Here is a 111,592-nt window from a genome sequence, read left to right as displayed (position 1 = left end):
CCGAAGTAACGATCCGAAAAGACCTGACCGAACTGGAACGCAATGGCTTGCTCTTGCGTCGTTATGGCGGCGCGATCTCCATGCCGCAGGAACTGATCGCCGATGGCCAGCCGATTTCCCGCCACAAGCAGGCCATTGCTCAGGCTGGGGTGGCATGTATTCGCGAGCATGCACGGATCATCATCGACAGCGGCACCACCACGGCGGCAATGATTCCACTGCTTGGGCACAAGCCCGGCTTGGTGGTGATGACCAACTCGCTGAACGTGGCCAATGCCTTGCGCGATATCGAGCACGAGCCAGTGCTGCTGATGACCGGCGGCACCTGGGACCCGCACTCCGAATCCTTCCAGGGTCAGGTCGCCGAGCAGGTGTTGCGTTCCTATGATTTCGACCAGTTGTTCATTGGTGCCGATGGCATCGACCTAAGCCGTGGCACCACGACATTCAATGAACTGCTCGGCCTGTCCCGGGTGATGGCCGAGGTGGCCCGTGAAGTGGTGGTGATGGTCGAAAGCGACAAGATCGGCCGCAAGATTCCCAACCTGGAACTGCCCTGGAGCAGCATCCATACCCTGATCACCGATGACCGCCTGGACGAGCAGGCGGCCGAACAGTTGAAGGCGCGCGGGATCAACCTGATCTGCGCGTCTGTCCCAGCCTGAGGAGAAACACCCATGTGTGGCATTGTTGGCGCCGTTGCCGAACGTAATATCACCGCGATCCTGGTCGAAGGCCTCAAGCGCCTAGAATACCGGGGCTATGACAGCGCCGGCCTGGCGGTCTTCGACAACAGCGGCACGCTGCAGCGCGTGCGCCGTGTGGGCAAGGTCGCCGAGCTGGATCAGGCCCTGGCGGGTGAGCCGCTGGTTGGCCGCCTGGGCATCGCCCATACGCGCTGGGCCACGCATGGTGCGCCCTCCGAGCGCAATGCTCACCCTCACTTCTCCAGTAATGAGTTGGCCGTGGTGCACAACGGCATCATCGAAAACCACGAAGCCCTGCGCGCGCAGCTCAAGGGCCTGGGTTATGTGTTCAGCTCCGATACCGATACCGAAACCATCGTTCATCTGCTGCACCACAAGCTGGCCGAGTTTGGCGACCTGGCCACCGCGCTGAAGGCCGCAATTGGCGACCTGCATGGTGCCTATGGCCTGGCGGTGATCAGCGCCAGGCAGCCGGATCGCCTGCTCGCTGCACGCAGTGGCAGCCCGCTGGTGATCGGCCTGGGCCTGGGCGAGAACTTCCTCGCCTCCGACCAACTGGCCCTGCGCCAGGTCACCGACCGCTTCATGTACCTGGAAGAAGGCGATATCGCCGAGATCCGTCGCGACAGCGTGCAGATCTGGGATGCCAGCGGCGCCCCGGTGCAGCGCGAGCAGGTGCAATACCACGAAGGCGCGGAAGCCGCCGACAAGGGCGAATACCGTCACTTCATGCTCAAGGAAATCCACGAGCAGCCCAAGGTCGTGCAGCGCACCCTGGAAGGCCGCCTGGCCAGCGATTACGTGCTGGTACAGGCTTTTGGCCTGCAAGCCGCCGAGCTGTTCGCCAAGGTGCGCAATGTGCAGATCGTCGCCTGCGGCACCAGCTTCCATGCCGGCATGGTCGCCCGTTACTGGCTCGAAGGGTTGGCCGGGATTCCCTGCCAGGTCGAAGTCGCCAGCGAGTTCCGTTACCGCAAAGTGGTGGTACAGCCCGATACCCTGTTCGTCAGCATCTCCCAGTCCGGTGAAACCGCCGACACCCTGGCCGCGCTGCGCAATGGCAAGAGCGGCGGCTACCTGGCCAGCCTGGCGATCTGCAACGTCGGCATCAGCTCGCTGGTGCGCGAATCCGACCTGACCCTGCTGACCCAGGCAGGCCCGGAAATCGGCGTGGCCTCGACCAAGGCCTTCACCACGCAACTGGTCGCCTTGATGCTGCTGACCCTGTCCCTTGGCCAGGTGCGTGGCACCCTGGAGGATGGTGTTGCCGCTGAACTGGTGGAAGAACTGCGCCGCCTGCCGACCCGCCTGGGCGAGGCGTTGGCCATGGACAAGACCGTGGAGAAAATCGCCGAGCTGTTCGCCGAGAAACACCACACCCTGTTCCTCGGTCGGGGTGCGCAATACCCGGTGGCCATGGAAGGGGCGCTCAAGCTCAAGGAGATTTCCTACATCCACGCGGAGGCCTATCCGGCGGGCGAACTGAAGCACGGCCCGCTGGCCCTGGTCGACGCCGACATGCCGGTGGTCACCGTGGCGCCGAATAACGAGCTGCTGGAAAAGCTCAAATCCAACCTGCAGGAAGTGCGCGCGCGCGGTGGCGAGCTGATCGTCTTCGCTGACGAACAAGCGGCCATGAGCAACGGTGAAGGCACTCACGTGGTGAACATGCCGCACATCCACGATGCACTGGCGCCGATCCTCTACACCCTGCCGCTGCAACTGCTGTCGTATTACGTCGCGGTGTTCAAAGGCACTGATGTCGACCAACCGAGGAACCTGGCCAAGTCGGTGACGGTGGAGTAAGCCGGGTTCGAAAAACCAATAAAAAAGCGGGCCAAGGCTCGCTTTTTTATTGGCTGGAGGAATGGGTAGCTTTAGAAAATAAGAACTGTCGCATCCAGGGCCAGGCTCATTGCCCGTGCGATGCGGGGCTGATGAAATAATGGCTGTAGTGGACTGGGTTAATCAGAGGTGAAGGCGTGGTGCAGTGCGCTTCGGCCAAGTCCCACAAAAGCCGAAATGGGCGATGCGTCGAGAGAAGCTCAGTCAGCGCTAAACCGTCTGCTGGGATGAGGTGATTGGGGGTCGTGGCTAGGTGACGCTGAGAAAATGCCTGGGCCAGAAATGACAAATGCGATCTCGAAAGATCACCTCAAACCAAGTTTCGTCACCGATATAGGATGCCGGGAGAGGAAGCTCTTGGGCAGCATGCAAAGGATAAGTCTGCCAGAAGTGGGCGGTCTTAGAGGGCTGAGCAGACCATCCTTGAGGTTTGGCATCAATAAAATCAGGGGCGATTCCGTCATCTGGTCGCCATCCATCAGGCGATGCTCTATAAACCTAAAACTGATACAGCCGCGTTACACATTGAGCCTAGAACAATGCCAGGTAAACCGGATGGATGACCTGTCATGACATAAGGAATTGCGCCATGAAGTACAGCGCTGCAACATTCCCGCCTCGCCACTCCCTGATTCTCTCCGCCGCGATTGCCGCTTGCATATGGGGGGCAGACAGTGCCCGGCTGGCGAGTGCGCAAGTGACCTTCACGGGTGATGTGAATCCCACGCCGCTCCCTGGCATTGACTGGGTCGTCGGTGGCGATCTTGTCGTGGGTGATGGTGCCGCCGGAACCTTGCTTATCGATGCGGGTGGAACCGTCAGCGGCACCGTAGACGCCTATGTCGGCAACTTCGACAGCGGCACGGTGACCGTCCAGGGGCAGGGCGGGGCAGGCAATGCATCCACCTGGACGATAGACGGTGATACCTATATCGGCGTCGAGATGGGCAGCACTGGCCGGCTGGATATCCTCGATGGTGGCGTGGTGAGTAGCGAGGGCAGCGTTTCTATCGGTCGAGAAGTTGGCAGTACCGGCAACGTCACCGTGTCGGGGGCCGACTCCTTGTGGGACGCCAGGTCGGCCGCGAATCCAAGTCCCAGCTTTCAGATCGGTGTCGGCGGTATTGGCACGCTGGATATCAACGATGGTGGCGTGGTACGCAGCCAGCAAGGGCTGATAGGCGTCATTGGTGGGGGCGATGGCCGTGTCACCGTCAACGGTCTTGGGTCGAGCTGGGCTCCGCTCGACAACATCTATGTCGGTTTCGAGGGCACGGGTCTGCTGCAGGTAGAGGACGGTGCCGCGGTCAGTACCGAGCAGGCCGGCGGTGGCGCTGCGACCATCTACATCGGCTATCGCGCAGGCAGTGACGGCACGGTGAGCGTATCGAGCACCACGGGCGATGTCTCGACGCTGAGTGCGACCGACGACCTGCGGGTGGGCGTCGAGGGCAGCGGCTCGATTTCGATCGACAGCGGCGGCCTGGTGCAGATCGCCGACAACGTGCATATCGCCGATACCGCCACCAGCAGCGGCACGCTACAGCTCAACGGCAGCGCCGCTGGGCGCGGCGTCCTCGAAACCGGGGCGGTGATCGCTGGGCTCGGTACTGCCGATCTCGATCTCGATGGCGGAATCCTGCGCGCCAACCGTGACGAGAGCGACTTCCTGAGAAACTTCACGGCGGGCTTGGCCGTCGGCGCGGAAGGCGCATGGTTCGATAGCAATGGCTATGACATCGGCATCGACACGGCCTTTTCCGGCACCTCGAGCTTCAACAAGCTGGGCACGGGAACGCTGACCCTGATGGGCAACAGCGCCACCTTTACCGGTGACGCCCTGGCACAGGCCGGAACCCTGCAGGTCGATGGCACCCTGGGCGGCACCATGGACGTGCTGGCTGGGGCGCGTCTTACCGGTATCGGCCAGGTCGGCGTCACCACCAACCGTGGGGTGATCGCACCGGGGCAACCAGGCAGCCTGGGAACGCTGACGATTGCCGGGGATTACACGCCAGCCGGCGGCAGTATCGAAATCAGAACCCAACTGGGCGACGATAGCTCACTGACCGACCGCCTGGTGATCACCGGCTCGACCTCGGGCAGCACACCCATCACCGTCATCAACGTCGGCGGTGTCGGTGCACAGACCACCGAAGGGATCAGGATCATCGAGGTGGGTGGTGCGTCCAATGGCGTATTCACCCTGGCGAGCAGCACGACCTACGAAGGTGACCCGGCGGTGGTGGCTGGGGCCTACGCCTATCGGCTGTATCAGGGCGGTGTATCGACGCCCCTGGATGGCGACTGGTACCTGCGCTCGGTCATTCAGAATACCTCCGCGCCGCCTGGCACGCCGCTTTACCAGCCGGGTGTTCCCAGCTACGAGGCTTATCCGCAGATACTACTCGGGCTCAATGGCGTGCCGACGCTGTATCAGCGCGTGGGCAATCGTCTATGGGAGAAGGGCAGTGCAGCGTCGTCGGCAGAGGATGCCAGTGGCCGTTTTATCACTCCAAGTGGCGTCTGGATACGGGTGGAAGGCGGGCACAATCGTGTCGATCCGCAGCGTTCGACCTCCGGCAGCGAGTATCGCTATGACATGAGCAAGACGCAGATCGGTCTCGATGCGCTGTTGCTGCAGAACGACGGCGGCCACCTCGTTGGTGGCCTCTCCCTGCATTACGTCAACGGCAGCGCTGACACCAAGTGGCGCTATGGCGCGGGTGACTATGGCTCTGGCGACATTTCCACCGATGGCTATGGCCTCGGTGCCACGTTGACCTGGTATGGCAACGACGGCTTCTATGTCGACGGTACCGTGCAGGCGACCTGGTACGACAGCGACCTGTCAGCGCGTCCGGTGCGTGGCCTGGTCAGCGACAACGATGCCTTCGGCTACGCCTTCTCGCTGGAAAGCGGCAAGCGCATCACCCTGGAGCGCGGCTGGGTCATTACCCCGCAGGCTCAGGTGACCTATTCGAAGGTGCGCTTCGACAGCTTCAGCGATGTATTCGGCGCCTCGGTTCGCCCCGGTCGCGATGACAGCTTGCAAGGGCGTGTGGGTGTCAGCCTGGAGCGTCAACTCGACGGTACGCGTCTCTACACCATCGCCAATCTGTACAACGAGTTTCTCGACGGCACCTCGGTGCGTGTCGACGATCAGGTGTTTCGCAGTCGCGACGACCGCGTGCGTGCCGGCATCGGCATCGGTGGTTCGCATGACTGGAACGGCGGCAAGTACTCGCTCTACGGTGAAGGCAACTTCAGCCGCAGCCTGGCCAACAGCGACTCCTACGGCTATGGCGCCACGGTTGGTTTTCGTGTCAGGTGGTGAGCACGAGCCACGACCTTCAAGAAAAGTGGGGCGGATTTACGGATCGGCGCACAACACCAGCCCACCAAAAACAAATCTGAACCAGCCCCGCTTCACGGGCACCGACCTAGGCAATACGGGGGCTGTGTCGACGGGAGCGTTGTGAACTGGCTGTTATCGGCTAGTAGCGGCCGTTAGGGCTGCGCTACCTGAAAGCTACCGTAAAACTAAAGCGCTGCTTTGCTCGGGTAGCTGGCCGATGGACCGTCTTGGATCATTGTGTGTGCGGAGTAGGCTGCTTGCTACTGCACTGGTATGCATCCGGCAGCACCCCAATGCCTTACCACAGCATGCTAATTAGTGGCCCTTAACAAGTTTCGTACTGGTTTTTTATCCAGTTATCTGCGGGTATAGTTGATAGCCTCTATACGCTTAGGTCGCCTCCCTCATGAATCGCTGCTTCTGGTGCTCCGACGATCCGCTCTATCAGGCTTACCACGACGAGGAGTGGGGGGTGCCGCAACGCGACCCGCAGTGGCTGTTCGAGATGTTGTTGCTCGAAGGGTTCCAGGCAGGGTTGTCCTGGATCACCGTGTTGCGCAAGCGCGAACGTTATCGGCAGGTGCTGTTCGGCTTCGATGTGGAGCGCCTGGCGGTGATGACCGATGAGGAAATCGAAACCTTGATGCAGGACCCCGGCATCATCCGCAATCGTCTCAAGCTGCAGGCGGCGCGACGCAATGCCCGGGCCTGGCTGGCATTGGAAGATCCGGTGACATTGTTGTGGTCCTTTGTCGGCGGTGCGCCGAAGATCAACCACTTTTCCGGACGCGGTGACGTGCCGGCGGTGACGCCCGAAGCCGAAGCGATGAGCAAGGCCCTGAAGAAGCGTGGCTTCACCTTCGTCGGGCCAACCATCTGCTACGCCTACATGCAGGCTGCCGGCATGGTCATGGACCACACCGTCGACTGCGACCGTCACCGAGAACTGGCGGGCTGAACCGACCGGGCAAGGCGGTTACAATGACGCCTTTCAAGTCTGCGGGAGTGGTTCGTGGAAAAGCTCAAGGGCGCTCTGGTTGTCGGTTTTCTGCGCATGTTTGCCTTGTTGCCCTGGGGCGCGGTGCAGGCTGTCGGCAGCGCCATTGGCTGGCTGATGTGGAAGCTGCCCAATCGTTCGCGCGAAGTAGCGCGCATCAATCTGCTCAAGTGTTTTCCCGAACTCGATGCGGCAGCGCAGGAACGCCTGTTGCGCCAGAGCCTGATTGGCATCGCCAAGACGCTGGTTGAAAGCGCCTGTGCCTGGATCTGGCCCGCGCAGAAATCCATCGAGCTGATTCGCGAAGTCGAAGGCCTGGATGTGCTGCAGGCGGCGCTCGCCAGTGACAAGGGGCTGGTGGGCATAACCAGCCACCTGGGTAACTGGGAAGTCCTCAATCATTACTATTGCAGCCTGTGCAAACCGGTGATTTTTTACCGCCCGCCGAAGTTGAAGGTGGTAGACGAGCTGCTGCGCAAGCAGCGTGTGCAGTTGGGCAATCGTGTGGCGCCATCGACCCGTGAGGGCATTCTCAGCGTGATCAAGGAAGTGCGCCGAGGTGGTGCGGTGGGTATTCCGGCTGATCCGGAGCCGGCCGAGTCTGCCGGGTTCTTCGTGCCGTTCCTGGGTACGCAAGCGCTGACCAGCAAATTTGTCGCGGGCATGCTGGCTGGCGAGAAGGCGCACGGTGTCTTTATCCATGCGCTGCGCCTGGAGGACGGCTCGGGCTTCAAGGTGATCTTCGAAGCGGCACCCGCCGAGATGTACAGCACGGATGCCGAGACCTCGGTACGGGCCATGAGTCAGGTGGTGGAGCGTTATGTACGCCGCTATCCCGATCAGTACATGTGGAGCATGAAGCGCTTCAAGAAACGCCCGGCCGGTGAGGCGAAATGGTATTGATGCCGACACATTAAGGCAGTACCGTCAGGCGACTTCCAGACGTAAAACAATAGGTCAAAGCATGGAAAACAAGCGTGTGCACCTGCGTACCCCGCTCAAGGTTCAGCTGCGTATCGATCACCCGGTGCATGGCCAACTGATGGTGACCACGCGCGATATTTCCGAGACCGGTGTCTACGTGGTGGTCGACGATGCACAGAGCCTGTTGCGCGTCGATGAAGAGGTCAATGGCCAGGTCCAGGGCCTGCCCATCGAGGCGCCCATCCTGGCGATGAAGGTAGTGCGCGTCGAGCCTATGGGAGTGGGCCTGACGTTCCTTGGTAATCACTGAGGGCGCTGCGGCGCGAGATTAGTTGGGCGCCTGTACCGGGTGTTGCTTGTCGAGCTTGCGCAGGAACACCAGCATTTCCTTTTCCGTCTGCTTGTCGCCACGCTGGCGCGCCACTTCCAGGCCGTTGTGCCAGGCCTGGCGTGTTTCTTCGATCTTCCCCTGAGCCTGGCAGGCCTTGCCGAGCAGTTTCCACGCCGCCGAATAGTTGGGGTCGAAGCCCAGGCACTTCTGCAGGTGCTCGGCCGCCAGCGCCGGTTGCCCATCATCCAGGTAACTCTTGCCCAGACCAAAGCGCAGTAGGGCGTTGTCGACACCTTTGGCCAGCAGCTTTTCCAGGGAATCGAGCATCGGGGTTTCCTTCAAGGGCAGGGCTAGAAGAATGTGAGACCGACCTGGAACAGGCGTTCCACATCGCGAATGTACTTCTTGTCGACCAGGAACAGGATGACGTGATCACCGGACTCGATCAGGGTGTCGTCATGGGCGATCAGCACTTCCTCATCGCGGATGATAGCGCCGATGGTGGTACCGGGCGGCAGGGTGATTTCGCCGATCATTCGTCCCACGACCTTGCTCGATTTCGCGTCGCCGTGGGCGATGGCTTCGATGGCTTCGGCAGCACCACGGCGCAACGAGTGCACGCTCTCGATATCGCCGCGGCGCACGTGGGCGAGCAGGGTGCCGATGGTGGCCAGCTGCGGGCTGATGGCGATGTCGATATCGCCGCCCTGGACCAGGTCGACGTAGGCCGGGTTGTTGATCAGTGTCATCACCTTGCGTGCGCCCAGGCGCTTGGCCAGCAGCGAAGACATGATGTTGGCCTCATCGTCGTTGGTCAGGGCCAGGAAGATGTCGGCATCGTTGATGTTTTCTTCCACCAGCAGGTCGCGGTCGGAGGCGCTGCCCTGCAGGACGATGGTGCTTTCCAGGTTATCCGAGAGGTGCCTGCAGCGCGCCGGGTTCATCTCGATGATCTTTACCTGGTAGCGGCTTTCGATGGCCTCGGCCAGGCGCTCGCCAATATGACCGCCGCCGGCGATGACCACTTTCTTGTAGTTGTCCTCGAGGCGGCGCATCTCGCTCATCACCGCGCGGATGTGTGCACGGGCAGCGATGAAGAACACTTCGTCATCGGCTTCGATGATGGTATCGCCCTGCGGCATGATCGGCCGATTACGGCGGAAGATGGCGGCCACGCGGGTGTCGACATTGGGCATGTGCTCACGGATCTGACGCAGTTGCTGACCCACCAGCGGGCCGCCGTAATAGGCCTTCACCGCGACCAGCTGCGCCTTGCCCTCGGCGAAGTCGATCACCTGCAGCGCACCGGGGTATTCGATCAGGCGCTTGATGTAGTTGGTCACGACCTGTTCCGGGCTGATCAGCACGTCGACCGGGATGGCTTCGTTGTTGAACAGGCCGCTGCGCGTCAGGTAGGCCGACTCGCGCACACGGGCGATCTTGGTCGGCGTATGGAACAGGGTATAGGCGACCTGGCAGGCGACCATGTTGGTCTCGTCGCTGTTGGTCACCGCGACCAGCATATCGGCATCATCCGCGCCGGCCTGGCGCAACACTGTGGGGAACGAACCGCGACCTTGCACGGTGCGGATATCCAGGCGATCACCCAGGTCCCGCAGGCGGTCGCCGTCGGTGTCGACCACGGTGATGTCGTTAGCCTCACTGGCCAGGTGTTCGGCCAGTGTGCCGCCGACCTGCCCGGCACCGAGAATAATGATCTTCATCGAATAACTCCGTTTAGACCCTTTTTACGATATTGCGAGCTAGAGCCAGGCAAGGCGAAGGCGGGCGAGGAGGCGCAGTTTACAGCTGGTAAATGAGCATTCCGAGCCCGCTTTCAACACAGCCTGGCCGACGCGTAGCAGATCGTAGACAGGGTCTAGCCGCGGGGCGTCGCGGCGATCTTCATCAGCTTGGCATAGTAGAAGCCGTCGTGGCCGTCCACCTGCGGGAACAATTGTCGTCCGTGTGCCTGTTTGAGGCCGGCTTGCGTGTCGAGATCCAGCTCGCGGGCACCTGGGGTGCGGGCGAGGAAGGCGGCGATGCCGTCGCTGTTTTCCGGCGGCAGGACCGAGCAGGTGGCGTAGAGCAGCACGCCGCCCACTTCCAGGGTCGGCCACAGAGCATCCAGCAGCTCGCCTTGCAGCACGGCCAGGGCGGCGATGTCGTCAGGCTGGCGGGTCAGCTTGATGTCCGGGTGGCGGCGTATCACCCCGGTGGCGGAGCAGGGCGCGTCGAGGAGGATGCGCTGGAACGGCTTGCCATCCCACCACACCGCGGTGTCGCGACCATCGGCGGCGATCAGGGTGGCGTGCAACTGCAAACGCTCGAGGTTTTCGCGCACCCGCGTCAGGCGGCTGGCCTCCAGATCCACGGCAACCACTTCGCTCAGGCCAGGCTCGGCTTCGAGCAGGTGGCAGGTCTTGCCGCCCGGCGCGGCGCAGGCATCGAGCACGCGCTGGCCAGGGGCGAGGTCGAGCAGGTCGGCGGCCAGTTGTGCGGCTTCGTCCTGCACGCTGACGCGGCCTTCGGCGAAGCCGGGCAGGGTCTTCACATCCCGGGCTGCGAGCAGGCGGATGCCATCGCGGCTGAAGGTGCAGGATTCGGCTTCGATGCCAGCGTTGCGCAGCTCGGCGAGGTAGGCCTCGCGGCTGCCATGGCGGCGGTTGGCTCGCAGGATCAACGGCGGGTGGGCGTTGTTCGCAGTGCAGATGGCTTGCCACTGCTCTGGCCAATAGGCCTTGAGTGCTTTCTGCAACCAGCGTGGATGGGCGGTGTGCAGCACCGGGTCACGGTCCAGGCTGGCGAAAATCGCCTCGCCGTCGCGCTGGGCATTGCGTAGCACTGCATTGAGCAGGCCCTTGAGCGAGGACTTCTTCAGTTTGTCGACGCAGGCGACGGTTTCGCTGATGGCTGCGTGGGCTGGAATTCGGGTGTGGAACAGCTGGTACAGGCCGACCAACAACAGCGCCTCTATGTCACGGTCTGCGGCCTTGAACGGCTTTTGCAGCAGCTTCTCGGCGAGCAGGGCCAGACGCGGTTGCCAGCGGGCGGTGCCGAAGGCGAGGTCCTGCGCCAGGCCGCGGTCGCGCTCGTCGACCCGTTCCAGCAGGGGCGGCAGGCTGCTGCCGAGCGAGGCCTTGCCATTCAATACGCTGGCCAGGGCGCGTGCAGCTGCCAGACGCGGGTTCATCGGCATGGCTCCGTGTTCATCACTGCAGCACCGTGCCGACGGCGAATTGCTCACGACGGCTGTTGAACAGATCAGCGAAGGCCAGCGGCTTACCACCAGGCAACTGCAGGCGCGTCAGGCGCAATGCCCCTTCGCCACAGGCCACGGTGAGGCCTTCCTTGCTGGCGGCGAGAACCGTTCCGGGCGTGCCGCGGCCTTCGCCCAGGCTGGCGGCGAGCACCTTGAGCGGCTCATTGTTGAGCGTGCTGTGGCAGATCGGCCAGGGATAGAAAGCGCGCACCAGGCGTTCCAGCTCAACAGCCGGGCGGTGCCAGTCGAGGCGCGCTTCGTCCTTGTTCAACTTATGCGCATAGGTGGCGAAGCTGTCGTCCTGCACTTCGCCTTGCAGCGTGCCGGTGGCCAGGCCGTCGATGGCTTGCAGCACGGCCGGCGGGCCGAGTTCGGCGAGACGGTCATGCAGGCTGCCGCCGGTGTCGTCGGCGCTGATCGGGGTGGTCACCTTGAGCAGCATCGGCCCGGTGTCCAGGCCGGCTTCCATGCGCATCACGGTTACACCACTCTCGGCATCACCGGCTTGCACGGCACGCTGGATCGGCGCCGCGCCGCGCCACCGCGGCAGCAGCGAGGCATGGCTGTTGATGCAGCCCAGGCGTGGGATATCCAGCACCACCTGGGGCAGGATCAGGCCGTAGGCGACCACCACCATCAGGTCCGGCATCAGCGCCGCCAGTTCGGCCTGGGCCTCGGCATCGCGCAGGGTCTGCGGTTGATACACCGCGATGCCATGTTGTACGGCGAGCTGCTTGACCGGGCTGGGTGTGAGTTTCTGTCCGCGACCGGAGGGGCGATCCGGTTGGGTGTAGACGGCCACCACCTGGCGTCCGGCGTCGAGCAGGGCCTGCAGGTGCTGGGCGGCGAATTCGGGAGTACCGGCAAAAACGATGCGCATCGGTGGCTCGCTGTGGTTCTGGGCTGCAAAGAAAAAGGCTTGCCGAGGCAAGCCTTTGGATTCGGCGATCAAGCCTGCTGGCGGTGCTGCTTTTCCAGCTTCTTCTTGATCCGGTCGCGCTTGAGGTTGGACAGGTAGTCGACGAACAGCTTGCCGTTGAGGTGATCGCATTCATGCTGGATGCAGACGGCGAGCAGGCCCTCGGCGTGCAGTTCATAGGGCTTGCCATGGCGGTCCAGCGCCTTGATCAGCACCTTCTGCGGGCGGTCGACGTTTTCATAGAAGCCCGGCACCGAGAGGCAACCTTCCTGATACTGGTCCATCTCTTCGGTGAGGGATTCGAACTCGGGGTTGATGAACACCCGTGGCTCGCTCTTGTCCTCGGACAGGTCCATCACCACCAGGCGCTTGTGTACGTTGACCTGGGTCGCGGCCAGGCCGATACCGGGCGCGGCGTACATGGTCTCGAACATGTCGTCGATCAGTTGCTGCAATGCGTCATCGAATACAGTGACCGGCTTGGCAATGGTGCGCAGGCGCGGATCGGGAAATTCGAGGATGTTGAGAATCGCCATAGATGTTTGTGATGCACTTGTGGAATAAAGTCAAAAACCGCTGCTAATATGCTGAACAGCTTTGAAAAAGGGCTATGAAGTCGCATCTGCCGCGGCTTCCAGGCGTCTGCCACATAATAAAGGGATTCACCGCATGAGGAAATCACTACTCGCCCTGCTGCTTGTGGCCGCCGGCGGGCTGGCCCATGTCGCTACGGCCCAGACCGCTATGGTCCAGGCGGAAGTTCGACTCAAGGATGGTCACCCAGACCGCTACACGGTCGTCAAAGGCGACACCCTCTGGGATATTTCTGGCAAGTTCCTCAGCCAACCGTGGAAGTGGCCGGAGATCTGGCATGCCAATCCCCAGGTCGAGAATCCCCATCTGATCTACCCGGGCGATACCCTGAGCCTCGTCTACATCGATGGCCAGCCACGCCTGCAGCTTAACCGTGGCGAGTCGCGCGGCGTCATCAAGCTGTCGCCGCAGGTGCGCAGCACCCCGATGGCCGAAGCCATTCCGGCGATTCCGCTGGAGGCGATCAACAGCTTCCTGCTGACCAACCGCATCATCGATACACCGGAAGATTTCGCCAGTCGCCCCTATATCGTGGCGGGTGATTCCGAGCGCGTTGTCAGTGGTGCCGGTGACCGCCTGTACGCCCGTGGCCAGTTCAACGAACAGGACCCGGTGTATGGCATCTTCCGCCAGGGCAAGAAATACATCGACCCTGAAACCAAGCAATTCCTTGGCATCAACGCTGACGATATCGGCACCGGTGAAGTCGTGGCCCAGGAGGGTGATATCGCCACCGTAGCCTTGAGCCGTACTACCCAGGAAGCGCGAATTGGCGACCGCTTGTTCCCCACTGAACATCGCGCGGTCAACTCCACCTTCATGCCCAGCGAACCACAAACCGAGATTCGTGGCGTTATCCTTGATGTCCCGCGTGGGGTAAGCCGTATTGGTCAGCTCGATGTGGTAACCATCAACAAGGGCAAGATCGATGGCCTGGTTGAAGGTAACGTACTAGCCATCTACAAGACCGGCGAAACCGTACGTGACCGCGTTACCGACAAGCCGATCAAGATTCCGGATGAGCGTTCCGGCATGCTGATGGTGTTCCGTACCTACGAGAAGTTGAGCTACGGCCTGGTGCTTTCCGCCAGCCGCGATCTCTCGGTCATGGATAAGGTTCGCAACCCCTGAGCAATCCCCAAGCCCCGCACTGCGGGGCTTTTGCTATTCCCGTGTTACCAGGCCATCGTGGGTGGCCGTCGATCAAGGATGATCGCCATGACTGCTTGTTCTCCTGCCGAACTCGAGGCGCGCCTGCGTCTCCATACCCTGCCTGATCTGGGGCCTCGCCGGTTTCGTCGCTTACTTGATGCCTTTGGCTCTGCGTCCGCTGCGCTGAGTGCGCCATCTGCTGCCTGGCGTTCGCTGGGGTTGCCAGTGGCGTGTGCGGAGCCTCGGCGCAGTGCACCGATTCGCGAGCGAGCAGCCCAGGCCCTGAGCTGGCTGGATCAGCCCAACCAGCATCTGCTGATGTGGGACGACCCCGCCTACCCGGCTCTACTGGCTGAGCTGAGCGATGCACCGCCTCTGCTGTTCGTGGCCGGCGATGCATCGATCCTGGAGCGGCCTCAGCTGGCTATGGTTGGCAGCCGGCGAGCGTCACATGTGGGGCTGGATACGGCGCGCGCGTTCGCTCGCAGTCTGGCCGGTGGTGGCTTTGTGGTCACCAGCGGATTGGCGCTGGGCATTGATGGCGCGGCGCATCAGGGAGCGCTGGCGGTGGCCGGCAAGACAGTGGCGGTGCTGGGGACTGGCTTGCTGCGGCTGTATCCGCAGCGTCATGCCGGGCTGGCTGACGCAATCATCGAGGGCGGTGGTGCGTTGGTCTCCGAACTGCCGCTGGATTGTCCGCCGCATGCGAGCAATTTTCCGCGGCGCAACCGCATCATCAGTGGACTTTCATTGGGCGTGCTGGTGGTCGAGGCGAGTCCCTCCAGCGGCTCATTGATCACTGCGCGGCTGGCCGCTGAGCAGGGGCGCGAGGTGTATGCCATTCCCGGCTCGATCCATCATCCCGGTGCGCGGGGTTGTCATCAGTTGATCCGCGATGGAGCGACGCTGGTGGAAAGCGTCGAGCATATCCTCGAAGCCCTGCGTGGCTGGCAGACGCCATCCGCGACTCCAGAAGCGCACGCCTGTGACGATCATCCCCTGCTGGGGCATTTGCGTGCCGCCCCCATGACCAGCGAAGGCCTGGCGAAGGCCAGTGGCCTTGGCATTGCTGAAACCCTGACGGCATTGACCGAGCTTGAACTCGAGGGGCGCGTGGCGTGCGAGGCAGGGCGCTGGCTACACCGCGTCAGGTGAGGGCTGTACACTCGCGCCAGATCGTTTGGTGGGGGCGTCGTGATGTACAGCAACTGGCAGGTAAAACGTGTGGCACAGGTCGTCCGTGAAGGCGGTGTGATCGCTTATCCAACCGAGGCCGTTTGGGGCCTGGGATGCGACCCCTGGAACGAGATCGCAGTGGACCGCCTGCTGGCGCTCAAGGAGCGGCCAGTGGACAAGGGCCTGATCCTGGTGGCGGACAATATTCGCCAGTTCGACTTTCTTCTCGAAGACCTCCCCGAGCCTTGGCTCGATCGTCTTGCCAGCACCTGGCCAGGGCCGAATACCTGGCTGGTGCCGCACCAGAACCTGCTGCCTGAATGGATTACCGGCCGCCACGACAGCGTGGCCCTGCGTGTCAGCGACCATCCACTGGTGCGCGATCTCTGTGCCCTGGTCGGCCCCCTGGTCTCGACCTCAGCCAACCGCACCGGCCGCCCTGCCGCGCGTACGCGTTTACGTGTTGAGCAGTACTTCCGTGGCCAGGTAGACGCGGTATTGGGCGGCGCACTCGGTGGGCGGCGCAACCCGAGCACCATCCGCGATCTGGTCAGCGGCGAGGTGGTGCGACCGGCCTGAATGCGCGGGTGGCAGGGAAGGCACGCCATTTCGTACAGGAGGATTGAGGCCTGGGCCGGTCAGATCATGGCCAGTGAAAGGAGCGGATTCCTCGATGCCTGGACTGTCTTGTACGGTGCAGGACGGAGCCAAATGGGTCCGACCATACTTTTACCCCTTATTTTCAGCACTGAAACAGAGCCTTTAAAATCAATGACTTGAAGAGGACATAAAAAAGAGGGTTTTTCATGGCTGTCGAGCAACAGGACCTTCTATAACGCACCTCTTGGCGTTAATGTCTCTACTTCACTGCCGTATAGGCAGCCTTCTTGATGCCATTGAGTTTGGCGCAAACTATCAATTTCTGGCAGTGACTGTCACTGAAACCCGGAGGGGATACCTCTAATCTGGCCCTGTCATTCACTTCTTCATGACGAGGCTTGTCCCATGTATTCAAAGTTTGGCTCACTGCTGGGCGCGGTATGGTTATCACTGGTGTTTTGCGGCAATGCGAATGCAGAGCGCAACGTCAATGAACAGTTCTTTGCGGCCGATATTACCGATGTCTACGACTATGTAACTCAACCAGATCGCTGGCATGAGTGGCACCCGGTTTCATTGGGCGCTGAGACCGGCACCGTCGGCACATTGCCTAACGGGCATAAGTTCAAGGAAAGAATAAAACTGTTCGGGCAGGAAGTTGAGATGAACTATGAGGTTGTTATCGCTTCGCCGCCCAATGAGTTCAAGACCGTATTCACGTCGCCAATGATCGACGGCAGCATCCACTATCAGTTGGTAAAACAAGGCAACGGTACAGTGTTCAAAAGAACCCTGGATTATTCGCTCGATAAATATATCCAGCAATTGAAGAGTGGCATGGTGAAGATGTCCGATATCGCCCTGAACAATCTCAAGAACAAAGTCGAGAGTCACCCGTAATCCATTTAATTGCGTGAGAGAGCGACATGTCCCTTTTACCCATCACGTTATTGCCCGTGACGCGTTCATTGGGTCTGCTGGTGCTGTCGCTCTTTATCGCCGGGTGCGGTTCGAAGCCAGTGGTGTCGGCTGCACACGTAACGACCCTGACCGTAGCGCTGGCCAACACGCATATCGTCGATACGCAGGGCGTGCGCATCATGATCGACTCCGGCAAACACGGTGATGAGCCGAAGTTGCTCGAGGAGATGGCAGCCGCTGGCATTGCTCCGGAAAGCATCGATTACCTCATTCTCACCCATGGGCACACGGATCATGCGGGTGGTGCTGCGTTGTTCCAGCGCCAGTTCGGGACGAAAGTCATCGCGAGCCGGGCCGAGCAGCAGATGCTGGCGGCCGGAAAGAACGGCGTTCTCTGCCCCACAACGCTGCTTGCGCGTTTTCTTCAACCCTCCATTGAGCGCGAGTCCTACCCACCTGTGGTGGCGGATATCTGGGTGGACGATAGCTTCGATCTGCAGGCGCTGGGGATTGTTGGCGAGGTGGTGGCGGTGCCGAGTCATACGGCCGGCTCGCTGGCGGTCATCATCGGTGAGAATGCGTTTGTCGGGGATTTGCTGCGGGGAGAGCTGCTGAGCAAGACCCAGCCAGCGCGGCATTTCTACATGTGCGACCTGCAAACGAATGACCGGGATATTCAGCAGATTCTTGCCTACCCCAACGTACGCAACTGGTACACCGGGCACATGGGGCCTGTATCCGCCGAGGCGGTCAGGCAATCATTCCAGCCCTAGGCGGGCGACCTCGCATACCTAACCTGGAACGCCAGGGATCTGCTCAGTCGAGCGCCTTGTGCGTTCTTTTCCAATGCCCGGGGTTCTGCCCGGTCCAGCGTGCGAATGCCCTGGAAAAACTCGCGGCTTCGGCATAGCCGAGGTGTTGGGCGATGCTGTGCATATCCAGGGTCGATGCGCTGAGCATCTGCTTGGCCAGACGCTGTTTAATCTGGTCGTTGAGCTGCCTGAAGCTCAGGCCTTCATCCGCCAGGCGCCGATGCAGCGTACGATCCGAGAGGCCGATGCAGGTGGCGACGTCCTTGCTGGTGAGGAGGCTGGAGGGGTTTTCAAGCAGCACTTGCTGAACCCGGTGCACGAGCGATGAGCCGTTGGGCGACAGCTGGATTTCCTGGATCAGGCGTCCGCACAGTTGCTCGCCCTGAAACCGGGAGGCCAGGTTGGCCTGGGGCAGAGGGTGATGCAGGTCGTCATTGGCAAACAGCACGCCATTTCGCGGCGCCGCAAACTGGAGGGGTGTCGGTAGCTCGGAATAGCCCGTGTGCGCATCGGGCGGGGCGTCAAAACGCACCTGGACTTCCAGTGGCACAACATCGCGCTGCATCAGCTCTGAAACCACCGACATGACAGCGCTCAGCCCGCGTTCGACGACAAAGCGGCGGGTATCTTCAGGCAGGACGCGCTCATCAAAGATTACCCACACGCCGCGTGGTTCGACTTCGGTTTTGACCGGGCAAATCGCCAGGGCCAGGGACTGAAAGCGATCCAGCGTGCTCAGCGCATTCATCAGGGTTTCGCTGGCCAGCATGGTAAAGCCGAGAATCCCCAGCGAGGTGAGGTGGTAACGCCGACCCACAGCAATGCCCAGGCCGGGATGATCGATTTGTTGAAGCAGATTCCGAATGACTGCCAGTTCCTGCCAGGCTTCGATCTTGCCATTGAATGCGCTGAACGTGTCCGCTGCTATTGCACTGCCGGCCAGGCAGGCCGTAATAGAAACCGCATGTTCCTCGGCTATTTCCAATACATAGCGAACGCCGGAAGCATCACGTTTTTGCCGCCAGTCCACGCACGCCTCCAGAGGCCATCATTGTTTTTATAAAGTGTGGGTAGGGTAAATCGGCTGGATGTTATCGAGACAGCCGACTGTTCAAGAAGAGGGTGGCATTAAGTTTCCCCATGTTACTTGTTTATCGGTTGCCGAGTTCAGCCGTTCGAGGCAGTGGCAGGATTAGCATTGAAGAATTAAATAAAGAAATGACTGCGCTGTTGCCCTGCGGCGAATAAACAGCATTTCTGCCGCGACATGGTTAAACCGCTTATCGAGCCCGGTGCCTGATTGCTTGCCTTCAGGGTTTGGCGGCAGGTGTTGAGGTCGAGTCAAAAGGACTGCTGGCGTATAGTTGCGTCCCGTCTGACCTGCAGAAAAGAGCTGCCATGCATTACGCCAACATTCTGTTCGACCTGGACGGCACGCTGACCGATCCGCGTGAAGGCATCACCCGTTCCATCCAGTTCGCCCTGGCTCGTCTCGGCATCGACGAGCCCGACCTGACCCGCCTAGAGCCCTTTATCGGCCCGCCGCTGAAGCAAGCGTTCATGCGCTTCTATGGCTTCGACGAAGCCCGCGCCTGGGAGGCGGTGGAGCACTACCGCGAGCGTTTCAAGGTCACCGGTTTGTACGAGAACCGGCTGTTCGACGGTATTCCGGCCTTGCTGAGTGGCCTGCGCGAGCAAGGTCGTACCCTGTACATCGCCACGTCCAAGCCGGTGGTATTCGCGCGGGAAATCGCTCGGCATTTCGCCTTCGACCAGCACTTCAAGGTGATCTACGGCAGCGAGCTGGACGGCACGCGCAGCGACAAGGTCGAGTTGATCGCGCACCTGCTGGCCGAGGAGCAACTCGACCCGACGCAGACGCTGATGATCGGTGACCGCGAGCACGACCTGATCGGCGCGCGGCGTAATGGACTGGATTGTGCGGCGGTCGGCTATGGTTTCGGCAGCCAGCAGGAGCTGGCGGCGCATGCGCCGACCTACCATTTCGACACGCTGGCGCAGCTGCATGAGGCATTGCTGCCGGCGTAGCGACGATCAGTCGTTGTTCTTCTGGTAGATGATCTTCTTGCTGCCGTTTTCACAGGAGCCGACCACCATGTTCGGGTCGGTGACATCGGCAGTGGGGACGATCTCCAGGGTGTAGCTGGCGACCCCGGCTGCCTGGATCTTCACTTCGATTTCCTGTTTCAGCTCGGCGCAGGGTTTGGGCGCCGCCAGTGCGGTGCTGCCGAGCAGGCCGAGCAGTACGGCCAGAGTCCATTTGTGCATCGCACACCTCCACGGTTGGTCTCTCGTTTGACTGGTGGTTTGCCTGGCTGGTTCGCTCAGTTCGTGTCCTGCAGTGCCTGCAAGGTGGCCTGGCGCTGGGTGGCCGGTTGTTCGCCGATGGCCTTGGCGCGGGCATAGAAGGTCGGCCAGTCGCCGTGGGCCTGGCGGAACAGGTTGGCGAAGGCCGGCACCCAGTGATCGTAGAGGCCGAAGGGCAGTAGCCGGGCGTTGTTCAGCGGAGCGGCCATCCAGGCGTCGTAGCGGCCGTCTCCGTGCCAGTCGCGGTCACGCGCTTCCCGATAATCGTGGCGCAGGCGCTCGAACTCGGCGGCCTTGCCAGCCCGCTTGTGGTTGTCGTCCAGCGGGCTGTCATAGAGCTGCTGCAGGCGCTCGCGGCTGGCCAGGATCAGTTCGACGAACTGGGTGCGCTGGCGTTCGTCGGCGTCGTCCTGCACGCGCAGGCCGCGGCTCAGGCGCCACTGCCGCAGCCCCTCGTGTTCGACGAAACTGGCGAAGGACTCGTTGAAGGCGGTGTCGTCGGGGACGTACAGCTGCTGGTGCGCGAGCTCATGGAAGAGCGTGGCGGCCAGGCGGTCGTCATTCCAGCGCAGCATGGTGTTGAGGATCGGGTCGTCGAACCAGCCGAGGGTGGAGTAGGCCTCGATGCCGGCGACATAGGTATCCAGGCCATCCGCCTGCAGCAGCGCGGCGGCACCTCGGGCACGGCCCTGCTGGTAGTAGCCGCGGTAAGCCACGCAACCGGCAATCGGGAAGCAATGGGTCAGCGGTTGCAGCGACAGCTCGGCCGTGGCGAAGACATTCCACACCACGTAGGGACGTTGCAGGTCGGCATACAGGCGATAGCTGCGGTTGTCCGGCAGGGCCAGATGTTGGCTGGCAAAATCCCGTGCCTGCTGGGCCAGTTGCAGGCGCTGGCGCAGGATGGCGTCTTGCGCGGGGTCGGCAAGCAGTTGCTCGACCGGCTGGCGCGCGCGCAGCAGGGCGAGCTGGCCCTGGCCGAGCTGGGCGTAGTACTCCAGCGATGCGCAACCGCTCAGCAGCAAGCCGAGCAGCGGCGGAACCGTGTGGCGCAGGACGCGGTCGGGTAAGAACCGGTTGATGGGCAGAGGCGGCAACATGCCCCAGAGCCTATTGCATCGCCCCTGTCATGCGCCACCTGTTCGGGAGTTCCCATGCGTCGTCTGCTGCTGTGTTGCCTGCCTTTTGTCCTGGGCGGTTGTGCGTTGCTGGGGCCCAGCCATGATCCGAGTCAGGCCTGGATCGACCTGTACAGCGACAGGGGCGAGACCGTGGAAGCCGTGCGCGTGGACGAGCGATCACTGGATGACGATGATTACTTCCAGGTCAGCCCTGGTGCGCATGCCTTGCAGATGCGGGTGCGCTTCGAGGTAGCGCCGGGCAATGTCGGCACCGATGACGAGCCCTTGCCGCGCACCTGTCTCATGACCCTGGACTATGCCGATTTTGCCGCCGGCAAGCGCTACCGGGTACGCACCGGCAGCCGTGGCTTCCGGCCTTGGGCGCAGTTGTATGGCGCCGATGGCGAGCGCCTGGCGCGGGCACGCGAGGGGCGCTGCGGGGATGTCTGATCGACTATGCTGGCAGTCTGTTTTACGAGGTATCTGCCATGCGCGTGCTGACGGTGTTGCTGTTTTCCCTGTTGGGCCTGACGGCCTGTGCCGGTACGCCGGTACCCGAGGCCGATCCGCAGCAGGCCTGGATCTCCTTGCACAGCGCACCCGGTGACAGCCTGCTGGCCAGCCGCCTGGATGGCCAGCGCCTGAGCGACGGGCGCTACTTCCAGGTGACGCCGGGTGAGCACAGCCTGGAGGCGCGCTTCCAGTTCGAGCGCAGTGCCAGGGGGGGTGGCGATTTCGGCACGCAGACCACGCAGGTGACCTGCTACGTGCGTGTGCGTTATGCCGACTTCGCCGCCGGCCAGCGCTATCGCATGGAGGCGCGACCTTTGCTGATGAAAGCTCAGGTCTGGCTCTACGATGACCAGCGCCAGGTGCTGACGCGAGGTGACGTGCTGCGCTGCGGGCCGTACTGAGACTTGCCGTAATCACGGGCGTAGGGTGCGCCGTGCGCACGGCGCACCCAACGACTGGGCACCCGTGCAGGCTGAGCCTGAGTGCAGCGGGTCAGTTTTCCAGCGTGGCGTCCAGGGTGATCTCGGCATTCAGCAGTTTGGATACCGGGCAGCCGGTCTTGGCGGCGTCTACCGCCTTCTCGAACTTGTCGCGGTCGGCGCCGGGGATCCTGGCCTTGAGGCTCAGGTGCACGGCGGTGATGGTGAAGCCACCGGCGTCCTTGTCCAGGGTCACTTCGGCGCGGGTATCGATGCTGTCCGCGGTCATCCCGGCTTCGCCCAATTGCAGGGACAGAGCCATGGAGAAACAGCCGGCGTGAGCGGCCCCGATCAACTCCTCGGGATTGGTACCGGCCTTGTCTTCGAAGCGGGTGTTGAAGCCGTAGGGCGTGTCCTTGAGTGCACCGCTCTGGGTGGAAATGCTGCCTTTGCCGTCCTTGATGCCGCCTTGCCAGTGCGCGGATGCGGTTTTCTTGATGCTCATGAGCTTCTCCTCGTCAGGGGGCGTGTTGCCCGTGTCTAGTTGAGAGAAGCCCTGAGCTGACAAGTTCGACCGGTTTGTCTCTGCGCTTGCTCAGCGCAGCCCGGCGAGGATGTCGAAGGCGCGCAGGCGGTGTTCGTGATCGTAGACGTCACAGGTGAAGATCAACTCATCGACCCCGGTCTGTTCCAGCAACACCTCCAGGCGCGCTCGCACCTTGTCCGGCCCGCCAATCACCGCCAGGCCGAGGAAATCACCAACGGCCTGCTGCTCGTGAGGTTGCCAGCGCCCGACCATCGACTCCACCGGTGGCCGCAGTACCAGGCTCTCGCCGCGCATCAGGTTGAGCACACGCTGGAACACGGTGGTGGCGAGGAACTCGGCCTCTTCGTCGGTCGGTGCAGCGACCAGTGGCACGCCGATCATCACGTAGGGTTTGTCGAGCACCGCCGAGGGCTGGAAGTTCTCGCGATAGATGCGGATCGCCTGATGTAGGTAGCGCGGCGCGAAGTGCGAGGCGAAGGCATAGGGCAAACCTTTCTGCGCGGCCAACTGGGCACTGAACAGGCTGGAGCCGAGCAGCCAGATCGGCACATTGGTATCGGCGCCGGGCATGGCGATCACCCGCTGGCCAGGCTGGCGCGGGCCGAGCAGGGCTTGCAGCTCCTCGACATCCTGGGGGAAGTCATCGGCGCTGCCGAGACGGTCGCGGCGCAGGGCGCGGGCGGTGTACTGGTCGGCACCCGGAGCGCGGCCCAGGCCCAGTTCGATCCGGCCTGGATAGAGGCTGGCCAGGGTGCCGAACTGCTCGGCCACCACCAGAGGCGCATGGTTGGGCAGCATGATGCCGCCGGAGCCCAGGCGCAGGGTCGACGTGCCGGCGGCCAGGTAGCCAAGCAATACAGCGGTGGCCGAGCTGGCGATGCCATCCATGTTGTGGTGTTCGGCTACCCAGTAGCGCGAGAAGCCCAGCTTCTCCGCGTGTTGGGCCAGGGCCAGGGAGTTGTGCATCGCCTGGGCCGGGCCGCCGTGATCGCGGATCGGCGCCAGGTCGAGAATGGAGAATGGGGTTGTGGCCAGTGCGCTCATACAGCCTCCTCGGGTTATCCATCCTATATGGGGCTGCTCTGGCGAAAGGCAACCGTACCGCGGGTCCGACGTGTTATCTGGCCCTGGCAGCCTTGCGCTCCGGGCCTTTAGGCGTAGGCAGTGGTCGACCAACGCCCGTCAGGCACAGCGATCTGGATACGTCCTTTAGTTCAATACCAGCTATTAAATTCATTTAATATAGCTTTTAGGAATAATCTTAACGCAACACGGTATTTTTCCTAATTAATACGGAAGTGATGTAATTCAATTCACCTTAGTGCCTTGCCTGTATGGGGAATTAATTATGTCATTGAACAACCTTAATAAGGTTGACGGGCTCTTTTTGCCCTCCTTATTAGCTGTATTTATAGCTTCTATTATTTCTCCTACGGTAAGCGCTGACGAGAAAAATGCTGATTCTACATTGGATGTCGTGGTTGTTACCGGAACTAAGCGTACCGATGTAACACCGCTTAAAAGTTCTGCGCCTGTTGATGTTATCAGCAGCTCGACTATTGAAAAAAGTGGCGCAACCCGGGTCAGTGACTTACTGCAGAAGATATCGCCTTCGTTCAACTCGCCGACCGGTGGCTTCGTTAATAACGGAGTCAAAGCGGCTACCTTGCGTGGCTTGTCGGCCGACCAGGTGCTGGTGCTGGTCAATGGCAAGCGTCGCCATACCATTGCCGGCCTGAGTGCCAACAACTCACAGCCGGTGGACCTCAACACCATTCCGGTCAGCGCCATCGATCACATCGAAGTGCTGCGGGACGGCGCATCTGCCCAGTACGGTTCGGACGCTATTGCCGGGGTTATCAACATCGTTCTGAAGAGCGAGAAGGAAGGCGGCAACATCTCCAGCCAGTATGGCGTCTACAACTCGCAGAACAGCCGCTATGGGGCATCCACCAGTGCCTGGAAGGGCTTTGAGCTACCAAACGACGGTTTCCTCACCCTGGCCGCCGATGCGTTCCGTGAGCGCCATCCGATTTCTGGCCCGGCCGACCCGCGCCAGTGGTACTTCGCAGGTGATTCCCGTGAGGCCACCGCGCGCAAGGACAAGGTGCAGTGGGCCCAGCCGCCAGATCGTGATACCTGGAACCTCCTCGCCAACACCGAGTTCGGCCTCAACGATGCGGTGCGCCTGTACGGCACCGCGTCCTACACCGACAGCCGTAACCAGGCCCTGCAGAACTTCATTCCACCCAATGACAAGGGCAATGTTCGGGAACTGTTCCCCGATGGTTATCAGCCGCGCGCTACTTACCACAATAATGACTTTTCCATTATCAGTGGTTTGAAGTACGACAATGAGCAATTGGGCAGTTTGGATTTCTCGGTTTCTTATGGCTGGAACAAGTTGACCCAAGGCGTTTCGCCATCGTTGAACGCCACCTTTGGTGCGGACAGCCCGACTGCATTCAATGATCTCTATGCGCGCAAGAACAGCCTGTTCAATACCAACCTTGATTATGTAAAAGAACTTCCAGTTTCCTGGCTGGAAAAGCCGCTGAATATCTCGGCTGGTATTTCCTACCGTAAGGACCGCTATGAAACCCATGCCGGTTCCTACGAAAGCTGGGCGAATGGCGGGCAGTTGATTCCTGATGGTCCGAACGCCGGGCAGGTGCCGCTGATCGGGTCACGCGGCAACACCGGCTTGCATCCGCAGGATGAGGTCGACCTGAAGCGTAACGTGAAAGGCGTTTATGCCAGTCTCGAATTCGAGCCTGTCGAGAAGCTCGAGATCGGCCTGACGGGGCGCTACGACGAATACAGCGATGCGGGTTCGACCAGCAACGGCAAGGTATCGGCACGATATGCACTGACTGACAGCCTGGCGTTCCGAGGTTCGGCTAGCACCGGTTTCCGTGCTCCTGCACTGGCGCAGACCGGCTATGCCGTCACGGGCCTGAGCACACGTACCGGCACATTGGATTTCACTTCGACTCGCGGCCTGCCGGTGGGCAGCCCTGAAGCCCAGGCACTCGGTGCCAAGGCGCTGAAACCGGAGAAGTCCACCGACTACTCGTTCGGCCTGGTCTTCACCCCGATCCGCAATGCGTCGCTGACGGTCGACGTGTATCAGATCGAGATCGATGACCGCATCGTGCTGACCGATCAACTCGGTGGTCCGTTGGTGACCAACATCCTGACCAATGCGGGCTTCCCCGATATCCAGTTTGCTCAGTTCTTCATCAACGGCGTGGACACTCGCACCCGCGGTGTCGACGTGGTGGGCAAGTACCGCTTCAACCTGCAGCAGGACAGCCGTCTGGACCTGAGCGCGGCCTACAGTCGGGCGAAGAATGAGATCGTTGGTATCGCGGCGAATCCCGGGCAACTGCAGGGCAGTGGTCTGCAACTGGTTGGCCGGCAGAGCCGGGCGATCATCGAAGACTACGCGCCGAAGGACAAACTGATCCTCAGCGGTGCCTACGTCCTGGGTGATTGGGACGCGACCCTCAGCGTCGTGCGCTATGGCGAATTCAGCGTCGCTCACCCGACCAATCCCGCTTACGACCAGACCTATTCGGCGCAGTGGGTGACCGACGCGGAAGTGGGCTACCGGGTGACCGAGGCCCTGCGTGTGGGCCTGGGTGCGAAGAACCTGTTCGACAGCTACCCCGACAAGCAGATCCCGCAGCAGCAGACCCTGGGTCAGACCTGGTACTCGGCGGCCTCGCCAGCCGGTTATGACGGTGCCTTCTACTACGCCAATCTCAGTTACGACTTCTGATCAGTGCGGCGGGCCAGGCCCGCCGCCTTCAGCATGCAGTGAGGACGAATCATGAGTGACAGTGCTACCCGGGTGTATTACACCCGCTGCCCGATCCCGACCGGACTGGGGATTGCCGTGCATCAGGGCTTGTTCGAGCAGGAGTTTGGCGAGGACCGTAGCGTCGATTTCCAACTGCTGCAGGCCAGTGACGATCCCGAGCGGCTGAAGAGCCATTTCTCCCATCAGTTGGACAATCTGATCCGCCATGGCGGCAACATTCCGGCGATCTGGACCCGCTCTCGTGGGGCGAACACCAAGGTCATCGGCCTGAGCTTCGTACGTGGCCCACAAGCGGTGCTGAGCCTGCCGGACTCCGGCATCACCACCCCCGCCGACCTCAAGGGCAAGCGCCTGCTGCTGCAACGCAACAACGGCGGTCAGCTGGACTTCCAATACGCCACCTCGCGGCGCACCTACGAAGGTGCGTTGCGCCAGGCCGGGCTGACCTTCGACGACGTGACCCTGGTCGAGCCGGACCTGACGCCGGCCAGCGCCGGACGCAACAACCGCAGCGGTAGCGGTGTGATCCAGCGCGCCTGGTACACCGATGGCCTGGCTCCGCTGCTGCGTGGCGAAGTGGACGTGATCACCTCGCGCACCATCGGCTCGCCGGCGCCGCAGCTGGAGTTCCTGTTCGGCCTGAACCGCGTGTTCGACCTGCTCGACCTGCCTGACGAAGTGCAGCGCGCCAACAACAGCACACCGCTGACCCTGACCGTCGACAGCGGCTTCATCGAGCACCACCGCGACCTGCTGGTGCGCATCCTGCGGCGCATTCTCCAGGCCGAGCGCTGGGCCCGCGACAACCATCAGGAAGCCGTGCGCTTCATCGCCCGCGAGCAGGCCGTATCGGAGCAGGTCGTGGAGGCCGCGTTCGGCACACGGCTGTACGACAGCATCGCCCTGGGCTTCGACGACAACTATGTCGCTGCGCTGAAGAACCAGAAGGACTACCTGCTGCAACGCGGCTTTATCGAAAACGACTTCGAGGTCGACGACTGGCTGGATTTCAGCCTGTTGGAAGAAGCCCGAGCCTCGCTCTGAACCCCTTACCGTGAGAGGAAACCGAACATGAGCAAACAAGCCGAGCACGAAGGCGTGGACCTGTTCCGCTTCGCCCAGATCGTGGAAAACCAGTTGGCCGGCACCCCGGCCATCATCCAGGGCGCGGCCAACGGCGCCTGGCGCGTACCGGGCAGCGACAACCTGTTCGTTATCGGCGGTGCCGCCCGCCACCCGGACCGTGGCGTGGTGGTGGTCGATTTCGATGGCAACATCGTGCATGGCCAGGCCTATCCGAGCGTGCGTGAGTACGCCCCGTTGTACACCGGCATCTTCACCTCGCGCCCGGACGTACAGGCCGCGTTCCATGCCCACACGCCTTACCTGATGGCCTTCTCCACGGCCCACCGGCCGCTGCGCAACACGCATATTTCCCTGCCGCGTTTCGGTGTGCGCAAGGAAATTCCGGTGACTCGTTATAGCGCCCGCGACGATGGTTCGCCGCTGCTGGAAACCCTGCGCGACTACCCGGATATCCCCGGCGTGCTGCACGGCAACCACGGCATCTTCGCCTTCGGCGACAGCATCACCGAAGCCGCTACGCGGGTGAAGTTCTTCGAGGCCGCTGCCCAGCTGGAAGCGATCGCCGAGCAACTGGGCGGCGCCAAGCTGCTGCCCGATGACGCCTACGACGACATCCAGCGTGCCATCCGCAAGAGCGGCGCCATCAGTCATTTCAAGTAAGGCCAGAACGATGAAAGTGCTTTGGTACATGAGCCCGGTGGACGGGCGCCGTCCCTGGGTTCCCGAGGGGCGTTACCCGGTGGATCACGCGCGCTTGCGTCGCGTGGCGCAGACCGTGGATCGCGGTGGTTTCTATGGTGCCCTGTTCGGCACCTATGCCCACGATGTGTTGATCACCGTGACCTCGCTGATTTCGGTGACGGAGAAGATGCGCTTCCTGATCCCGATCTACCCCGGCGTCACGCCGCCGGCATTGCTCGCCCAGCAGGCGCTGACCTTCGACGACTACTCGGGTGGGCGCCTGCTGATCAACGTGGTCAACGGCCAGGACAAGACCCTGGCGCGCTATGGCGTCAACCTCGGCCACGACGAGCGCTACGACATGAGCGCCGAGTATTGGGACCTGTTCAAGCGGTTGTACGCCGGCGAGAACGTCGGCCATCGCGGCACATATTTCAACATCTCCGGGCGTGACCCGAACGTGCTGATTTCCAGCAACCTGCCGCTGGGGCCGATCCAGGTGCCGCGCATTCCGTTGTGGGGCGCGGGCGCCTCGCCGGCCGGCATCGAGCATGCGGCAAAGACCCTGGACGTGTACCTGGCCTTCCTGCGCGAGCCGGAAGAAGTGCGCCAGCAGATCATCGATGCCAAGGCCGCCGCCGGCGAGCACGGCCGCGAACTGCAGATCGGTGCGCTGGCCAGCGTGATCGTGCGCGAGACCGAGGAGGAAGCGCGCGCGCACTTCCGCCAGTTGCTGGAGAACACCGGTGCCGAGGTGCTGGCCAGGTCGGCGCACGAAGGGCTGATCGCCCGTGGTGTGCACCCGGAAGGGCTGTATGGCATCTCCCACGCCAACCCGAAGATCCAGGCACGTATCGATGCGTTGAAAGCCGGGCGTTTACCGACGCTCGAGGACCTGGAGTTTTCGCCAGGGCTGTTCTCCGGCATGACCGGGTGGGGTGCCTTGCTCGACCTGACGGGCGAGGGCGGCGGCACCTACCTGGTCGGTAGCGCCGAGCAAGTGGCGGAGCGGTTGAAATGGCTGCAGAGCGACCTGGGTATCGACACCTTCATCCTCTCCGGCTGGCCGCAGGCGACAGAGGCCGAGTATGTCTCCGAGCTGCTGTTGCCGCTGCTGGATCTGGATCATGAACCACCGGTGCTTGCGCACTAAGAATCCGCTCACGAGGTCGTGAGCGGATTCTGAAGGAGCGGACGTTGTCCGTTCCAACTTGACGCCCCGCGTGTTCATCCATGAGCACGCGGGGCGACGTATTCGAGAGACGATGCTATGCAACTCAGTCAGGCTCGCCCCGTGACGCTACCGTTTGGTCTGCGCCTTTCGGCACGCTTCACGCCGCGCTTATTCCTCTACACCATTCTGCTGGTCATGATGGTGTGGCCGGCCATCATGCTCGCCGTGGGCTCCTTTCGCTCGGTGCCACCGGGCTTCGAGGGCGGCTGGACGCTGGACGCATGGCGCACGACTTTCAGTGGCCCCGGGGTGTCCAGCGCGATCTACAACTCGCTGCTGATCTCGGTGATCACCACCGCTTTGGCGACCTTCTTCGCTGCGGCGCTGGCGTTCCTGTCGGAGCGTACCGATGCACCCGCCAAGCGCCTGATCCTGCCTGGCCTGCTGATCACCTTCGCCACGCCGCCGCTGTTCTACGGCCTGGGTTATGCCTTCCTTGGCAACCAGTACACCGGCTGGCTGAACAACCTGGCGCAGTGGGCAATCGGTGGTTCCGGTCTAGTGGATATCGAGACTTGGCCGGGCCTGGTGATTGCGTCGGTGTTCAAGAAGGTGGCGATCATCTACCTGTTCCTGATCGGCCCGTTCCGCGCCCTCAGCTCGACCCATGACGACGCCTCGCTGGTGTCCGGCGCCAGCCAGCTGAAGACCTTCTTCAGCATCAGCCTGCCCTCGCTGACCCCGGCCCTCAGCGGCGCCGTGCTGCTCGGCCTGGTCGGCGGCCTACAGGCCTTCGACCTGGTGCTGATCCTCGGCTGGCCCCAGAGCATCGACGTCATCGCCACGCGCATCATGACCTTCATCACCGGCCTTGGCGGCCCGGATTACGCCAAGGCCAGCGTGCTGTCGATCTTTCTCGTGGGCATCGTCGCCGTGCTGTGCCTGCTGCAGGCCAAGCTGCTGGGGCGGCGCAATTTCGTCACCATCGTCGGCAAGAACAGCGCCCCGCGCCTGGTGCACCTGCGTGGCAGCCGGCCGTTTTTCGGCACGGCGATCCTGCTGTTCCTGTTGCTGGCGACCGTGCTGCCCATCGGCTCGGTGCTGTTCACTTCGTTTCAGCCGATTCCCGGGGTGTACGAGAACTTCTCCTGGCGCCATTACCAGAACATCTTCGCCCTGCCACGGGTCACCAGCGCGATCTCGTTGACCTTCGCCATTTCCATCGGCGTCGGCTTCGTCTCGATGTTCCTCGCCATCCTCATCGCGCAGATTTCCAAGAGCCTGAGTGCCCGCGAGTTTTCCCTGGTACGCTTCATCACCTATATCCCGCTGGCCATGCCTGGGGCGGTGACGGCGGTGGCCATTTCCTGGGCGGTGATCAGCTTCCCCGGCCTCAAGCAGCTGTACGGAACCTCGGCGCTGTTGGTGCTGGCGCTGGTGATCGGCGTGGTGCCGTTCGCCATCCAGGTGGCCAATGCCGCCGTGGTACAGGTGTCCAACGAGCTGCAGGAGGCGGCCTGGATGTCGGGCGCTTCGCGCAGCCGCAGCTTCCTCGACATCACCTTGTGGCTGTTGGCGCCGAGCTTCTTCGCCGGCTGGTTCATGGCGGCGGTGCTGGTCAGCGGCAACCTGGAAATCCCGCTGCTGCTCAAGGCGCCCGACCTGAACCTGATTGCCACGGTGGTCTACAACCTCAACTCGACTTCCGACTACTCGGCGGCGTCTGCCTTGCTGGTGGTGTTGCTGCTGGCCGAATTCGCCGTGCTGCTGAGTGCCTTCTTCATCTGGCGCCTGCTCGCCAAAGTTTATCTGCACCGCAAGAACTCGCTGCACGCGCTGGCACTTGGCGGCTGACCTTATTGAACAAAGAGGCGGTGCCTGTAGCCGCCTGGGAGACACAATCGTGAACGGTGTAAGCATCCAAGGCCTGCGCAAGCATTTCGACCGCAAGGAAATCAAACCGGACGGCACCATCCGTGGCGCCATCAATGGCCTGGACCTGGACATCCGCCAGGGCGAGTTCTTCGTCCTGCTCGGCCCCAGCGGTTGCGGCAAGACCACCACGCTGCGTTGCATCGCCGGGCTGGAAAGCCCCGACGAGGGCATCATCGGCATTTCCGGTGAGATCGTTGCGGCGCCGCAGGAGCGGGTCTTCGTGCAGCCGAACAAGCGCTCCATCGGCATGGTGTTCCAGAGCTACGCGCTGTGGCCGCACATGACCATTTATGACAACGTCGGCTACCCGCTCAAGCAGCGCAAGAAGGCCCTGGACAAGCTGGCCGCCGACCGCGAGATCAAGGCCGCGCTGGCCCTGGTCGGCCTGCAAGGGCTGGAAGGGCGCAGCCCGGCGGACCTCTCCGGTGGTCAGCAGCAGCGCGTGGCGCTGGCCCGCGCCATCGTCGCCAAGCCCGACCTGCTGCTGTTCGACGAGCCGCTGTCCAACCTCGATGCGCAGCTGCGCCTGCGCCTGCGTTCGGACCTGCGCAAGGTGCACGACCAGGGTGGCCATACGTCGATCTTCGTCACTCACGACCAGGCCGAGGCGTTGGCCCTGGCCGACCGCGTGGCGGTGATGCGCGAAGGGCAGATTGAGCAACTGGGCACGCCGGAAGACATCTTCCTGCGCCCGGCTTCGCGCTTCGTCGCCGAGTTCGTCGGCTTCGACAATATCCTCGCTGGCGAGGTGCTGGCGAGCGATGCCGAAGGCCTGCACTTCCAGCCCGATGGCTGGCCCGTGCCCGTACTCGCGCCGGCCAATCCGGCATTGCCTGTGGGCAGTCGCGGGCACCTGGCATTCCGCAGTTCCAACCTGAAGATCCTTGCCGAGCAGCCACTGCGAGGTAACGGCTTTGCCGCGACCCTGCAGGCGATCAACTACCTGGGCGAGTACTTTCAGGGCGAGCTGTCGGTGTTCGGCAGCGAGTTGCTGGGCCGTTTCCCCGATCATCCAGGCGCCTGGCTGGGCGTCAGTGGCGGCCGTGTGGCGGACCACCCGTTGTTCGTCGGCATCGAGCCGACGGACCTGGTCATCCTGCCCGAGACCCAGGCCGAGCGCGTTGCGCCTCAGGCCCGCGAGGTCGCCGCATGAAGCGAGTCGAACGATTGCGTGGCGTGCTGCGCCAGGGCGCCTTGCTCGGCGCATTGTTGCTGGCAGGGTGCGGCAGTGGCAACGAACCCGCGGTGGGTAATCCGGCGGCCGGCAGCCCGGCAACCGCCAGCCGCGCTCCGGCTGAACTGGATGCGCTGTACCAGCAGGTCAAGGCCAGCGGGGAGAACCGTGTGGTGGTCTACAGCTCGACCGTGGATACCGAGTTCGAACCCCTGTGGCTGGAGTTCCAGAAGGACTACCCCGAGCTGCGCGTCGTCTACATGATGGTCGCCTCGTCGCAGATCATGTCGCGCGTTGCCGCCGAACGGGCTACCGGCAACCACATGGGCGACGTGCTGATGCAGACGGCGGATGTGTTGCCCGAACTGAAGAAGGGCGATTACCTGAGCGCCTATGTACCCCCTACCGCGGCGGCACTGGACGAGCATCTGCGTGACCCGGACGGCTACGTGCACTACGGCCTGTACAAGCTCTATGGCCTGGCCTACAACACCCGCCTGGTACAGGAGCAGGACCTGCCCGAGCACTTCACCGATGTGTTCGCGCCGCGCTGGCACGAGCGTTTTTCTTACGTGCAGCCATTGGGGCCGGTGGCCAATACCGACGCTGCCTTCGCCACCCTGTGGCGCGATGGTGTGGTCGACCGTGACGCGCTCTATCAGTTGCGCCAGGCCGGCACTTACTCGTTCCCCGAGGCCGGCATCAGTTACGTGGCCCAGGGCCGTCAGTTGCTCAACCTGTGGGCCTACCTGCCGCCATTGGCGCGTCAGCTCGAGCTCGGTGCGCCGGTGGCGATACGCTTCACCCCGGAGTTCTCGACCCTGGTGCCCTATGGCCTGGCGATCACCGCGCAGGCGCCGCACCCGAACGCCGCCCGACTGCTGACCGCCTGGTTGTTCAGCGAGCGCGGCCAGCAGGCGCTGGCGGAGCGTTCGTACATGCTCGGCAGCATGCCGGGCGCGCCGGCACCGGCGTTCTTCCCGCGCGAGCTGCTGGACGATCCCGCGTTCCACCGCCCCTCGTCACCGGCTGAACTGCTGGAGCAGATGAAGGCCTTGCGACCGGTATTCGCCGACGTGTTCCTGACGCCGAAGCAACCCTGAAGCGCTCATGACGGCCCCGTGACGCGGGGCCTTTTTCCAACCAGAGACCCCGGTGCATGGACGCGTTGCGCGCCATTATCCGGTTGGGATGGATGCGTGTGATGAGTCACTACTGGCGCCATGTGCGCCCCCTGCGCTGGCACTTCGTGATCGCCGCGCTGTGCCTGGCCGTCGAGGTGGCGGTCGATCTGTCGTTACCGCGCCTGATGACCCAACTGGTCGATGGAGTCCTGCTTCGCCGCGAACCTGCCGACCTGTATACCCTGGCCACGTTGATGCTTGCCGTGATCGCGGTCGGTTGGGTAGGTGGCGCGGGTTGCACCCTGTTCGCTATCCGCGCGGGTGTCACCTGTGCCACGGCACTGCGCCAGAGCCTGTTCGTGCGGGTGTTGGCCATGCCCCTGGGCCAGCACCCCGAGTTGTCCCAGGGTGGCCTACTCACCCGACTGACGGCGGATGTGGCGCAGTGGCAGCAGATGCTGATCCTGCTGGTGCGTGGTTCGTTACGTTCCGGCCTGTTGCTCGTCGGCAGCCTGATCATGGCCTTTTCGATGAATGCCCGGCTGGCCGCTGTGGTCCTGGCCAGCGTGGTGTTGTGCCTGCTTGCGCTGCTGGTGCTGACCCGTTGTTCCAACCGCGCTTTCAGCCTGGCGCAGCACACCCTGGACCGCCTGAACGAGCATATGCAGGAGGTGTTCAGCGGCATGGCCACGGTCAAGGTGTTCGCTCGCGAAACGCCCGAGGCGCAGCGCTTCGATCAGCTCGACCGGCGCTATACGCGTGCTTCGATCCGCGTCTGGCGGCTGTTCGCCTTCAATACGCCGCTGCTGTTGTTGCTGCTCAACCTGGCCATCGTCTCGGTGCTGTGGCTGGGCGGCTCGACCTGGTCGGTGGGTTCGGCGTCTGCGCAGTTGGTGGCGTTCATCAATTACCAGGTGATCATCCTCAGCTCGCTGACCTCCATCGGCATGCTGCTGACCCAGTTCTCCCGCGCCCGTGTGGCGGTGCAGCGCCTGGATCAACTGTTTGCCCTGAGTGCAGAGCCGACCTCGGCCAGCGGCTCACGCGAGCGCTTGCGCGGTGCCATCCATGTCGAGGCGGTCGACTTCGCTTACCCCGGTGGTCCAACGGTATTGCATGGCCTGTCGTTCACCATTGCCGCTGGCGAACAGGTGGTGGTGACGGGCGCCAGCGGATCGGGCAAGTCGACGTTGCTGGCGCTGCTGGCGGGGCAATTCGTGCCCACCGCCGGCTGTATTCGCTTCGACGGTCGTGAGGCCTCGGGCTTCGACCCGCAACACCTGCGCAGACAGATCGGCCTGGTGCCGCAGGAGACCCTGCTGTTCTCCGCCAGCCTTGAAGACAACCTGCGCCTCGGCTGTCCCGATGCGTCTGCGCAGGCCCTGGCGCGCGCGGTGAACATCGCCCAGTTGCAACCGGTGATCTACAGCCTGCCCAATGGCTATGCCACGCAACTCGAGCGGGGTGGCGCGGTGTTGTCGGGCGGGCAGCGGCAGCGGGTGGCGATTGCCCGGGCATTGCTCGGCGAGCCCCCTGTCGTGCTGCTCGATGACTGCGCCAGTGCGCTGGACAACCACACGGCGACGGCCTTGCAGCGTGCCTTGCAGGTGGCAATGCGCGGCACCACGCGCCTGATCGTCAGCCAGGACCCGGCGGTGGTACAGGCGGCGGACCGCGTGCTGGTGCTGGAGCAGGGGCGCCTGGTCGCCCAGGGCAGGCCGAATGAACTGCTGCACAGCTCGGCCAGCTACCGCCAGTTGCTGCACCCGGCACTGCACGAGGAGCTGTCATGAGCCAGGCCCCGTTATCAATCAGTCGGCGCCTGCTCGGTTACCTGGCAGGGGGCGGCAGTTGGCGACTGTCGGCGGTGCTGGTCTGTATCCTCGGGGCGACCGTGTTGCTTGCCAGCGGACCTTTCCTGATCGGGCGGATCATCGATGAGCACATCGTTGCGCAACGCCCCGATGGCTTGGCCCAGCAGTGCCTGTTGTTGCTGGTCATCTATGGGCTGGCGGCGCTGTTCGGTTTCGTTCAGGCGCGGCTGATGGCGGGTATTGCCCAGGGCACGGCCGGCGCTTTGCGACGGGCGCTGTTCAGCCATGTATTGCAGCTCCCGCCGGCACTGTTTGCACAGCGTTCGTCCGGCGAGCTGATCAGCCGCATCAGCCTGGATATGGATGTGCTGGCGGTGAGCCTCAACCAGGGCCTGGCCCAATTGCTGTCCAGCCTGGTGCTGGTGCTGGCGGCCCTGCTGTTCATGTTCAGCCTCAGCCCGTGGCTGGCGTTGCTGACCCTGGCCTGCCTCAGTCTGATGTTCGTCACCACCCGCTACCTGGCCCGCCGGGCGCGCCATCATGTAGGTCGGCAGCAGCAAACGTTGAGTCTGCTCACCGGTACCTTGCAGGAGAGCATCGCTGGCCTCGGCATCATCCGTCTGTTCAATGCCCATGCGCGTTTTCGCGACGGTTTCGTCCAGGCCAACCAGCAACTGTGCCGTGACGCCAGCCACGCCCAGGTGCTGGCGGGCATCGTCGGCCCGACCATGAATACCTGCAACAACCTGGGCTACGCGCTGATCGCCCTGGCCGGCTGCTGGATGGTCTGGGGCGGCTTCGCCACCCTCGGCCTGGTCGCGGCCTTTCTCAGTTACTCGCGCCAATTGGAACGACCGGTCAGCGAGTTCGCCAACCAGTTCAGCCAGATCCAGAGTGCCTGGGTGGGCGTGGAGCGCGCGTTCGCCTTGCTCGACCAGCCTGCGGAAACCGACGCAGCCTTTGCATTCGCTGCGGAGACGCTGGCTGGCGAGTTGCAGTTCGATCAGGTGCAGTTCGCCTATCGGCCGGAGCAGCCGGTGCTGCGTGGCGTCAGTTTCACCGTCGGGCGTGGCGAGCATGTGGCGCTGGCGGGTGTTACCGGGGCGGGCAAGAGTACATTGTTCAACCTGGTGCTGCGCTTCATCGAGCCCACTGCGGGGCGCGTGCATCTGGATGGTCGGCCGCTCGGTGAGTTCGAGCGCCGGGCGCTGCGGCGGCGGATTGGCGTGGTGCTGCAGGAGCCGTACCTGTTCGCCGCGAGCGTACTGGACAACATCCGCTACGGGCGTCCCGGTGCCAGCCTGGGCCAGGTGCGCCATATCGCCGAGCTGCTCGACATCGATGATTTCATCAACCACTTGCCTCAGGGCTATGCGACGGTGCTGCAAGCGGGTGGGCAGGACCTGAGCCGGGGTCAGCGCCAGTTGCTCGCCATCGCCCGAGCCTTGCTGGCAGAGCCGTCGCTGTTGTTACTCGACGAGGCGACCAGCAATCTGGATCGGCACAGTGAACGCTGCGTGCGGCGTGCCCTGGCGATCCTGATGAAAGGCCGTACCTGCCTGATCATTGCCCACCGTCTGAGCACCGTGCGCAATGCCGACCGCATCCTGCTGCTCGATCAGGGCCGTGTTATCGAGCAGGGCAGCCATGCACAGTTGATGGCGCTCGATGGTGGCTACGCCCGTTTATGGCGAGCGGGGGAAGACCATCAGGACAGGAAGTTCTGATCCTGCAGGTCAGTGGAGACTGGCCCGTAGATATCCTGGGCGGCCTCCAGGATCAGGTCGCGCAGCCACATGCCGGCAGGGTCTTCGTTGAGGCTGGGGTACCACTGCAGGAGAAAGTTCTGCACCGGGATCGTCATCGGCAATTCGAGAATACGCAGCGGGAAGCGGCTGGCCATTTCCCGGGCGAAACGTGACAGCACGGTCGCCACATAGGGCGTGCCCTCGATCAGGAAAGGCAGATTGGCGGTAGCCTCGACCATGGGCCCTTCATTCGGGCGCAGGCCCTGACGGCTCAGCCAGCGGCTGATCCAGTCCGGTGAACCGTCGCGTGGATTGCGCCGCAGGATATGCGTGGCAGCACGGTATTCGTCCAGGGTCAGGGTCTCGCCGAAATGCGGGTTGTCCTTCCAGATCAGGCACACGTAGCGATCCTGATACAGGTGGGCGTGGTGCATTTCCTCCACCTGCATTTCCACCGGCACGATGGCCAGGTCGGTGTGCTTCAGGCTGGGTGCGCTGACCGAGATGACGGTCTGGATACCGGGCGCTTCTTCGAGCAGGCGCAGGTTCACTTTCGACAGCAGGGTAATGGTCTCGATCTCACCCGCCTGGATGCGAAAGCGCCGTTTGGTGCTGCGGTGATCGAAGCTGTTGCGTACCGCCAGCAACTGCTCCGCGCGCTGCATCAGGCTGTCTACCGGGGCAGCGAGTTCGCTGGCGAAAGCGGTCGGCTCCATCCCGCGGCCGGAGGAAACGAACAACTGGTTTTCGTAGTGCTTGCGCAGCTTGGCCAGCTGGGTGCTGACCGCTGCCTGGGTCACGCCCAGACGAACCGCAGCCCGGCTTACGCTGCGTTCCTCGAACAGGATCTTGAACGTGGCCAGCAGGTTGATATCCAGCGAGTGTTTGTCGAGCGCCATAGCGGGAATCCGGGGTTATCGATACAACGTATTGATCCGGATGCGCCGGATCGGGAACGGCGATCTATAAGGCGGGGCGTGCATGGCGTGCGTCGGCCGGGTCGTACAGAGCCTGTCTAGCCCGTGCAGTGTAAGGCTTGTGTCTGCGCATGCCGAGCGGCTTTTGCTGCGCGGGGATGTCGGTCGTCTGGTGTTATGACGCGTTACCAGCAAAGCGCGCTGAGGGGATTGCTATATGTCAGGGCAATAAAAAAACCGGGGCAGGGCCCCGGTTCTGGTCACGTCCTAGCCGCGCTCGTAGACGATGTCCTTGGTGCCGCCTTCGCAGCTGCCGACCACTTTCTTGTCGGTCACGCTGCCCTTGTCTACGACCTCAAGGGTATAGGCAGGGACACCATTGGCTTTGATCTTTGCATCGATCTCGTCTTTCAGTTCACTGCAGGGTTTGCCGGCGGCCAGCGCCGAGCCGGCGAGGGAAAAAACGGCAACTGCCAACATCAGTCGTTTCATGGTTAACGCTCCTTCGTACACACGGTAAAAGTCTAAAGGCAGAACAAAAGGATCATCCGATCCCGGGTTAAAAGGTGCGTGGCTACCTTCCACTCACATCCCACGCACCGTACAGGCGACGTCAGACTCAACTGTCGCCGATGCGGAAGCCGACCTTCAATGTGACCTGATAATGGCCCACTTTGCCGCCGACAATATGACCTCGTGTTTCCACGACCTCGAACCATTCGAGGTTACGCACGGACTTGGCCGCTTCGGCCAAGGCGTTGTTGATGGCGTCTTCAATGCTGGTTTTCGACGAGCCAACGAGATCGATGAGCTTGTAGGTGTGATGATCCGACATGGCGGTTCTCCTCATGGCCGTAAAGGTGCTTGTAGAACTGAGTCCTGCCTGGGCACGGATAAGTTCAGATTAGCTGCACTTCCTGCGCGTGTCGGAGTCGGAGGTTTTACGACCACTATCTACAGGAGATTCACGATGGCCGTCCTTTCCAAGCGCAACACCCAGAAAAAAGCCCTGCACAGCATCGAGACCGAGCTTGAGCACCTGCTGAGCAGCATCGACAGCCTGAAAGGCGAGGTCGGCGAGGAGTCGCAGAAAACCTTGAAAGCCCTGCGTGCAGGTGCGGAAAAGATCCTCGGCCATTCGCGCAATCTGCTTGGCGACGCCTATGAAGAGGTCAAGGAGAAGACCGTGCAGGCTGGCATCGCTACCCGCGACTACAGCCGCGAGCATCCCGTGGCCGCTGCCAGCGTGGCGGTGGGCGTGGTCGCATTGGTCGGTTACCTGCTGTTCCGCAACCGCGACTGATGCGTGAGCCGCTGTGCGGTGGGCCAGGCAGCTGTGCCCACCGCTGCAGCTGACAACTCCCACGAGCCAATTGCCTGCCTGCTTTTTCCTGTGTCTGCACGGTGCTCAAGTCACCTTTCCAGCAGAAGTGTGCAGCATCTGCCTAGCTCGATGTCGCCGGCTCCACCAGTGTGCCCCGCAGCCAGGCAATGAATGCATCGGCCTGGGCGGTGCGTATACGCCCCACAGCGGGCACTGCACGCAAACCACCGGCAAATGGCGTGAAGCCATAGGGCGCGACCAGGCAGCCTTCCTGCAGTTCGCGTGAAATCAAGCGCTGCTCGACCAATGCCATGCCCAGCCCTGACAGAGCGGCTTCGATGCACAGGTGCGTATGCGGAAACGCCAGCGCCTCACCTTGCGCGGCCTGCTCACCGGTAATTGCCTCCCACTGGTTCCAGGCACTGGTGGTGTATTCATGGCCGGTACACGGTCTGCAGGCTGCTTGCGGGCGTAGTCGGGCGTGCAGACTGCACCGAAACGCACGGGCGCCAGCACGATCGCCTGGCGCTGATCGGCCTCGGTATAGCCGGACAGATCCCAGGCCAGAATCAGGTCCGCACCTTCGTCGCGCATTTCACGCGCCGAGGTCATGGATAGACGAATGCGGATGTCAGGGTGCTGGCGATAGAACACCGCCAGCTGCGGTACCAGCCAGCGCATGGCGAACGTCACGCTGCATGCCACATGTAGCCCCGGTGCCTGGGCGTCGCTAACCAGGCGCCTGTAGGCACTTTCCAACTCGTCGAGCGCAGTACGCACCGATGCATGGAAGGCCGTGCCGGCAGGTGTCAGGCGCAAGCCGGTCCCGTCCTTTTCGAACAGCGCCGCGCCCGCGTGATCCTGCAGCAGGTGCAAATGCCGGCTGATTTGGATGGTTCCCATGCTCCGCGTGGGAACGCTGCCAGTGGCGCTGTGCGATAGCGTTACAACAACGCGCCGGTCGCCTCCTTTACCGCCAGGCATTCCCAATCCCGCGTTGTGCTCGTAGAATTGAGACAAATTCTTATTTGCAACTCACTACTCGGGAGGGTGGATGTCCACGGCATTCCCCGGCACCGCTTCGGCGCAGCATCTGCACGAACTCTACCGCGACCATCATGGCTGGTTGAACGGCTGGCTGCGCAAGCGTCTGGGTGATCGCGAGCGCGCGGCGGACATCGCCCAGGACACCTTCCTGCGCCTGCTGGTCAGTGGCCGCCTGCCGAGTGTGGACGAGGGGCGCAGCTACCTGGCGCAGATTGCCCGTAACCTGGTGATCGACCAGTGGCGCCGGCAGCGGATCGAGCAGGCCTACCTGGACAGCATCGCCTCGTTGCCCGAGCCACAGAGCCCGTCGCTGGAGACCCGCGCGATCATCATCGAAACCCTGCTGCAGATCGACGCGATGCTCGATGGCATGCCAGCCAAGGTGCGTGAAGCCTTCCTGCTGTCGCAGTTCGAAGGACTGACCTACGAGCAGATCGCCGAGCGCCTGCAGGTCAGCCTCAGCTCCGTGCAGAAGTACATGACCCGCGCCATCCAGGCCTGCTACCTGGTGCTCTACAGCGAATGAGCCGAGCCGCCGATGCGCCTATCGCGCCTGCCATTGTCGAGCAGGCCAGTCACTGGCTGATGCTGCACTGGGGCGGCCAGCTGGATGCCGCCCAGCAGGCTCGCTTCCAGGCCTGGCAGGCGGCCGACCCCGAGCATTACCGTGCCTGGCAGCGTCTACAACGCCTGCAGGGCACCCTGGCCGGGGTGCCGGCCGGTACCGCCAGCCAGGTATTGCGCGAGCAACCAGATCGCCGCCGGCGGCAGACCCTCAAGCTGCTCGCCACGCTGCTGCTGGTTGGCGGCACGGGCTATACCGCCCAGGCGCAATTGCCCTGGCGCGAGGCCATGGCCGACCTGCGCACCGCGCCTGGCCAACGTTCGCGGCACACCTTGGCCGATGGCAGTCGCCTGGCGCTCAACAGCGGCAGTGCCGTGGATATCCGCTTCAGTGAGCATGAACGGCGCATTCGCCTGCTGACGGGTGAGCTGCTGCTCGATAGCGGTCAGGACCGGGCGCGGCGGCCGCTGATCGTCGAAACCGCCGCCGGTGAGATCCAGGCGCTGGGTACGCGTTTTTCGGTGTACGAGGTCGAGGGCGGCAGCCGGGTCGAGTTGTACGAGGGTGAGCTGGAGCTGCGTCCGCGCCAGGCCACTGCGATGCGCTTGCAGGCTGGCCAGAAGAGCTGGTTCTCGGCGGTGCGCCTGGGCCCTACCGAATCGGCGGATGCCAATGCCATCGCCTGGAATGACGGGCGCCTGGTGGCCGAGCGCATGCCGCTGGGGCAGTTCCTTGGCGAGCTGTCGCGTCACCGTCGCGGGGTGCTGCGCTGCGACCCGGACGTTGCCCATCTACCGCTCACCGGCGTGTTCCCGCTGGCCGACACCGACCGCGTGCTGGTCGCGCTGCAGCAGTCGCTGCCTGTCGAAGTCCACAGTCTGACCCGCTATTGGGTCACGGTCGGGCCTAGATAGTCGGCGGCTGTTGGCGGGCTGGATCGAGGCAATTGCGGACGCTCGGCCTTTGCGTCTCATGACGCACTGGTTGGTGGGCTAAAGCCCACCCTACGCGGGGTGCCAGATCTGTAGGGTGGGCTTCAGCCCACCAACTCCGGTGTCCGCAATTGCCTCGATCCGGCCATCCATGCCTATACGTCAACGGACCCCAGAAACTTTTTTCAAAAAAGCCTTGTCGGTTTTTTCGGCTCGCTCGGGATACCTCTTGAATTGATCAAGAAGCATTCTCAAGAGGATGATCCAGAATGCCATACCTGCCCGCTTCGCAACGTTCCCGGTTGAGTCTTTCGGTTCGCCATGCCTTGTTCGCCGGCCTGCTGGCCGGTACGCCGTTGCTCTTCGCGCCCTCCCTAGCACAGGCGCAATCCGCTGCCAGCGAGCAACTGCGCGCCTACAACATTCCCGCCGGCAACCTCGATCAGGTGCTCAACCGCTTCGCCAGCGAGGCTGGCATCCTGCTGTCGGTGGATGCCCAGCTCACGGCCGGCAAACAAAGCCCCGGCCTGGGCGGCAGCTACTCGGTCGACGAAGGCTTGACCCGCCTCCTGGCCGGTAGCGGTCTGCAGGCGATCAATGCGGGCGGCAGCTATGTGCTGGAAGGGACGACCGATAGCGGTGCGCTGGAACTGGGGGCGACCAGCATCACCAGCAACCAGCTCGGCACCATCACCGAAGGCACGGGCTCCTACACTCCGGGCTCCATCGCTACCGCGACCCGCCTGGTGCTGACGCCACGGGAAACCCCGCAGTCGATCTCCGTGGTCACGCGCCAGCACATGAACGACTTCGGCCTGAACAACGTCGATGACGTGATGCGCCATACCCCGGGCATCACCGTATCGGCCTACGACACGGACCGCACCAACTACTACGCCCGTGGTTTCTCCATCAACAACTTCCAGTACGACGGTATTCCTTCCACCGCCCGTAACGTTGCCTATTCGGCGGGCAACACCCTGAGTGACATGGCGATCTACGATCGGGTCGAGGTGCTCAAGGGCGCCACCGGCCTGCTCACCGGCGCCGGCTCCCTGGGCGCGACCATCAACCTGGTGCGCAAGAAGCCGACCGCGGAATTCCAGGGCCATGTTTCGCTGGGCGCGGGCTCGTGGGACAACTACCGCAGCGAGGTGGATGTCAGCGGCCCGCTGACCGACAGCGGTAACGTGCGTGGTCGTGCCGTCGCGGCCTATCAGGACAAGAACTCGTACCTCGATCACTACTCGCGCAAGACCGCGACCTACTACGGCATCATGGAATTCGACCTGTCCCCGGATACCCTGCTGACCGTGGGTGCGGACTACCAGGACAACATTCCCCAAGGCTCCAGCTGGTCCGGCACCTTCCCGCTGGTCAACTCCAACGGCAGCATCAACAAGATGGGCCGCTCCTACAACAACGGCACCACCTGGAGCGCCTGGGAGCAGTACACCCGCACCGCCTTCGCCATGCTCGAGCACGAGCTGGGCGACGGCTGGGTCACCAAGCTGCAACTGGACCACAAGATCAACAGCTACCACGCCGAACTCGGTTCGATTCAGTTCGTCGAGCCGCAGGCCGATGGCACGGCTGAGATCAACGGTCAGAAGTACACCGGCGACACCAAAAGCACCTCCGCCGACCTGTATGCCAGCGGCCCGTTCAGCCTGTTCGGCCGTGAGCATGACCTGGTCCTGGGCGGCTCGATCAGCACCGCGCGCTGGCAGGGCAAGGGCTACTGGCTACCGGACTGGCCGCAGGGCAACGTGGTCGACTTCTATAACTGGAACGGCAAGCTTGCCAAGCCGATCTGGAAGGCACCGGCGCAATACTCCGACACCACCACCCGGCAGACGGGCGTCTACATGACCTCGCGCCTGAACGTGCTCGATGACCTGCATGTCATCCTCGGCGGCCGGGTGGTCAACTACCACACGACCGGCCTGGCACCGTCCTACCGGGAGAGCGGGCGTTTCGTGCCCTACGCCGGGGTGGTCTACGACCTCAATGAAAACTTCTCGGCCTACGCCAGCTACACCGATATCTTCGAGCCCCAGGAAAGCTACAAGAAGGACAAAGACCAAAAGCTGGTGGACCCGGACGAAGGACAGAACTACGAGCTGGGCCTGAAGGGCGAATTCTTTGACGGTCGTCTGAACAGCAGCCTGGCGTACTTCGAGATTCATGAATCCAACCGCGCGGTCTCGGACGATGCCTGGAACAACCAGACACCGACGCCACAGAATTACGCGTTCAAGGGCACCAAGGCTGTCACCAAGGGTTATGAACTGGAGATATCCGGTGAGCTGAGCCCGGGTTGGCAGGTGCAGGCCGGGTATACCCACAAGGTTGTCCGCGATCACGAGGGCGAGAAGATCTCCACCTTCGAACCCGAAGATCAGATCAACCTCTACACCACCTACAAACTCAAGGGCAGCCTGGACAAACTGACCGTTGGCGGCGGTGTGCGCTGGCAAGCCAAGGGTTGGTACTCGATCTACAACCGACCTCTGAGCACCTACCAGGACATCACCCAGGAGAGCTACACACTGGTGGACTTGATGGGTCGTTATCAGATCACCAAGAACGTGTCGGCGACGCTGAACGTCAACAACGTCTTCGACAAGTCCTACTACACCAACGTCGGCTTCTATGAATCCGCTGCCTATGGCGAGCCACGCAATGTGATGGTTTCTACTCGCTGGGATTTCTGACCCCACTTCCGGCAGCCTGATTGGACTGAACCGGGATCGTTCCCACGCCCTGCGTGGGAACGCATTTCAGGACCTGCCCCAGGTTTACCGCACCTTACAAAGGCTGATGACCGTGGGTTCCGTTGAGGCTTGCCCGGCCTCACGGCGACTCCTTTTCCGACAGGCATTCCCAATCCTGCTTGGTGACCGTAGAATTGAGACGAATTCTTATTCGCAACTCAGTATTCACGGAGGGCGAATGTCCACGGCATTCCCCGGCGCTGCATCCGCCCAGAGCCTGCATGAACTCTATCGCGACCATCACGGCTGGTTGCGTGGCTGGTTGCGCCAGCGCCTGAACAACTCCGCCGATGCTGCTGATCTGGCACAGGACACCTTCGTGCGTGTGTTGCTCGCCCGTACCGCCGGCACGTTGCAGGAGCCGCGTCACTACCTGGCGACCATCGCCCGTGGCCTGGTGATCGACCTCTACCGCCGTCGCAGCCTTGAGCAGGCCTATCTCGAGGCGCTGGCGCTGCGTCCCGAGGTGTACGCGCCGTCCGCCGAAACCCGCGCGCTGATCCTCGACAGCCTGTTGGCCATCGATCGTCTTCTCGATGGTCTCGGGGCGCGCACGCGGGCGATTTTCCTCGCGGTGCAGCTCGACGGCCTCAGCTACGAGAAGGCGGCCGAGCGGGTCGGGGTGTCGGTCAGCACGGTGCGCAAGCACCTCGCGCGTGGGTTGATGCACTGCCTGTTGCTGGACGAAGCATGAAGGTCATCCTGGCCCAGGCGGTGGACTGGTATGTTCGCCTGCACGACAGCGCGGTCAGCGACACGACCCGCAGCGAATGGCAGGCCTGGCTCGCCGCCGACCCGCAGCACGCTCAGGCCTGGGGCCGTATCGAGCAATTGCAGCAGCGCCTGGGGCAGGCCCCGGCTGGCGTCGCGACCGTGACCCTGGAGCAGGCCCGGCAGCAGCGCCGCCAAGCCTTGAAGATGTTTGCGGTGCTACTCGGTGTTGGTGTGGTCGGTTGGCAGGGGTATCGCACCTCTCCGTGGAGCGCGGACTACGCCACGCGGGTCGGTGAGCGGCGTCAACTGACCCTGGCCGATGGCAGCCGCCTGGACCTCAATACCGATACCCGCGTCGATATTCGTTTTGACGCAGGGCAGCGCCTGATCCACCTGCGCCACGGTGAAATCCTCGTGGAAACCGCCAAGGATTCACGCCCCCTGAGTGTGCAGACCGACCAGGGTCGCATCCTCGCCCTCGGTACCCGCTTTGTCGTACGCCAGGATGATGGCACGACCCGCGTCACGGTCGAGGCGCATGCCGTGGAGGTGCGTCCGCGCCTGGCCACCCAGCAGGTGGTGCGTATCGATGCCGGGCAGACCGTGAGCGTTGCCGCCGATGTCGTCGGCCCGTTGCAACCTGCCCCGGCTCAGGCGTCGAGCTGGACGCAGGGCATGCTGGTGGCGGTCGACTGGCGCCTGCAGGACGTGCTCGCCGAGCTGTCCCGCTACCGCCCCGGTTATCTCGGCTGTGCGCCGGAGGTGGCCGACCTGTGTCTGTCCGGCGCCTTCACCCTGGATGACAGCGATGCCGTGCTGGCCAACCTGGAGGATTCCCTGCCGGTGCAGGTCCGTCGCCTGACGCGCTACTGGGTCAGGCTTGAGGCGCGGGCCACCTAGCGTGTGCTCGGTTGGCGTGAGGCGTTCAGGCCATCCGCGACCTGCTGCATCGCCAAAGCACAAATAATTTCATCCCGGGGGTAACAGATTTTCATTCCTGTTTCGGCTCCACCTGCACGCGCGCATCAGATGACGCCCATGCCACCCCCAACAGGAGCCTTTTCATGCCCACATCCCCCTCCGTTCTTGCCCGGCGCGTTCGCCTCTCGGCGCTGGCCCTGAGCCTTGCCGGCCCTTGTCTGCTGGCCGCCACACCGACCGCCGCCTGGGCCCAGACGCAGCGTTATGACATTCCGGCCGGAGACCTGGGCGCGGCCCTCAGCCAGTTCGCTGCCGCCAGCGGCGTGATGATTACCTTCGGCGCAGAGGAAACCGCCGCGCTGCAATCGCCAGGCCTGCACGGTGAGTTCGAGGTGGAGCAGGGCTTCGCCCGTTTGCTGCAAGGCAGCGATCTGCACGTACGCCAGGCGGGCGACAAGCGTTACGTGCTGGAGAAGCACGCGGCGGGTGGCGCGCTGGAGCTGGGCGCCACCACGATCATCAGCAATCAGCTCGGCACCATTACCGAAGGCACGGGCTCCTACACGCCTGGCACCATCGCCACGGCGACACGTTTGGTGCTGACGCCGCGGGAAACACCGCAGTCGATCTCTGTGGTCACACGCCAGACCATGGACGACTTCGCCCTCAGCTCGATCGATGACGTGATGCGCCACACCCCTGGCATCACCGTCTCCACCTACGACACCGAACGAACCAACTACTACTCTCGCGGCTTCTCCATCATCAACTTCCAATACGATGGTATTCCGACGCTGCGTGACGCCCAGTATTCGGCCGGGCAGACCCTGACCGACATGGCGTTGTATGACCGTGTTGAAGTGCTCAAGGGCGCCACCGGCCTGCTGACCGGTGCCGGCGGCCCTGGCGGCACCATCAACCTGGTCCGCAAGAAACCGACCTCCGAGTTCAAGAGCAGCATCGAATTGGGTGCGGGGTCCTGGGACAACTACCGTTCACAAATAGATGTCAGCGGGCCCTTGAGCGAAACCGGCACTGTGCGTGGCCGTGCCGTGGCGGCCTATCAGGACAAGCACTCGTTCCTGGACCACTACTCACGCAAGACTGGCGTGCTCTATGGAATCCTTGAGTTCGACCTCGACGAAAACACCCTGCTGACCGTAGGGGCGGACTATCAGAACAGCGACCCCAAGGGCTCCAGCTGGACCGGAACGCGCACCATCTTCGATGCGACTGGCAACAAGCTGGACCTGCCGCGTTCGTTCAACAACGGCCCGAAATGGGGTTCATGGGAGCAGTACAGCCGCACGCTGTTCGCCACCCTGGAGCATACGTTCGACAACGGCTGGGTCACCAAGGGCCAGTACAACCATCAGGTCAACGGCTATGACGCGCCCCTGGGCTATATCTCCCAGGACAGCGCCACCGACAGCTCCATCTATGCACGCAAATACGTCGGCGATACCACCAGTGACAGCCTCGACGTCTATGCCTCGGGACCGTTCGAACTGTTTGGCCGTGAGCACGAACTGGTGATTGGCCAATCCCTGTCCATCTCCAAGTGGAAAGCCAAGGACTACACCGCGACCACCTACTTCGACAACGCCTATGACTTCTATAACTGGCATGGCCAAGCCATTGAGCCACTGTGGACCGCAACCAAGATCAACGACGAGACCACGCGCCAGACAGGCACCTATGTGACCGGCCGCTTCAGCCTGACAGATGAGCTGCACCTGCTGCTCGGTTCGCGTATTGCCAACTATCAGGTCACTGGCACCAGCGACACGCGGGAAAGCGGCAAGGTAGTCCCGTATGCCGGCTTGACCTATGACCTGAGCGAAAACTTCACCGCGTATGCCAGCTATACCGAAATCTTCCAGCCGCAAACGCAGTACCGCGACCGTACGCGCACGATGCTCGAGCCTAACGAAGGCAAGAATTATGAGTTCGGCCTAAAGGGCGAGTTTTTTGGCGGCCGCCTGAACTCCAGCATCGCCTACTTCGAGGTGCATGAAGGAAACCGTCCTATCTCGGACGTGGTCTGGAACTCCCAGCCCGGTGTTGATACTGCCTATATCGGGACCAAGACCAAGACCAAAGGCTATGAAGCGGAAATCTCCGGTGAGCTTGCCGAAGGCTGGCAACTGCAAGCGGGCTACACCCACAAGATCGCGCGCAATGACGACAACGAGAAGGTCGCCACCTGGGAGCCGGAAGATCAGGTCAGCTTCTACACCACCTATAAACTCCAGGGCTCCCTGGACAAGCTCACCATCGGTGGCGGCGCGCGCTGGCAGAGTGCGGGCTGGCAGACAGTCAGAAACTGGGGCCATCCCGGTGGCAGCCGGCAGGAAAAATTCACTCAAGCTCCGTACTGGCTGGTGGACGTGATGGCGCGCTACCAGATCACCGACAATCTGTCGGCAGCTCTCAACGTCAACAACCTGCTCGACAAGCACTACTACACCAACATCGGTTTCTATGACTCGTCCTATCCGGGCGACCCGCGCAATGTGATGGTCACCACTCGCTGGGACTTCTGACGTTTCGATAGGGATGGCCGGATCGAGGCAGTTGCAGGCGTTCGCCTTTTGCGTTTCATGACGCGCCGATTGGTGGGCTGAAGCGGAGCGCCGCCTGCAACTGCTCAATCATCTTCGCTTTGTGCTCTTCACTGAGCACGATCCCATCCTTGCTCTCCACCAGATCCCGCGCATTGAAGCGCGCCTTGAACCAGTCTTCGACGAAGCCCGGCGCATAGCCGCCGGTGCTGAACCCGTGACCGCCGAAGGCGATCATTGCGGGGTAGGCGTCGAGGTAGTCCTGGCGTTTGTCGACGCGCTGGTGCTGCTGGTGGAGCCAGAACTGCACGTCGTACAACAGGTAGGACAGCGGGTCGGCGTGCAGGGCGAAGTAGCGCTTCTCCTGCGTCAGTTGCAACGCCACGGCGCGGATCGCTTCGCCGAGGCGCGGGAAGGGCGGGAAGTTGGCCACCAGCGGCGCCAGCGCTGCGGAAAACTCACCACGGGTCACGCTGAGTAGATCCTGCTGAAAGTCGTCTTCCGAGGTGTCGAACGCCTCTTCGTCGACCAGCCCGCGCACGAAGCTCTCGAAGTCCTTGGCCAGGAAGGTGATGTGGTAATCGCCTTCCTGATCGATGTGCACCACCTGGGGTTCGCCCTCGGGACCGCACGCGCGATAGTCGAGGGCGATCATGTCGTGGCCTGCCGATGGGCAGTCGCAGATGTAGATGCCGAGGTCCGGGTAGCCCCATTCCTCGATCATGAAGCGACTACCCAAATTGCCGCCCAGGGAGTAGGTCTTGTCGCGGCCGATGCTGAGGAAGCTGGTGATCGCTGCGTGGTCTTCGGCCCAGGAGGTCGGTTCTTCGCTGGGGAAACAGGTCTTGCGTGGCGTGCCGCCGTTGTGGCGTTTCATGAAGGCGACATAGGACGCCGGGAAGCGATAGCCCAGCTCGGTTTCCAGCTCGGCGATCAGCGCATCGCTGGGCGGCTCGTCGGTAATGTTGTTGCGCGCGTAGACGCCGTCGTCCCAGAAGTCGTTGAGGTCGATATCGTCGGGAAAGTTCGCCATAGGGACTCTTTTCAGCTGCTCAGTTGGTCGCGCAACCACTGCGCCAGTTGTTCGGCGCGACGGTCATTGCGTCGTGTGGGTACCCACAGGGCCAGGCGGGCCGAGGTTTCGACAAACCCCCAAGGCGCGACCAGGCGACCGGCGGCAAGGTCATCGGCCACCAGGTGTTGCGGGGCAATGGCCACGCCCAGGCCGGCGGTGGCGGCTTCCAGCAGGTAATACAGGTGCTCGAAGCCCTGGCCGAGGCGCAGGGCCGCGTCGTCCAGGTGGTGGGCCGTCGCCCATTGGGGCCAGGCTTGCGGGCGCGACACGGTGTGCAATAGCGGTTCGCCGAGCAGGGCGCTGGCAGGTGCGTCGGCCAGTTCGGCGTGGCGGGCGTAGCGCGGGCTGAGCACGGCGCCGATGCATTCGGTGGCCAGCTCGAAGACCTGCATGTCAGCCGGCCAGGGCGGTGTGGCGAAACAGAGGGTGGCGTCCACACCGGGGCGGCGCGGGTCCAGTTCACCTTCGCTGGTCGAGAGCTGCAGGCGCAAGTCCGGCAGCTCGCGGTTGAGGCGATCCAGGCGCGGGATGAACCAGCGCGCCAGCAGGCTGCCGGGGCAACCCAGGACGAACGGCGCATCGGCGGTCTGGCGCTTCACCTCCGCGCAGGCCTCGCGCAAGCGACCGAAGGCGTCACCGGTGGCATCGCGCAGGCGCAGGCCGGCATCGGTGAGTTTCACGCCTCGGCCTTCCTTGGCGAACAGCGCCACCCCGAGCTGTTCCTCCAGCGCTTTGATCTGCCGGCTGACGGCGCCGTGGGTGACGTGCAGTTCATCCGCCGCGCGGCTCATGCTGAGCAGCCGTGCACTGGCCTCGAAGGCATGCAGGGCGTTGAGCGACGGCAGGTCCTGGCTCATGGTCAGTCCGCCAGCTCGGGCAGGAAGCTGATGTCCATGCTGTAGCGCTTGGGGTTCTGCGGGTCGATCAGCACGCGCACCTGTTGCTCTGGCAGGTAGCGCGTGGGATCGAACCAGATGTTCTCGCTGCTGAACATGTGCAGTTTGCCGGTCGCCGGGTTCTGCCACTGGGCATAGATGCGCCAGGGGCTGCGACCGTTGACGCTGAGCGAGTCGTTGAGGCGAACCTCGGCGAGGTCGGCGAACACGGCCTGACCGGTGACCGCCAACGCGGCGGCGCGACGACGAGAGAGCAGAGAGGGCAGGACGAACAGCGAACCGAGCAGGGTGAATACCGCGCCGATGCCGCCGACGATCAGGCTGCCCAGCCAGTTGTCGACGAAGCTGTTGAGGCGCGCATCACTCGGCTTGTCGGGGTTGTAGAACATCGGCACGGCATCGCCGATGTCGAAGCGTGGTGGCGTGCTGCAGGTGTTGGAGCGGTATGTCCGGGTCTGCCCACTTTGGGTTGAAAACTCAACGGTTGGGCAGCCACCCGCGATATCGATAACCTGACCGGTGGTACGGCTCATGGCGCTTTCATCACGTAATCTGACCACTTGAATCACCACCGCAATGGCGATAAGCAGGATGCCGATGGCCGGAAACAGCCAGAGCCAACGCATTTTCATCGGGACACTCCGTTGCTTGTGTTGTCGCTTAAAAGTTGATTAAAACTCACATGTTTGTGCGCAATTATCGGTTTTTTCACTGCGCTGTCCAGTCGTAGACTGGCCGCCATTGTCAGCCCAACCCCACGGATGCCCGCCATGCCTGGTTCACAGAATTCCTATCGCAACGGTCCCGACGCCACCGGTCTGTTCGGTTCGTTCGGCGGTCAGTACGTCGCCGAAACCCTGATGCCGCTGATCCACGACCTAGCCGCCGAGTACGAGAAGGCCAAGGCCGACCCGGCGTTCCTCGAAGAGCTGGCCTACTTCCAGCGTGACTACGTGGGCCGGCCCAGCCCGCTGTACTTCGCCGAACGCCTGACCGAGCACTGCGGCGGGGCGAAGATCTACCTCAAGCGCGAAGAGCTCAATCACACCGGCGCGCACAAGATCAACAACTGCATCGGCCAGATCCTCCTGGCCAAGCGCATGGGCAAGCAACGCATCATCGCCGAGACCGGCGCCGGCATGCACGGCGTGGCCACCGCCACCGTGGCCGCGCGGTTCGGCATGGAATGCGTGATCTTCATGGGCACCACCGACATCGACCGGCAGCAGGCCAATGTGTTCCGCATGAAGTTGCTGGGCGCCACGGTGATCCCGGTCACCGCCGGCACCGGCACCCTCAAGGACGCGATGAACGAAGCGCTGCGCGACTGGGTGACCAACGTGCACAACACCTTCTACCTGATCGGCACCGTGGCCGGCCCGCACCCGTACCCGGCGATGGTCCGCGACTTCCAGGCGGTGATCGGCAAGGAAACCCGCGAGCAGCTCGCCGAGAAGGAAGGCCGCCTGCCCGACAGTCTGGTTGCCTGCATCGGCGGTGGCTCCAATGCCATGGGCCTGTTCCACCCGTTCCTCGATGACCAGGACGTTCGGATCATCGGCGTCGAAGCCGCCGGCCATGGCATCGAGACCGGCAAGCATGCGGCCAGCCTGAACGGCGGCGTGCCGGGCGTGCTGCACGGCAACCGCACCTTCCTGCTGCAGGACGACGATGGCCAGATCATCGACGCCCACTCGATTTCCGCCGGCCTCGACTACCCCGGCATCGGTCCGGAGCACGCCTGGTTGCACGATATCGGTCGCGTCGAATACACCTCGGTGACCGACGATGAAGCCCTCGCTGCCTTCCACCAGTGCTGCCGCCTCGAGGGCATCATCCCGGCCCTGGAAAGCGCCCACGCCCTGGCCGAAGTGTTCAAGCGCGCACCGACCCTGCCCAAGGATCACCTGATGGTGGTCAACCTGTCCGGCCGCGGTGACAAGGATATGCAGACCGTGATGCACCACCTCGACCTGTCCAAGTCGGAGAACAACTGATGAGCCGTTTGCAGAGCCGCTTCGCCGCGCTGAAAGAGCAGAACCGCGCCGCCCTGGTGACCTTCGTCACCGCCGGCGACCCGCATTACGATGCCTCGCTGGCGATCCTCAAGGGCTTGCCGAAAGCCGGCGCCGACGTGATCGAACTGGGCATGCCGTTCACCGACCCGATGGCCGATGGCCCGGCGATCCAGCTGGCCAACATCCGTGCCCTGGCCGGCAAGCAGAACCTGATCAAGACGCTGCAGATGGTCCGCGAATTCCGCAAGGACGAGCAGGCCACGCCGCTGGTGCTGATGGGTTACTTCAACCCGATCCACAAGTACGGGGTCGAGCGCTTCGTCGCCGATGCCAAGGAAGCGGGTGTCGATGGCCTGATCGTGGTCGACGTGCCGCCGGAGCATAATGCCGACCTGTGCGACCCGGCCCAGGCCGCGGGCATCGACTTCATCCGCCTGACCACCCCGACCACCGACGACAAGCGCCTGCCCACTGTGCTCAACGGCAGCTCGGGCTTTGTCTACTACGTCTCCGTGGCGGGTGTGACCGGCTCCGGTTCGGCGACCCTGGAACACGTGCAGGAAGCGGTGGCGCGCCTGCGTCGCCACACCGATTTGCCGATCAGCATCGGCTTCGGCATCCGCACCCCGGAACACGCGGCAACCATCGCCCGCCTGGCCGATGGCGTGGTGGTCGGCTCGGCGCTGATCGACCAGATCGCCAAGGCCGACACCGACCAGCAGGCCATCGACGGCGTGCTCGGCCTGTGCGCCGAACTGGCCGAAGGTGTGCGCGGCGCTCGCCGTTAAAGCACGTTGACGGGGTGCCGGTGTGGTGGGCTGAAGCGGGGCGCCGCCCGGCCCACCCTACGGCTCATGGTGGGCGGGCGTAGGGGGGCGTAGGGTGGGCTTCAGCCCACCGATCCACCGCGCCCCCGCCCATCATCCCCACGACCTCACTCCCCCAGGTCTTCATCAACATCCCCATTCCCGCACCAATCCGGCTCAAGCACCCCGCGCTCGACATAGCGGTGGAAACTGGAATACGGCCAATCCCTAGCCCGCGCCACCAGCCCGTGTTTGACCGGGTTGTAGTGGATGTAATTGGCATGCCGCGCGAAGTCGTCATCGTCACGGAGGCGGTGTTCCCAGAAGCGGCGCTGCCAGATGCCCTTCTCGCGTTTCCTGGCCTTGCTTGCGTCACGCTGCGTGGCTGCCGGCAGTGCCCGGGAAAAGCCACTTTTGATCAGGCTCCAGCGTTGCGAGTAGGCGCTATCGCCCTCCGGTAGTGTCCAGATCGCGTGCAGGTGGTCGGGGAGCACGCAGATCGCGTCGGTGGTGAACGGCAACTGCCGCATTGCCGTGGCATAGGCCTGGCGCAAGTCGTGGATGGCATCCACCAGCAGGGTGGAAGAGCGGTCGGCGAGGGTGACGGTAAAGAAATAGCTGCCGCCTGGCAGCCGATCGCGTCGGTAGTTGGACATGGGCAATCCTTTGCCTAGTAGGTCAGTGAGTGGGAAGTGTAGGTCGTGTGAAGATGTTTGGAACGATGTATCGATACATCAATGACACGGTGGGCTGAAGCCCACCCTACGTGAAAGGCGGGTTGTAGGGTGGGCTTCAGCCCACCGTATCGCTCATGAACAGTTCGGCGATCAGGCTACGCAGCCAGACGCTGCGCGGGTCCTTGTGGAAGCGCGCGTGCCAGTAGTGCTTGAGGTCGTACGGCGGCATGTCGATGGGCGGCTCGACGATGCTCACGCCCAGCCGGTGCGTGTACAGGTTGGCCACCGTGCGCGGCAGTACCACGACCAGGTCGGAGCGTTCGATGATCGACGGCACGCTCATGTAGTGCGAGGTCTGCAGCACGATGTTGCGGCGGATGCCGGCCTTGGCCAGGTGTGCTTCGAACATTTCCTGGCGGCGGCTGCCGTCGCGCACCTGCAGGTGTTCCAGGGCACAGAACGCCTCCAGTGACAGGGGCTTGCCGGCCAGCGGATGGTCGCTGCGGATCAGGCACGCGAGGTTGTGGGAGAACAACCGCTGTTGGTAGATGTTGGGGGCCGTGAGGTCGGGGAAGTAACCCAGGACCGAGTCGACCCGGCCTTCGTGCAGGCTCTCGGTGAGGTCCTCGGGTGCCAGGCTGATGGTGCGTACTCGCGCATGGGGCGCGGCCTGGCGCAGGCGCTCGAAGAGCGCCGGCAGGAACACCACTTCGCCCACTTCGCTCAGGCAGAAAACGAATTCATGTTCGCTGGTGGCTGGGTCGAAGGTCGGGCTGGTGAGGATGTCGCGGTCGATGATCTCGATCACCTCGCGGGTGCGCTCGATGATGCCCTGGGCCCGTGGCGTGGCCTCCATCGCCGTGCCCGTGCGGATGAACAACGGGTCGTCCAGGGAGTGGCGCAAGCGTGCCAGGGCCGCGCTGGCGGCGGGCTGGCTGATGCCCAGTTGTTTCGCCGCCGCCGTGACGTTGCCGGTCTCGTACACGGCCAGGAGGATGCGGAGCAGGTTGAGGTCGGTGCGCATCGGTATAACCAAATCAGATAGTGTGAATAAAGAAAATTTGCTTCTGTTATTTATCGCCCGCCGCGAGGATGCCGTCCAGACAAAAATAAATCCCAAGGCAACTCCTCATGATCAACCTGCACGATATTCGCTATGTGCGCCTGGGCACCGCGAACCTCGATGAAGCCCGCCGCTACGCCACGCAGATCCTCGGTCTGCAGGTCGTCCGCGAAGCCCATGGCGCCGTCTACTTCCGTTCCGACAGCCGCGACCACACGCTGTGCTACTACGAAGGCGACCCGCGCGAGACCACCACAGCCTTCGAGGTCACCTCGTCGGAAGAACTGGAACACGCCGCCGTATTGCTCGAGAGCAATGAGTTCAAGGTTATCCAGGGCTCCCGCGAAGACGCGGAAGTGCGCTACGTCAACGACCTGATTCGCTTCCAGGACCCGAGTGGCAACAACATCGAGCTGGTGTTGCGCCCACGGGCCAGCGGTCCGCGTTATTTCCCGAGTCGCGATGCCGGCATCACCGGTTTCAGCCACATCGGCCTGCGCACGACCAATGCCGCGCGTGACGAGCTGTTCTGGACCCGCCTGGCCAACGCCAGGGTCAGCGACCGGATCGGCGAGGCGCCGCTGCTGCGCATCGACGAGATCCACCACAAGATCGCCCTGTTTCCGTCGGCCCATCCGGGTGTGCAGCACATCAACCACCAGGTGGAAAGCATCGACGACGTGATGCGCGCGTATTACTTCCTGCGCGATCGCGGCATCAAGATTCTCTTCGGCCCTGGCCGCCACCCGACCTCCGGGGCGATGTTCCTGTATTTCGAGGGACCGGACGGCATGACCTACGAGTACTCCACCGGGGTCAGCCATATCCGCGCCGAAGACGAGGCGACTCATCAGCCGCGGCAGTTCCCGGCGATTCCGGAAGGCTTCTGCATGTGGGGCTCGAAGCCCGATATCCCGGAGTTCAAATGATGAACGCCCTGCCAATCCCCAGCGCCGCGCAGCAGCGCGAGGTGCGCCTGGCGGCGCGAGCCCTGGGCCGTGCCGGCCTGGCTCATGCCTACGGCCACTGCAGCCTGCGCCTGGACGCACAGCACTTCCTGGTCTGCGCGCCGCAACCGATGGGCCTGATCACGCCGGGTGAGCCGGGCATCGTGGTGCCGGTCGACGGCGAGCTGCCCGAATGCGTGCTCGGCGAAGTGCGCATCCACCAGCAGCTCTACCGTCGTCGTGCCGATATCGGCGCGGTGATCCGCAGCATGCCGGCGCAGGTCATGGCGCTGTCCTGCGCCGGGCTCACGCCGCAGCCGCGGCACGGCATGGGCAGCTATTTCCAACCGTCGATCCCGCTGTGGGACGACGTGCAACTGCTGCGCAGCGACGCCCAGGCCAGCGCCCTGGCCGATCTGTTCGGCACGGGCAAGGCCCTGGCCATGCGCGGCAACGGCGCCATCGTCGTCGGTGATTCGCTGGTCGAGGCGCTGACCCTGACCTGGTACCTGGAAGACGCCGCACGCATCGAACTGCAACTGCGCAGCGCCGGCCTGGCCGAGCAGGGTCCGCTGCTCGACGCCGACGCCTGTGCCCAACGCGCGACCCGTAGCGGCCGGATCTTCGAACGCATGTGGGAGTACCTCACGGCGGGCGATCCGGAAGCCGGCGACCCAACAAACTAGAAAAGAGAAACAGAGGAACACAGCCATGCCTGCGCAAGAATTCCGCCACTTCATCAACGGCGAGTGGGTCAGCAGCACCCGTACCTTCGAGAACCGCAACCCGGCCGACAACAGTGTCATCGGCCTGGTCCACGAAGCCGGCGAAGCCGAAGTCGACGCCGCCGTGCGTGCCGCGCGCGCCGCGCTGAACGGCCCATGGGGCTCGATGACCGTGGCCCAGCGCATGGCGTTGCTGCACAAGGTGGCCGATGGCATCGAGCGTCGCCATGCCGAATTCGTCGCCGCCGAAGTGGCCGACACCGGCAAGCCCAGCCACCTGGCCGGGCACCTGGACATTCCGCGTGGCGCGGCCAACTTCAAGGTCTTCGCTGACCTGTTCAAGAACGTGCCCACCGAAAGCTTCGTCATGGACACCCCGGACGGCGGCAAGGCCGTCAACTACGCCGTGCGCGCCCCACGTGGCGTGATCGCCGTGGTCTGCCCGTGGAACCTGCCGCTGCTGCTGATGACCTGGAAGGTCGGCCCGGCCCTGGCCTGCGGCAACACCGTGGTGGTCAAGCCGTCGGAAGAAACCCCGGCCACCGCGACCCTGCTCGGCGAAGTGATGAACGAAGCCGGCGTACCGCCGGGCGTATACAACGTGGTGCATGGCTTCGGCGCGGACTCGGCCGGCGCCTTCCTCACCTCGCACCCGCAGGTCGATGGCGTGACCTTCACCGGCGAAACCGGTACCGGTGAAGTGATCATGAAGGCCGCCGCCAAGGGCATCCGCCCGGTGTCGCTGGAGCTGGGCGGCAAGAACGCCGGCATCGTGTTCGCCGACGCCGACCTGGAAAAGACCGTCAAAGGCCTGGCCCGCGCGGTCTTCGAGAACAGCGGCCAGGTGTGCCTGGGCACCGAGCGCATCTATGTGCAGCGTCCGTTGTTCGAGCGCTTCGTCGCCGCGTTCAAGGCTCACGCCGAAGGCATCAAGGTCGGTGACCCGAATGCCCACGACACCACCATGGGCCCGGTGATCTCCCTCGGCCACCGCGAGAAGATCCTCTCCTACTGCCGCCAGGCAGTCGCCGATGGCGCCACCGTGGTGCATGGCGGCGGTATCCCGCAGGTCCCCGAGCACCTGGCCGAAGGCGCCTGGTTCGAGCCGACCATCTGGACCGGTCTGGCGGAAAGCTCGGCCGTGGTGCGCGAAGAAATCTTCGGCCCGTGCTGCCACATCGCGCCGTTCGACACCGAGGAAGAAGTGGTGCGCCTGGCCAACGACACGCCGTACGGCCTGGCCGCCAGCGTGTGGACCAGCGACCTGCAGGTCGCCCACCGCCTGGGCAGCGCGCTGGATGTCGGCATCTGCTGGATCAACTCGTGGTTCCTGCGTGACCTGCGCACCGCCTTCGGTGGCGCCAAGCAGTCGGGCATCGGCCGTGAAGGCGGTGTGCACTCCCTGGAGTTCTACACCGAGCTGCGCAACGTCTGCGTACGCCTGTAAGGAGCGCCCTGATGAACCCACAAGATATCCAAGGCATCGGCCAGCAACTGCACCAGGCCCTGAGCAACCGCCAGGCGCTGGCGCCGCTGACCGACGCCAACCCGGACATGACCCTGGAGCAGGCCTATCAGGTGCAGCTGGCGATGATCCAGCCGCGTCTGGATGCTGGCGAGCGCGTGGTCGGCAAGAAGATCGGCGTCACCAGCAAGGTGGTGATGGACATGCTCGGCGTCGACCAGCCGGACTTCGGCCATCTGCTCACCGACATGCTCTATGCCGACGGCGCGAGCATCGCCATCGACAGCCTGATCGCACCCAAGGCCGAGGGCGAGATCGCCTTCGTGCTCAAGGACGACCTGCGCGGCCCGGGCATCACCGTGGCCGACGTGCTGCGCGCCACCGCCTACGTGATGCCGTGCTTCGAGATCGTCGACTCGCGCATCCGTGACTGGAAGATCCGCATTCAGGACACCGTGGCCGACAACGCTTCGGCCGGCGCCTTCGTCCTCGGCGACCAGGGTGTCGACCCGCGTGACGTCGACCTGGCCTGCGTCGGCATGACCCTGGAAAAGAACGGCGAGGTGGTCGCCACCGGCGCCGGCGCCGCGGCCCTCGGTCATCCGGCCAACGCCGTGGCCTGGCTGGCCAACACCCTCGGCCAGCTCGGCATCGGCCTGAACAAGGGCGAAGTCATTCTCTCCGGTTCCCTGGCGGCCATGGTGGCGGTGCAGGCCGGTGACCAATTGCGTATCAGCCTCGGCGGCATCGGCTCTGCCTCCGTCCGCTTCGTTTGAAGGAAAACCCCATGAATCTTTCTGCAGCAACCATCGCCGAACTGGCCGAACACCTGGAAAACGCCGAGCTGAACCGCGTTGCGGTGGCCAAGATCACCGACGCCTACCCGGACATGGACTGGGAAGACGCCTACGCCATTCAGGACGCTATCCGTGCACGCAAGGAAGCCCGTGGCGTGCGCATCGCCGGCCTGAAGATGGGCCTGACCTCCTTCGCCAAGATGAAGCAGATGGGCGTCACCGACCCGATCCACGGCTTCATCACCGACTACGGCTCCTGCCTGGACGGCGCGGCCATCGACGTCGACGGGCTGATCCATCCCAAGGTCGAGGCGGAGATTGCCTTCGTCCTCAAGCACCCGCTGAAAGGCCCGGGCTGCCACATCGGCGACGTGCTGGCGGCCACCGACTTCATCCTGCCGGCGGTCGAGGTGATCGACTCACGCTACGAGAACTTCCGCTTCGACCTCAAGAGCGTGATCGCCGACAACACCTCTTCGGCACGTTTCGTCACCGGCGGGCAGATGGCCAATGTGCAGGGCATCGACCTGAAATGCCTGGGCGTGGTGATGGAGAAGAACGGCGAAGTGGTCGCCACTGGCGCCGGCGCCGCCGTGCTCGGCCACCCGGCGCAGAGCGTGGCCATGCTGGCCAACATGCTTGGCGCCAAGGGCCGCGAACTGCCGGCGGGCACCTTCATCATGACCGGCGGCATCACCGAGGCCATCGCGGTCGAGGCTGGCGACAACGTCACCGTGCGCTACCAGCACCTGGGCAGCGTCTCCATGCGCTTTACCTCGTCCAGCCAAGGCTGATCAGGAGATCACGAGCATGCCTATCGCCATGATCCACATCACCGAAGGCCGCAGCGAAGAGAAGAAACACGCGCTGCTGGTCAACGTCACCCAGGCCATCGCCGACAGCCTCGAGGTTCCGGTCGAGAGCGTGCGCGTGCTGCTCCAGGAAATCCCCGACACCCAGTGGGCCGCTGGCGGCAAGACCCTCGCCGAACGCCGGCGCGGAAACGCCTGACCCCACGTCGCGTGCAACGACAGGACGATAACAATGAGTAATCCAATCAGCGTCGCCATCATCGGCTCGGGCAATATCGGCACCGACCTGATGATCAAGATCCTGCGCCACGGCAAGCACCTGAAAATGGGCGCCATGGTCGGCATCGATCCGGCTTCCGACGGCCTGGCCCGTGCCGAGCGTCTCGGCGTGGCCACCACGGCCGGCGGTATCGAGGGCCTGCTGGCCCTGCCCGGGTTCAAGGACATCCGCATCGTTTTCGATGCCACCAGTGCCGGCGCCCATGCGCGCCACAACACGCTGCTGCAGGAGCACGGCGTCAAGGTCATCGACCTGACTCCGGCGGCCATCGGCCCCTACACCATCCCGGCGATCAACCTCGATGCCGAGCTGGATGCGCCGAACATCAACATGGTCACCTGCGGGGGCCAGGCAACCATCCCGATGGTCGCGGCGGTGTCGCGTGTGGCCAAGGTGCATTACGGCGAGATCGTCGCCTCGATCAGCAGCAAGTCTGCCGGTCCGGGCACCCGCGCCAACATCGACGAATTCACCGAGACCACCTCCAGCGCCATCGAGAAACTTGGCGGCGCCGAGAAGGGCAAGGCGATCATCGTCCTCAACCCGGCCGAGCCGCCGCTGATCATGCGCGACACGGTGTTCGTGCTGTCGGAGAACGCCGACCAGGCCGCCGTCGAGCGCTCGATCCTGGACATGGTCAAGGCCGTGCAGGCCTACGTGCCGGGCTATCGCCTCAAGCAGCAGGTGCAGTTCGAGGTGATCCCCGAGGACCAGCCGGTCAACGTGCCCGGCCTCGGCCTGCGCAGCGGCTTGAAGACCTCGGTATTCCTCGAAGTCGAAGGCGCCGCCCACTACCTGCCAGCCTACGCCGGCAACCTCGACATCATGACCTCGGCAGCCATGGCCTGCGCCGAGCGCATCGCCGCTACCCGGCTCGTGGAGGCCTGACCATGACCCATAAGAAGCTCTACATCTCCGACGTGACCCTGCGTGACGGCAGTCATGCCATCCGTCACCAGTACACGCTGCAGAACGCCCAGGACATCGCCCGCGCGCTGGACAAGGCCAAGGTCGACTCCATCGAAGTCGCCCACGGCGATGGCCTGCAAGGCTCCAGTTTCAACTACGGCTTCGGCAAGCACTCGGACCTCGAATACATCGAAGCCGTGGCCGACGTGATCAGCCACGCCAGCATCGCCACCCTGCTACTGCCGGGCATCGGCACGGTGCACGACCTCAAGGATGCCTACAACGCCGGTGCCCGCACCGTGCGCGTGGCCACCCACTGCACCGAGGCAGACGTCTCGCGCCAGCACATCGAGTACGCCCGTGAGCTGGGCATGGACACCGTCGGTTTCCTGATGATGAGCCACATGCTGCCGGCGGAAAAACTCGCCGAGCAGGGCAAGCTGATGGAGAGCTACGGCGCCACCTGCATCTACATGGCCGACTCCGGTGGCGCGATGAGCATGCAGGACATCCGTGAGCGCATGCGTGCCTTCCGCGCCGTGCTCAAGCCGGAAACCCAGCTCGGCATGCACGCGCACCACAACCTCAGCCTCGGCGTGGCCAACTCGATCACCGCCGTGGAAGAGGGCTGCGACCGTATCGACGCCAGCCTCGCCGGCATGGGTGCCGGTGCCGGCAACGCGCCGCTGGAGGTATTCATCGCCGCCGCCGAGCGCCTGGGCTGGAACCATGGCACCGACCTCTACACCTTGATGGACGCCGCCGACGACATCGTCCGCCCGCTGCAGGACCGCCCGGTACGCGTAGACCGCGAAACCCTGGCCCTGGGCTACGCCGGTGTGTACTCCAGCTTCCTGCGCCATGCCGAAATCGCGGCCAAGCGCTACGGCCTCAACACCGTGGACATTCTCGTCGAATTGGGTCGCCGCAAGATGGTCGGCGGCCAGGAGGACATGATCGTCGATGTGGCCCTGGACCTGACTCGACGCTGATACCGAAGGGGATCTGCCCGCGTCGGCAGGACGCCGATGAAACGGCCTCGGCATGTGTGGTTACAGCTCGTAAACTGCGCACCGCTGCCGTTTCACCTCGCGCGCGAGATCCCCACTAGGCCCTGAAAAATGCACCGCCTTGCACTGCCCTTACAACCCCAGACAAGCCTAATAAAAGGGGATACACCATGACTCAGAACACCGCCAGAATTGGCGAGATCATCGACAACGCGAAGATATCGCCGTACCAGATCATCATCCTCACCCTGTGCTTCCTGATCGTCCTGGTGGACGGTTTCGACACAGCGGTCATCGGTTACATCGCACCGTCCCTGCGCGAGGAATGGGGCCTGCTGCCGGCCCAGTTGTCCCCGGCCTTCGGTGCCGGTCTGTTCGGCCTGCTGGTCGGCAGCCTGGTGTTCGGCCCGGTGGCCGATGCCATCGGCCGCAAACGCGTGCTGCTGGTTTCGGTACTGGTGTTCGGCGCCGGCACCCTGGCCTCGGCCTACACCCACTCGATCGAGTCGCTGACCATCCTGCGCTTCATCACCGGGATTGGCCTGGGCGGCGCGATGCCCACCTGCATCACCCTCAGCTCGGAATATTCGCCGGCGCGTCGACGGATGATCATGGTGACCCTGAGCTGGAGCGGCTTCACCGCTGGCCTGGCCCTGGGCGGCATGCTCGCCGGGCAGATCATCCCGGCGTTCGGCTGGCGTGGCGTGCTGATCCTCGGTGGCGTCGTGCCGCTGGCGATGCTGCCGCTGCTGGCCTGGCTGATGCCCGAGTCGGTACGCTTCATGGCGTCCAGCCCGAAACACGCCGATGCCCTGCGCAAGGTGGTCGAACGCATCACCGGCAAGAGCTGGGCCGGCGTGACCATCATCGATGACGAGCGCCCGGTCGAGGTCAAGTCGCCGATCTCGCACCTGTTCATCGAAGGCCGTGCGATCCGCACCCTGCTGCTGTGGGTGGCGTTCTTCTGCTCGCTGTTCGTGTTCTACCTCCTGACCAGCTGGCTGCCGACCATCCTCAAGGATGCCGGCTACGACATCGTCCATGCCTCGCGCATCGGTGCCATGGTGCCGCTGGGCGGGACCATCGGCGCGATCCTCATGGCCCTGCTGATGGACCGTGTCGGCCCGTACCGCGTGCTGGCCCTGTCCTACCTCGGCGCCGCCGTGGTGATCGGCGCGACCGGCTACCTGATGGGCGATATCTACCAACTGGCCGCCGCCGTGTTCCTCATTGGCTTCGGTGTGGCCGGGGCGCAGAACGGCCTGAACCTGGTCTCCGCCACCATCTACCCGACCGCCGCCCGCGTCACCGGGGTGAGCTGGGCGATGGCCAACGGCCGCTTCGGCTCCATCGTCGGCTCGATGCTCGGCGCCTGGTTGATCGCCGCGGCGGGCACTTCCCAGGTGTTCTTCACCTGGCTGGCGCTGCCGGTGCTGGTGGGCTCTGCCGCCATCTTCGTGCTCTACCGGCTCAGCGTGAGCCGCCGCAAACCGGTCGCCGGCGCACCCGCCACCAGCGCCTGATTCCGCCTTGCCAACCCGCCGCTCCCACGGGAGCGGTGTCGGGAGCGGCTTGTCCGCGCCCGGCTTTTTTTACCGCGACAACATCCGCGACAACTACAAGAAAGCCACGGAGAACATCATGTCCCGCAATCGTCAGCCGCTCATTCTCGGCGCCTTCGCCCTTGCTGCACTGCCCCTCGCCACCCAGGCCGCCGGGCTGATCGAGGATGCCCATGCGCGCCTGGAAGCGCGCAACATCTACTTCAACCAGGACAACCGCAGCGGCAGCGCCAAGCCGTCGAAGATGGAAGAGTGGGGCCAGGGGTTCCTGTTCGACTTCACCTCCGGCTACACCGAAGGCACCGTGGGTGTCGGTGTCGATGCCCTGGGCATGCTCGGCCTGCGCCTGGACTCGGGCAAGGGTCGCCACTACAACCCCGAGAGCACCAACCGGGCCGGCATGGTCTTCCCGACCGATAGCGACGGCCGTGCGGTGAGCGAATTCAGCACCCTGGGCGTGACCGCCAAGGTGCGCGTGGCCAAGACCGAAGCACGCCTGGGCACGCTGCGCCCGCGTATGCCGGTGCTGGTGCTCAACGACGGTCGCCTGTTGCCGGAAACCTTCGAGGGCCTGCAGGTGACCTCGCGTGACTTCGACAACCTGACCCTGACCGGTGGGCAGATCCAGCGGGTCAAGAGCCGTAACTCGTCGAGCAACGAGGGCATGGCGATTGCCGGTGCCGGCGGGCCGGTGGGCAAGCGCAGCAACGAGTTCAACTTTGCCGGCATCGACTACAGCCTCAGCAAAGCGCTGACCCTGCAGTACTACTACGGCGAGCTGAAGGACTTCTACCGCCAGCACTTCGTCGGCCTGGTGCATCAGTACCAACTGCCGGTGGGCAGCCTGAAGAGCGACCTGCGCTTCTTCGACAGCGGCGCTTCGGGCCGCAGCGGCAGCACCGAAGGACGCCTGGCGGGCTACCGCAGCGCCGGCTTCAACAACGATGGCAAGATCGACAACCGCGTACTGTCCGGCCTGTTCACCTACAGCCTGGCCGGTCATGGCTTCGGCATCGGCTATCAGCACATGAGCGGCAGCAGCGACTTCCCCTTCGTCAACCAGGGCGATGGTTCGGCCACCTACCTGATCACCGACCGCCAGACCGGCGCGCGCTTCCAGAAAGCCGGCGAGCGCACCTGGGTTGCCCAGCACACCTATGACTTCGCCCAGGTCGGCATTCCCGGGCTGACCACCCTGCTGGCCTACCAGCGTGGTGATCACATCAAGTCGGTGCGGGGCGATGCCCATGAGTGGGAGCGCAACTTCTGGGTCAACTACGCCTTCCAGGGTGAAACACTCAAGGGCCTCGGTGTGTCCTGGCGCAACGCCTCGCTGCGCAGCACCTACGCTGCCCAGCGTGACCTGGACGAGAACCGCCTGTACATCACTTACACCCTGCCGTTGTTCTGACGGACGTGCGTAATGAGAAAGCCGGCCGATGCCGGCTTTTTCATGCCTGGTCGTGGCGGGTCCATTGGCTGCCTCGTGGCATGGGCCACGCGCTGTGCGCTGCGGCCTGCTTGGTGCACACGACAACCTAGAGGCGGTTGACGTTTATCTTCAACTCATTGAATCGGAAGGGAATCTATTGCCAATCCAGCCCATAAAACGGGCTTCTCTGAGGCAATTGCGAACACCGCAGTTGGTGGGCTGAAGCCCACCCTACAGAACCTGAACCCCGCGTAGGGTGGGCTTCAGCCCACCAATCGGCGCGTCATGAAGCGCAAAAGTCGAACGTCCGCACCTGCCTCGATCCGGCCCTCCATATCGAACCGTCGATAGCCCCTGGGTCCTATGCCTGCTGGCTGGTTTGTTACAACCGCTTCATCAGGTACTTGGGCGATTCCTCGTAACCCTGGCGAAAGTAGAAACGGTGCGCATCGCTGCGGCGGCTGGCGCAGTGCAGTTCGATGCGGTCGCAGCCGCGCTCGCGGGCCAGGCGCTCGGCTGCCTGCTCCAGGGCCGCGCCGATGCCCAGGCTGCGGGCTTCGTCCGCCACGCAGAAGTAACTGATGCGGCAGAAGTCGCCGGGCAACGCCAGTTGCACGATGAAGTGCAGGGAGATGAAACCCAACACCCGGCCCTCGTCTTCCGCCACCAGCAGGCGTTCGTCCGGGTGGGCCAGCAACTGCGCGAGGCGGGCTTCGATGAAGCGCTCGGTACCGGGGTAATCGAGGGCGGCGAGCAGGGCGTTCAGGCTATGGGCATCCTGTGGGCGGGCATCGCGAATGGTCGGCATGCGGGCTGTCCTTGAGGGCTGTGGCCCATACCCTAGCGCACGGCTCAGGCTGCGCCCAGCACCCGCAGGCGCACGGCGATCACCCAGTCCGCCACCTGGCGGTGGTAGGCCTGCATGTGCGGCGTGGCGAGGTGTGCATGCAGGTGTTCCAGGCTCTGCCATTGCTCGAGGATGACCAGGCTGTCGGTGTCCTGGTGCTGGCTGTCGAGACCGCTGGCTAGGTCCAGGCTGGGCCGGTAGGCCAGGCAACCGGCTTCGGCGAGCACGGCGGGCAGGTTGGCGTGGATGGCATCCAGCACGTGCTGGCGGGTGCCAGGGGCGGTACGAATTTCAGCAATGACGTCGATCATCGGGCAGTCTCCGGGGTGGGCGTGGGGTCATGGAAATGGGGCTGGACGAAGGCGGCGAGCGCTTCCAGGGTTTCTGCGGCGGTATGCTGCACGCCCGCGTCGTGCATGGCCAGCAGCGCCTCGAACAGGCCGCCGCAGCACGCCACGGCGGCGGGGATGATCAGTCCCAGTGGGGGGCGAAATCCGGGTTGGCCAGGCGCTCTCCGCGTTCGAGGGTGGCGATGGCGGCCATGTCTTCCGGGCTCAGGCGCAGCGCCTGGGCAGCCAGGTTGCTGGCCAGGTTGGCGCGCTTGGTCGAGGACGGAATCACTGCAATGCCACGCTGCAGCAGCCAGGCCAGGGCGACCTGCGCCGGGGTGACGCCATGGGCGGCGGCAATGCGTTGCAGCAGCGGCTCGCTCATCACCTTGCCGTAGGCCAGCGGCATGTAGGCGGTCAGGTGAATGCCCTGCTGCTCGGCGAACGCCACCACCTTGCGGTTCTGCAGGAAGGGGTGGATTTCCACCTGATGGGTGGCGATTTCGGCTGCACCGACTGCGTCGATGGCTTGCTGCGCCTGGGCATTGGTGAAGTTGGAAATGCCGATGGCGCGGGTCAGGCCCTGTTGCTTGGCTTGCAGCAGCGCCGCCATGTATTCGGCCACGGGAATGGCGTCGTTCGGCGCCGGCCAGTGGATCAGCGTCAGGTCGAGTTGTTCCAGGCGCAGCTTATCCAGGCTCTCGCGCAGGCTGGGGATCAGGGCGTCGTGATTGAGGTGGTCGATCCAGATCTTCGTGGTGACGAACAACTCGCTGCGCGGCACCGCGCTTTCGGCAATGGCTTGGCCGACGTCGGCTTCGTTGCCGTAGATCTGCGCAGTGTCGATGTGGCGATAGCCCAGTTCCAGGCCAGTGCGAACCGAGTCGATGACCTGCTGGCCCTGCAGGCGGAAGGTACCAAGGCCGAAGGCGGGAATCTGCATGGGGGTGCTCCTGTGATGAGGGATCGGTGGCCGCCGATGTCGGCCGACGTGCTTTGGACAGTGTTGTCGTTGATGAGGCGCAGTTTCCTCGCCAGACTCATGCGGAAAAAGACAGTATCAAGCCAAAGATAATTGACGCAGGGTCACGAATCCGTCGGCGGCCCACACAGGTATCCCCATGAAAACCACCCTCGATGAGTTACAGGCGTTCGCTACTGTGATCGACAGCGGCTCCATCAGCGCTGCCGCCGAACACCTCGGGCAGACCGCTTCCGGTGTCAGCCGCGCGTTGAGTCGTCTGGAGGACAAGCTCGACGTCACCCTGCTGCAACGCACGACGCGCCGCTTGGAGTTGACGGAGGAGGGCCGCGTGTTCCTGACCCAGGCCCGGCGCATCCTGGCCAGCGTCGCGGAGGCCGAAGAGCAGATGGCCCTGCGTCGGCAGCGGCCGGCCGGGCGGTTGCGGGTCAATGCCGCCTCGCCGTTCATGCTGCATGTGATCGTGCCGCTGGTGGCGGGCTTTCGCGCGCTGTACCCGGAGATCGAACTGGAACTGCACAGCAGCGACCAGATCATCGACCTGATCGAACAGCGCACCGATGTCGCCATCCGTATCGGCACCCTGCGCGATTCGACCCTGCATGCCCGGCCACTGTGCAGCAGTCGCCTGCGCGTGCTGGCCAGCCCGGACTACCTGCAGCGCCATGGCGTGCCGACCACGGTCGAGGCCCTGGGCGGGCACAGCCTGCTCGGCTTCACCCAACCGGATTCGCTCAACCAGTGGCCGCTGCGCCATGCCCTGGGCGAGCGCTGGTCGATCAACCCCAGCCTGTCTGCGTCCAGTGGCGAGACCTTGCGTCAGTTGGCCCTGGCGGGCGAGGGCCTGAGCTGCCTGGCCGATTTCATGACCCTGGCCGACCAGCAGCAGGGCCGGTTGGTACAGGTGCTGGAGGCGCAGACGGTGGAGGTGGTGCAGCCGATTCACGCGGTGTATTACCGCAACACCGCGCTGGCGGCGCGCATCACCTGCTTCCTCGATTACGTCAGCGAACGTCTGCGACCTGAGCGGCACTGAGCGTTTGGATACGGTCTGGCGAATCGGGGAGAGGGCGACGGATACGTATCGATTCGCGGCGTCATAGCGTGAGCGCGATTGGCCTTATGAAATAAATGGTGTAGTTTTTCATGAAATCTATAAGAAGAATTTTCATGGAGCGCCCATGTTCAAGCAGTCAGCCCAGCATGTCGGCACCTATTACGCCGGCACCTACGGTCAGATTCCGCTACGGCCGCGCCTCGAGGGCCGCGAAGATCGCGACATTTTGATCATCGGTGGCGGCTTCAGCGGCCTGCACACCGCCCTGCGCCTGGCCCTGTCCGGCAAGAGCGTCACCGTGCTGGAGGCCAGCCGCGTGGCCTGGGCCGCGTCAGGGCGTAATGGCGGGCAGGCGCTGCCGGGCTGGTCGTGCGACATGCCGCCGCTGGAAAAGGCCCTGGGCCTGGAGGGCGCCCGCCAGTTGTGGGACAGCATGGTCTGGGCCGCCGAGGAAATGCGCGATCTGCCGCAACGCCATGGTTTCGATATCGATTACCGACGCGGTGCGATCTACACCGCCGTGTTGCCGCGCCGGGTGCGCCTGCTCCAGGAAAACCTCGACGACGCCGTGCACAAGTGGGGCTACGAGCACCTGCGCTTCATCCCCCGCGAAGAGTTGCCGCAGTGGATCGCCAGCCCGCGTTACCTCGCCGCCCTGTACGACGCTGGCGCCGCGCACCTCAACCCGCTGAAGCTGGCCCAGGGCCTGGCCAGCGCCATCGAACAGGCCGGGGGGCGCATCTACGAACAGAGCCAGGTGCTCGACTACCGTGAAACGGCCGAGGGCTTCGTTGCCCGCACCACCCAGGGCGAGGTCCATGCTGACGTGCTGGTGCTGGCCTGCAACGCCTACATCGATGGCCTCGACCGCAGCCTGTCGAAACGCCTGCTGCCGGTCGGCTCCTATCAGGTCGCCACCGCGCCGCTGGACCCGCAGCTGTCACGCTCGCTGTTCCCGCGCGGCACCTGTGCCATCGACAACCAGTTCGTGCCCGATTACTTCCGTGTCACCCCGGATAACCGCCTGCTGTTCGGCGGTGGCTGCACCTACCTGGGCGGCATTCCCAAGGATGTCGCCGCCGCTACCCGGCCTTATCTGGAGCGCGTGTTCCCGCAGCTGCGCGGGGTACCGATCGACTACGGCTGGGGCGGGCATATCGACTGCACGATGCACCGCACGCCAGATGTTGGGCGCCAGGGCCAGCGTTACTGGCTACAGGGTTTCTCCGGCCACGGCATCCTGCCGACCCTGGCCGCCGCCCGCGCGGTGAGCGATGCGATCCTCGGCGAGGATCGCCTGCTCAACCTGTACCAGGCCCTCGACAACCCTCGCTTTCCCGGCGGCGACGTATTGCGGGCGCCCATCGAGGCGGTGGGCAAGGCCTGGTACCGCTTGCGTGACAGCGTCTGACAACGAGGCCGACGGGTGGGATCACTGGTCGGCGAGAACAGCGGTGGCGGGCCAAGGTGTCTTCCACCCATGGTTATCGACAAGGATTCACGATGGACAAGCAGGACGAAATCGAAGGACTGGCGATCCTGGTGCGCGATCTGCGCAAGCACAAGAACGTCACCCTCGGTGAGCTGGCCGAACGCATCGACCGTTCGGTGGGCTTTCTCTCCCAGGTCGAGCGCGGTCTGTCGCGCCCGACCGTGGCCGATCTCACGGCGATCAGCGAAGCGCTCGGCGTGCCGACCACCTATTTCTATAGCCTGAGCAAGCCGCGCGAGGTGCGCTGGGTGACCCGGCCCCAGGAGCGGCGCACCTTGTACTACGCCGGTGGCATCACCGACATGCTGGCCTCGCCGACGTTATCCGGCGGCTTCTCCATGCTCGACAGCCTGCTCGAACCCGGTGCCACCAGTGGTGATGGGCACCTCGATGACAGCTCGGAGCAGGGCGGCTTCGTCCTCGAAGGCGAACTGACGGTGTGGTACGGCGAGGATGCCGAGCCGGTCGTGCTCGGCCGCAACGACAGCTTCCAGCTGCCGCCGCATGCGCAGTTCCGCTACGCCAACCTTTCCGATTCACCGACCCGGGTGCTCTGGGTCTTCACCTGACGTTCGGCCAGATTCCGCTGCGCACGGTCCTGGCCTGGCGCGGCTTGCGACCCGCCCGGCATTGATGACAAGGACAAGAACATGACCGCCGCTTTCCCCGACCTGCTCAGTGAAGTTCGCGCCTTCCGCGCCCAGTACCCCGACGTGCGTTACGTGGAGCTGATTTGCCTGGACATTCCCGGGCATTTCTACGGCAAGCGTTACCCGGTCGATATGCTGGAAAAGGTCGCCAGCGGCAGTCCATTGAAGTTGCCGCAGAACAGTGTGCTGCTCGGTGCCCAGGGCGGCCTGCACCCGATTGGCGACTACTGCTTCAACGACGGTGACCCGGACGCGTCACGGCGGCTGATTCCTGGCACGCTCAAGCCGGTGCGCTGGGAGAAGCCGTTGCTGGGGCAGATGCTGATCAGCACCGATGGCACCGACGCGCCCATCGAGTTCGAGCCGCGCGAAGTACTCGCCCGCGTCCTGCAACGCCTGGAACAGCGCGGCATCCACCCGGTGGTGGCCTTCGAGCTGGAGTTCTACCTGTTCGACCGCAAGCTGGAAAACGGCCTGCCGCAGTTCCCGCGAGACCCGCTGACCGGTGACGAAGACGACCAGCCGAACATGCACATCGAGCGCCTGACGCGTTTTTCCGGGGTGCTCCACGATATGGTCGAGACGGCCCGTGAGCAGGGCGTGGATGCTAACGTGATCACCGCCGAGATTGGCCCCGGCCAGTTCGAGATCAACTTCGCCCACTGCGCCGATGGCCTGCACGCCGCCGACCAGGCGGCCCTGTTCTGCCGCAGCACCCGGGGCGTGGCCATGCAGCACGGCTACCGTGCCAGCTTCATGAGCAAGCCTTACCTGCAGGCGCCGGGCAGCGGCATGCATGTGCATGTCAGCCTGTATGACGCCGCTGGCAACAACCTGCTCGATGGCGACCAGCAGCGCCCGCTGCGCCATGCGGTGGCCGGTTGCCTGGAATTGCTGCCGCACTGCATGCCGATCTTCGCCCCCAACCACAACGCCTATCGCCGCTACGGCTCGCGGGTCAACGCGGCGAGCCAGGCCAGCTGGGGTTTCGAGGACCGCGACGCGTGCATCCGCATCCCCGAGTCCGATGGCCGCAACCTGCGTATCGAACACCGCCTGGCCGGTGCCGACGCCAACCCGTATCTGGTCCTGGCGGCCATTCTCAGCGCCATGGAGTACGGCCTGGACAACGCCCGCGAACCCATCGCCTCACTCAACGATGATCGCCACAGCGGCGTGCCCTTTGCCAAGGACATGCTCACCGCCGTGGCGGCCATGGAGGCGCACCCGGTGGTACGGGAGAAGCTGGGTGGCGAGTTCGTGTTCGTCTACTGCGAGAACAAGCGCCACGATCACCTGGACTTCATGAACGAAGTCAGTGCGCGCGAGTACCGCTGGTTTCTGTAGTCGGTGCTTATGGTGCGGGCTCTGCCTGCCTATGCGTCGCCGTCGGTCGTCGGCACAGACACCAGCAGGATCAGTTCGCTCAGGTCCTTGTGCGAGTAGGTTTCGAACACGGGGAACCGACGCAGATGCTCGATGGCGGACTCCAGGCGCACGCCCTGGTGGGTGCCCTGCGTCGCCAGGTACATGGCGGCGTCGTCTTGGGCTGCAACGATCTTTTTCTCTGCGCCCGCGAAAATTTCCGTGGTCCACTCGCCGCTGAGGTGCAGGCAGATGTAACCCGACAACACGAGATCCAATACCGTGCCTACTGGCAGTAACGTGGTTTGCCAGCCCTCACCGTGGTTAAAGAGACTCTCTACAGTAGTCTGCGCAGTTATCGGAATGTTGGTGTCATAGCCGAGAAACTCTCTCGGTATGGTGGCCTGCGCATGCAGGCTGGCAGACAGGGCAAGCAGCCCGGCCAGGTGTCGCAGCGTGAGTAGTCGTGATGCTGTGGCCATAAATGTTCTTCCTGAAGGCATGGCAAAGGGCGCCTTCCTGGCGCCGGTGCGGAATCTAAAGGAACGTGGCCAACAGAACGCAGCGCCCGGTCACATCCCGGGCCGATGACCCACAGAAATGAAAAGCCCGGCATCGAGCCGGGCTTTTTGTGCGGCTAGCCGACGCTTACTGCGAGGCCTGCATGGTGCGCGCACGCTCGGCCAGTTTCTGCTGCTTGTAGGCCAGGGCGGCGGGGGCCACGGGTTGCACGCGACCGGTTTCGAGCCACTTTTTCAGGCGGCTGGCGTCGGCCATGTGGGTGTATTTGCCGAAGGCGTCGAGCACCACGAAGGCCACCGGGCGGCCGTTCATGGTGGTACGCATCACCAGGCAGTGACCGGCGGCGTTGGTGAAGCCGGTCTTGGTCAGCTGGATGTTCCAGTCGGCCTTGTGCACCAGGGCGTTGGTGTTGCGGAAGCCCAGGGTGTAGTTGGGTTTGCGGAAGGCCTGGGTGTGTTCACCGGTGCTGCTGAACTGGCCGATCAGCGGGTACTGCTGGCTGGCCTTGAGCAGCTTGACCAGGTCGCTGGCGTTGGACACGTTCCTTTCCGACAGGCCGGTGGGTTCGGCGTAACGGGTCGAGGTCATGCCCAGGGCGCGGGCCTTGGCATTCATCGCCGAGACGAACGCCGGCACGCCGCCTGGGTAGTGGTGGGCCAGGCTCGAAGCAGCGCGGTTTTCCGAGGACATCAGGGTCAGCAGCAACATGTCGCGGCGGCTGAGTTCGCTGTTCAGGCGCACGCGCGAGTAGATGCCGCGCATTTCCTTGACGTCGCGAATCACCACGGGCAGCTGTTCATCCATCGGCAGCTTGGCGTCGAGGGTGACCATGGCCGTCATCAATTTGGTGACCGAAGCAATCGGCACGACAAGATTCGGATTGCTGGAGTAGAGAACCTGATCGGTCTTCAGGTCGATCAGCAAGGCACTGCCGGAGGCGAGTTCCTGTTTGCTGGCGGGGATTTCCTTGGCCTGGGCCGAAGCGCTGAAAACCAGGCAGGCCAGCGCAAGGCTGACGAGGGGGCGACGAATATTCATGATGACGATTCACTGAATAAAAGGTGATTGACGAGGCACTCCCTGCCAGTGAAGAACCTGCCGTCCATGAATATGACTTGTAAAACAGGCTATTGCGAAAGCAATTGAAGGTTGAAGATGAGCTCTCGTCAAGGACAGTTCTCATCTCCCGATGAATGGGTCAGGCGTTGATCGGCCGTTGTCGCCCCAGCCGGCTCAGCCACAGCGAGGCGAGAATGATCGCGCCGCCCATGGCCAGGCGTGGCAGGTCGGCGTCGCGGTTCCAGATCAGCAGGTTGACCAGCAGCCCGGCCGGCACGTGCAATTCGTTGAGTACCGCGAGGGTGCCGGCGTTGACCTGCACACTGCCCTTGACCCACCAGAACATGCCCAGCGCCGTGGCGAACAAGCCCATCCACAGCAGCACGCCCCACTGCACGGCCGTCTGCGGCAGCTTGCCGGCATCGCCGAACAGCAGGAACGACGGCACCACCAGCACCATGGCGCCGAGGAAGAAGTGACCGAAGAAACGGTACAGCGGCTGCCCCGGTTGGTAGTGCAGCAACAGGCGGCGGCACAGCACCTGGCCGGCGGCGAAGGTGATGTTGGCCAGTTGCAGGAGCAGGAAGCCGACCAGGTATTCGCCTTCCAGCGGCTCGAAACGAATGATCACCCCACCGCCGACCGCGACCAGCGCGGCAATCAGCGCCCAGGGGTTGAGGTGACGGGCGAGGGCATCGTCGAGCAGGGTCACGTAGATCGGTGTGAGCACGGTGAACAGCAGCACCTCGGGCACGGTGAGCACCTGAAAACTGCGGTAAAGGCACAGGTAGGTCACGCCGAATTGCAGCGCCCCAGCCAGCCAGAACCCGGCGAGCATCCGCCATGGCAGGCCACGCCAGAGGGTGAATGGCAGGAACACCAGGGCGGCGACCGCCACGCGGGCGAGCACGGCGAAATCGCTGTCGACCCGCCCGGCCAGGTACTCGCCGATCAGGCTGAAGGAAAAGGCCCAGAGCAGGGTGACGATCAGCAGGTAGCGCATGGGGCGGGGCTCGTTGCAGGCAGGCGCGGATCATACCGCAGCTGCCTGCGCGAGGTGATGCCGGCACGCCTGTTCTCCGGGGCATCCTGCGATCCAGCTGACCCGCAGGATGTCCCGGACAGGTCACCAGCGGTAGCTGACATTCGCCGATAGCGTGCGCGCCTTGCCGTAGTAACAGCCCAGCTCCCAGTTGCAACTGGCGACATAGGTCTTGTCCAGCAGGTTATCGGCATGCAGGCTGACCTCGGTGCCACGCAGGCTGGCATCCAGCTTGCCCAGGTCATAACGCACGGCAGCGTCAACCACGGCATAGCCGGGCAAGCGCTCCGTATTGTTGGCATCGCCGTATTGTTTGCCGGTCCAGCGCACTCCGCCACCCAGGCTCAGGCCGTCGAGCAGGCCCAGCGGTTGGTAGTTGGCCCACAGGGAGGCGGAGAAGGGCGCTTGCTGGAGCAGTTGCTTGTCCTTCTGATTACGGTAATTGCTTTTGGTCGTACGCGTATCGACATAGCTAAGGCCTGCGATCAGGTCCCAGGTCTGCGTGATCTTGGCCTTGGCCTCCAGCTCGGCACCCCGCGAACGAACTTCGCCCTGTTGGACGGAGAAGGCCGGATCGGCAGGGTCCTGGGTGGTCAGGTTTTGCTGGGTGATCTCGAAAGCCGACAGGGTAATCAGTGCTTCGCTGCCCGGCGGCTGATATTTGATGCCGGCTTCGATCTGCTGCCCGGTGGTGGGGTCGAAGGCTTTGCCGGCCCTGTCGGTGCCAATCAGTGGTTTGAAGGACTCGGCGTAGCTCAGGTAAGGCGCAAAGCCATTACCCATCAGCCAGGTCAGCCCAACGCGCCCGGTAAAGGCTTTGTCATCCTGTCGGGTACGTGTATCGGCGATCAGATCCTTGTTGTTGACCTTGGCCCAGTCCTGGCGACCACCCAAGGTCAGGACAATGTCACCCAAACGGATCTGGTCCTGCAGGTAGAGACCGATTTGGCTGACGGTGTTGTCCCACTGGTAATCCATCGGCGGGTTGGGAGAGATAACGCTGTAGTCTGGGTTGTACAGGTCGATCGGTGCGGCGAAGTAGTTGTTGTAGCCATCGTACTGGCGCGAGAAATACCGATAGTCCACGCCACCTAGCAGGGTGTGCTGCAGCTCGCCGGTCTTGAAGGTGTACTGCAGGGTGTTGTCCGCACTGATGGTGCTGTTGTGTTGCTGCCAGTCCAGTTTGTTGCGTGTGGCAGTACGGTTGTCGGGATCGGCATACCAGCGCAGGTAGAAGCCTTTGTAATCGTCGTTGAGGTCGACGTAGCGCAGGCTTTGGCGCAACAGCAGGGCATCACTGAATTCGTGGCTGAAGTCCAGGCCGAGTACATATTGCTCGCGGTTGTAATCGTTGTAGCCCGGCTCGCCCTGAAAAAAATCACGGTCGATCTTCTGTCCGCCGGGACCGCGCTTGAGTGTGCCTTTCATCGGCAATGGCTGGTAGTCCGGTACGCCATCGTCGCGTTGGGCCTGCAGGTAGACCGTCAGTGCGCTGCTGTCGCTGAGGTTCCAGGTCAGGCTCGGTGCCACGAACAGACGCTGGCTTTCGGTGTAGTCGATCTGTTCGTTACCACTGTTGGCGACCAGTAGGAAGCGATAGAGCAGACTCTTGTCGTCCAGCACTGGCCCGCTGACATCGAGTGCGCCGTTGACCCTGTCGTAGCTGGCAACGCCGAACTTGAGCTCTCCGCGGGCATAGTCCGTGGGTTTCTTGGTGACCATGTTGATGATGCCCCCCGGCTCGTTCTGGCCGAACAGCACTGAGGCCGGCCCCTTGAGCACTTCGATCCGCTCCAGGCTGTAGGGCTCGACCTGGGGCGCGCCACCCAGGCTGCCGGCGTAGGGCAGGTAGGCACCGTCCAGATAAAGCGGTGCCGGGGCGAAACCACGTGAGGTGATTTCATCGGTTAGCATGTGCGAGGCGGTGAAACCCTGGCTGGAAACCCCAGGCGTATACAGCAACGCCTTGGCGATCGTGCTTGATCCTCGGGCTTCGATTTCATCGGCGGTGACCACGTTGACCGTCTGTGGGATTTCGATCAGTGGGGTATCGGTTTTGGTCCCGGTGGCGCTGCGCGTGGCGACATAGCCGTCTACATGGCCCCAAGCGCTTTCACGCGTGTCATTGATATTGGTGGCACCCAGCTCCAGCTCCGTTCCATCCGCTTCGGCCCGACGCAGAGTCAGGGTGCGCTCATCGACGAACTGAAAGCCGTAGCCACTGCCTTGCAGCAGGCGCGAGAGGGCTTCGGCCACCGGGTAACGACCCTCCAGCCCGGCACTGCGCAGTCCGGCTACGTCATCTGAGGTGAACAGGATGCGAAGCCCGGCCTGGTCGGCGAATTGGGTCAGCGCACTGTCCAGTGCCTGGGCGGGGATCGAGAATGCCACGCTGGCAGCCTGCTCGGCGGCCATGGCCGGAAGGGCAATTGGCGCGCTGACGCAGCCGAACGCGGTGGCGAGTAAGATGGCCCGACGCAGCGCGCCAGAGCGGGAAGGGCGGAAGCAGATGTGCATGGAAGAACGCCTTCGGAATAGGGTTGGCTGCGCGTTATTAATGCGAATAATTCGCGCTTCATGCCTACGACGAAACAGCCCCGCCGACCTTGCCACGGAAAATGAACATTATTTTTATCCCGTAGCCTGGGTTGAGCGCAGCGATACCCGGGAACTGATGGCGCTCATCGTCGAAGCCTGCAGGAGCCCGTTTGCGGGCGATCCTGTTGGGCGGGGGGCAGATCGCCGGCAAGCCGGCTCCCACAAGAGAATGGCGCGAACCTGTGTGGTCGTGGAGCCACGCCATACGCGCGAAGGCTGTGTGAATCCGTGCGATTGCCACAGGCAGAAACTCCGCTCGCGCGCATGGCGCGCTCCTACACGGCGAATGGCCCGGGACTAGGACTTCGGCCGCACCAGGGTCAGCAGCGGCAGACGGGTGATCTGCACCGGCTGGGTTTGCGCCAGGGTATCGAGCATGCCCTGCGGGTCATCCAGTTCGAACACACCGCTGACCAGTTGCGCGCGCAGGGTGTCGTCAGTGAGGTAGAGCTTGCCCGGCAGGTAGCGCTCCAGTTCGCCAAGCACCTCGCCCAGTGGCTGGCGATTGAAGATCAGCTTGCCGCGCTGCCAGGCATCCGCCGCACGCAGGTCCACCTCGTGTACCGCGCCAGGTGCCTGCCCCTGCTGATAGTGCAGGCCCTGGCCGATGGTCAGCCGCGCCGGCGGCGCACCGGCCGAGTCGACCTGCACCACACCTTCACTGACCCGTACCTCGACCTGGTGATCGCGCAGGTCGACGTCGAAGCGGGTGCCGACGGCGCGTACTTCACCCTCGGCTGCATGCACGACGAACGGTCGCGTGCTGTCCTTGGCTACGGCGAACAATGCTTCGCCGCGATACAGGCGGATATCCCGACGTGCGTCGCTGAAGTCCACCGACAGCGCCGTGCCGCTGTTCAGCCAGACCTGGCTGCCATCGGCCAGGTGTATTTCACGGCGCTCACCGGTCGTGGTGCTGTGATCGGCATAGAGTGCCGGGCCCTGGTGATAGAGGCCCAGCGTCAGGGCGATCATGGCCAGGCTGGCGGCAATTGCGGCCCCTCCGCGCCAGCGCCGCGGCGGGATGCCGGTCGGTTCTGCCATGTCGTGGCGTTGTGCGGTTGCGGTGTGCGGCAACGCGCCCCACAACGCCTCGGCGTCCCGCGCCGCCGCGTGATGCGCGGGGCTGAGCTGGCGCCAGTTGTGGAACGCCAGGCGATCGGCCGCGCTGGCACGCCCGGAATGCAGGTGCACCAGGCGTTCGATGGCCTCGTCTTCGAGGTCGCTGTCGAGGGGCAATGATTCGTTCATGCGCAGTGCGGGCCGTGGTTGCGCAGCAGTCTGGCGGAGTGGGTCATGGCATGTCCACCCGGCGCAGCCAGTCGCGGCAATGGCGCATGGCCTGGACGATGTACTTGCCGACCGTGCTTTCGGACACGCCGAGGCGCTCGGCGATCTGCGCGTGGGTCAGGCCTTCTAGACGGTTGAGCAGCAATGCCAGACGGGCCTTGTCGGGCAGTTGCCCGAGGGCTACGTCGAGCTGGGCCAGGGCTTCGCCGGCCAGCAGCGAGGTTTCCGGGCTCGCCGCCGGGTCGTGCAGCTCATGGGCGGCATCCTCTTCGGCGCGCAGGGCAGACAGGCGGTTTTCACTGCGCAGGCGATCGATGGCCAGGTTGCCGGCGACCCGGAACAGAAAGGCGCGCGGCTCCTTGATTGGCTCGCCGGCGGGCAGGGCGGCGAGGCGCAGGTAGGTATCCTGGGCGACATCGGCGGCATGCTCGACATCACCCAGCCGCCGCGCGAGGAAGCGCAACAGATCCGCGTAGTGTTCCTGGAAGCTGGCCAGCAAGTCGGATGAACCGCTGCGCGACATACCGTGCACCGATGGCGGCTGAATCGCCGAAAGCCCGGCATGCTACAGCAATTGAGAAGTATTATCACTAAGTGCCTGGGTACATTTCCCCGGCGATACAGCCCCAGGGCCTTCGGTAGGCTTCAGCCCAACTGGCGGCGCAGTTCGGCCAGTACCGGCGCGCTGTCCGGGCGTACACCGCGCCAGAGGAAGAAGGCTTCGGCGGCCTGCTCGACCAGCATGCCCAGGCCGTCGATGCAGCGCGCCGCGCCGTGCTCGCTGGCCCAGCGGTTGAAGGCGGTCGGCTCCTTGGCGTACATCATGTCGTAGCAGACAGTGTGCCCCGGCTGGATCAGGCTGGGGTCGAGCGGCGGCAGTTCGCCGGCCAGGCTGGCCGAGGTGCCGTTGATGATCAGGTCGACCGGTTCGCTCAGCCAATCGAAACCGCTGGCGGCGACCGGGCCGAGTTCGGCGAATTCCTGGGCCAGTTGTTCGGCCTTGGCCACGGTGCGGTTGGCGATCACCAGGGCGCGTGGCTGGCAGGCCAGCAGGGGTTCCAGTACCCCGCGCACGGCGCCGCCGGCACCGAGCAGGAGAATACGGGCGTTGGCCAGATTCAGGCCGGCGTTGACGGTCAAGTCGCGCACCAGGCCGGCGCCGTCGGTGTTGTCACCGAGCAGGCGGCCATCGTCGAGTTTCTTCAGGGTATTCACCGCGCCGGCACGGCGGGCACGTTCGCTGAGTTCGTCGGCCAGGCGATAGGCCTCTTCCTTGAATGGCACGGTGACGTTGCCACCACGGCCTTCGGCGAAGAAGGCGCGGGCGAAACCGATGAAGTCGTCCAGCGGCGCCAGCAGCGGTTCGTAGCTCAGGGCCTGGTCGGTCTGTTCGGCGAACAGGCGATGGATCAGCGGTGACTTGCTGTGGCCGATGGGGTTGCCGAATACGCCGTAGCGGTCCATGAATCACCTTGTGTGTGGCCGCCAGCAACGAGGCGGCAGGCGTGAATGGGGGACGTCGGCAGCGCTGGAGCCTGCCGGTCAACCGATTACCGTGTCCAGCCGGCGAGCAACCTGTGCTTACTGGAGGTTGGACAGCTCGATGAGGTTGCGGTCGGGATCGCGAATGTACACCGAGATGAGCGGCCCGGTCGCGCCAGTGCGTGCGATTGGGCCTTGTTCGATGGCTACGCCGCAGGCATCCAGGTGCTCGATGACCTGCTCCAGCGGTGTGCTGACGATGAAGCACAGGTCGGCCGAACCGGGCACAGGGTGCGCGGCCTTGGGTTCGAATTCGGCGCCGTGCGGGTGCAGGTTGATCTTCTGTTGGCCGAAACTCAGCGCGGTGCGTCCCTCACCGAAGCTGATGGCGCGCATGCCCAGCACGTGGCTGTAGAAGTCACAGGTGACCTCGATGTTCGCCACGGTGAGCACCAGGTGATCGAGCCGTTCGATGTGCATCTCAGGCCGACTCGCCGAGCCAGTCGCGGTCCTGCAGGAAGTGCTCGGTCAGGCGTGCTTCTTCGCTGCCCGGTGCTGGCTTCCAGTCATAACCCCAGCGCACGTGCGGCGGCAGCGACATGAGGATCGATTCGGTACGCCCGCCCGACTGCAGGCCGAACAGCGTGCCGCGGTCGAACACCAGGTTGAACTCGACGTAACGGCCACGGCGGAAGGCCTGGAACTCACGCTGCTGCTCGGTGAACGGCGTGGCCTTGCGGCGCTGCACGATGGGCAGGTAGGCGTCGATATAGGCATCGCCGATGGCGCGGATGAAGGCGAAGCAGGTGTCAAAATCCCACTGGTTGAGGTCGTCGAAGAACAGCCCACCGATACCGCGCGGCTCGCCACGGTGCTTGAGGTGGAAGTATTTGTCGCACCAGGCCTTGTACTGGTCATACACCTCGGCGCCGAAGGGCGCGCAGGCGTCGCGGGCCACGCGGTGCCAATGCACGCAATCGTCCTCGTTGCCGTAGTACGGGGTCAGGTCGAAACCGCCACCGAACCACCACACCGGCTCTTCACCTTCCTTCTCGGCGCTGAAGAAACGCACGTTGGCGTGGGAGGTCGGCACGTGCGGGTTTTCCGGGTGGATCACCAGCGACACGCCGAGGGCCTCGAAGCCACGGCCGGCCAGTTCCGGGCGATGGGCGCTGGCCGAGGGCGGCAGGCTGCTGCCGAATACGTGGGAGAAGTTGACCCCGCCCTTTTCGATCAGCGCGCCGTTCTCGATCACCCGTGTGCGGCCACCGCCGCCGGCCGGGCGCTGCCAGCTGTCTTCGAAGAAACGGGCGCGACCGTCCTCGGCTTCGAGGGCGGCACAGATGCGGTCCTGCAGATCGAGCAGGTAGGTCTTCACGGCCTGGGTGCGGTCACTCACGGCATTACCTTGGCTGAGCAAAAAGAGGGCGCAAGCATACCATCGTCGCCCGTGGCCGAGACTTGACGGCGATCAGTTCGGGGCGTTGGATAGGCCTCTTTGTACTGGGAGCACAGCATGGCCAAACGTATCCAGATAGCCCGCCACGGCGGTCCTGAAGTACTCGAGTATGTCGACCATGTAGCGGCCGAGCCCGGTCCGCTGGAGGTGCGGGTACGCAATCGCGCCATTGGCCTGAATTTCATCGACATCTACCAGCGCGATGGCCTGTATCCGCTGGCCAACATGCCCAGCGGGCTGGGCAGCGAGGGAGCTGGTGAGGTCGAGGCGGTGGGCAGTGAGGTGCGCGACTTCAAGGTTGGCGATCGTGTGGCCTATGCCACGGGGCCGGTCGGTGCCTACAGCGAACAGTACCTGCTCCCCGCCGAGAAGCTGGTCCATCTGCCGTCGAACATCACCTTCGAGCAGGCCGCTGCCGTCATGCTCAAGGGGCTCACTGTGCAGTTCCTGCTGCGTCAGGCCTATGCCGTGCAGCCCGGGCAGACCGTGTTGTTTCATGCGGCGGCGGGTGGTGTCGGGCTGATCGCCTGTCAGTGGGCGAAGCTGCTGGGAGCGAAGCTGATCGGCACCGTGTCGTCGCCCGCCAAGGCTGAGCTGGCCCTGGCCAAGGGCGCCTGGGCGACCATCGACTACAGCCACGAGAAGGTGGCGCAACGCGTGCTGGAGCTGACCGACGGACAAAAATGCCCGGTGGTCTACGACTCGGTAGGCAAGGATACCTGGGATATTTCGCTCGACTGCGTGGCGACGCGCGGCCTGCTGGTCAGCTTCGGCAATGCCTCCGGCCCGGTCAGCGTACCGAGCCTGGGCATTCTCACGCAGAAGGGCTCGCTGTACGTGACCCGACCGAGCCTGGCCACCTACGCCAGCACGCCGGCTGCATTGCAGAGCATGGCCGATGAGCTGTTCGGGCATATCGGCAGTGGTGCGATCCAGGTCGAGATCGGTCAGCGCTTCGCCCTGGCTGATGCTGCGCAGGCACAACGGGCACTGGCGAGCCGGCAGACCACCGGCTCGACCATTCTCCTGCCATAAGAAGAGCTGCGATCAGGGCTGTTGGCGCCTGGCCAGCAGCCCGCCGTATCCACTCTGATCGGCTTGGCCGTCGAGTTGCAGCTGCCCAGCAGCGGCTAGCTCGCGGGCGCGCCAGAAGAGAAAGAAGTCGGTGGCGAAGAAGCCGTCGCAGCTCGCCATCACGCTGGCCATGACCCGTGCCAGCGGCTGCCATTCAGGGCTGCTGCTCGCCAGCAATTGCGCGTCGATGGCCGTGTAATCCTCGCCATGGAACGCGCCCTCGCGCCAGCGGCGGATCGAGGCATCGTCGCGTAAAGCCGCCTGCCACTGACTGGCCAGGTGCTGCTGCCGTTGGGCATCGACCCGTTTCGGCTGGCACAGCGCCCGCAATGCATCAGGCGCATGCATGGACACGGCGCGGCGAGTGGCCACGCGGCTGTCACCGCTGCCACAGGCGACTTCCCAGAGGGGTACATCGCTGAGCTGGAGCGCGGCGGCGACGCGCGCCAGCAGCAGTTGTTCGGATGCACTGTCGCCATGCCACAGGGTGACCGGCTCGGCGTGCTGGGCCAGGCTGGCGAGCCAGCGGGCGTCGGCATCCAGCTCTTGAGCAAAGTCCGGTACCGGCTGCACCGCCTGGGGCCAGACGGCTTGCCAGAAGGCCGCGCGGCGCGGGCAATGGGGTTGCTCGACGTCGCTCAGCGGCCCGACAGCCAGGTCGTCGCGCAGCACCCGCAGGCACGACGTGGCAACCGCCTCGCCGAGCACGAAGCTGACGCCTTCTACCGCTGCATCACCGCAAACCAGGTGCCACACAGGATTATTCGCCGGGTTTCTTCAGTTTCGGATTGGGGAAGAACTGCACGCCCTGCACCTTGGGATCGGCCGGTTTCGGCGTGGCCTTGTTGACCCGCGTGCCCAACTCTCTGGGCACCGACTGGCCCTGGGCGTTGAGCGTGTCGGCGTAGCCGCAGGTCACGCACTCGCGGTGCGGCACGCCGTCGACGTTCCACATCTTGATGCTGTCCATGCCGCTGCATGCCGGGCACACGGCGCCGGCGATGAAGCGCTTGGGGCTGACATTCACAGGTGCATCGCTCATGCCGCCTCCGCACTCAGGCCGAGGTGGCGCAGCAGGGCGTCGATGCTCGGCTCGCGGCCACGGAAGTCGACGAACAGCACCATCGGCTCCTGGGAGCCGCCGCGGGCGAGGATCGCCTCACGGAAGGCACGGCCGGTGTCGGCATTGAGCACGCCGTCTTCCTCGAACCTGGAGAAGGCGTCGGCGGACAGCACTTCGGCCCATTTGTAGCTGTAGTAACCGGCCGCGTAACCGCCGGCGAAGATGTGCGCGAAGCTGTTGGCGAAGCGGTTGTAGGCCGGCGGGCGCATTACCGAGACTTCGCTGCGGATGCCTTCGAGCACATCCAGCACGCTGCGGCCGTCGCCATGGGTGGCGTGCAGTTCGAAGTCGAACAGGCTGAATTCCAGCTGGCGCACCATCATCAGGCCGGACTGGAAGTTCTTCGCCGCCAGCATCTTGTCCAGCAGGTCCTGCGGCAGCGCTTCACCGCTTTCGTAATGGGCGGAGATCAGGGCAAGGCCTTCCGGCTCCCAGCACCAGTTCTCCATGAACTGGCTGGGCAGCTCGACGGCGTCCCAGGCCACGCCGTTGATGCCCGAGGCGCCGGCGTGTTCGACGCGGGTCAGCAGGTGGTGCAGGCCGTGGCCGAATTCGTGGAACAGCGTGGTGACTTCGTCGTGGGTCAGCAGCGCCGGTTTGCCCGGGGCGGCGGGGTTGAAGTTGCACACCAGGTTGGCCACCGGGCTGACCAGCTCGCCCTGCGCCGTGCGGCGCTTGTCGCGCGCGCCGTCCATCCAGGCACCGCCACGCTTGTTGGCGCGGGCGTAGAGGTCGAAGAAGAAGCGGCCGACGTGCTGGCCGTTTTCGCGGATCTCGAACAGGCGCACATCCGGGTGCCAGCTGTCGAAGCCGGACAGCTCGGCGATCTGGATGCCGTAGAGCTTCTCGACGATGGCGAACAGGCCGGTCAGCACCTTGTCGATGGGAAAGTAGGCGCGCAGGGTTTCCTGGGAAATGCTGTAGCGCTGTTCGCGCAGCTTCTCGCTGTAGTAGCCGACGTCCCAGCTCTGCAGGTCGCTGACGCCCTGCTCGCTGGCGAAGGCGCGCAGCTCGTCGAGGTCCTGGGCGGCGAACGGCTTGCTGCGTACGGCCAGGTCGCGCAGGAAGTTCAGCACCTGCTCGGTGGACTCGGCCATCTTGCCGGCCAGCGACAGTTCGCTGTAGTTGGCGAAGCCGAGCAGGCGCGCCAGCTCCTGGCGCAGGTCGAGGATTTCGGCCATCACCGGGCCGTTGTCGTTCTGCCCGGCATTCGGGCCCTGGTCGGAGGCACGGGTGCAGTAGGCGGTGTAGAGCTCTTCGCGCAGGGCGCGGTCGTCGGCATAGGTCATCACCGCGTAGTAGCTGGGGAATTCCAGGGTAATCAGCCAGCCATCCAGGCCTTTGGCCTGCGCGGCCTGCTGCATTTGCGCCTTGGCGGAATCGGTCAGGCCGGCCAATTGCGCTTCATCGGCGATCTGCTTGGTCCACGCCTGGGTGGCATCGAGCAACTGGTTGGAGAATTTGCTGGTCAGCTCGGACAGGCGCATCTGGATTTCGCCGTAGCGCTTCTGTTCGGCTTCCGGCAGGTCGATGCCGGACAGGCGGAAGTCACGCAGGGCGTGCTCGAGGATGGTTTTCTGCGCCACGTCGAAGCCGCTGGCCTCGGGGCCGTTCGCCAGGGCCTCGTAGGCCTGGAACAGCGCCTTGTTCTGGCCCAGTTCGGTCCAGTATTCGGAGAGCGTAGGCAGGCAGGCCTCGTAGGCGCTGCGCAACTCGGCGCTGTTGCACACCGCGTTGAGGTGGCTGACCGGGCTCCAGGCGCGGCCGAGGCGGGCGTTGAGTTCGTCCAGTTGCAGTACCAGGCCGTTCCAGCTCGGTGCGCTCTGCTGGGTCTTGAGCAGCTCGGCGATGGTCGCGCGGCTGTCGGCGAGGATCTCGTTGACCGCCGGCTCGACGTGCTCGGGCTTGATGGCGGAGTAGGGGGGCAGGTCGAAATCCTGGAGCAGGGGGTTGCTGACGGTCACGGCAAGGCACCTTCGTTACGCGAATACATGGATAGGTTATGGGGCCACGGCAGGCTTTTCACAACCGCAATGCCTGGCATGTTAATTACAATCGGGGCAAACCGCAGCTTGAGAGGCTCTATCGTGACGATTCGTACCTACCAAGGTCATACCCCCCGGCTTGGCGAGCGAGTGTTCGTCGATGCCAGCGCTGTGGTCATCGGCGATGTCGAGCTGGGCGAAGACAGCTCGGTGTGGCCGCTGACGGTGATCCGTGGCGACATGCACCGCATCCGCATCGGTGCGCGCACCAGCGTGCAGGATGGCAGCGTGCTGCACATCACCCATGCCGGCCCGTTCAACCCCGATGGTTTTCCGTTGCTGATCGGCGACGACGTGACCATCGGCCACAAGGTGACCCTGCATGGCTGCACCCTGGGCAGCCGCATCCTGGTCGGCATGGGCAGCATCGTCATGGACGGCGCGGTGGTGGCGGACGAGGTGATCATCGGTGCCGGCAGCCTGGTGCCGCCGGGCAAGGTGCTGGAGAGCGGCTACCTGTACGTCGGCAGCCCGGTGAAGCAGGCGCGTCCGTTGACGGACAAGGAGCGCGGCTTCTTCACCTATACCGCCGGCAACTATGTGAAGCTCAAGGAGCTTCATCGTACTGAGGGTTACGACCGCGACTGAATGCGTCCGGCGGGCAGGGCGGGTATCATCAGGCAACTTTTTTCCGGCGCCCGGCAGGCCTTGATGTCCACCGGCAGCGCGCATTCGTCCGAAGGTCACCGATGCACTACCTCGACTTGCAACCCTCCACCAGCGCCCGGGGCCTGGTGCACCTGCCTGGCTCGAAGAGCATTTCCAACCGCACCCTGCTGCTTGCGGCCCTGGCCAGCGGCACCACCGAGATCCGTGGGCTGCTGCATTCCGACGACACCGAGCGCATGCTCGAGGCCCTGACAACTCTCGGTGTGAGCATCGAGAAAACCGGCGATACCGACTACCGCCTGGTCGGCACTGGCGGGCATTTTCCGGTGCTGGAGGCTGATCTGTTCCTCGGCAACGCCGGCACGGCTTTCCGCCCGCTGACCGCGGCCCTGGCGCTGAACGGCGGCACCTACCGCCTGCATGGCGTGCCGCGCATGCACGAGCGGCCCATCGGCGATCTGGTCGATGCCCTGCGCCAGGTCGGCGCGGACATTACCTATCTTGGCGAGGAAGGCTTCCCGCCGCTGCTGATCAAGTCGGCGCGGATTGCTGCCGATGCAGCCATCCGCATCCGTGGCGATGTTTCCAGCCAGTTCCTCACCGCGCTGCTGATGGCCCTGCCGATGACCGGGCGACAGACGTCGATCCAGTTGGTCAGCGAGCTGATCTCCAAGCCCTACATCGAGATCACCCGCAAGCTGATGGCACAGTTCGGCGTGCAGGTGAGTGCCGAGGGCGAGGACCGTTTCACCGTGCCGGCGGCGAGCTATGTCACTCCGGGCACGGTATTCGTCGAGGGTGATGCGTCGTCGGCTTCGTACTTCCTCGCTGCCGGCGCACTGGGCGGCGGGCCGCTGCGGGTGCAGGGCGTGGGTGCCAACAGCATCCAGGGCGACGTGGCCTTCGCCGAGGCGCTGGAAGCCATCGGCGTCAGCGTCACCTACGGCGAGAACTGGATCGAAACCTCCGCGCCCAACGGCTTGCCGTTGAAAGCCTTCGATCGCGACTTCAACCACATCCCCGACGCGGCGATGACCCTGGCGGTGCTGGCGTTGTTCTGCGATGGCCCTTCGCGGCTGACCAACATCGCCAGTTGGCGGGTCAAGGAAACCGACCGTATCGCGGCGATGGCCACCGAATTACGTAAATTGGGCGCAATTGTCGACGAAGGCGAGGATTGGCTGCGTATCACGCCAGTGCCGGAGCTGATCCCTCATGCGGCCATCGACACCTATGACGATCACCGCATGGCCATGTGCTTCTCCCTGGCCACCTTCGGCGGTGTGCCGGTGCGGATCAACGATCCGCAATGCACGGCCAAGACCTTTCCCACCTATTTCGAGGTGTTCGCCTCGGTGGTCACGCCAGGCGCCGCCTGATTCCAATACGCCGCGCAGGGGTGACCCCCCCGCGTGGCCGTTCCACGTGAAACCATCCGGCCTTTTCCTCTGTTTTGCGCCTTGGCAGGTCTCTGCCTGGGCGTTTTGTCGTTCGGCTGTCGGCTGTATTTTATTTCGATAATGTTATGTTATAACTAATTAGTCGAATACAACGATGTCCCGCCGATGACCGCCGATGACCTTCTGGCGATGCCCGCCTCCGCCTACATGAATGCTGCCCAGCAGGCGTTCTTTCGCGACCTGCTGCTGGCCGAGCGCAGTGCTCTGCAGCTGCGCATCGCCAGCGAGTTCGAGCAGTTACGCGAGCAGGAACCGAGCAGTGATCCCGCCGATATCGGCGCGGCCGAGGAGCAGCGGCAGTGGCAATTGCGTCTGCTGGAGCGGGAGAAACGCCTGCTGGACAAGATCGACCAGGCACTGGAGCGCCTGGCACGCGGCGAGTACGGCTGGTGCGCCGACACCGGTGAGCCTATTGGCCTGCGCCGCCTGTTGCTGCGGCCGACCGCGTCGCTGTGCATCGAGGCCAAGGAGCGCCAGGAACAGAAAGAGAAACACCAAGCCTGAGGAAAACCGTGATGGACAAGAGACTCCCCGTAACCGTGCTGTCCGGCTTCCTGGGGGCCGGCAAGAGCACCCTGCTCAACCATGTGCTGAAGAACCGCGAAGACCTGCGCGTCGCGGTGATCGTCAACGACATGAGCGAAATCAACATCGATGGCAGCGAGGTGCAGAAGGGCGTTAGCCTCAATCGCGCCGAAGAAAAACTAGTGGAGATGAGCAACGGCTGCATCTGCTGCACCTTGCGCGAGGACCTGCTGGAAGAGGTCGGCCGCCTGGCGCGCGACGGCCGTTTCGATTACCTGCTGATCGAGTCGACCGGCATCGCCGAGCCGCTGCCGGTGGCCGAGACCTTCACCTTCCGCGACGAGCAGGGCCAGAGCCTGGCCGACGTGGCGCGCCTGGATACCCTGGTGACGGTGGTCGACGGGGTCAATTTTCTTGAGGACTTCCATGCGGCGCAGAGCCTGGCCAGCCGTGGCGAGACCCTTGGCGAGGAGGATGAGCGCTCGATCACCGACTTGCTGATCGAACAGGTCGAGTTCGCCGATGTGATCCTGATCAGCAAGGCGGACCTGATCAGCCAGGACGCGCGCGAGGAGTTGAGCGCGATCCTGCGTGGGCTGAATACCCATGCCGAGATTCTGCCCATGGCCATGGGTGCGGTGCCGCTGGCGAAGATCCTCGACACCGGGCGTTTCGATTTCGAGCGTGCTGCGCAGGCGCCCGGCTGGCTCAAGGAGTTGCGTGGCGAGCATGTCCCGGAAACCGAGGAATACGGCATCGCGGCCAGTGCCTATCGCGCGCGCCGACCATTCCATCCGCAGCGTTTCTTCGACTTCCTCAGCCAGCCCTGGAGCAACGGCCGCCTGCTGCGCTCCAAGGGCTTCTTCTGGCTGGCGAGCAAGCCGCAGGATGCAGGCAGTTGGTCGCAGGCCGGCGGGCTGATGCGCCACGGTCACGCCGGGCGCTGGTGGCGTTTCGTGCCCAGGGCGCAGTGGCCGCAGGATGAGGATGGTCTGGCAAGCATCCACAAGCACTGGGACAAGCAGATCGGCGACTGCCGCCAGGAGCTGGTGTTCATCGGCCAGAACATCGACTTCGAACGCCTGACTCAGGCCCTCGATGCCTGCCTGCTGGACGATGCGGAATTGGCCGGCGGCCCGGAAGGATGGTTGGCGCTGCCCGATCCGTTCGGCCCGTGGTTCGAGGAGGTGGCCTGATGCTCAGCCTGCGCTTGCCGCCGGTGGCGCGCCAGGTCTCTGCCGAGGTGCCGGCGATTCTCAGCGACGTGCTGCGCGATGGCGTCAACCTGGCCGTCTGGCAGCGCCGGCTGCCGGTGCAGATCGAGGATTTCGCCAGCCTGCTGCTCGCACGTGGTGAGCCGCTGGCTGAATCGCTGAGCGTAGAGATGGCGCGGCTCGACGAAGACGCGATGGTGCCCGGCTTGCTGGGTGCCTATGCCGACTTGCACGGTCATGCGGCCTTTATCGCCGACGTGACCTGGCTACTGCGAGCGTTCGCTTGCCTGGTCGATGCGACATGCATCGGCCTGCGCCTGCGCATCCTAGACAAGGCCATGTGCCCGCGCTTTCACGTCGATCATGTGCCCCTGCGTCTGATCACCAGCTATGCCGGGATCGGCACGCAATGGCTGCGTGAGGGGGCGATGTCGCGAGGCAGGCTGGGTTCTGCCGATGCCGAACCGCAGGACATGACGGCCATCGAACAGGCCGGAACGGGCCATGTGCTGCTGGCCAAGGGCGAGAAGTGGCATGGCAACGAAGGAGCGGGGTTGATTCACCGCTCACCGGCTCCAGCTCAGGGTGAAGGGCGCCTGCTGCTCACGCTCGACTGGCTGGCGTAGCGGTGGTCGGGCAGGTGAGGGTAGATCGCTGGCTGTTCAGTAGGGCATCCACACGCCTTTGCTCTGCCGCTCGCAGGCGGGCTTGAGGTAGCGTGCGTCGCTGTCCACGCCGTAATAATGAATGTCCTGCTTGTAAGGCATGCCGCCGACCTGGGCACCCCGGCACTCGCCGAAGGAGCCCATCGGGCAGCGCTCGACGAAGGTGACTTCGACCTTCTGGCCTTTCAGTTGAGGCTGGCAGAAGCCACTGCGGAACATGTTGGAGGGGATGCTGCGGTTCTGCTGGCAGATCTTCACGTCGACCTGGTTACCCTGGCTGTGGATCACGCAGGCTTCACCCCAGGCCTGGCCGGCCAGCCCCAACAGCATCACGATGGCAATTGCACGCATCGATGTACCCTCTATGCCCAAAGGCGCGACTTTAGCCTTTTCTGCACCCTGGCAAAACCGCACCATAGGCGCATGCTGAAAAATATCCCGACCCATGTCATCGCCGGCCCGCTGGGTGCGGGCAAGACCAGCCTGATCCGCCACCTGTTGCAGCACAAGCCTGTCGATGAGCGCTGGGCGGTACTGATCAACGAATTTGGCCAGATCGGCCTGGATGCAGCCCTGCTGACTACCGATGCCGATGGCATCAGCCTGGCCGAGGTCGCGGGCGGGTGTCTGTGCTGTGTCAACGGCGCACCTTTTCAGGTTGGCCTCGGGCGCCTGTTGCGCAAGGCCCGGCCGGACCGCCTGCTGATCGAGCCGTCCGGCCTTGGCCACCCACTGGAGCTGTTGCGCCAGTTGCGTGAGTCGCCCTGGACCGAGGTATTGGCCGTGCAGGCACCGGTGCTGGTGCTGGATGCGGCGGCGCTGGCCGCCGGTGAGTCACTGGCGCCGGCGCAGGGCGATGTGCTCGATGAGGCAGGGCTGCTGGTGCTGAACAAAGTCGAAGGTCTCGATGCGGTCGCCCGGGCGCGTCTCGCCGCTTACCTGCCCGATGTGCCGCAATGCTGGACCAGCCAGGGGCGGGTGGATTTCGACAGATTGCCGGGGCATGCCTTCAAGGCGGGCGACGCGCTCAACCTCGACGGACTGGCGCCAGGCGCCGCCCCATTGAGCGCGGTCTGGGGCGACCCGCAGCAACCGATCTGCCAGATCAGCGACCAGGCCGAGGGTTGGAGCATCGGCTGGCGCTGGCACCCTTCGCAGCGTTTCGAGCTGATGCGCCTGCAGCACTGGCTGGCGGAGCTGGCGTGGCGACGGGCCAAGCTGGTGATGCAGACCAATGCCGGCTGGTTGTCGGCCAATGCCTTGCAGGGTCAGGCGCTGCACTGGCAGAACAGCGAATGGCGGCGCGATTCGCGGCTGGAGCTGATTTTCCAGGAGCGACAGGATGCCGCCAGTCTGCAGCGGGGTTTGCGCAACTGCCTGGTAACGGACTAGCCCCGTGCCGCGGCGCTGGCGTGAACCTGTTCAAGGTCCTGAATGATGCGCGTCGCGTAACGGTTGACCAGCGAGGGGATGGCCGCGCTCTGGTAGTTGCGCAATGACGGTTCGATGTAGCGCCACGTGTGGCCGATAGCATCGAGCAGGCGCAGGTATTTCTCGGTCTGCCCGGTACGTTGTTGCAGGCCCTGCAGGCCATTGCTGAACTGCCCGGCCAGCTCGTCGATGCTCTGCTCGTCCGTGCCGAGGGTATTGGCGCCGATGCTGTAGGCGATGTAGCGGGTGGCGATGGTTTGCAGGAGCAGGGCTAGCTGGCGTTCCTGGGCCATGGGTGTGGTGGCGAGTTGTTCGCCTGCTTCGAGCAACTGATCATGCAACTGGATCAATTCGGTAAAGGCACTGCCCGGCAGGTTGTGCTGTTGCAGCAGCTCCCCGCTCAGTTGACGCAGCAGCGCGGCATAGGTGCGCCAGTGCTGTTCGAAGCGTTGCAGCGGCTCGCCATCAAGGCTGTGTTTGAGTTCAATCAGGTGTTTGTCTACCTGGGTAATGCGCCTGTCGATCGACTCGGCGTGCCGTGGATCGCTGTCGACCCCGTAGAGCAGATAGAAATCACCCAGCGTGCCTTGTACCGCCAGGCGCACGCTATGCAGGTGCGTGTCTGCGGGTTCTTTTGCGGGCGCGGCGGCGTGGAGCAGCGTGGCGAGGACGCCGAGCAGCAGGGGAAACAATCGACGAGACACAAGAACTCCATGAGCGCGAAGGCCTGCGACGGATCGCAGGCGTGGGATGGGGGCGGGGGCCGGCATGCAGAGTCCTGCATGCCGGAGCACTCAGGGGTGGCTGTTGAACCAGGCGAGCACCTTGCCCGGCGACACGGCGAACCACTCATGCTTACCCAGTGGCTCGGTGTAGCGCTGGGTCTCGATGCCTTGTTGGAGCAGGCGGTCGTAGTACATGTCCATGCTCCACCAGGGCACGACCATGTCTACGAAACCATGCAGCAGCAGGGTTGGCGGATGATCGGCCGGCAGCGTGCTGGGGACCGAGCACAACGGGCCGCTGCAGGTTGCATAGGAGCCCGATTGCACCGCCAGGGCGCGGAATTGCCCCGGGAAGGAAACGGCCATCCGGCTGCTGTTGTAGCCGCCGCTGGAGATTCCCGTGGCGTACTGGCGCTGGCTGTTCAGCGGGCCGAAATGGCCACTGGCGATGGCGTTCAGCACGTTGCCGAGGAAGTCGTAATCGGTGGTCAGCTCATAGTTCTGAGCCAGGCCGGGGATGTTGGTCTGCCAGAACAGATCAGCCGGCGCGCTGGGGGCGACCACCGCATAGCCGTTGTTGAGCAGGGTCTGTACCAGCTTGCCTTCGTAATAACCGCCGAACGGCATGTTGCTGTAGTAGGTGAAGTCGTTCAGCGGGAAGAACGAGCCCTGGTAGATCATTACCACCGGCCAGCCACCCGCAGGCGGGGTGCCAACGGGCGTCTGGTAGATCACCTTGCGCTTGCCGACGATCCCGGAATCGATCCAGGTCGACTGGAAGGTGCAGCTGACCTTGGCAGGCAACAGCAGGGTTTTGCTGCGCTCGCTGCAGCGTGAATCGGCCCATGCCGGGCTGTGCAGCAGGCAGGTGAAGAGCAGTGACGCGATAAGTCCTTTGCGGGTATTGCGAGTAGTGAGCATGGCACTCGTCTCCGTTTTTATTGTGATACCGCTGCACAAATAGAAACAGGAATTCCGATTCCGTCAAGTGCCTGAGCGTCAGGAAGGACGGGCGCTGCAGCATTATTCATGCTGCAACGGGCGTGCTAGAGCCGCTCTGTGCAGGGATAAAAATAGCTGCGAAAGATCACGCGAAAAAATTACGTGGGGCGTGCTTGCCAGCGTGTTGGACTCCGGTTAACTTATATCGGAACCGATGTTCCGATTCCGATAAAAACAACAGCTGGAGGTCATCGTGACCCATCACGGAAAAGGTCTGGCATTCGCCGGCCTAGCATTGCTCAGCACGTTACCGCTTAGCGTGGCACACGCCTTTCAGGTGCGTTCAGATGACTGGACGGCGTCCCTGGATACCACCGTGTCGTATGGCGTCAGCTACCGCATGGAAGCACAGGACAAGAAGCTCATCGCCAAGGCCAACGGCGGCAAGGGCGACAACACTGCGCTGATCAACTCCGACGACGGCAACCTCAATTTCCGTCGGGGCGATCTGTTCTCCCAGGTGGTCAAGGCGGTTTCCGAACTGGACCTGCGTTTCCAGGACCAGTACGGCGTGTTCGTGCGGGGCCGTGCATTCTATGACTTCGAGCTCAAGGACGATGAGCGCCGTCACCGGCAGATCAGCAATAAGGGTCTCAAGGAGGCCGGTTCCAGCGTCGATCTGTTGGATGCTTTCGTCTATGGCAGTTGGACCGTCAACGACCGCGCCCTCAATGCCCGCCTTGGTCGTCAGGTGATCAACTGGGGTGAAGGCCTGTACTACCAGAACGGTATCGGCTCGACCAACCCGGTGGACATCAATGCCCTGCGCGCGCCGGGTTCCGAGCTGAAGGAAGCGTACATGCCGACCTTCATGATCTCGGGCTCGTTCGAGCTGCGCGACAACCTCAGCGTCGAAGGCTACTGGCAGCCAGGCAAGGCCTGGGAAGCATCGCGTATCGACCCTTGCGGGACCTACTACTCGACCCTCGACGTGATCGGCGAAGGCTGTAACTACCTGTCCGTTCCGCCTGTGCAGGAGCTGCTTACGGGGGGGATGGCATTCGATAATCCTGCCGCTGCCCAAGCCTATGCCGATGCATTGGCGGCCGGTGGGATGAACAACATACTCAAGGGGCTCCTGCCGACCACCTTCATTCCCCGGGCGCAGGATATCGATGCGGACCACGCGGCCCAGTATGGTGCGGCGGTGCGCTGGTTCGTGCCGCAGTTGAACGACACCGAGCTGGGCTTCTACTACATGCGCTACAACATGCAGGTGCCGATGCTTGGCCTGACTGTAGGGCAGCCTCGGATTATTCCTGGTGTGGGGCCCGTACCGATCGCCAACAGTTCGACCTACTACGCCGAGTACCTGGAAAAGCGCGACCTGTATGGCATCAGCTTCAACACCTCGGTCAAGGGCGACACCATTTTCAACGGCCTGTCGCTGGCCGGTGAGCTGAGCTACCGCCCGGATACACCGATTGCGCTGGGCCTGGCCGAATACCTGCCGCAAGCGCTGGGTCTCTCGGGTGGCTTTGCCCCAGGCACCCGCCTGGACGGCTACCGCGAAAAGGACATGTACCAGGCCTCGTTGGTCGCCATCTACAACTTCACCAATATCCTGGGTGCCGATTCGGCGACCTTCTTCTCCGAGGTCGTGGCCAGCCGCGTGCAGGGGCTGGAGTCGAACGTCGATTACTACGAAGCCACCCGCAGCGCCTACGGTGCTCAGGCCAGCATGAGCTTCAACTACAGCAACGTGTTCAACCTGTTCAATCTGGTGCCCAACATCAGCTACCAGTACAGCATCAAGGGCACGGCACCACAGCTTACCAACGGTCTGGATGAAGGCGCGCAGAGCTACTCGCTGGGTGTCGATGCCATCTACAAGGAGTCCCTGACGCTGGGCACCAAGTACGTCGCGTTCAGCGGCGGCGGTCTGACCAACAAGCGTACAGACCGCGATTTCCTCAGCTTCAACGTCAAATACAGCTTCTGAGAAGGGACGTCCCATCATGTATAAATCAGGATTGCTTCACACGGGTCTGCTGGCCGCCACATTGCTGGCCGCACCCCTGTTGCAAGCTCAAGTGAGTGCCGATCAGGTTGCCCGTCTGGGCGCCGACCTGACCCCGATGGGTGCGGAAAAGGCCGGTAACGCTGCCGGTACGATTCCCGCCTGGACCGGCGGTTTGCCCCAGACTGCCGACGCGTATGACCCGGCCCTTGGCTACAAGGACCCCTACGCGGCAGACCAGCCTCTGTTCAGCATCACCAATGCCAATGCCGCGCAGTACGCCGACCACCTGAGCCCCGGCCAGGTGGCCATGCTCCAGCGTTATCCAGACACCTGGAAACTGCAGGTCTACCCGACGCATCGCTCGGCCTCCTACCCGGACAAGGTCTATGCCGCGGTCAAGGAAAACGCCCGCAGCGCCCGGCTGATCGAGAACGGCAACGGCATCGACGACTTCAAGATCGCCACCCCGTTCCCGATCCCGCAATCGGGGCTCGAAGTGCTGTGGAACCACCTGGTGCGTTATCGCGGCGACGCGGTGAAGCGTTACTACGCCCAGGCGGTACCGCATGCCAGCGGCGACTACTTCATGACCCGCATCGAGGACCTGTTCCTGTTCAACCAGGATGCCGGAGACGCGAGCAAGAACAACGGCAACATTCTCTTCTACTTCCGTCAGTCGGTACTGGCTCCCGCGCGCCTGGCCGGCACTGAATTGCTGGTACACGAGACCGTCAACCAGGTGAAGGAGCCGCGCCTGGCCTGGCTGTATGCCGCAGGTCAGCGTCGTGTAAGACGCACCCCGAACGTCGCCTATGACTCACCCGGTACCGCTTCGGAAGGCATGCGTACCACCGACAACTTCGACATCTTCTCGGGAGCACCGGACAAGTACGAATGGCAACTGGTCGGCAAGAAAGAGATGTATGTGCCGTACAACAGCTATCGCCTGGCCTCGAAGAGCAACACGTACAAAGACATCGTCAATGCTGGCCATGTAAATCCGGACCTGCTGCGCTATGAGCTGCACCGGGTATGGCACGTGCGCGCGACGCTCAAGGCCGGGCAACGGCACCAGTACAAACAGCGCGACATGTACTTCGATGAAGACAGTTATCAGGTACTGGTGGTCGATCATTACGACAACCGCGACAAACTGTGGCGCGTCGGTGAGTCCTATTCGATCAACTTCTATGATCAGCCGCTGGTCTGGACCAAAGGGGATGCGATATATGATCTGATCGGTGGCCGTTATGTCATTGGTGTATTGTCCAATGAAGAACCGGCTGATCAGTTTGGTATTACGCTTAAACCGTCGGACTTCACACCTGCACAATTACGTCGTGACAGCAGACGTTAATGTTTGGGAACTTCCAGGTAATTGCAGACCAACCGCGAAAGTTCCTCAGGGATAACTTCCGCGGGGGTCGCGCCCATACTTCCAATCATGGTGTAGTAGTTCATGCCGGCCAGCAGCATATGGGCACTGAGGTCGGCAGCCTGTTGCGGGTTCGGATGGCCGAGTTCATCGGCTCGCGCGAGGGCGATGCGACAGAAGGTTTGGCCGATGTAGGCGTTGAGCTGGTGGAAGCGCGAGCGAAACTCTACGTCGACCGAGCTGCGGCGAATCAGGGCGCGGAGCAAGCCTTCGCTGCCGGCGAAGAGACGGATGACACCCTGGATGAAGCCCTCGATCTGCGCACGCAGTGGCAGATCGCTGCGGCTGAGTTCATCGGTGAGTGCATCGATGGCACCGCGCCCTTGTTCGACGAAGCGGTCATGCACGGCGTACAGCAGCACGTCCTTGTCGGCGAGCAGGCGGTAGAAGGTGCCCACCGAGGATTCGGCGAGCTGGGCGATCTGGGAAATACCGGTTTCTTCGAAACGATTGTCCGCCAACAAGTCGGCGGCGACATTGAGGAAACGTTCCAAGGCTTTTTTGCTGCGTGCCTGGGTGGGACTGACAATGCTGTACATAACTCGATACTCGAACCGGCGCTGCCCGATTCTAGGGGGTTTGCCCAAGCAAGGCAAATAACCATCCAGTAATAAGCGTCGTATAACAGCGGTGACAAAGAGTGCGGTTTTATACGGTCATTATTTAATTGATTGGCACTTTTTATACCCCCGATTCATTATGGGAAGCATATAGCAGTGGATTATATTAATTTGCCTGGAGGGCGTTTCGCCTATATTCGTCAGGGCCAGGGTCCTGCTGTCTTGTTATTGCATGGATTGGGTTCTTCACTGCTCGATTGGGAACCCCAGATCGAGCACCTGGCACGCTTCTGCGAGGTATTCGCCCTCGACGTCCGCGGCCATGGCCAGAGCGAGCCACTGCGGTCACCGGTCGACATGCATGGGTTGGCGGCGGATGTTGCCGACTTCATTCGTGCATTGGGTATCCAGCCCTGCATTCTGGTGGGCATTTCCATGGGCGGCATGCTGACCTTCCAGCTCCTGGCCGATCAGCCTCAGTTGGTGCGTGCGGCCGTGATCATCAACAGCGCCCCGAGTTTCCCGCTGGAATCCTGGAAAATCCGTGCGCAAATCGCTGTGCGCCTGTTGCTGGTGCGTCTGCTCGGCTTGCGTGGGTTGGGCCGAGTCCTGGCCGGCAAGCTGTTCCCCAAACCGGAGCAGCAAACGCTGCGCGAGCTGGTGGCCGAACGCATCGCAGGCAATGATCGGGTTTCCTACCTGCATGCCATGCGCGCCATTCCCGGCTGGTCGAGCCTGCCGGCGGTGCAGTACGTGGACACGCCGCTGCTGGTGGTGGCCGGGGACCGTGATTACACGCCGTTGTCGCACAAGGAGGAATATGTACGCCTGCTACGCAATGCGCATCTTGAGGTGATAGCCGACTCCGGGCACGCCACGCCGCTGGACCAGCCAGAACAGCTGAATCGCCTGCTTGAGGCCTTTATCGTCGAACATTCGGCGAATTTGCCCGCCTGACGTACGGGTGGTGCACCGGTACACTTGCCGCAGACTTTCTCTGCGGCTCTTTCCATGCATCTGCTTCCCTGGTCCCATCCCACGTCCGCTGGCTTCACCCTGACCGGCTGGCATTCGCCACCCTCCGGCAAGCCGCTGCTGCATTTTCTGCATGGCAATGGCTTCTGTGGCCGTACCTATGAGCCGATGCTGGCGCACTTGAGCGAGCATTTCGACCTGTGGCTGTGCGATGCCCAGGGCCATGGTGAAACCGAACATGGTGGGGATTTTCGAGGTTGGAACCGCAGCGCCGAGTTGGCTGTGGAGGCATTCGAAGCCGGGCGTGGTGCATTTGGCGATGTGCCTCGCTACATCCTGGGCCATAGCTTCGGCGGGGTGTTGAGCAGCCTGATCCTGTCTCGTCACCATCAGTTGTTCCGCCGCGCGGTGCTGCTCGACCCGGTGCTGTTTTCGCGCGGCATGATCATGGCGATGGCAGTAGCCCGGTTGTTCGGCGTGCATCGGCGCAACACCATGTCGCAGAAGTCCGTTAAGCGGCGCCAGCGCTGGCCGGACCGCGCCTCGGCATTCGCCCAGTTGCAGGGGCGTGGCATTTTCAAGGGCTGGGTGGATGAGGCGCTGCATGCCTATGTCGATAATGCGCTGAAGGATGTCGAGGGCGGGGTAGAACTGAAATGCCGGCCGAGTCGCGAAGTGGATATCTTCAGCTCCTTTCCCCGGCATCTCTGGTCATCGCTGCCCAAGATTCGCACGCCGACGCTGCTGATCCACGGCCAGGCAACCTACCCCTTCGTCGGGCAGTCGGCGCGCAAGCTGGCACGCATCAATCCGACAGTGATCGAGATGGAAGTGCCTGGCGGGCACTGCTTCATGCAGGAGTTTCCGGCGCAGAGTGCTGCCCAGGTTGTGGCGTTTCTGTTACCGGAAGGCTGAGACGCTTTAGAGATCCAGACGATCATGCTGCCGCTTCCAGTCTTGCAGCTGGATGACATTGCCGGGGGGCTGCTGCGTGGCTACGGGTTCGCGCGGCGCTTCGTCTGAGGCGGCAAAAGGGTGAGCGTCCAACTCGATCGCGCCTACTTGCTGGCCGAACATGCTGATGCTGCCGGTCAGGCGTTGCTCGCCGTTCACGGTGAACTCGAAGTCGAAAATCCGCGCCAGCCGCTTATGTCCACGAGCATCGCGCAGTATCGCCAGGCGGCGCAGAGCGACATTGCCATCGAGCAACTCCACTTCCATCTTCGCGCAGTGCTGCTTGGCCAGCAGCAGGGCGCGTTCGCGTATGCCATGCCCGCGCCACAGCCAGGCCGTGGCGGCGAAGAACAGCATCAACAGAAACACATCGAACAGACTCAGCATGGCGACTCCGGTAGCAGATGTTCAGCTTAACCGATCCATTGCTTCTGTCTCAGGTCTTGGCTTGTCGCTCGGCGAATTTCTGGTTAGCGTCCGCGCCAGTCAATGGGAGTGAAGGGATTGCTCATGCGTGCGCCGATGTTACTGGTAGTGGGGGCGGCGGTTTTATTGCTGGCGGGCTATGCGTGGCTACGTGACGAGCCCATCAGCCCGGACGCACAGGCCTGGTTGGCGCCTGCCGAGCACCAGGTAACGCACAGTGAAGCGTACCTGCTCTTGCTCGGTATCCATGCGCCAATCGGGCAATCTCCCCGTGAGCTGGGCGCTCAGACCTTGGCGGCCTACCAGGCCTGGCGAGTGGCGCATTCCGTCAGTGAACCGTTCAGCCCCGATCAACACGCCATGCTGCCACTGCCCGATGGCGAGTTTTTCTGCCCCATTACCCTGGCAGCGTGTTTCGCCAGGCTGGTCGAGCGCAGTCCTGAGCTGCCTGCCATCCTCGGGACGCATGGCGAGTTGCTTGAGCGCTACCGGCAGTTTATCGCCCTTGATGATTACCTCACGCTGGCCCAGCCAGGGCCCGACGAGCCCATACCCGCGCTCAGTTATCTGTTGAGGGGCGCCCACCTACTGGGGCTGCAGGCGCTGCAGCAGGCCCTGGCTGGCGAAAAGCATGCAGCCAGCGCCCTGTTGCTGGAGGAGCGCAGTGCTTTGCGCCAATACCTGGCCCGCGCCGATCACCTGGTGCTGAAGATGGCCTTGGTCGCACTGCTCAACCGCAACCTGGAATGGCAGGCACGGCTGCAGCGAGCGGGGTTGGTCGCGGTGGCGCAGGACACGGCGGCGCTCACCCTGGAGGAGCGCTCGTTATCACGGGCATTGCAGCATGAGTTTCAGGCGCAGGCGGCGGTTTACCACGGTCTCGGTGCCGAGAGGCGCGTTCGCGGGAGTCTGGACATGTGGCTGGGGTACAAGCCGCAGATGAGCATCAATGCGAGCCTGGCGCGCTATCAGGTCGCGGCGCAGCTTTCCGAACTGCCTCCGCAGGAGTTCAGCCAGGCCATGGCGCACGTGCCGGCGCAGCAGGTGCCGCATACCGGTGTGCGCAACTGGGTGGGTGACGTGTTGCTGGCCATTAAAGTGCCTGACTGGAACCGCTATGCTGCGCGTATCCACGACCTCGACGCCAAGTTGCGGTTGTTGGCCCTCAGCGCTGCACTGCCGCAGGAGGTTGTCGAGGCGGGTGTGGCGAGTCTGAATGGGGCGCAGAACCCCTATGAGCCCACACAGCGCCCTTTTCTCGATGATCAGGATCGCCTGTGCTACAACGGCCCCTTTGATGCCAAAGAGGCCGGTCGCTGCGTGCCGTTATGAGCGTTTAGCCAGCCAGGCCCAGACGCTGGCACATGCCGTTGGCGATTTCGCGTTCGCCCATGATCACCAGATCGGCACCGTTCTGTTCCAGGTAATCGACCTCGGCATCGAAGTGCGCGCGGGCGATGATCTCCAGGTTCGGATTGATGGCCCGGGCCTGTTGGGCAATCTGCCCGGCTTCGAAACCATTGGCGATGGCGATCAGCAGCCAGCGGGCATGCTCCACCTGCGCCAGCTCGAGAACACCCGGTCTGGCCGCGTTGCCCAGCACCGTACTGATGCCGTTGGCGCGTAGCTCATCGAGGCTGGCGCGGTTGTCTTCGGTCACCACCAGGGGAATCCCGGCGGCTTGCAGGCGGTCAGCAACCCGATGGCCGACGCGGCCGTAACCAATGAGAATAGCGTGGTCGCGCTCGAGGATTGGCGGAGGGATATCTGCTTCGACCTTGCCACTGGGCTGGCCCACACCCTCGCGGCGATCCAGCCACGGCTGCAGGCGCTTGATGGCGACGAACAGCAGCGGATTGACCATGATCGACAGGATGGCGCCGGCCAGCAGCAGATCGCGGCCCTGCTCCGGCAGCAGTTCCAGCCCGACGCCCAGGGTGATGAGGATGAAGCTGAACTCACCGATCTGCGCCAGGCTGGCGGAAATCGTCAGCGCGGTACTCAGTGGGTGGCCGAAGGCGCGCACGATGGCCAGTGCCGCCAGCGACTTGCCGAAGACGATGACCAGGAAGGTGGCCAGAACCGGCAGCGGCTCCTTGAACAGAATCAGCGGGTCGAACAGCATGCCCACCGAGACGAAGAACAGGACGGCGAAGGCGTCGCGCAGCGGCAGGGTTTTTTCTGCGGCATCGTGGCTGAGTTCCGACTCGTTGAGCACCATGCCGGCGAAGAACGCGCCCAGGGCGAAGGACACATCAAAGAGGATCGCCGAGCCATAGGCGATGCCCATGGCAATGGCCAGGACCGACAAGGTGAACAGCTCGCGTGAGCCTGTGGCGGCGACCTTGGTCAGAATCCATGGAATCACGCGGCGACCGACTACCAGCATCAGGGCGATGAACGCACCGACCTTGGCCAGGGTGATCAGTAACTGGAAACCGAGGCTGATTTCTTCACTGGCAGCCTTGCCGCCGAGCATGCCGGACAGCGCCGGCAACAGGACCAGCGCCAGGACCATGACCAGGTCTTCGACGATCAGCCAGCCGATGGCGATGCGCCCGCGCTGGGTGTCGAGCAGGTTGAGTTCTTCGAGGGCGCGCAGCAGCACCACGGTACTGGCGACGGACAGTGCCAGGCCGAAGATCAGGCCCGCGCCGAGCGTCCAGTCCATGCTCCAGGCCAGCAGCATGCCGAGCAGGGTGGCGACGGTGATCTGTACCACGGCGCCGGGGATGGCGATGGCTTTGACCGACATCAGGTCTTTGAGCGAGAAGTGCAGGCCGACACCGAACATGAGCAGGATCACGCCCAGTTCTGAGATTTCCATGGACAGTGCCTGGTCGGCAACGAAACCCGGGGTAAACGGGCCAGCCAGCACGCCAGCGAGCAGGTAGCCGACCAGCGGCGAGATGCGCAGGCGATGGGCCAGCGAGCCGAGGACAAAAGCCAGGACCAGGCCAGCGGCCAGGGTGGCAAGCAGGGGTGTGTGATGGGGCATCCGGGCTCCTTTGAGGCACGCAGGGGACAGCCTGATGAAGACGGCAAGAGTGCGTGTAGGCTGTTCGATGGTGTATCACGGGGCCAGGCCCGTGCTGGAAGCGGTGTCTGCCGCGGCCAGTAGAGTAACCTGAAAAATATCATCAAGCCTGGCAGTTTTTTTGTCAGGAAATGTCGGTGTGGTCAGCCCTCCGCGCGCAGTGCTTGATAGCGCTCGTCCAGTTCCTGGCGTATGGCGCGTCGTTGTTTGGCCTGGGAAAAACGCCGTCGTTCTTCCGCAGTTTCCGGCTGCAGGGCTGGCACGGGCGTCGGTGCGCCACGTTCATCCACCGCAACCATGGAAAAGAAGCAGCTGTTGGTGTGGCGTACCGACTTCTCGCGGATGTTCTCGGTGATGACCTTGATGCCGATTTCCATGGAGGTACGCCCGGTGTAGTTGACCGAGGCGAGAAAGGTCACCAGCTCGCCGACATGAATCGGTTCGCGGAAGATCACCTGATCCACCGACAGGGTCACCACGTAGCTGCCGGCATAACGGCTGGCGCAGGCGTAGGCCACTTCGTCGAGGTACTTGAGCAGGGTGCCGCCGTGGACATTGCCGGAGAAATTGGCCATGTCCGGGGTCATGAGAACGGTCATCGTCAGTTGGGCGTTACCGGGTTCCATGGCGTGCTCTGCAGAGGGATTCGATCAGAAAACGATAGCTGGGCTTGGTTCGGCTTGCCTGCGGGTTTCGGCATGCGATCAACGCGTTTCTTGCCATTCAAATGCAGGTGAACAGGTTCTAAGCTGACCACCTGGCTCATCAGAAGGTCCCTCTAATGAAATACCTGATCTGTTACAGCCTGTTGACCCTGCCATTGTTGGCCGTGGCAGCAGCGCCCTGTGAAACCACCCAGCAGTGCAACGCGCAAGGCACGCAGGCCTACAAGGCGGGGCATTACCCTGAGGCGGTGGAAGCGTTCGAGCGTCAGCTGCGGCGCGCCGAGCTCGCGGAAAATGCCACGGAGCGTGAGCTGGCGCTGAACAACCTGATGCTGGCCACCCTGAAGGCTGGCCAGCCCGGCATGGCCAGGGCCTGGCTGGAGGTGGCGCTGGAGGCACAGATGAACGGTGTCGCCACACGGCACAATCTGGCCAAGCTGGGTGCGCAGGATCTGTCCGCCCTGACGGCGTCTGCCGAGGGGCATTACCTGCGCTATGGCGGTCAGGCCGTATGGAGCACGCTGACGATCAACCGGGCAAAGGATGGCAGCTACCGCGCCGAGTTTTCGCCGCTGCGTGTAGAGGCGAAGGTTGAAGAGTATGGGCCTGCTGCCATTGGCGAACTGGAGGGACGTCTGTCCGGCGAGGGTGACTACTTCAGCCTGGAAGAGGCGGGGCTGGCTCCGGGCTGTGCGGTACAGGTGCTGCGCGATGGCTTGCGCCTGCGCGTCGTGGAGGTCTTCGCCGAGGGTTGCCAGGACTATGGCGGCGCCAATATCAGTGTGGGTGGCCGCTACTACAAGGCCCGGTAACCGGTTACACGACGGCACACCTTAGAGCCTGTTTACGATCTCCTGGCTCGCGGCCATACGGCGTTAAAAACGCCCTCGGAATGCTCATTTACCACTTGTAAACTCGAGTGCGAGCCCAGTCCGCTTCCTCGGGCGTTTTTGCCTTGTCTGGCTCTAATCCAGAAGATCGTAAACAGGCTCGTAGAGGTGTGCGCCTCTACGGTTCTCGACTGACAGGCCTAGCCGTGGTTCAGGTACCAGCGCCAGTCCTGTTCGCCGACTTCACCCATGAACTGGCGATACTCCGTCCACTTGATCGCCAGGAACACCTTGAGGAAGTCCTCGCCCAGCGCTTCTCGGGCCCAGTCCGACTGTTCCAGCGAACGCAGCGCCGTAAGCCAGTCGGTGGGCAGGAACTCGGTAGCCTGTTCGTAACCGTTGCCGACGATGGCCAGGCCTGGATCGATCTGCTCACGAATCCCCTTGTGGATGCCGGCAAGGATGGCGGCCGCAGCCAGGTAAGGGTTGGCGTCGGCGCCGCAGATGCGGTGCTCGATATGGCGGCTCTTGGCGGGCCCGCCGGGCACGCGGAAGGACACCGTGCGGTTGTTGACGCCCCAGCTCTTGGCCAATGGCGCGTAGCTGTTGGCCTGGAAGCGTCGGAACGAGTTGGCGTTGGGACAGAAGATCGCCAGGGCATCGTTGAGCGTGGTCATCATGCCGCCGATGGCGTGGCGCAGCAGCGGCGTGCCCTGTGGATCTTCCGAGGCCATCAGGTTGTTGCCCTCGGCATCGGCCAGGCTGACGTGCATGTGCATGCCGCTGCCGGCCAAATCGCCGAAGGGTTTGGCCATGAAGCAGGCCTGCAGGCCATGCTTGTTGGCCACACCTTTGACCAAGCGTTTGTAGCGGATGCCTTCATCGATGGCCTGCAGCGCATCGAAGCGATGCTCCAGGGTCAGCTCGACCTGGCCTGGTGCGTACTCGGAAATCGCCGTGCGCACGGGCAGCCCCTGCGTTTCGCAGGCGGCATAGAGATCGTCGAGAAACGGCTGCAGCTGCTCCAGCTCATACACGCCATAGACTTGCGGCGCCTGCGGGCGCACACCATTCATCTGTAGCGCTGGTTGCGGACGGCCGTTGGCATCACGTTGCTTATCCAGCAGATAGAACTCCAGCTCCACCGCCATCACCGGATGCAAACCATCGGCCTTGAGGCGGTCGATTACGCGGACCAGGGTGTGTCGTGGATCGGCTGGCGTGGCGGGCAGGCCCTGGGTCGGGTGCATGCTGACCTGTAACTGGCCGGTTGGGGTGCTGCGCCAGGGTTGCAGGGTCAGGCTGCCGGGTAGCGGGTAGGTCCAGCAGTCGGCATCGGCGACTTCCCAGACCAGGCCGGTGGCCTCGACGTCTTCACCTTGCACGGTGAGGGCGAGAATCGAGCTGGGCAGGGGGCGGCCATTCTCATAGATGGCCAGCAGCTCGTCGCGGTGCAGCAACTTGCCGCGGGGGATGCCGTTGGCGTCGATCAGCATCAGCTCGATGCTGCGGACCTCGGGGTGGGCGCTGAGGAAGTCGCGGGCTTCCTGGGGATCGGCAAACTGCATGATGGTTGTCTCTGTAGGGTGGTTGGCGATTTATCCATCCACCGGAAATATCGGGTGTCGGTGCAGCCTGTTGGTGGATGGAAAGAGCGCCAGCTACGCGCCCGATCCACCCTGTGGATTATTCGCGGGCACCGGGAATGGCCAGCAGCTCGGTCAGGGCCTGGTCGAGCGTGGCGATCAGGCGGTCCACGTCGGCCTCGCTGGTGTCCGGGCAGCACAGGGTCATGTTGTGGAACGGGGTGATGAGGATGCCGCGGTTGATCAGGTACAGGTGCAGCGCCATCTGCAGGCTGTCGTGGAACGCGGCTTCGGCCTCGGCGCCGGTTTTCGGCGGCGTGGCGCAGAACTGGAACTCGCAGCGCGCGCCCAGTTCGGTCACCGACCAGTGCAGGTTGTGACGGGCGATCAGCGTGCGAAAGCCTTCGGCCAGGCGGGCGGCCAGCGGCAGCATGTAGTCGTAGGCGGCGGGGGTCATCACCTGTTCCAGATTGGCGCGCATGCAGTGCATGGCCAGGGCGTTGGCTGACAGGGTGGTGCCCATGCCGCTGTGGCCATGACCATGGCTGGCTTCGCTGGCATGTTGCCGGGCCAGTTGCATGTCCTGCGCCATCTCGTGGCTGCAGCCATACACCGAACAGGGCACACCGCCGGCAATCGGCTTGCCGAGGGTGATGAAGTCCGGTTTGAGGTCCCAGGCGCGTGTGCATCCGCCAGGGCCGGTGGAGATGGTGTGGGTCTCGTCGATGATCAGCAGGCTGCCGTAGTGGTGGGTCAGCTCGCGCACCTTCTGCATGAAGCCTGGTTCGGGCAGGACCATGCCGATATTGGTCATCGCCGGTTCGCACAGTACGGCCGCCACATCACCCTGGGCCAGCGCGGCTTCCAGAGCGGCGACGTCGTTGAATGGCACAGCGCGGCTGGTCTTGGCCAGGTTGCGGGCCTGGCCGATCAGCCCGCTGCGGTGCACCGTCTGCCCTTCTCGGCAGCGCACCATCACATCGTCGACGGTGCCGTGGTAACAGCCGTCGAACACCAGCAGCACCTTGCGTCCGGTGATCGCGCGGGCCCAGCGGATAACGAAGCGGTTGGCGTCGGTGGCGGTGGTTGCCACCTGCCAGTAGGGCAGGCCGAAGCGCTCGGCCAACAGCTCTCCGGCGATTACAGCGTCTTCGCCCGGGAGCATGGTTGTCAGGCCGTTGGCGCCTTGCTCGGCGATGGCTTTGGCGATGGGATCGGGCGAGTGGCCGAACATGCTGCCGGTGTCACCCAGGCAGAAGTCGACGTATTCATGACCGTCCACGTCGTAGAAACGGGCGCCTTTGGCGCGACTGACGAACAGTGGGCTGGGGGTCGACCAGTCGCTCATCCAGTGCATCGGTACGCCGCCGAACAAGGAGTGGCGGGCACGCTCGGCCAGGGCGATGGACTTCGGATTCTGTGCGATGAAATGCTGCCGTTCACGCGCACTCAGGGTGGATACGGCCTGTTCGCTGATGCCACTGGCGGTCATGTTGCACACCTCGTTTGTTTTTTCGCACATCTTCCATTTGTGATCACAAAAAAGTCAATGCGCTCCGTTCATCCGCTGATAATCTGCCGATCATCCAGCGGTGATCACAAGCGAGGTTGCTGTGAACGAGGTATGGCGTGGCCAGGTTGCCTTGGTAGCGAGCCCGGTATGGGCTTGGCTATCGCCACCCTAAGCCAGCTGTGCCGCGGTGCAGTGTTGGTGGTGCGGCGATAACTGTTTGATCGAAACAAGGGATAGTGAAACATGAGCAATTGCAGCCTGACGTTCGCCCAACTGCCGGCTCCCCCGGCCTGTGTGGAGTGATCCACGGTGGCCGAAAATCTTCAGGAACAGCTGTACCAGAACTTGCGCCAGGCCTTGTTGGCAGGGCGCTTCCAACCCGGCGAGCGTTTGAAGATCCGAGATCTCGCCGAAGAATGGGGCACCAGCCCGATGCCCGTGCGTGCTGCCTTGCAGCGGCTGGTCGCCGAGGGCGCACTCGAGGGCGAGCCGCAGCGCTCGGTGCGGGTGCCGGTGATGACGCGCGAGCGTTTCCAGCAGATCTTCGAGGTGCGCCTGAGCCTGGAAGGGCTGGCGGTGGAGCTGGGGGCGCAGCGTCTCGATACGGCTGGCCGTGCGGCGCTGGGCGAGTGCGTAGCACGGATGCAGCAGGCCATTGCCCAGCGGCAGGTACAGGCCTACCTGAGCGCCAACAGTGCCTTCCACCTGACGCTCTACCGCGCGTGTGACAACCCGGTGTTGCTGCGCATGATCGAGTCGCTGTGGCTGCAGGTCGGGCCCATCTTCAACCAGTTGTTCAGCGAATCGAACCTGTCGCCACGTCTCAACGATTTCCACCAGGAAGCCTATGCCGCCCTCGATGCGGGCGACGGCAAGCGGGCGCGCCGGGCCATCGAGAAAGACCTGATGTATTTCGCGCGTTTTCTAAGCCGGATACTGGAACAGGAAAGACCCTGAACAGAGCGGCTCGTGAGCAACTGTTTCCGAATATTGCTGCCACACAGCAGTATCGGGCCGAGTGTTAACCTGCTGCGGTCGTGCTGCCTTTCGGGCAGCGCTGCCCCCTGATCAAGCGGCTCTCGGAAGCCAAGCGAGCCATCCGCCCGCAGGCCTTTTGCCTGCCCAGCAATAAAGGAGATTCACCGCCATGCATGCCATCGATTTCATCCAGGACTTGGCGGTCATCATGCTGGTGGCCGGTGTGGTCACGGTGCTTTTCCACCGTTTCAAGCAGCCGGTGGTGCTCGGTTATATCCTCGCCGGCTTTCTGATCGGCCCGCATACCCCGCCGTTCGGCCTGATCCATGATGAGGACACGATCAAGACCCTCGCCGAGCTTGGCGTGATCTTCCTGATGTTCTGCCTCGGCCTCGAATTCAGCCTGCGCAAGCTATTCAGCGTGGGAGCCACGGCCTTCCTCGCGGCGTTCATGGAAATCCTCCTGATGGTCTGGCTGGGCTGGGAAATCGGCCAGTTCTTCGGCTGGGGCAAGATGGACTCGATCTTCCTCGGGGCGATCCTGGCGATGTCCTCGACCACCATCATCATCAAGGCGCTCAGCGACCTGAAGATGAAGAACGAGCGCTTTGCCCAGCAGATATTCGGCGTGCTGATCGTCGAGGACATTCTCGGCATCGGCATCATCGCCCTGCTGTCGGGTATTGCCGTCAGCGGTTCGGTGGAGACCGGCGAGGTGTTTTCCACCGTCGGCAAGCTGACCCTGTTCATGATCGTTGCCCTGGTCATCGGTATCCTGCTGGTGCCGCGCCTGCTCGCCTACGTGGCCAAGTTCGAGAGCAACGAGGTGATGCTGATCACCGTGCTGGGCCTGTGCTTCGGCTTCTGCCTGCTGGTGGTCAAGTTGCAGTACAGCATGGTGCTCGGTGCGTTCCTGATCGGCGCGATCATGGCCGAGTCGCGGCAACTGGTGCAGATCGAGAAGCTGGTCGAGCCGGTACGCGACATGTTCAGCGCGATCTTCTTCGTTGCCATCGGCCTGATGATCGACCCGGGGATCCTGCTCGAACACCCCTGGCCGATTCTGGTCATCACGCTGACGGTGATCCTCGGCAAGATGGTCTCTTGCGGCCTCGGCGCCTTCCTGGCCGGCAATGACGGACGCACCTCGCTGCGCGTGGGCATGGGCCTGTCGCAGATCGGCGAGTTCTCCTTCATCATCGCCGCGCTCGGCATGAGCCTGGGGGTGACCAGCGATTTCCTCTATCCCATCGTGGTCGCCGTTTCGGCCATCACCACGCTGACCACGCCTTACCAGATTCGCGCCGCCGACCCGCTGAGCGAGCGGCTCGCCCGGCTGGTGCCACAGCGTGTATCACGGGTGTTCAGCCTGTACGGTGACTGGCTGCGGAATATCCAGCCACAGGGACAAAGCGCGATTCTGATGGGGATGATCCGCAAGATCATCCTGCAGGTCGGGGTCAACCTGTCGTTGGTGGTGGCGATTTTCCTGGCAGGTGCCTACTTTGCCGGCACGTTGTCTGAACACCTGAATACCTGGATCACTCAGGAGAATCTGCAGAAGGGCGTGATCTGGGGCGGCGCGCTGGTGCTGTCGCTGCCGTTCCTGATCGCCGCTTACCGCAAGCTCAAGGCGCTGGCCATGTTGCTGGCGGAAATGGGCGTGCGGCCCGAGAAAGCCGGACGTCATACGGTGCGGGTGCGGCGGATCATTTCAGAGTTGATTCCGCTGTTGTCACTGGTGGGCATCATGCTGCTGATGATGGCGTTGTCGGCGAGCATCCTGCCTACCGGCGAGTTGCTGGTGATCATCGCCCTGGTTGCCTCGGCGCTGATCGCGCTGCTCTGGCGCTGGTTCATCCGCGTGCATTCGCGCATGCAGATAGCGCTGATGGAAACCCTGGAAAACAACAGCCCGGATAACCATCACCGGTAGTGCCTGTGCAAGGCGGCTGTGCGTTGGTTATGCGCAGCCGCCTCCAGCTTGCCGGCCTAGAGCAATCACTCAGCTTTCCAGCCAGACGTCACGCGCCCAGTGCCACACCGAGTCCCAGGTTTCATCGGTGAGTGCTTCTTCGTCGCCGTCCCACAGCAACACTTCGCCTTCGACATCGACGACGTAGTAGTTGCGGCCGTCCTGGCACAGCGGCACCAAGTCACGGGGTACGCCGAGGTCCCAGGCCACCGAGGCGACTTCCGGCAGGTAGGTGTGCGAGTGGGGGTCGCTGGCGGTCACCGGCTCCAGACGGCCATAGACCACGTCGCTGACCTTGAGCAGGAACTCGCGCAGCTCGAAGGGCAGGTGGATCAGCAACTGCTCCTGGATTTCCACCAGGGTTTCCTCTTCCGGTAGCTCCAGCGGCACAGGTACGGGTTCGTTGACTTCACGCAGTTGTTCGATGACTTCTTCCATAACCGGAACCTCACGAGGGGATGGCGCGCTTTATACCGTAGCTGCTGGCACTTGGCACTGGCCAGCCGACTGTCAGTTTGAGAGCATGCGCGTTTTTTCGCGAAAGTAGGCCAATAGGTCTACGACGGGTATTCCAGGTTCGTCTATGCCATTGATTTCTCCGGAGCAACAAGCCAGTGAATGGCGCCAGTTACTGGCTCGGTTTCCCAAGGAGCTGATCGGTCAGCTCGCGGCGTTGGCTGCCGAGCATCAAGTCGAGTTGGCCACGCACTTCTATACGCAGATGCTGGCGGATTCCGCCGCCTCGCACTACTTGTCTCACGAGCAGGTCAAGACGCGCCTCAGCGGCTCGCTGCAGCGTTGGCTGGTGATGCTGTTCAGTGCCTCGCTCAATGACGAGCTGGCACCACTGATTGCCCTGCAGCGTCAGGTCGGCGATATCCATGCGCGCATCGATGTGCCGGTACATCTGGTGTTGCGTGGGGCTCGCTGTCTGAAAGAGCGGTTGTTCGAGCTGATCATCGAGCAAGGCTGGTCGTCGGATACCACCGCTCAGGCGCTGGTGCTGGTGACGTTCCTGCTGGACCAGGCCATGGAAATCATGAGCCGGGCCTATGCCAACTCCCATGACCGCAATGCGCGTACCGAGGAGGCTTACCGGCTCTTCTCGGTGGTGCAGGACATCGGTGTGGAAAAGGAGCGCCAGCGCGCGGCACTGCTGGACTGGGAGAACCAACTGATGTTCGACCTGGCCATGGCGGTGGAGCCGGCGCGTCTGCCGCGCCTGTCAGCGTCGGAGTTCGGCCTGTGGTTCCGTCACAAAGGCGCCTATGCCTTCAAGGGCGCGCCCGAGAGCGAGCAGGTGCTGCGCAGCATGGAACACATCG

General features: G+C 63.4%; 108 protein-coding genes (2 of these 108 cut by a window edge). 63 read left to right on the top strand and 45 right to left on the bottom strand.

Going from position 1 to position 111,592, the window contains the following annotated elements:
• From ACWPW0_RS23020 to ACWPW0_RS22990, 7 genes are all read left to right on the top strand, one after another.
• Positions 1-665, top strand: the 3' portion of a protein-coding gene (locus tag ACWPW0_RS23020) for a DeoR/GlpR family DNA-binding transcription regulator (RefSeq protein ID WP_447595452.1). Its footprint begins 103 nt before the window's first position; the window shows 665 of its 768 coding nt (coding positions 104-768); its start codon lies off the left edge, out of view; its stop codon occupies positions 663-665.
• Between the two features lie 12 nt (positions 666-677).
• The gene (glmS, locus tag ACWPW0_RS23015) at positions 678-2,513 is read left to right on the top strand and encodes a glutamine--fructose-6-phosphate transaminase (isomerizing) (protein ID WP_454256670.1); all 1,836 of its coding nucleotides are present in this window, start codon (positions 678-680) and stop codon (positions 2,511-2,513) included.
• A 184-nt stretch (positions 2,514-2,697) separates the two neighbouring features.
• Positions 2,698-2,766: a hypothetical protein gene (locus ACWPW0_RS23010; protein WP_454256785.1), complete on the top strand. Its 69-nt coding sequence runs from the start codon at positions 2,698-2,700 to the stop codon at positions 2,764-2,766.
• Positions 2,767-3,141: 375 nt separating this feature from the next.
• Entirely contained in the window at positions 3,142-5,889 is a 2,748-nt protein-coding gene (locus ACWPW0_RS23005; protein WP_454256669.1) for an autotransporter family protein, read from the top strand.
• Between the two features lie 427 nt (positions 5,890-6,316).
• Positions 6,317-6,868 (top strand): DNA-3-methyladenine glycosylase I, encoded by a 552-nt coding sequence (locus tag ACWPW0_RS23000; protein WP_447595447.1) that lies wholly within the window; start codon positions 6,317-6,319, stop codon positions 6,866-6,868.
• 54 nt (positions 6,869-6,922) lie between these two features.
• Positions 6,923-7,810, top strand: a complete 888-nt coding sequence (locus ACWPW0_RS22995) for a lysophospholipid acyltransferase (protein ID WP_447595445.1) — start codon at positions 6,923-6,925, stop codon at positions 7,808-7,810.
• Positions 7,811-7,871: 61 nt separating this feature from the next.
• A complete protein-coding gene (locus ACWPW0_RS22990; protein WP_447595443.1) occupies positions 7,872-8,141 on the top strand; it encodes a PilZ domain-containing protein in 270 nt (89 codons plus the stop codon).
• A gap of 18 nt (positions 8,142-8,159) precedes the next feature.
• Here the strand turns inward: ACWPW0_RS22990 and ACWPW0_RS22985 are convergent, their stop codons facing one another.
• The 5 genes from ACWPW0_RS22985 to def form a co-directional block, all read right to left on the bottom strand.
• Entirely contained in the window at positions 8,160-8,489 is a 330-nt protein-coding gene (locus ACWPW0_RS22985; RefSeq protein WP_447595441.1) for a tetratricopeptide repeat protein, read from the bottom strand.
• A 23-nt stretch (positions 8,490-8,512) separates the two neighbouring features.
• A complete protein-coding gene (gene trkA, locus ACWPW0_RS22980; RefSeq protein WP_447595439.1) occupies positions 8,513-9,886 on the bottom strand; it encodes a Trk system potassium transporter TrkA in 1,374 nt (457 codons plus the stop codon).
• Between the two features lie 155 nt (positions 9,887-10,041).
• The gene (gene rsmB / locus ACWPW0_RS22975) at positions 10,042-11,355 is read right to left on the bottom strand and encodes a 16S rRNA (cytosine(967)-C(5))-methyltransferase RsmB (protein WP_454256668.1); all 1,314 of its coding nucleotides are present in this window, start codon (positions 11,353-11,355) and stop codon (positions 10,042-10,044) included.
• A 19-nt stretch (positions 11,356-11,374) separates the two neighbouring features.
• Complete coding sequence (gene fmt, locus ACWPW0_RS22970) at positions 11,375-12,304, bottom strand: methionyl-tRNA formyltransferase (protein WP_454256667.1); 930 nt, start codon at positions 12,302-12,304, stop codon at positions 11,375-11,377.
• 68 nt (positions 12,305-12,372) lie between these two features.
• Positions 12,373-12,879 (bottom strand): peptide deformylase, encoded by a 507-nt coding sequence (gene def / locus ACWPW0_RS22965; RefSeq protein WP_447595433.1) that lies wholly within the window; start codon positions 12,877-12,879, stop codon positions 12,373-12,375.
• A 133-nt stretch (positions 12,880-13,012) separates the two neighbouring features.
• Here def and ACWPW0_RS22960 point away from each other — a divergent pair, with 133 nt between their 5' ends.
• From ACWPW0_RS22960 to ACWPW0_RS22940, 5 genes are all read left to right on the top strand, one after another.
• On the top strand, positions 13,013-14,068 hold the full coding sequence (locus ACWPW0_RS22960) for a LysM peptidoglycan-binding domain-containing protein (RefSeq protein WP_447595431.1): 1,056 nt from the start codon (positions 13,013-13,015) through the stop codon (positions 14,066-14,068).
• A gap of 87 nt (positions 14,069-14,155) precedes the next feature.
• A complete protein-coding gene (gene dprA, locus ACWPW0_RS22955; protein ID WP_454256666.1) occupies positions 14,156-15,244 on the top strand; it encodes a DNA-processing protein DprA in 1,089 nt (362 codons plus the stop codon).
• A 42-nt stretch (positions 15,245-15,286) separates the two neighbouring features.
• Positions 15,287-15,844, top strand: a complete 558-nt coding sequence (locus ACWPW0_RS22950; RefSeq protein ID WP_447595427.1) for an L-threonylcarbamoyladenylate synthase — start codon at positions 15,287-15,289, stop codon at positions 15,842-15,844.
• 426 nt (positions 15,845-16,270) lie between these two features.
• A complete protein-coding gene (locus tag ACWPW0_RS22945; protein WP_454256665.1) occupies positions 16,271-16,765 on the top strand; it encodes an SRPBCC family protein in 495 nt (164 codons plus the stop codon).
• A gap of 26 nt (positions 16,766-16,791) precedes the next feature.
• Positions 16,792-17,559 (top strand): MBL fold metallo-hydrolase, encoded by a 768-nt coding sequence (locus ACWPW0_RS22940; RefSeq protein WP_454256664.1) that lies wholly within the window; start codon positions 16,792-16,794, stop codon positions 17,557-17,559.
• Positions 17,560-17,602: 43 nt separating this feature from the next.
• Here ACWPW0_RS22940 and ACWPW0_RS22935 read toward each other — a convergent pair whose 3' ends face one another.
• Positions 17,603-18,628, bottom strand: coding sequence for an AraC family transcriptional regulator (locus tag ACWPW0_RS22935; RefSeq protein WP_454256663.1), 1,026 nt, complete (start codon positions 18,626-18,628; stop codon positions 17,603-17,605).
• 368 nt (positions 18,629-18,996) lie between these two features.
• Between ACWPW0_RS22935 and ACWPW0_RS22930 the strand changes: the two genes are divergently transcribed.
• A complete protein-coding gene (locus tag ACWPW0_RS22930) occupies positions 18,997-19,647 on the top strand; it encodes an HAD family hydrolase (protein ID WP_454256662.1) in 651 nt (216 codons plus the stop codon).
• Positions 19,648-19,653: 6 nt separating this feature from the next.
• Here ACWPW0_RS22930 and ACWPW0_RS22925 read toward each other — a convergent pair whose 3' ends face one another.
• Together ACWPW0_RS22925 and ACWPW0_RS22920 are read right to left on the bottom strand one after the other, a co-directional pair.
• Positions 19,654-19,887, bottom strand: a complete 234-nt coding sequence (locus ACWPW0_RS22925; protein ID WP_447595417.1) for a DUF1161 domain-containing protein — start codon at positions 19,885-19,887, stop codon at positions 19,654-19,656.
• A gap of 56 nt (positions 19,888-19,943) precedes the next feature.
• Positions 19,944-21,026 (bottom strand): aminopeptidase, encoded by a 1,083-nt coding sequence (locus ACWPW0_RS22920; protein WP_454256661.1) that lies wholly within the window; start codon positions 21,024-21,026, stop codon positions 19,944-19,946.
• A 54-nt stretch (positions 21,027-21,080) separates the two neighbouring features.
• Here ACWPW0_RS22920 and ACWPW0_RS22915 point away from each other — a divergent pair, with 54 nt between their 5' ends.
• Both ACWPW0_RS22915 and ACWPW0_RS22910 read left to right on the top strand, forming a co-directional pair.
• The gene (locus tag ACWPW0_RS22915; protein WP_454256660.1) at positions 21,081-21,497 is read left to right on the top strand and encodes a PA0061/PA0062 family lipoprotein; all 417 of its coding nucleotides are present in this window, start codon (positions 21,081-21,083) and stop codon (positions 21,495-21,497) included.
• A gap of 38 nt (positions 21,498-21,535) precedes the next feature.
• A complete protein-coding gene (locus ACWPW0_RS22910) occupies positions 21,536-21,961 on the top strand; it encodes a PA0061/PA0062 family lipoprotein (protein WP_454256659.1) in 426 nt (141 codons plus the stop codon).
• 91 nt (positions 21,962-22,052) lie between these two features.
• On the opposite strand, the gene ACWPW0_RS22905 is transcribed toward ACWPW0_RS22910, so the two are convergent.
• Positions 22,053-22,478, bottom strand: coding sequence for an OsmC family protein (locus tag ACWPW0_RS22905; protein ID WP_447595758.1), 426 nt, complete (start codon positions 22,476-22,478; stop codon positions 22,053-22,055).
• A gap of 96 nt (positions 22,479-22,574) precedes the next feature.
• The gene (locus ACWPW0_RS22900) at positions 22,575-23,570 is read right to left on the bottom strand and encodes an LLM class flavin-dependent oxidoreductase (protein WP_447595409.1); all 996 of its coding nucleotides are present in this window, start codon (positions 23,568-23,570) and stop codon (positions 22,575-22,577) included.
• Between the two features lie 304 nt (positions 23,571-23,874).
• Here ACWPW0_RS22900 and ACWPW0_RS22895 point away from each other — a divergent pair, with 304 nt between their 5' ends.
• From ACWPW0_RS22895 to ACWPW0_RS22855, 9 genes are all read left to right on the top strand, one after another.
• Positions 23,875-26,310, top strand: a complete 2,436-nt coding sequence (locus ACWPW0_RS22895) for a TonB-dependent receptor plug domain-containing protein (protein WP_447595407.1) — start codon at positions 23,875-23,877, stop codon at positions 26,308-26,310.
• Positions 26,311-26,361: 51 nt separating this feature from the next.
• Positions 26,362-27,396, top strand: a complete 1,035-nt coding sequence (locus ACWPW0_RS22890; protein WP_454256658.1) for an ABC transporter substrate-binding protein — start codon at positions 26,362-26,364, stop codon at positions 27,394-27,396.
• Between the two features lie 27 nt (positions 27,397-27,423).
• On the top strand, positions 27,424-28,098 hold the full coding sequence (locus tag ACWPW0_RS22885) for a class II aldolase/adducin family protein (protein WP_447595404.1): 675 nt from the start codon (positions 27,424-27,426) through the stop codon (positions 28,096-28,098).
• Positions 28,099-28,108: 10 nt separating this feature from the next.
• Positions 28,109-29,272 (top strand): LLM class flavin-dependent oxidoreductase, encoded by a 1,164-nt coding sequence (locus ACWPW0_RS22880; protein WP_454256657.1) that lies wholly within the window; start codon positions 28,109-28,111, stop codon positions 29,270-29,272.
• Positions 29,273-29,389: 117 nt separating this feature from the next.
• Positions 29,390-31,147 (top strand): ABC transporter permease, encoded by a 1,758-nt coding sequence (locus ACWPW0_RS22875; protein WP_454256656.1) that lies wholly within the window; start codon positions 29,390-29,392, stop codon positions 31,145-31,147.
• 49 nt (positions 31,148-31,196) lie between these two features.
• Positions 31,197-32,381, top strand: a complete 1,185-nt coding sequence (locus tag ACWPW0_RS22870; RefSeq protein WP_454256655.1) for an ABC transporter ATP-binding protein — start codon at positions 31,197-31,199, stop codon at positions 32,379-32,381.
• A complete protein-coding gene (locus ACWPW0_RS22865; RefSeq protein ID WP_454256654.1) occupies positions 32,378-33,505 on the top strand; it encodes an ABC transporter substrate-binding protein in 1,128 nt (375 codons plus the stop codon). The genes ACWPW0_RS22870 and ACWPW0_RS22865 overlap by 4 nt, the downstream gene beginning before the upstream one ends.
• A 101-nt stretch (positions 33,506-33,606) precedes the next feature.
• Positions 33,607-35,319 carry an ABC transporter ATP-binding protein gene (locus ACWPW0_RS22860; RefSeq protein ID WP_454256653.1) on the top strand — a complete coding sequence of 571 codons (1,713 nt, stop codon included), beginning with the start codon at positions 33,607-33,609 and terminating at the stop codon, positions 35,317-35,319.
• The gene (locus ACWPW0_RS22855; protein ID WP_454256652.1) at positions 35,316-37,067 is read left to right on the top strand and encodes an ABC transporter ATP-binding protein; all 1,752 of its coding nucleotides are present in this window, start codon (positions 35,316-35,318) and stop codon (positions 37,065-37,067) included. The genes ACWPW0_RS22860 and ACWPW0_RS22855 overlap by 4 nt, the downstream gene beginning before the upstream one ends.
• Here ACWPW0_RS22855 and ACWPW0_RS22850 read toward each other — a convergent pair.
• The 3 genes from ACWPW0_RS22850 to ACWPW0_RS22840 form a co-directional block, all read right to left on the bottom strand.
• Positions 37,049-37,987: a LysR family transcriptional regulator gene (locus ACWPW0_RS22850; protein WP_454256651.1), complete on the bottom strand. Its 939-nt coding sequence runs from the start codon at positions 37,985-37,987 to the stop codon at positions 37,049-37,051. The genes ACWPW0_RS22855 and ACWPW0_RS22850 overlap by 19 nt on opposite strands.
• A gap of 285 nt (positions 37,988-38,272) precedes the next feature.
• Entirely contained in the window at positions 38,273-38,497 is a 225-nt protein-coding gene (locus tag ACWPW0_RS22845) for a DUF1161 domain-containing protein (RefSeq protein ID WP_447595388.1), read from the bottom strand.
• Positions 38,498-38,624: 127 nt separating this feature from the next.
• Positions 38,625-38,840: a dodecin gene (locus ACWPW0_RS22840; RefSeq protein ID WP_454256650.1), complete on the bottom strand. Its 216-nt coding sequence runs from the start codon at positions 38,838-38,840 to the stop codon at positions 38,625-38,627.
• Positions 38,841-38,975: 135 nt separating this feature from the next.
• Here ACWPW0_RS22840 and ACWPW0_RS22835 point away from each other — a divergent pair, with 135 nt between their 5' ends.
• Positions 38,976-39,308, top strand: coding sequence for a DUF883 family protein (locus ACWPW0_RS22835; RefSeq protein WP_447595384.1), 333 nt, complete (start codon positions 38,976-38,978; stop codon positions 39,306-39,308).
• Between the two features lie 142 nt (positions 39,309-39,450).
• Here ACWPW0_RS22835 and ACWPW0_RS22830 read toward each other — a convergent pair whose 3' ends face one another.
• Both ACWPW0_RS22830 and ACWPW0_RS22825 read right to left on the bottom strand, forming a co-directional pair.
• Positions 39,451-39,729 (bottom strand): LysR substrate-binding domain-containing protein, encoded by a 279-nt coding sequence (locus ACWPW0_RS22830; RefSeq protein ID WP_454256784.1) that lies wholly within the window; start codon positions 39,727-39,729, stop codon positions 39,451-39,453.
• On the bottom strand, positions 39,618-40,232 hold the full coding sequence (locus ACWPW0_RS22825; RefSeq protein WP_454256649.1) for a LysR family transcriptional regulator: 615 nt from the start codon (positions 40,230-40,232) through the stop codon (positions 39,618-39,620). The genes ACWPW0_RS22830 and ACWPW0_RS22825 overlap by 112 nt, the downstream gene beginning before the upstream one ends.
• Positions 40,233-40,383: 151 nt before the next feature.
• Here ACWPW0_RS22825 and ACWPW0_RS22820 point away from each other — a divergent pair, with 151 nt between their 5' ends.
• The 6 genes from ACWPW0_RS22820 (at position 40,384) to ACWPW0_RS22795 (ending at position 48,831) form a co-directional block, all read left to right on the top strand.
• Complete coding sequence (locus ACWPW0_RS22820) at positions 40,384-40,902, top strand: sigma-70 family RNA polymerase sigma factor (protein ID WP_454256648.1); 519 nt, start codon at positions 40,384-40,386, stop codon at positions 40,900-40,902.
• Positions 40,899-41,855, top strand: coding sequence for a FecR domain-containing protein (locus ACWPW0_RS22815; RefSeq protein WP_454256647.1), 957 nt, complete (start codon positions 40,899-40,901; stop codon positions 41,853-41,855). Before ACWPW0_RS22820 ends, ACWPW0_RS22815 begins: the two co-directional genes overlap by 4 nt.
• A 287-nt stretch (positions 41,856-42,142) precedes the next feature.
• Positions 42,143-44,590: a TonB-dependent siderophore receptor gene (locus ACWPW0_RS22810; RefSeq protein ID WP_454256646.1), complete on the top strand. Its 2,448-nt coding sequence runs from the start codon at positions 42,143-42,145 to the stop codon at positions 44,588-44,590.
• Positions 44,591-44,828: 238 nt separating this feature from the next.
• Positions 44,829-45,344, top strand: coding sequence for a sigma-70 family RNA polymerase sigma factor (locus tag ACWPW0_RS22805; RefSeq protein ID WP_447595374.1), 516 nt, complete (start codon positions 44,829-44,831; stop codon positions 45,342-45,344).
• Positions 45,341-46,264: a FecR domain-containing protein gene (locus tag ACWPW0_RS22800; RefSeq protein WP_454256645.1), complete on the top strand. Its 924-nt coding sequence runs from the start codon at positions 45,341-45,343 to the stop codon at positions 46,262-46,264. The genes ACWPW0_RS22805 and ACWPW0_RS22800 overlap by 4 nt, the downstream gene beginning before the upstream one ends.
• A gap of 164 nt (positions 46,265-46,428) precedes the next feature.
• Positions 46,429-48,831, top strand: a complete 2,403-nt coding sequence (locus ACWPW0_RS22795) for a TonB-dependent siderophore receptor (protein WP_454256644.1) — start codon at positions 46,429-46,431, stop codon at positions 48,829-48,831.
• A 55-nt stretch (positions 48,832-48,886) separates the two neighbouring features.
• Here the strand turns inward: ACWPW0_RS22795 and ACWPW0_RS22790 are convergent, their stop codons facing one another.
• The 3 genes from ACWPW0_RS22790 to ACWPW0_RS22780 are packed head-to-tail and all read right to left on the bottom strand — an operon-like array spanning position 48,887 to position 51,452.
• Complete coding sequence (locus tag ACWPW0_RS22790) at positions 48,887-49,882, bottom strand: SMI1/KNR4 family protein (RefSeq protein ID WP_454256643.1); 996 nt, start codon at positions 49,880-49,882, stop codon at positions 48,887-48,889.
• Between the two features lie 11 nt (positions 49,883-49,893).
• Positions 49,894-50,781 carry a LysR family transcriptional regulator gene (locus ACWPW0_RS22785; RefSeq protein WP_454256642.1) on the bottom strand — a complete coding sequence of 296 codons (888 nt, stop codon included), beginning with the start codon at positions 50,779-50,781 and terminating at the stop codon, positions 49,894-49,896.
• 2 nt (positions 50,782-50,783) lie between these two features.
• Positions 50,784-51,452 carry a DUF3592 domain-containing protein gene (locus tag ACWPW0_RS22780; protein WP_447595365.1) on the bottom strand — a complete coding sequence of 223 codons (669 nt, stop codon included), beginning with the start codon at positions 51,450-51,452 and terminating at the stop codon, positions 50,784-50,786.
• A 138-nt stretch (positions 51,453-51,590) separates the two neighbouring features.
• On the opposite strand from ACWPW0_RS22780, the gene trpB reads away from it, so the two are divergent.
• Both trpB and trpA read left to right on the top strand, forming a co-directional pair.
• Positions 51,591-52,817, top strand: a complete 1,227-nt coding sequence (trpB, locus tag ACWPW0_RS22775; protein WP_447595364.1) for a tryptophan synthase subunit beta — start codon at positions 51,591-51,593, stop codon at positions 52,815-52,817.
• The gene (trpA, locus tag ACWPW0_RS22770) at positions 52,817-53,626 is read left to right on the top strand and encodes a tryptophan synthase subunit alpha (protein ID WP_454256641.1); all 810 of its coding nucleotides are present in this window, start codon (positions 52,817-52,819) and stop codon (positions 53,624-53,626) included. Before trpB ends, trpA begins: the two co-directional genes overlap by 1 nt.
• 146 nt (positions 53,627-53,772) lie before the next feature.
• On the opposite strand, the gene ACWPW0_RS22765 is transcribed toward trpA, so the two are convergent.
• Both ACWPW0_RS22765 and ACWPW0_RS22760 read right to left on the bottom strand, forming a co-directional pair.
• Positions 53,773-54,300 carry an REP-associated tyrosine transposase gene (locus ACWPW0_RS22765; protein ID WP_447595360.1) on the bottom strand — a complete coding sequence of 176 codons (528 nt, stop codon included), beginning with the start codon at positions 54,298-54,300 and terminating at the stop codon, positions 53,773-53,775.
• A 136-nt stretch (positions 54,301-54,436) separates the two neighbouring features.
• Complete coding sequence (locus ACWPW0_RS22760; protein WP_454256640.1) at positions 54,437-55,345, bottom strand: LysR family transcriptional regulator; 909 nt, start codon at positions 55,343-55,345, stop codon at positions 54,437-54,439.
• A gap of 107 nt (positions 55,346-55,452) precedes the next feature.
• Here ACWPW0_RS22760 and ACWPW0_RS22755 point away from each other — a divergent pair, with 107 nt between their 5' ends.
• From ACWPW0_RS22755 to ACWPW0_RS22710, 10 genes are all read left to right on the top strand, one after another.
• Entirely contained in the window at positions 55,453-56,313 is an 861-nt protein-coding gene (locus tag ACWPW0_RS22755) for a VOC family protein (protein WP_447595356.1), read from the top strand.
• Positions 56,313-57,017: a class II aldolase/adducin family protein gene (locus tag ACWPW0_RS22750; protein ID WP_454256783.1), complete on the top strand. Its 705-nt coding sequence runs from the start codon at positions 56,313-56,315 to the stop codon at positions 57,015-57,017. Before ACWPW0_RS22755 ends, ACWPW0_RS22750 begins: the two co-directional genes overlap by 1 nt.
• A gap of 25 nt (positions 57,018-57,042) precedes the next feature.
• The gene (locus tag ACWPW0_RS22745) at positions 57,043-58,503 is read left to right on the top strand and encodes a 2-hydroxymuconic semialdehyde dehydrogenase (RefSeq protein WP_447595352.1); all 1,461 of its coding nucleotides are present in this window, start codon (positions 57,043-57,045) and stop codon (positions 58,501-58,503) included.
• Between the two features lie 11 nt (positions 58,504-58,514).
• Entirely contained in the window at positions 58,515-59,297 is a 783-nt protein-coding gene (dmpE, locus tag ACWPW0_RS22740) for a 2-oxopent-4-enoate hydratase (protein ID WP_454256639.1), read from the top strand.
• An 11-nt stretch (positions 59,298-59,308) separates the two neighbouring features.
• A complete protein-coding gene (gene dmpH / locus ACWPW0_RS22735; RefSeq protein ID WP_454256638.1) occupies positions 59,309-60,112 on the top strand; it encodes a 2-oxo-3-hexenedioate decarboxylase in 804 nt (267 codons plus the stop codon).
• 16 nt (positions 60,113-60,128) lie between these two features.
• Entirely contained in the window at positions 60,129-60,329 is a 201-nt protein-coding gene (locus ACWPW0_RS22730) for a 2-hydroxymuconate tautomerase family protein (protein ID WP_447595346.1), read from the top strand.
• Between the two features lie 33 nt (positions 60,330-60,362).
• A complete protein-coding gene (locus ACWPW0_RS22725) occupies positions 60,363-61,298 on the top strand; it encodes an acetaldehyde dehydrogenase (acetylating) (protein ID WP_454256637.1) in 936 nt (311 codons plus the stop codon).
• 2 nt (positions 61,299-61,300) lie between these two features.
• Positions 61,301-62,311, top strand: coding sequence for a 4-hydroxy-2-oxovalerate aldolase (gene dmpG, locus ACWPW0_RS22720; RefSeq protein ID WP_454256636.1), 1,011 nt, complete (start codon positions 61,301-61,303; stop codon positions 62,309-62,311).
• 188 nt (positions 62,312-62,499) lie between these two features.
• Positions 62,500-63,852 (top strand): MFS transporter, encoded by a 1,353-nt coding sequence (locus ACWPW0_RS22715; protein ID WP_447595340.1) that lies wholly within the window; start codon positions 62,500-62,502, stop codon positions 63,850-63,852.
• A 118-nt stretch (positions 63,853-63,970) separates the two neighbouring features.
• Entirely contained in the window at positions 63,971-65,302 is a 1,332-nt protein-coding gene (locus ACWPW0_RS22710; protein ID WP_454256635.1) for an OprD family porin, read from the top strand.
• Positions 65,303-65,705: 403 nt separating this feature from the next.
• Here the strand turns inward: ACWPW0_RS22710 and ACWPW0_RS22705 are convergent, their stop codons facing one another.
• The 3 genes from ACWPW0_RS22705 to dkgB form a co-directional block, all read right to left on the bottom strand.
• Complete coding sequence (locus ACWPW0_RS22705) at positions 65,706-66,131, bottom strand: GNAT family N-acetyltransferase (RefSeq protein WP_447595336.1); 426 nt, start codon at positions 66,129-66,131, stop codon at positions 65,706-65,708.
• 44 nt (positions 66,132-66,175) lie between these two features.
• The gene (locus ACWPW0_RS22700) at positions 66,176-66,481 is read right to left on the bottom strand and encodes a putative quinol monooxygenase (RefSeq protein ID WP_454256634.1); all 306 of its coding nucleotides are present in this window, start codon (positions 66,479-66,481) and stop codon (positions 66,176-66,178) included.
• Positions 66,482-66,641: 160 nt separating this feature from the next.
• The gene (dkgB, locus tag ACWPW0_RS22695) at positions 66,642-67,442 is read right to left on the bottom strand and encodes a 2,5-didehydrogluconate reductase DkgB (RefSeq protein ID WP_454256633.1); all 801 of its coding nucleotides are present in this window, start codon (positions 67,440-67,442) and stop codon (positions 66,642-66,644) included.
• Between the two features lie 178 nt (positions 67,443-67,620).
• Between dkgB and ACWPW0_RS22690 the strand changes: the two genes are divergently transcribed.
• From ACWPW0_RS22690 to ACWPW0_RS22675, 4 genes are all read left to right on the top strand, one after another.
• The gene (locus tag ACWPW0_RS22690) at positions 67,621-68,517 is read left to right on the top strand and encodes a LysR substrate-binding domain-containing protein (RefSeq protein WP_454256632.1); all 897 of its coding nucleotides are present in this window, start codon (positions 67,621-67,623) and stop codon (positions 68,515-68,517) included.
• Between the two features lie 145 nt (positions 68,518-68,662).
• Entirely contained in the window at positions 68,663-69,949 is a 1,287-nt protein-coding gene (locus tag ACWPW0_RS22685) for an NAD(P)/FAD-dependent oxidoreductase (protein ID WP_454256631.1), read from the top strand.
• 92 nt (positions 69,950-70,041) lie between these two features.
• Complete coding sequence (locus ACWPW0_RS22680) at positions 70,042-70,599, top strand: helix-turn-helix domain-containing protein (RefSeq protein WP_447595326.1); 558 nt, start codon at positions 70,042-70,044, stop codon at positions 70,597-70,599.
• 81 nt (positions 70,600-70,680) lie between these two features.
• A complete protein-coding gene (locus ACWPW0_RS22675; RefSeq protein ID WP_454256630.1) occupies positions 70,681-72,027 on the top strand; it encodes a glutamine synthetase family protein in 1,347 nt (448 codons plus the stop codon).
• A gap of 29 nt (positions 72,028-72,056) precedes the next feature.
• On the opposite strand, the gene ACWPW0_RS22670 is transcribed toward ACWPW0_RS22675, so the two are convergent.
• From ACWPW0_RS22670 to hemF, 9 genes are all read right to left on the bottom strand, one after another.
• Positions 72,057-72,527: a DUF2388 domain-containing protein gene (locus ACWPW0_RS22670; RefSeq protein WP_454256629.1), complete on the bottom strand. Its 471-nt coding sequence runs from the start codon at positions 72,525-72,527 to the stop codon at positions 72,057-72,059.
• A gap of 166 nt (positions 72,528-72,693) precedes the next feature.
• A complete protein-coding gene (gene pbpG / locus ACWPW0_RS22665; RefSeq protein WP_454256628.1) occupies positions 72,694-73,605 on the bottom strand; it encodes a D-alanyl-D-alanine endopeptidase in 912 nt (303 codons plus the stop codon).
• Between the two features lie 160 nt (positions 73,606-73,765).
• On the bottom strand, positions 73,766-74,629 hold the full coding sequence (locus ACWPW0_RS22660) for an EamA family transporter (protein ID WP_447595318.1): 864 nt from the start codon (positions 74,627-74,629) through the stop codon (positions 73,766-73,768).
• A 123-nt stretch (positions 74,630-74,752) separates the two neighbouring features.
• Positions 74,753-77,185: a TonB-dependent siderophore receptor gene (locus ACWPW0_RS22655; RefSeq protein WP_454256627.1), complete on the bottom strand. Its 2,433-nt coding sequence runs from the start codon at positions 77,183-77,185 to the stop codon at positions 74,753-74,755.
• 378 nt (positions 77,186-77,563) lie between these two features.
• A complete protein-coding gene (locus tag ACWPW0_RS22650) occupies positions 77,564-78,517 on the bottom strand; it encodes a FecR family protein (RefSeq protein WP_454256626.1) in 954 nt (317 codons plus the stop codon).
• Positions 78,518-78,560: 43 nt separating this feature from the next.
• Positions 78,561-79,079 carry a sigma-70 family RNA polymerase sigma factor gene (locus tag ACWPW0_RS22645; RefSeq protein ID WP_447595312.1) on the bottom strand — a complete coding sequence of 173 codons (519 nt, stop codon included), beginning with the start codon at positions 79,077-79,079 and terminating at the stop codon, positions 78,561-78,563.
• 122 nt (positions 79,080-79,201) lie between these two features.
• Positions 79,202-80,020 carry a shikimate dehydrogenase gene (gene aroE / locus ACWPW0_RS22640; protein WP_454256625.1) on the bottom strand — a complete coding sequence of 273 codons (819 nt, stop codon included), beginning with the start codon at positions 80,018-80,020 and terminating at the stop codon, positions 79,202-79,204.
• 117 nt (positions 80,021-80,137) lie between these two features.
• Entirely contained in the window at positions 80,138-80,518 is a 381-nt protein-coding gene (locus ACWPW0_RS22635; RefSeq protein WP_454256624.1) for a VOC family protein, read from the bottom strand.
• Position 80,519: 1 nt separating this feature from the next.
• Positions 80,520-81,437, bottom strand: coding sequence for an oxygen-dependent coproporphyrinogen oxidase (gene hemF, locus ACWPW0_RS22630; protein WP_454256623.1), 918 nt, complete (start codon positions 81,435-81,437; stop codon positions 80,520-80,522).
• A gap of 117 nt (positions 81,438-81,554) precedes the next feature.
• Here hemF and ACWPW0_RS22625 point away from each other — a divergent pair, with 117 nt between their 5' ends.
• Positions 81,555-82,532: a quinone oxidoreductase family protein gene (locus ACWPW0_RS22625; RefSeq protein WP_454256622.1), complete on the top strand. Its 978-nt coding sequence runs from the start codon at positions 81,555-81,557 to the stop codon at positions 82,530-82,532.
• Between the two features lie 12 nt (positions 82,533-82,544).
• On the opposite strand, the gene ACWPW0_RS22620 is transcribed toward ACWPW0_RS22625, so the two are convergent.
• From ACWPW0_RS22620 to prlC, 3 genes are read right to left on the bottom strand one after another with little or no spacing between them, the layout of a single operon-like run.
• Entirely contained in the window at positions 82,545-83,327 is a 783-nt protein-coding gene (locus ACWPW0_RS22620; RefSeq protein WP_454256621.1) for a DUF1835 domain-containing protein, read from the bottom strand.
• Between the two features lie 4 nt (positions 83,328-83,331).
• Positions 83,332-83,613 carry a YheV family putative zinc ribbon protein gene (locus ACWPW0_RS22615; protein ID WP_454256620.1) on the bottom strand — a complete coding sequence of 94 codons (282 nt, stop codon included), beginning with the start codon at positions 83,611-83,613 and terminating at the stop codon, positions 83,332-83,334.
• Positions 83,610-85,658 (bottom strand): oligopeptidase A, encoded by a 2,049-nt coding sequence (gene prlC / locus ACWPW0_RS22610; RefSeq protein WP_454256619.1) that lies wholly within the window; start codon positions 85,656-85,658, stop codon positions 83,610-83,612. Before prlC ends, ACWPW0_RS22615 begins: the two co-directional genes overlap by 4 nt.
• A 123-nt stretch (positions 85,659-85,781) precedes the next feature.
• Here prlC and ACWPW0_RS22605 point away from each other — a divergent pair, with 123 nt between their 5' ends.
• From ACWPW0_RS22605 to ACWPW0_RS22585, 5 genes are all read left to right on the top strand, one after another.
• Complete coding sequence (locus tag ACWPW0_RS22605) at positions 85,782-86,327, top strand: gamma carbonic anhydrase family protein (RefSeq protein WP_447595296.1); 546 nt, start codon at positions 85,782-85,784, stop codon at positions 86,325-86,327.
• Between the two features lie 101 nt (positions 86,328-86,428).
• The gene (gene aroA / locus ACWPW0_RS22600; protein WP_454256618.1) at positions 86,429-87,727 is read left to right on the top strand and encodes a 3-phosphoshikimate 1-carboxyvinyltransferase; all 1,299 of its coding nucleotides are present in this window, start codon (positions 86,429-86,431) and stop codon (positions 87,725-87,727) included.
• A 186-nt stretch (positions 87,728-87,913) separates the two neighbouring features.
• Positions 87,914-88,312 carry an RNA polymerase-binding protein DksA gene (gene dksA, locus ACWPW0_RS22595; protein WP_454256617.1) on the top strand — a complete coding sequence of 133 codons (399 nt, stop codon included), beginning with the start codon at positions 87,914-87,916 and terminating at the stop codon, positions 88,310-88,312.
• Between the two features lie 11 nt (positions 88,313-88,323).
• Positions 88,324-89,529, top strand: coding sequence for a zinc metallochaperone GTPase ZigA (zigA, locus tag ACWPW0_RS22590; RefSeq protein ID WP_454256616.1), 1,206 nt, complete (start codon positions 88,324-88,326; stop codon positions 89,527-89,529).
• Positions 89,529-90,173 (top strand): DUF1826 domain-containing protein, encoded by a 645-nt coding sequence (locus ACWPW0_RS22585; RefSeq protein WP_454256615.1) that lies wholly within the window; start codon positions 89,529-89,531, stop codon positions 90,171-90,173. The genes zigA and ACWPW0_RS22585 overlap by 1 nt, the downstream gene beginning before the upstream one ends.
• Positions 90,174-90,209: 36 nt before the next feature.
• Here the strand turns inward: ACWPW0_RS22585 and ACWPW0_RS22580 are convergent, their stop codons facing one another.
• A complete protein-coding gene (locus ACWPW0_RS22580) occupies positions 90,210-90,563 on the bottom strand; it encodes an NADH:ubiquinone oxidoreductase (RefSeq protein ID WP_447595287.1) in 354 nt (117 codons plus the stop codon).
• Positions 90,564-90,635: 72 nt separating this feature from the next.
• Between ACWPW0_RS22580 and ACWPW0_RS22575 the strand changes: the two genes are divergently transcribed.
• The gene (locus ACWPW0_RS22575; protein ID WP_454256614.1) at positions 90,636-91,604 is read left to right on the top strand and encodes a CobW family GTP-binding protein; all 969 of its coding nucleotides are present in this window, start codon (positions 90,636-90,638) and stop codon (positions 91,602-91,604) included.
• Here ACWPW0_RS22575 and ACWPW0_RS22570 read toward each other — a convergent pair.
• Both ACWPW0_RS22570 and ACWPW0_RS22565 read right to left on the bottom strand, forming a co-directional pair.
• Entirely contained in the window at positions 91,601-92,347 is a 747-nt protein-coding gene (locus ACWPW0_RS22570) for a hypothetical protein (protein ID WP_454256613.1), read from the bottom strand. The genes ACWPW0_RS22575 and ACWPW0_RS22570 overlap by 4 nt on opposite strands.
• Before the next feature lie 90 nt (positions 92,348-92,437).
• Complete coding sequence (locus ACWPW0_RS22565; protein WP_447595281.1) at positions 92,438-93,289, bottom strand: extracellular medium-chain-length polyhydroxyalkanoate depolymerase; 852 nt, start codon at positions 93,287-93,289, stop codon at positions 92,438-92,440.
• Positions 93,290-93,563: 274 nt separating this feature from the next.
• On the opposite strand from ACWPW0_RS22565, the gene ACWPW0_RS22560 reads away from it, so the two are divergent.
• Together ACWPW0_RS22560 and ACWPW0_RS22555 are read left to right on the top strand one after the other, a co-directional pair.
• Positions 93,564-95,312: a DUF1302 domain-containing protein gene (locus tag ACWPW0_RS22560; RefSeq protein ID WP_454256612.1), complete on the top strand. Its 1,749-nt coding sequence runs from the start codon at positions 93,564-93,566 to the stop codon at positions 95,310-95,312.
• Positions 95,313-95,328: 16 nt separating this feature from the next.
• Positions 95,329-96,690: a DUF1329 domain-containing protein gene (locus ACWPW0_RS22555; RefSeq protein ID WP_447595277.1), complete on the top strand. Its 1,362-nt coding sequence runs from the start codon at positions 95,329-95,331 to the stop codon at positions 96,688-96,690.
• On the opposite strand, the gene ACWPW0_RS22550 is transcribed toward ACWPW0_RS22555, so the two are convergent.
• Positions 96,687-97,307 carry a TetR/AcrR family transcriptional regulator gene (locus ACWPW0_RS22550; RefSeq protein WP_447595275.1) on the bottom strand — a complete coding sequence of 207 codons (621 nt, stop codon included), beginning with the start codon at positions 97,305-97,307 and terminating at the stop codon, positions 96,687-96,689. The two genes, ACWPW0_RS22555 and ACWPW0_RS22550, sit on opposite strands and share 4 nt — an antisense overlap.
• Positions 97,308-97,484: 177 nt before the next feature.
• Here ACWPW0_RS22550 and ACWPW0_RS22545 point away from each other — a divergent pair, with 177 nt between their 5' ends.
• Together ACWPW0_RS22545 and ACWPW0_RS22540 are read left to right on the top strand one after the other, a co-directional pair.
• A complete protein-coding gene (locus ACWPW0_RS22545) occupies positions 97,485-98,285 on the top strand; it encodes an alpha/beta fold hydrolase (RefSeq protein WP_447595274.1) in 801 nt (266 codons plus the stop codon).
• A gap of 54 nt (positions 98,286-98,339) precedes the next feature.
• The gene (locus ACWPW0_RS22540; protein WP_447595273.1) at positions 98,340-99,218 is read left to right on the top strand and encodes an alpha/beta fold hydrolase; all 879 of its coding nucleotides are present in this window, start codon (positions 98,340-98,342) and stop codon (positions 99,216-99,218) included.
• 6 nt (positions 99,219-99,224) lie between these two features.
• Here ACWPW0_RS22540 and ACWPW0_RS22535 read toward each other — a convergent pair whose 3' ends face one another.
• Positions 99,225-99,644 (bottom strand): DUF3301 domain-containing protein, encoded by a 420-nt coding sequence (locus ACWPW0_RS22535; protein ID WP_447595271.1) that lies wholly within the window; start codon positions 99,642-99,644, stop codon positions 99,225-99,227.
• Positions 99,645-99,767: 123 nt separating this feature from the next.
• Between ACWPW0_RS22535 and ACWPW0_RS22530 the strand changes: the two genes are divergently transcribed.
• Positions 99,768-101,015, top strand: a complete 1,248-nt coding sequence (locus ACWPW0_RS22530) for a hypothetical protein (protein ID WP_454256611.1) — start codon at positions 99,768-99,770, stop codon at positions 101,013-101,015.
• 4 nt (positions 101,016-101,019) lie between these two features.
• Here ACWPW0_RS22530 and ybaL read toward each other — a convergent pair whose 3' ends face one another.
• The gene (ybaL, locus tag ACWPW0_RS22525) at positions 101,020-102,681 is read right to left on the bottom strand and encodes a YbaL family putative K(+) efflux transporter (RefSeq protein ID WP_447595268.1); all 1,662 of its coding nucleotides are present in this window, start codon (positions 102,679-102,681) and stop codon (positions 101,020-101,022) included.
• Positions 102,682-102,863: 182 nt separating this feature from the next.
• Positions 102,864-103,346 carry an acyl-CoA thioesterase gene (locus tag ACWPW0_RS22520; protein ID WP_447595267.1) on the bottom strand — a complete coding sequence of 161 codons (483 nt, stop codon included), beginning with the start codon at positions 103,344-103,346 and terminating at the stop codon, positions 102,864-102,866.
• A gap of 155 nt (positions 103,347-103,501) precedes the next feature.
• Between ACWPW0_RS22520 and ACWPW0_RS22515 the strand changes: the two genes are divergently transcribed.
• Positions 103,502-104,197, top strand: a complete 696-nt coding sequence (locus ACWPW0_RS22515) for a tetratricopeptide repeat protein (RefSeq protein WP_454256610.1) — start codon at positions 103,502-103,504, stop codon at positions 104,195-104,197.
• Positions 104,198-104,415: 218 nt separating this feature from the next.
• On the opposite strand, the gene ACWPW0_RS22510 is transcribed toward ACWPW0_RS22515, so the two are convergent.
• Together ACWPW0_RS22510 and ACWPW0_RS22505 are read right to left on the bottom strand one after the other, a co-directional pair.
• Positions 104,416-105,783, bottom strand: coding sequence for a glutamine synthetase family protein (locus ACWPW0_RS22510; RefSeq protein WP_454256609.1), 1,368 nt, complete (start codon positions 105,781-105,783; stop codon positions 104,416-104,418).
• A gap of 118 nt (positions 105,784-105,901) precedes the next feature.
• On the bottom strand, positions 105,902-107,293 hold the full coding sequence (locus ACWPW0_RS22505; protein WP_447595261.1) for an aspartate aminotransferase family protein: 1,392 nt from the start codon (positions 107,291-107,293) through the stop codon (positions 105,902-105,904).
• 330 nt (positions 107,294-107,623) lie between these two features.
• Between ACWPW0_RS22505 and ACWPW0_RS22500 the strand changes: the two genes are divergently transcribed.
• Both ACWPW0_RS22500 and ACWPW0_RS22495 read left to right on the top strand, forming a co-directional pair.
• Positions 107,624-108,271, top strand: coding sequence for a GntR family transcriptional regulator (locus ACWPW0_RS22500; protein ID WP_454256608.1), 648 nt, complete (start codon positions 107,624-107,626; stop codon positions 108,269-108,271).
• Positions 108,272-108,461: 190 nt separating this feature from the next.
• Positions 108,462-110,228 carry a cation:proton antiporter gene (locus ACWPW0_RS22495; protein WP_447595257.1) on the top strand — a complete coding sequence of 589 codons (1,767 nt, stop codon included), beginning with the start codon at positions 108,462-108,464 and terminating at the stop codon, positions 110,226-110,228.
• A gap of 69 nt (positions 110,229-110,297) precedes the next feature.
• Here ACWPW0_RS22495 and ACWPW0_RS22490 read toward each other — a convergent pair whose 3' ends face one another.
• The gene (locus ACWPW0_RS22490) at positions 110,298-110,705 is read right to left on the bottom strand and encodes an SMI1/KNR4 family protein (RefSeq protein ID WP_447595255.1); all 408 of its coding nucleotides are present in this window, start codon (positions 110,703-110,705) and stop codon (positions 110,298-110,300) included.
• 145 nt (positions 110,706-110,850) lie between these two features.
• On the opposite strand from ACWPW0_RS22490, the gene ACWPW0_RS22485 reads away from it, so the two are divergent.
• On the top strand, positions 110,851-111,592 hold the 5' portion of the coding sequence (locus ACWPW0_RS22485) for a diguanylate cyclase (protein WP_454256607.1). 653 nt of this gene lie beyond the right edge of the window; 742 of the gene's 1,395 nt are visible here — the first part of the coding sequence; the start codon lies at positions 110,851-110,853; its stop codon lies beyond the right edge, outside the window.

It is taken from the genome of Pseudomonas sp. Marseille-Q8238 (assembly GCF_965111915.1).
The sequence above is the reverse complement of the archived record's forward strand: the minus strand, read 5'-3'. Positions and strand labels throughout refer to the sequence as shown.

Excerpts from the sequence above, each read along its gene's own strand:
- glmS (WP_454256670.1), top strand. The coding sequence starts at position 678 with ATGTGTGGCATTGTTGGCGCCGTTGCCGAACGTAATATCACCGCGATC.
- ACWPW0_RS23005 (WP_454256669.1), top strand. The coding sequence starts at position 3,142 with ATGAAGTACAGCGCTGCAACATTCCCGCCTCGCCACTCCCTGATTCTC.
- ACWPW0_RS23000 (WP_447595447.1), top strand. The coding sequence starts at position 6,317 with ATGAATCGCTGCTTCTGGTGCTCCGACGATCCGCTCTATCAGGCTTAC.
- ACWPW0_RS22990 (WP_447595443.1), top strand. The coding sequence starts at position 7,872 with ATGGAAAACAAGCGTGTGCACCTGCGTACCCCGCTCAAGGTTCAGCTG.
- ACWPW0_RS22985 (WP_447595441.1), bottom strand. The coding sequence starts at position 8,489 with ATGCTCGATTCCCTGGAAAAGCTGCTGGCCAAAGGTGTCGACAACGCC.
- trkA (WP_447595439.1), bottom strand. The coding sequence starts at position 9,886 with ATGAAGATCATTATTCTCGGTGCCGGGCAGGTCGGCGGCACACTGGCC.
- rsmB (WP_454256668.1), bottom strand. The coding sequence starts at position 11,355 with ATGAACCCGCGTCTGGCAGCTGCACGCGCCCTGGCCAGCGTATTGAAT.
- fmt (WP_454256667.1), bottom strand. The coding sequence starts at position 12,304 with ATGCGCATCGTTTTTGCCGGTACTCCCGAATTCGCCGCCCAGCACCTG.
- def (WP_447595433.1), bottom strand. The coding sequence starts at position 12,879 with ATGGCGATTCTCAACATCCTCGAATTTCCCGATCCGCGCCTGCGCACC.
- ACWPW0_RS22960 (WP_447595431.1), top strand. The coding sequence starts at position 13,013 with ATGAGGAAATCACTACTCGCCCTGCTGCTTGTGGCCGCCGGCGGGCTG.
- dprA (WP_454256666.1), top strand. The coding sequence starts at position 14,156 with ATGACTGCTTGTTCTCCTGCCGAACTCGAGGCGCGCCTGCGTCTCCAT.
- ACWPW0_RS22950 (WP_447595427.1), top strand. The coding sequence starts at position 15,287 with ATGTACAGCAACTGGCAGGTAAAACGTGTGGCACAGGTCGTCCGTGAA.
- ACWPW0_RS22945 (WP_454256665.1), top strand. The coding sequence starts at position 16,271 with ATGTATTCAAAGTTTGGCTCACTGCTGGGCGCGGTATGGTTATCACTG.
- ACWPW0_RS22940 (WP_454256664.1), top strand. The coding sequence starts at position 16,792 with ATGTCCCTTTTACCCATCACGTTATTGCCCGTGACGCGTTCATTGGGT.
- ACWPW0_RS22930 (WP_454256662.1), top strand. The coding sequence starts at position 18,997 with ATGCATTACGCCAACATTCTGTTCGACCTGGACGGCACGCTGACCGAT.
- ACWPW0_RS22925 (WP_447595417.1), bottom strand. The coding sequence starts at position 19,887 with ATGCACAAATGGACTCTGGCCGTACTGCTCGGCCTGCTCGGCAGCACC.
- ACWPW0_RS22920 (WP_454256661.1), bottom strand. The coding sequence starts at position 21,026 with ATGTTGCCGCCTCTGCCCATCAACCGGTTCTTACCCGACCGCGTCCTG.
- ACWPW0_RS22915 (WP_454256660.1), top strand. The coding sequence starts at position 21,081 with ATGCGTCGTCTGCTGCTGTGTTGCCTGCCTTTTGTCCTGGGCGGTTGT.
- ACWPW0_RS22910 (WP_454256659.1), top strand. The coding sequence starts at position 21,536 with ATGCGCGTGCTGACGGTGTTGCTGTTTTCCCTGTTGGGCCTGACGGCC.
- ACWPW0_RS22900 (WP_447595409.1), bottom strand. The coding sequence starts at position 23,570 with ATGAGCGCACTGGCCACAACCCCATTCTCCATTCTCGACCTGGCGCCG.
- ACWPW0_RS22895 (WP_447595407.1), top strand. The coding sequence starts at position 23,875 with ATGTCATTGAACAACCTTAATAAGGTTGACGGGCTCTTTTTGCCCTCC.
- ACWPW0_RS22890 (WP_454256658.1), top strand. The coding sequence starts at position 26,362 with ATGAGTGACAGTGCTACCCGGGTGTATTACACCCGCTGCCCGATCCCG.
- ACWPW0_RS22885 (WP_447595404.1), top strand. The coding sequence starts at position 27,424 with ATGAGCAAACAAGCCGAGCACGAAGGCGTGGACCTGTTCCGCTTCGCC.
- ACWPW0_RS22880 (WP_454256657.1), top strand. The coding sequence starts at position 28,109 with ATGAAAGTGCTTTGGTACATGAGCCCGGTGGACGGGCGCCGTCCCTGG.
- ACWPW0_RS22875 (WP_454256656.1), top strand. The coding sequence starts at position 29,390 with ATGCAACTCAGTCAGGCTCGCCCCGTGACGCTACCGTTTGGTCTGCGC.
- ACWPW0_RS22865 (WP_454256654.1), top strand. The coding sequence starts at position 32,378 with ATGAAGCGAGTCGAACGATTGCGTGGCGTGCTGCGCCAGGGCGCCTTG.
- ACWPW0_RS22860 (WP_454256653.1), top strand. The coding sequence starts at position 33,607 with ATGAGTCACTACTGGCGCCATGTGCGCCCCCTGCGCTGGCACTTCGTG.
- ACWPW0_RS22855 (WP_454256652.1), top strand. The coding sequence starts at position 35,316 with ATGAGCCAGGCCCCGTTATCAATCAGTCGGCGCCTGCTCGGTTACCTG.
- ACWPW0_RS22850 (WP_454256651.1), bottom strand. The coding sequence starts at position 37,987 with ATGGCGCTCGACAAACACTCGCTGGATATCAACCTGCTGGCCACGTTC.
- ACWPW0_RS22845 (WP_447595388.1), bottom strand. The coding sequence starts at position 38,497 with ATGAAACGACTGATGTTGGCAGTTGCCGTTTTTTCCCTCGCCGGCTCG.
- ACWPW0_RS22840 (WP_454256650.1), bottom strand. The coding sequence starts at position 38,840 with ATGTCGGATCATCACACCTACAAGCTCATCGATCTCGTTGGCTCGTCG.
- ACWPW0_RS22835 (WP_447595384.1), top strand. The coding sequence starts at position 38,976 with ATGGCCGTCCTTTCCAAGCGCAACACCCAGAAAAAAGCCCTGCACAGC.
- ACWPW0_RS22825 (WP_454256649.1), bottom strand. The coding sequence starts at position 40,232 with ATGGGAACCATCCAAATCAGCCGGCATTTGCACCTGCTGCAGGATCAC.
- ACWPW0_RS22820 (WP_454256648.1), top strand. The coding sequence starts at position 40,384 with ATGTCCACGGCATTCCCCGGCACCGCTTCGGCGCAGCATCTGCACGAA.
- ACWPW0_RS22815 (WP_454256647.1), top strand. The coding sequence starts at position 40,899 with ATGAGCCGAGCCGCCGATGCGCCTATCGCGCCTGCCATTGTCGAGCAG.
- ACWPW0_RS22810 (WP_454256646.1), top strand. The coding sequence starts at position 42,143 with ATGCCATACCTGCCCGCTTCGCAACGTTCCCGGTTGAGTCTTTCGGTT.
- ACWPW0_RS22805 (WP_447595374.1), top strand. The coding sequence starts at position 44,829 with ATGTCCACGGCATTCCCCGGCGCTGCATCCGCCCAGAGCCTGCATGAA.
- ACWPW0_RS22800 (WP_454256645.1), top strand. The coding sequence starts at position 45,341 with ATGAAGGTCATCCTGGCCCAGGCGGTGGACTGGTATGTTCGCCTGCAC.
- ACWPW0_RS22795 (WP_454256644.1), top strand. The coding sequence starts at position 46,429 with ATGCCCACATCCCCCTCCGTTCTTGCCCGGCGCGTTCGCCTCTCGGCG.
- ACWPW0_RS22790 (WP_454256643.1), bottom strand. The coding sequence starts at position 49,882 with ATGGCGAACTTTCCCGACGATATCGACCTCAACGACTTCTGGGACGAC.
- ACWPW0_RS22785 (WP_454256642.1), bottom strand. The coding sequence starts at position 50,781 with ATGAGCCAGGACCTGCCGTCGCTCAACGCCCTGCATGCCTTCGAGGCC.
- ACWPW0_RS22780 (WP_447595365.1), bottom strand. The coding sequence starts at position 51,452 with ATGAAAATGCGTTGGCTCTGGCTGTTTCCGGCCATCGGCATCCTGCTT.
- trpB (WP_447595364.1), top strand. The coding sequence starts at position 51,591 with ATGCCTGGTTCACAGAATTCCTATCGCAACGGTCCCGACGCCACCGGT.
- trpA (WP_454256641.1), top strand. The coding sequence starts at position 52,817 with ATGAGCCGTTTGCAGAGCCGCTTCGCCGCGCTGAAAGAGCAGAACCGC.
- ACWPW0_RS22765 (WP_447595360.1), bottom strand. The coding sequence starts at position 54,300 with ATGTCCAACTACCGACGCGATCGGCTGCCAGGCGGCAGCTATTTCTTT.
- ACWPW0_RS22760 (WP_454256640.1), bottom strand. The coding sequence starts at position 55,345 with ATGCGCACCGACCTCAACCTGCTCCGCATCCTCCTGGCCGTGTACGAG.
- ACWPW0_RS22755 (WP_447595356.1), top strand. The coding sequence starts at position 55,453 with ATGATCAACCTGCACGATATTCGCTATGTGCGCCTGGGCACCGCGAAC.
- ACWPW0_RS22750 (WP_454256783.1), top strand. The coding sequence starts at position 56,313 with ATGAACGCCCTGCCAATCCCCAGCGCCGCGCAGCAGCGCGAGGTGCGC.
- ACWPW0_RS22745 (WP_447595352.1), top strand. The coding sequence starts at position 57,043 with ATGCCTGCGCAAGAATTCCGCCACTTCATCAACGGCGAGTGGGTCAGC.
- dmpE (WP_454256639.1), top strand. The coding sequence starts at position 58,515 with ATGAACCCACAAGATATCCAAGGCATCGGCCAGCAACTGCACCAGGCC.
- dmpH (WP_454256638.1), top strand. The coding sequence starts at position 59,309 with ATGAATCTTTCTGCAGCAACCATCGCCGAACTGGCCGAACACCTGGAA.
- ACWPW0_RS22730 (WP_447595346.1), top strand. The coding sequence starts at position 60,129 with ATGCCTATCGCCATGATCCACATCACCGAAGGCCGCAGCGAAGAGAAG.
- ACWPW0_RS22725 (WP_454256637.1), top strand. The coding sequence starts at position 60,363 with ATGAGTAATCCAATCAGCGTCGCCATCATCGGCTCGGGCAATATCGGC.
- dmpG (WP_454256636.1), top strand. The coding sequence starts at position 61,301 with ATGACCCATAAGAAGCTCTACATCTCCGACGTGACCCTGCGTGACGGC.
- ACWPW0_RS22715 (WP_447595340.1), top strand. The coding sequence starts at position 62,500 with ATGACTCAGAACACCGCCAGAATTGGCGAGATCATCGACAACGCGAAG.
- ACWPW0_RS22710 (WP_454256635.1), top strand. The coding sequence starts at position 63,971 with ATGTCCCGCAATCGTCAGCCGCTCATTCTCGGCGCCTTCGCCCTTGCT.
- ACWPW0_RS22705 (WP_447595336.1), bottom strand. The coding sequence starts at position 66,131 with ATGCCGACCATTCGCGATGCCCGCCCACAGGATGCCCATAGCCTGAAC.
- ACWPW0_RS22700 (WP_454256634.1), bottom strand. The coding sequence starts at position 66,481 with ATGATCGACGTCATTGCTGAAATTCGTACCGCCCCTGGCACCCGCCAG.
- dkgB (WP_454256633.1), bottom strand. The coding sequence starts at position 67,442 with ATGCAGATTCCCGCCTTCGGCCTTGGTACCTTCCGCCTGCAGGGCCAG.
- ACWPW0_RS22690 (WP_454256632.1), top strand. The coding sequence starts at position 67,621 with ATGAAAACCACCCTCGATGAGTTACAGGCGTTCGCTACTGTGATCGAC.
- ACWPW0_RS22685 (WP_454256631.1), top strand. The coding sequence starts at position 68,663 with ATGTTCAAGCAGTCAGCCCAGCATGTCGGCACCTATTACGCCGGCACC.
- ACWPW0_RS22680 (WP_447595326.1), top strand. The coding sequence starts at position 70,042 with ATGGACAAGCAGGACGAAATCGAAGGACTGGCGATCCTGGTGCGCGAT.
- ACWPW0_RS22675 (WP_454256630.1), top strand. The coding sequence starts at position 70,681 with ATGACCGCCGCTTTCCCCGACCTGCTCAGTGAAGTTCGCGCCTTCCGC.
- ACWPW0_RS22670 (WP_454256629.1), bottom strand. The coding sequence starts at position 72,527 with ATGGCCACAGCATCACGACTACTCACGCTGCGACACCTGGCCGGGCTG.
- pbpG (WP_454256628.1), bottom strand. The coding sequence starts at position 73,605 with ATGAATATTCGTCGCCCCCTCGTCAGCCTTGCGCTGGCCTGCCTGGTT.
- ACWPW0_RS22660 (WP_447595318.1), bottom strand. The coding sequence starts at position 74,629 with ATGCGCTACCTGCTGATCGTCACCCTGCTCTGGGCCTTTTCCTTCAGC.
- ACWPW0_RS22655 (WP_454256627.1), bottom strand. The coding sequence starts at position 77,185 with ATGCACATCTGCTTCCGCCCTTCCCGCTCTGGCGCGCTGCGTCGGGCC.
- ACWPW0_RS22650 (WP_454256626.1), bottom strand. The coding sequence starts at position 78,517 with ATGAACGAATCATTGCCCCTCGACAGCGACCTCGAAGACGAGGCCATC.
- ACWPW0_RS22645 (WP_447595312.1), bottom strand. The coding sequence starts at position 79,079 with ATGTCGCGCAGCGGTTCATCCGACTTGCTGGCCAGCTTCCAGGAACAC.
- aroE (WP_454256625.1), bottom strand. The coding sequence starts at position 80,020 with ATGGACCGCTACGGCGTATTCGGCAACCCCATCGGCCACAGCAAGTCA.
- ACWPW0_RS22635 (WP_454256624.1), bottom strand. The coding sequence starts at position 80,518 with ATGCACATCGAACGGCTCGATCACCTGGTGCTCACCGTGGCGAACATC.
- ACWPW0_RS22625 (WP_454256622.1), top strand. The coding sequence starts at position 81,555 with ATGGCCAAACGTATCCAGATAGCCCGCCACGGCGGTCCTGAAGTACTC.
- ACWPW0_RS22615 (WP_454256620.1), bottom strand. The coding sequence starts at position 83,613 with ATGAGCGATGCACCTGTGAATGTCAGCCCCAAGCGCTTCATCGCCGGC.
- aroA (WP_454256618.1), top strand. The coding sequence starts at position 86,429 with ATGCACTACCTCGACTTGCAACCCTCCACCAGCGCCCGGGGCCTGGTG.
- dksA (WP_454256617.1), top strand. The coding sequence starts at position 87,914 with ATGACCGCCGATGACCTTCTGGCGATGCCCGCCTCCGCCTACATGAAT.
- zigA (WP_454256616.1), top strand. The coding sequence starts at position 88,324 with ATGGACAAGAGACTCCCCGTAACCGTGCTGTCCGGCTTCCTGGGGGCC.
- ACWPW0_RS22585 (WP_454256615.1), top strand. The coding sequence starts at position 89,529 with ATGCTCAGCCTGCGCTTGCCGCCGGTGGCGCGCCAGGTCTCTGCCGAG.
- ACWPW0_RS22580 (WP_447595287.1), bottom strand. The coding sequence starts at position 90,563 with ATGCGTGCAATTGCCATCGTGATGCTGTTGGGGCTGGCCGGCCAGGCC.
- ACWPW0_RS22575 (WP_454256614.1), top strand. The coding sequence starts at position 90,636 with ATGCTGAAAAATATCCCGACCCATGTCATCGCCGGCCCGCTGGGTGCG.
- ACWPW0_RS22565 (WP_447595281.1), bottom strand. The coding sequence starts at position 93,289 with ATGCTCACTACTCGCAATACCCGCAAAGGACTTATCGCGTCACTGCTC.
- ACWPW0_RS22555 (WP_447595277.1), top strand. The coding sequence starts at position 95,329 with ATGTATAAATCAGGATTGCTTCACACGGGTCTGCTGGCCGCCACATTG.
- ACWPW0_RS22550 (WP_447595275.1), bottom strand. The coding sequence starts at position 97,307 with ATGTACAGCATTGTCAGTCCCACCCAGGCACGCAGCAAAAAAGCCTTG.
- ACWPW0_RS22540 (WP_447595273.1), top strand. The coding sequence starts at position 98,340 with ATGCATCTGCTTCCCTGGTCCCATCCCACGTCCGCTGGCTTCACCCTG.
- ACWPW0_RS22535 (WP_447595271.1), bottom strand. The coding sequence starts at position 99,644 with ATGCTGAGTCTGTTCGATGTGTTTCTGTTGATGCTGTTCTTCGCCGCC.
- ACWPW0_RS22530 (WP_454256611.1), top strand. The coding sequence starts at position 99,768 with ATGCGTGCGCCGATGTTACTGGTAGTGGGGGCGGCGGTTTTATTGCTG.
- ybaL (WP_447595268.1), bottom strand. The coding sequence starts at position 102,681 with ATGCCCCATCACACACCCCTGCTTGCCACCCTGGCCGCTGGCCTGGTC.
- ACWPW0_RS22520 (WP_447595267.1), bottom strand. The coding sequence starts at position 103,346 with ATGGAACCCGGTAACGCCCAACTGACGATGACCGTTCTCATGACCCCG.
- ACWPW0_RS22515 (WP_454256610.1), top strand. The coding sequence starts at position 103,502 with ATGAAATACCTGATCTGTTACAGCCTGTTGACCCTGCCATTGTTGGCC.
- ACWPW0_RS22510 (WP_454256609.1), bottom strand. The coding sequence starts at position 105,783 with ATGCAGTTTGCCGATCCCCAGGAAGCCCGCGACTTCCTCAGCGCCCAC.
- ACWPW0_RS22505 (WP_447595261.1), bottom strand. The coding sequence starts at position 107,293 with ATGACCGCCAGTGGCATCAGCGAACAGGCCGTATCCACCCTGAGTGCG.
- ACWPW0_RS22495 (WP_447595257.1), top strand. The coding sequence starts at position 108,462 with ATGCATGCCATCGATTTCATCCAGGACTTGGCGGTCATCATGCTGGTG.
- ACWPW0_RS22490 (WP_447595255.1), bottom strand. The coding sequence starts at position 110,705 with ATGGAAGAAGTCATCGAACAACTGCGTGAAGTCAACGAACCCGTACCT.